This is a genomic window from Salinicola sp. CR57 (assembly GCF_003206585.1).
GTDB classification, from domain to species: domain Bacteria; phylum Pseudomonadota; class Gammaproteobacteria; order Pseudomonadales; family Halomonadaceae; genus Salinicola; species Salinicola lusitanus.
Genome location: NZ_PZJL01000001.1, coordinates 719259 through 834601, shown reverse-complemented (window position 1 = coordinate 834601; position 115343 = coordinate 719259). Strand labels below are relative to the sequence as shown.

98 protein-coding genes (2 of these 98 cut by a window edge) are annotated in these 115343 nt (G+C 63.0%); 48 read left to right on the top strand and 50 right to left on the bottom strand.

What is annotated here, in order from left to right:
- The 3 genes from DOM56_RS03790 to DOM56_RS03780 all read right to left on the bottom strand — a co-directional run.
- Positions 1-1379, bottom strand: the 5' portion of a protein-coding gene (locus DOM56_RS03790; protein WP_198655657.1) for a peptidase M14. Its footprint begins 391 nt before the window's first position; the window shows 1379 of its 1770 coding nt (coding positions 1-1379); the start codon lies at positions 1377-1379; its stop codon lies off the left edge, out of view.
- Between the two features lie 120 nt (positions 1380-1499).
- On the bottom strand, positions 1500-2801 hold the full coding sequence (locus DOM56_RS03785; protein ID WP_110707525.1) for an SLC13 family permease: 1302 nt from the start codon (positions 2799-2801) through the stop codon (positions 1500-1502).
- A gap of 69 nt (positions 2802-2870) precedes the next feature.
- Positions 2871-3704 carry an amidohydrolase family protein gene (locus tag DOM56_RS03780; RefSeq protein WP_110707524.1) on the bottom strand — a complete coding sequence of 278 codons (834 nt, stop codon included), beginning with the start codon at positions 3702-3704 and terminating at the stop codon, positions 2871-2873.
- 207 nt (positions 3705-3911) lie between these two features.
- Between DOM56_RS03780 and DOM56_RS03775 the strand changes: the two genes are divergently transcribed.
- The 6 genes from DOM56_RS03775 (at position 3912) to ugpC (ending at position 10562) form a co-directional block, all read left to right on the top strand.
- A complete protein-coding gene (locus DOM56_RS03775; protein WP_110707523.1) occupies positions 3912-4631 on the top strand; it encodes a GntR family transcriptional regulator in 720 nt (239 codons plus the stop codon).
- A gap of 126 nt (positions 4632-4757) precedes the next feature.
- Positions 4758-5981 carry a peptide antibiotic transporter SbmA gene (sbmA, locus tag DOM56_RS03770; protein WP_110707522.1) on the top strand — a complete coding sequence of 408 codons (1224 nt, stop codon included), beginning with the start codon at positions 4758-4760 and terminating at the stop codon, positions 5979-5981.
- 170 nt (positions 5982-6151) lie between these two features.
- Positions 6152-7474 carry a sn-glycerol-3-phosphate ABC transporter substrate-binding protein UgpB gene (gene ugpB, locus DOM56_RS03765; RefSeq protein WP_232822159.1) on the top strand — a complete coding sequence of 441 codons (1323 nt, stop codon included), beginning with the start codon at positions 6152-6154 and terminating at the stop codon, positions 7472-7474.
- A gap of 124 nt (positions 7475-7598) precedes the next feature.
- A complete protein-coding gene (gene ugpA, locus DOM56_RS03760; protein ID WP_110707521.1) occupies positions 7599-8474 on the top strand; it encodes a sn-glycerol-3-phosphate ABC transporter permease UgpA in 876 nt (291 codons plus the stop codon).
- On the top strand, positions 8474-9319 hold the full coding sequence (gene ugpE / locus DOM56_RS03755) for a sn-glycerol-3-phosphate ABC transporter permease UgpE (protein WP_110678540.1): 846 nt from the start codon (positions 8474-8476) through the stop codon (positions 9317-9319). Before ugpA ends, ugpE begins: the two co-directional genes overlap by 1 nt.
- Before the next feature lie 25 nt (positions 9320-9344).
- Complete coding sequence (gene ugpC, locus DOM56_RS03750; RefSeq protein WP_110707520.1) at positions 9345-10562, top strand: sn-glycerol-3-phosphate ABC transporter ATP-binding protein UgpC; 1218 nt, start codon at positions 9345-9347, stop codon at positions 10560-10562.
- A gap of 82 nt (positions 10563-10644) precedes the next feature.
- Here ugpC and DOM56_RS03745 read toward each other — a convergent pair whose 3' ends face one another.
- From DOM56_RS03745 to DOM56_RS03715, 7 genes are all read right to left on the bottom strand, one after another.
- The gene (locus DOM56_RS03745; protein WP_110707519.1) at positions 10645-11091 is read right to left on the bottom strand and encodes a universal stress protein; all 447 of its coding nucleotides are present in this window, start codon (positions 11089-11091) and stop codon (positions 10645-10647) included.
- A 185-nt stretch (positions 11092-11276) separates the two neighbouring features.
- Positions 11277-12281 carry a dipeptide ABC transporter ATP-binding protein gene (locus tag DOM56_RS03740; RefSeq protein ID WP_110707518.1) on the bottom strand — a complete coding sequence of 335 codons (1005 nt, stop codon included), beginning with the start codon at positions 12279-12281 and terminating at the stop codon, positions 11277-11279.
- The gene (locus DOM56_RS03735; protein WP_110707517.1) at positions 12278-13318 is read right to left on the bottom strand and encodes an ABC transporter ATP-binding protein; all 1041 of its coding nucleotides are present in this window, start codon (positions 13316-13318) and stop codon (positions 12278-12280) included. Before DOM56_RS03735 ends, DOM56_RS03740 begins: the two co-directional genes overlap by 4 nt.
- Positions 13319-13381: 63 nt before the next feature.
- Entirely contained in the window at positions 13382-14281 is a 900-nt protein-coding gene (locus DOM56_RS03730) for an ABC transporter permease subunit (RefSeq protein WP_110707516.1), read from the bottom strand.
- Between the two features lie 15 nt (positions 14282-14296).
- Positions 14297-15301, bottom strand: a complete 1005-nt coding sequence (locus tag DOM56_RS03725) for an ABC transporter permease subunit (protein WP_110707515.1) — start codon at positions 15299-15301, stop codon at positions 14297-14299.
- Between the two features lie 76 nt (positions 15302-15377).
- A complete protein-coding gene (locus DOM56_RS03720) occupies positions 15378-16964 on the bottom strand; it encodes an ABC transporter substrate-binding protein (protein ID WP_110707514.1) in 1587 nt (528 codons plus the stop codon).
- 220 nt (positions 16965-17184) lie between these two features.
- Complete coding sequence (locus DOM56_RS03715; RefSeq protein ID WP_110707513.1) at positions 17185-18063, bottom strand: glycine betaine ABC transporter substrate-binding protein; 879 nt, start codon at positions 18061-18063, stop codon at positions 17185-17187.
- Between the two features lie 369 nt (positions 18064-18432).
- Here DOM56_RS03715 and glpD point away from each other — a divergent pair, with 369 nt between their 5' ends.
- From glpD to glpK, 3 genes are all read left to right on the top strand, one after another.
- A complete protein-coding gene (gene glpD, locus DOM56_RS03710; RefSeq protein WP_110707512.1) occupies positions 18433-19947 on the top strand; it encodes a glycerol-3-phosphate dehydrogenase in 1515 nt (504 codons plus the stop codon).
- A 100-nt stretch (positions 19948-20047) separates the two neighbouring features.
- Entirely contained in the window at positions 20048-20776 is a 729-nt protein-coding gene (locus tag DOM56_RS03705) for an MIP/aquaporin family protein (RefSeq protein ID WP_198655655.1), read from the top strand.
- A gap of 70 nt (positions 20777-20846) precedes the next feature.
- Positions 20847-22352: a glycerol kinase GlpK gene (gene glpK / locus DOM56_RS03700; RefSeq protein ID WP_110707511.1), complete on the top strand. Its 1506-nt coding sequence runs from the start codon at positions 20847-20849 to the stop codon at positions 22350-22352.
- 176 nt (positions 22353-22528) lie between these two features.
- Here glpK and DOM56_RS03695 read toward each other — a convergent pair whose 3' ends face one another.
- From DOM56_RS03695 to DOM56_RS03685, 3 genes are all read right to left on the bottom strand, one after another.
- Positions 22529-24301, bottom strand: coding sequence for a GMC family oxidoreductase (locus DOM56_RS03695; protein WP_232822158.1), 1773 nt, complete (start codon positions 24299-24301; stop codon positions 22529-22531).
- 5 nt (positions 24302-24306) lie between these two features.
- On the bottom strand, positions 24307-25674 hold the full coding sequence (locus tag DOM56_RS03690; RefSeq protein WP_110707510.1) for a cytochrome c: 1368 nt from the start codon (positions 25672-25674) through the stop codon (positions 24307-24309).
- A 64-nt stretch (positions 25675-25738) separates the two neighbouring features.
- Complete coding sequence (locus DOM56_RS03685; RefSeq protein ID WP_110707509.1) at positions 25739-26461, bottom strand: gluconate 2-dehydrogenase subunit 3 family protein; 723 nt, start codon at positions 26459-26461, stop codon at positions 25739-25741.
- A gap of 414 nt (positions 26462-26875) precedes the next feature.
- Between DOM56_RS03685 and DOM56_RS03680 the strand changes: the two genes are divergently transcribed.
- Positions 26876-29071 (top strand): OsmC domain/YcaO domain-containing protein, encoded by a 2196-nt coding sequence (locus DOM56_RS03680; protein WP_110707608.1) that lies wholly within the window; start codon positions 26876-26878, stop codon positions 29069-29071.
- 8 nt (positions 29072-29079) lie between these two features.
- Here DOM56_RS03680 and DOM56_RS03675 read toward each other — a convergent pair whose 3' ends face one another.
- A complete protein-coding gene (locus DOM56_RS03675) occupies positions 29080-29631 on the bottom strand; it encodes an NAD(P)H-dependent oxidoreductase (protein WP_110707508.1) in 552 nt (183 codons plus the stop codon).
- Positions 29632-29720: 89 nt separating this feature from the next.
- Between DOM56_RS03675 and DOM56_RS03670 the strand changes: the two genes are divergently transcribed.
- Together DOM56_RS03670 and DOM56_RS03665 are read left to right on the top strand one after the other, a co-directional pair.
- Positions 29721-30644, top strand: coding sequence for a LysR substrate-binding domain-containing protein (locus DOM56_RS03670; protein ID WP_110707507.1), 924 nt, complete (start codon positions 29721-29723; stop codon positions 30642-30644).
- A gap of 138 nt (positions 30645-30782) precedes the next feature.
- Positions 30783-32366, top strand: a complete 1584-nt coding sequence (locus tag DOM56_RS03665) for an alkaline phosphatase D family protein (protein ID WP_110707506.1) — start codon at positions 30783-30785, stop codon at positions 32364-32366.
- A gap of 25 nt (positions 32367-32391) precedes the next feature.
- Here the strand turns inward: DOM56_RS03665 and DOM56_RS19640 are convergent, their stop codons facing one another.
- The gene (locus DOM56_RS19640) at positions 32392-32532 is read right to left on the bottom strand and encodes a hypothetical protein (RefSeq protein WP_157958150.1); all 141 of its coding nucleotides are present in this window, start codon (positions 32530-32532) and stop codon (positions 32392-32394) included.
- A gap of 102 nt (positions 32533-32634) precedes the next feature.
- Here DOM56_RS19640 and DOM56_RS03660 point away from each other — a divergent pair, with 102 nt between their 5' ends.
- Positions 32635-33918 carry an MFS transporter gene (locus DOM56_RS03660; RefSeq protein ID WP_110707505.1) on the top strand — a complete coding sequence of 428 codons (1284 nt, stop codon included), beginning with the start codon at positions 32635-32637 and terminating at the stop codon, positions 33916-33918.
- Here DOM56_RS03660 and DOM56_RS03655 read toward each other — a convergent pair.
- Positions 33915-34499 carry an NAD(P)H-dependent oxidoreductase gene (locus DOM56_RS03655; protein ID WP_110707504.1) on the bottom strand — a complete coding sequence of 195 codons (585 nt, stop codon included), beginning with the start codon at positions 34497-34499 and terminating at the stop codon, positions 33915-33917. The genes DOM56_RS03660 and DOM56_RS03655 overlap by 4 nt on opposite strands.
- Before the next feature lie 160 nt (positions 34500-34659).
- Here DOM56_RS03655 and DOM56_RS03650 point away from each other — a divergent pair, with 160 nt between their 5' ends.
- From DOM56_RS03650 to DOM56_RS03620, 7 genes are all read left to right on the top strand, one after another.
- Complete coding sequence (locus DOM56_RS03650) at positions 34660-35562, top strand: LysR substrate-binding domain-containing protein (RefSeq protein ID WP_110707503.1); 903 nt, start codon at positions 34660-34662, stop codon at positions 35560-35562.
- A gap of 139 nt (positions 35563-35701) precedes the next feature.
- Positions 35702-36706 (top strand): LacI family DNA-binding transcriptional regulator, encoded by a 1005-nt coding sequence (locus tag DOM56_RS03645; protein ID WP_110707502.1) that lies wholly within the window; start codon positions 35702-35704, stop codon positions 36704-36706.
- A gap of 68 nt (positions 36707-36774) precedes the next feature.
- Entirely contained in the window at positions 36775-37794 is a 1020-nt protein-coding gene (locus DOM56_RS03640; RefSeq protein ID WP_198655654.1) for an ABC transporter substrate-binding protein, read from the top strand.
- Positions 37795-37798: 4 nt separating this feature from the next.
- Entirely contained in the window at positions 37799-38620 is an 822-nt protein-coding gene (locus tag DOM56_RS03635; RefSeq protein ID WP_110707501.1) for an ABC transporter permease, read from the top strand.
- A 21-nt stretch (positions 38621-38641) separates the two neighbouring features.
- The gene (locus tag DOM56_RS03630) at positions 38642-39457 is read left to right on the top strand and encodes an ABC transporter permease subunit (protein ID WP_110707500.1); all 816 of its coding nucleotides are present in this window, start codon (positions 38642-38644) and stop codon (positions 39455-39457) included.
- 30 nt (positions 39458-39487) lie between these two features.
- Positions 39488-40471 (top strand): ABC transporter ATP-binding protein, encoded by a 984-nt coding sequence (locus tag DOM56_RS03625; RefSeq protein ID WP_110707499.1) that lies wholly within the window; start codon positions 39488-39490, stop codon positions 40469-40471.
- A 24-nt stretch (positions 40472-40495) separates the two neighbouring features.
- Entirely contained in the window at positions 40496-41311 is an 816-nt protein-coding gene (locus DOM56_RS03620) for a phosphodiesterase (RefSeq protein WP_110707498.1), read from the top strand.
- A 64-nt stretch (positions 41312-41375) separates the two neighbouring features.
- Here the strand turns inward: DOM56_RS03620 and DOM56_RS03615 are convergent, their stop codons facing one another.
- The 7 genes from DOM56_RS03615 to DOM56_RS03585 all read right to left on the bottom strand — a co-directional run bounded on the left by DOM56_RS03615 (position 41376) and on the right by DOM56_RS03585 (position 47917).
- Positions 41376-42383, bottom strand: coding sequence for an Ldh family oxidoreductase (locus tag DOM56_RS03615; RefSeq protein WP_110707497.1), 1008 nt, complete (start codon positions 42381-42383; stop codon positions 41376-41378).
- Positions 42380-43315, bottom strand: coding sequence for a hydroxyacid dehydrogenase (locus tag DOM56_RS03610; RefSeq protein ID WP_110707496.1), 936 nt, complete (start codon positions 43313-43315; stop codon positions 42380-42382). The genes DOM56_RS03615 and DOM56_RS03610 overlap by 4 nt, the downstream gene beginning before the upstream one ends.
- A 46-nt stretch (positions 43316-43361) precedes the next feature.
- The gene (locus DOM56_RS03605; protein ID WP_157958149.1) at positions 43362-43841 is read right to left on the bottom strand and encodes a tripartite tricarboxylate transporter TctB family protein; all 480 of its coding nucleotides are present in this window, start codon (positions 43839-43841) and stop codon (positions 43362-43364) included.
- Positions 43834-45345: a tripartite tricarboxylate transporter permease gene (locus tag DOM56_RS03600; RefSeq protein ID WP_110707495.1), complete on the bottom strand. Its 1512-nt coding sequence runs from the start codon at positions 45343-45345 to the stop codon at positions 43834-43836. Before DOM56_RS03600 ends, DOM56_RS03605 begins: the two co-directional genes overlap by 8 nt.
- Before the next feature lie 27 nt (positions 45346-45372).
- Positions 45373-46350 (bottom strand): tripartite tricarboxylate transporter substrate binding protein, encoded by a 978-nt coding sequence (locus tag DOM56_RS03595; protein WP_198655653.1) that lies wholly within the window; start codon positions 46348-46350, stop codon positions 45373-45375.
- Positions 46351-46460: 110 nt separating this feature from the next.
- Entirely contained in the window at positions 46461-47630 is a 1170-nt protein-coding gene (locus DOM56_RS03590) for a UxaA family hydrolase (RefSeq protein WP_110707494.1), read from the bottom strand.
- A 2-nt stretch (positions 47631-47632) separates the two neighbouring features.
- Complete coding sequence (locus DOM56_RS03585; protein WP_110707493.1) at positions 47633-47917, bottom strand: UxaA family hydrolase; 285 nt, start codon at positions 47915-47917, stop codon at positions 47633-47635.
- A 156-nt stretch (positions 47918-48073) separates the two neighbouring features.
- Between DOM56_RS03585 and DOM56_RS03580 the strand changes: the two genes are divergently transcribed.
- On the top strand, positions 48074-48808 hold the full coding sequence (locus tag DOM56_RS03580) for a GntR family transcriptional regulator (RefSeq protein WP_198655652.1): 735 nt from the start codon (positions 48074-48076) through the stop codon (positions 48806-48808).
- Here DOM56_RS03580 and DOM56_RS03575 read toward each other — a convergent pair.
- The 5 genes from DOM56_RS03575 to DOM56_RS03555 are packed head-to-tail and all read right to left on the bottom strand — an operon-like array spanning position 48805 to position 54732.
- The gene (locus DOM56_RS03575; RefSeq protein WP_110707491.1) at positions 48805-50610 is read right to left on the bottom strand and encodes an alkaline phosphatase family protein; all 1806 of its coding nucleotides are present in this window, start codon (positions 50608-50610) and stop codon (positions 48805-48807) included. The genes DOM56_RS03580 and DOM56_RS03575 overlap by 4 nt on opposite strands.
- 21 nt (positions 50611-50631) lie before the next feature.
- The gene (locus DOM56_RS03570; protein WP_110601421.1) at positions 50632-51780 is read right to left on the bottom strand and encodes a mandelate racemase/muconate lactonizing enzyme family protein; all 1149 of its coding nucleotides are present in this window, start codon (positions 51778-51780) and stop codon (positions 50632-50634) included.
- A gap of 10 nt (positions 51781-51790) precedes the next feature.
- On the bottom strand, positions 51791-53317 hold the full coding sequence (locus tag DOM56_RS03565; RefSeq protein WP_110707490.1) for a tripartite tricarboxylate transporter permease: 1527 nt from the start codon (positions 53315-53317) through the stop codon (positions 51791-51793).
- Between the two features lies 1 nt (position 53318).
- Positions 53319-53771, bottom strand: coding sequence for a tripartite tricarboxylate transporter TctB family protein (locus tag DOM56_RS03560; protein ID WP_110601424.1), 453 nt, complete (start codon positions 53769-53771; stop codon positions 53319-53321).
- A 31-nt stretch (positions 53772-53802) separates the two neighbouring features.
- The gene (locus tag DOM56_RS03555) at positions 53803-54732 is read right to left on the bottom strand and encodes a tripartite tricarboxylate transporter substrate binding protein (RefSeq protein ID WP_157958148.1); all 930 of its coding nucleotides are present in this window, start codon (positions 54730-54732) and stop codon (positions 53803-53805) included.
- A 463-nt stretch (positions 54733-55195) separates the two neighbouring features.
- Between DOM56_RS03555 and DOM56_RS03550 the strand changes: the two genes are divergently transcribed.
- On the top strand, positions 55196-56218 hold the full coding sequence (locus DOM56_RS03550; RefSeq protein ID WP_157958147.1) for a LacI family DNA-binding transcriptional regulator: 1023 nt from the start codon (positions 55196-55198) through the stop codon (positions 56216-56218).
- A gap of 122 nt (positions 56219-56340) precedes the next feature.
- Here DOM56_RS03550 and DOM56_RS03545 read toward each other — a convergent pair whose 3' ends face one another.
- From DOM56_RS03545 to tssI, 5 genes are all read right to left on the bottom strand, one after another.
- Positions 56341-57417 carry a DUF6708 domain-containing protein gene (locus DOM56_RS03545; RefSeq protein ID WP_110707487.1) on the bottom strand — a complete coding sequence of 359 codons (1077 nt, stop codon included), beginning with the start codon at positions 57415-57417 and terminating at the stop codon, positions 56341-56343.
- Positions 57418-57679: 262 nt separating this feature from the next.
- Positions 57680-58768 (bottom strand): DUF6708 domain-containing protein, encoded by a 1089-nt coding sequence (locus DOM56_RS03540; protein WP_232822156.1) that lies wholly within the window; start codon positions 58766-58768, stop codon positions 57680-57682.
- Positions 58755-61409 carry a T6SS effector BTH_I2691 family protein gene (locus DOM56_RS03535; protein WP_110707485.1) on the bottom strand — a complete coding sequence of 885 codons (2655 nt, stop codon included), beginning with the start codon at positions 61407-61409 and terminating at the stop codon, positions 58755-58757. Before DOM56_RS03535 ends, DOM56_RS03540 begins: the two co-directional genes overlap by 14 nt.
- Positions 61402-62289, bottom strand: a complete 888-nt coding sequence (locus DOM56_RS03530) for a DUF4123 domain-containing protein (protein WP_110707484.1) — start codon at positions 62287-62289, stop codon at positions 61402-61404. Before DOM56_RS03530 ends, DOM56_RS03535 begins: the two co-directional genes overlap by 8 nt.
- A gap of 3 nt (positions 62290-62292) precedes the next feature.
- Positions 62293-64926, bottom strand: a complete 2634-nt coding sequence (gene tssI / locus DOM56_RS03525) for a type VI secretion system Vgr family protein (RefSeq protein WP_110707483.1) — start codon at positions 64924-64926, stop codon at positions 62293-62295.
- A gap of 395 nt (positions 64927-65321) precedes the next feature.
- Between tssI and DOM56_RS03520 the strand changes: the two genes are divergently transcribed.
- The 4 genes from DOM56_RS03520 (at position 65322) to DOM56_RS03505 (ending at position 70468) form a co-directional block, all read left to right on the top strand.
- Positions 65322-66251: a hypothetical protein gene (locus tag DOM56_RS03520; protein ID WP_110707482.1), complete on the top strand. Its 930-nt coding sequence runs from the start codon at positions 65322-65324 to the stop codon at positions 66249-66251.
- A gap of 114 nt (positions 66252-66365) precedes the next feature.
- Positions 66366-66653: a DUF4235 domain-containing protein gene (locus DOM56_RS03515; RefSeq protein ID WP_157958146.1), complete on the top strand. Its 288-nt coding sequence runs from the start codon at positions 66366-66368 to the stop codon at positions 66651-66653.
- Between the two features lie 184 nt (positions 66654-66837).
- On the top strand, positions 66838-68973 hold the full coding sequence (locus tag DOM56_RS03510) for a TonB-dependent siderophore receptor (RefSeq protein ID WP_110707604.1): 2136 nt from the start codon (positions 66838-66840) through the stop codon (positions 68971-68973).
- Positions 68974-69277: 304 nt separating this feature from the next.
- On the top strand, positions 69278-70468 hold the full coding sequence (locus tag DOM56_RS03505; RefSeq protein WP_110707480.1) for a GGDEF domain-containing protein: 1191 nt from the start codon (positions 69278-69280) through the stop codon (positions 70466-70468).
- A gap of 98 nt (positions 70469-70566) precedes the next feature.
- Here DOM56_RS03505 and DOM56_RS03500 read toward each other — a convergent pair whose 3' ends face one another.
- The 6 genes from DOM56_RS03500 to DOM56_RS03475 form a co-directional block, all read right to left on the bottom strand.
- On the bottom strand, positions 70567-71514 hold the full coding sequence (locus tag DOM56_RS03500; RefSeq protein ID WP_110707479.1) for an alpha/beta hydrolase: 948 nt from the start codon (positions 71512-71514) through the stop codon (positions 70567-70569).
- 365 nt (positions 71515-71879) lie between these two features.
- Positions 71880-72773 carry a dihydrodipicolinate synthase family protein gene (locus tag DOM56_RS03495; protein WP_110601445.1) on the bottom strand — a complete coding sequence of 298 codons (894 nt, stop codon included), beginning with the start codon at positions 72771-72773 and terminating at the stop codon, positions 71880-71882.
- A 64-nt stretch (positions 72774-72837) separates the two neighbouring features.
- Positions 72838-73800: a tripartite tricarboxylate transporter substrate binding protein gene (locus tag DOM56_RS03490; protein WP_110707478.1), complete on the bottom strand. Its 963-nt coding sequence runs from the start codon at positions 73798-73800 to the stop codon at positions 72838-72840.
- A 171-nt stretch (positions 73801-73971) separates the two neighbouring features.
- A complete protein-coding gene (locus DOM56_RS03485) occupies positions 73972-75474 on the bottom strand; it encodes a tripartite tricarboxylate transporter permease (RefSeq protein ID WP_110707477.1) in 1503 nt (500 codons plus the stop codon).
- Positions 75468-75953: a tripartite tricarboxylate transporter TctB family protein gene (locus DOM56_RS03480; RefSeq protein WP_110707476.1), complete on the bottom strand. Its 486-nt coding sequence runs from the start codon at positions 75951-75953 to the stop codon at positions 75468-75470. The genes DOM56_RS03485 and DOM56_RS03480 overlap by 7 nt, the downstream gene beginning before the upstream one ends.
- A gap of 154 nt (positions 75954-76107) precedes the next feature.
- Positions 76108-76911, bottom strand: a complete 804-nt coding sequence (locus DOM56_RS03475; RefSeq protein ID WP_110601452.1) for an IclR family transcriptional regulator — start codon at positions 76909-76911, stop codon at positions 76108-76110.
- Between the two features lie 183 nt (positions 76912-77094).
- Between DOM56_RS03475 and DOM56_RS03470 the strand changes: the two genes are divergently transcribed.
- The 6 genes from DOM56_RS03470 to DOM56_RS03440 all read left to right on the top strand — a co-directional run bounded on the left by DOM56_RS03470 (position 77095) and on the right by DOM56_RS03440 (position 84847).
- Positions 77095-78801 carry a dihydroxyacetone kinase family protein gene (locus DOM56_RS03470; RefSeq protein WP_110707603.1) on the top strand — a complete coding sequence of 569 codons (1707 nt, stop codon included), beginning with the start codon at positions 77095-77097 and terminating at the stop codon, positions 78799-78801.
- A 118-nt stretch (positions 78802-78919) separates the two neighbouring features.
- The gene (locus tag DOM56_RS03465; protein WP_110707475.1) at positions 78920-79942 is read left to right on the top strand and encodes a TRAP transporter substrate-binding protein; all 1023 of its coding nucleotides are present in this window, start codon (positions 78920-78922) and stop codon (positions 79940-79942) included.
- Positions 79943-80546: 604 nt separating this feature from the next.
- Positions 80547-81059 carry a TRAP transporter small permease gene (locus tag DOM56_RS03455; RefSeq protein WP_110707473.1) on the top strand — a complete coding sequence of 171 codons (513 nt, stop codon included), beginning with the start codon at positions 80547-80549 and terminating at the stop codon, positions 81057-81059.
- Positions 81059-82342 (top strand): TRAP transporter large permease, encoded by a 1284-nt coding sequence (locus DOM56_RS03450; RefSeq protein ID WP_110707472.1) that lies wholly within the window; start codon positions 81059-81061, stop codon positions 82340-82342. Before DOM56_RS03455 ends, DOM56_RS03450 begins: the two co-directional genes overlap by 1 nt.
- Positions 82343-82371: 29 nt before the next feature.
- Positions 82372-83781: an FAD-linked oxidase C-terminal domain-containing protein gene (locus DOM56_RS03445; protein WP_110707471.1), complete on the top strand. Its 1410-nt coding sequence runs from the start codon at positions 82372-82374 to the stop codon at positions 83779-83781.
- Between the two features lie 106 nt (positions 83782-83887).
- On the top strand, positions 83888-84847 hold the full coding sequence (locus tag DOM56_RS03440; protein ID WP_110707470.1) for a tripartite tricarboxylate transporter substrate binding protein: 960 nt from the start codon (positions 83888-83890) through the stop codon (positions 84845-84847).
- A gap of 267 nt (positions 84848-85114) precedes the next feature.
- Here DOM56_RS03440 and treA read toward each other — a convergent pair whose 3' ends face one another.
- From treA to DOM56_RS03415, 5 genes are all read right to left on the bottom strand, one after another.
- Positions 85115-86773 carry an alpha,alpha-trehalase TreA gene (treA, locus tag DOM56_RS03435; protein ID WP_110707469.1) on the bottom strand — a complete coding sequence of 553 codons (1659 nt, stop codon included), beginning with the start codon at positions 86771-86773 and terminating at the stop codon, positions 85115-85117.
- Positions 86774-86933: 160 nt separating this feature from the next.
- Positions 86934-88196, bottom strand: a complete 1263-nt coding sequence (locus DOM56_RS03430) for an AGE family epimerase/isomerase (protein WP_110707468.1) — start codon at positions 88194-88196, stop codon at positions 86934-86936.
- 302 nt (positions 88197-88498) lie between these two features.
- Entirely contained in the window at positions 88499-89302 is an 804-nt protein-coding gene (locus tag DOM56_RS03425) for an SDR family oxidoreductase (RefSeq protein WP_110707467.1), read from the bottom strand.
- Between the two features lie 669 nt (positions 89303-89971).
- A complete protein-coding gene (locus DOM56_RS03420) occupies positions 89972-91450 on the bottom strand; it encodes a PAS domain-containing protein (protein ID WP_110707466.1) in 1479 nt (492 codons plus the stop codon).
- 105 nt (positions 91451-91555) lie between these two features.
- On the bottom strand, positions 91556-92284 hold the full coding sequence (locus DOM56_RS03415; RefSeq protein WP_232822154.1) for a VIT family protein: 729 nt from the start codon (positions 92282-92284) through the stop codon (positions 91556-91558).
- 993 nt (positions 92285-93277) lie between these two features.
- Here DOM56_RS03415 and DOM56_RS03410 point away from each other — a divergent pair.
- The 3 genes from DOM56_RS03410 to DOM56_RS03400 all read left to right on the top strand — a co-directional run bounded on the left by DOM56_RS03410 (position 93278) and on the right by DOM56_RS03400 (position 96340).
- Entirely contained in the window at positions 93278-94639 is a 1362-nt protein-coding gene (locus tag DOM56_RS03410) for a maltoporin (protein WP_110707465.1), read from the top strand.
- 98 nt (positions 94640-94737) lie between these two features.
- A complete protein-coding gene (locus DOM56_RS03405) occupies positions 94738-95652 on the top strand; it encodes a MalM family protein (RefSeq protein WP_110707464.1) in 915 nt (304 codons plus the stop codon).
- 148 nt (positions 95653-95800) lie between these two features.
- Complete coding sequence (locus tag DOM56_RS03400) at positions 95801-96340, top strand: cytochrome b (protein WP_198655651.1); 540 nt, start codon at positions 95801-95803, stop codon at positions 96338-96340.
- A gap of 75 nt (positions 96341-96415) precedes the next feature.
- On the opposite strand, the gene DOM56_RS03395 is transcribed toward DOM56_RS03400, so the two are convergent.
- The 3 genes from DOM56_RS03395 to denD all read right to left on the bottom strand — a co-directional run bounded on the left by DOM56_RS03395 (position 96416) and on the right by denD (position 100060).
- A complete protein-coding gene (locus DOM56_RS03395; protein WP_110707462.1) occupies positions 96416-97588 on the bottom strand; it encodes an L-rhamnonate dehydratase in 1173 nt (390 codons plus the stop codon).
- A gap of 32 nt (positions 97589-97620) precedes the next feature.
- On the bottom strand, positions 97621-99006 hold the full coding sequence (locus tag DOM56_RS03390) for a gluconate:H+ symporter (protein ID WP_110707461.1): 1386 nt from the start codon (positions 99004-99006) through the stop codon (positions 97621-97623).
- Positions 99007-99100: 94 nt separating this feature from the next.
- Positions 99101-100060: a D-erythronate dehydrogenase gene (denD, locus tag DOM56_RS03385; RefSeq protein ID WP_110707460.1), complete on the bottom strand. Its 960-nt coding sequence runs from the start codon at positions 100058-100060 to the stop codon at positions 99101-99103.
- Positions 100061-100307: 247 nt separating this feature from the next.
- On the opposite strand from denD, the gene DOM56_RS03380 reads away from it, so the two are divergent.
- The 5 genes from DOM56_RS03380 to otnI all read left to right on the top strand — a co-directional run bounded on the left by DOM56_RS03380 (position 100308) and on the right by otnI (position 104887).
- Complete coding sequence (locus DOM56_RS03380) at positions 100308-101093, top strand: FadR/GntR family transcriptional regulator (RefSeq protein ID WP_110707601.1); 786 nt, start codon at positions 100308-100310, stop codon at positions 101091-101093.
- Complete coding sequence (gene ltnD / locus DOM56_RS03375; RefSeq protein WP_110707459.1) at positions 101090-102028, top strand: L-threonate dehydrogenase; 939 nt, start codon at positions 101090-101092, stop codon at positions 102026-102028. The genes DOM56_RS03380 and ltnD overlap by 4 nt, the downstream gene beginning before the upstream one ends.
- A gap of 3 nt (positions 102029-102031) precedes the next feature.
- Positions 102032-103342, top strand: coding sequence for a 3-oxo-tetronate kinase (gene otnK, locus DOM56_RS03370; RefSeq protein WP_110707458.1), 1311 nt, complete (start codon positions 102032-102034; stop codon positions 103340-103342).
- On the top strand, positions 103339-104004 hold the full coding sequence (gene otnC / locus DOM56_RS03365; RefSeq protein WP_110707457.1) for a 3-oxo-tetronate 4-phosphate decarboxylase: 666 nt from the start codon (positions 103339-103341) through the stop codon (positions 104002-104004). Before otnK ends, otnC begins: the two co-directional genes overlap by 4 nt.
- 76 nt (positions 104005-104080) lie before the next feature.
- The gene (otnI, locus tag DOM56_RS03360) at positions 104081-104887 is read left to right on the top strand and encodes a 2-oxo-tetronate isomerase (RefSeq protein WP_110707456.1); all 807 of its coding nucleotides are present in this window, start codon (positions 104081-104083) and stop codon (positions 104885-104887) included.
- Between the two features lie 10 nt (positions 104888-104897).
- Here the strand turns inward: otnI and DOM56_RS03355 are convergent, their stop codons facing one another.
- Positions 104898-105593 carry a S1-like domain-containing RNA-binding protein gene (locus DOM56_RS03355; RefSeq protein ID WP_110601491.1) on the bottom strand — a complete coding sequence of 232 codons (696 nt, stop codon included), beginning with the start codon at positions 105591-105593 and terminating at the stop codon, positions 104898-104900.
- Between the two features lie 307 nt (positions 105594-105900).
- Between DOM56_RS03355 and DOM56_RS03350 the strand changes: the two genes are divergently transcribed.
- The 4 genes from DOM56_RS03350 (at position 105901) to DOM56_RS03330 (ending at position 109570) form a co-directional block, all read left to right on the top strand.
- Entirely contained in the window at positions 105901-106272 is a 372-nt protein-coding gene (locus tag DOM56_RS03350) for a hypothetical protein (protein WP_110707455.1), read from the top strand.
- 584 nt (positions 106273-106856) lie between these two features.
- Positions 106857-107903 carry a GGDEF domain-containing protein gene (locus tag DOM56_RS03345; RefSeq protein WP_110707454.1) on the top strand — a complete coding sequence of 349 codons (1047 nt, stop codon included), beginning with the start codon at positions 106857-106859 and terminating at the stop codon, positions 107901-107903.
- 646 nt (positions 107904-108549) lie between these two features.
- A complete protein-coding gene (locus DOM56_RS03335) occupies positions 108550-109074 on the top strand; it encodes a hypothetical protein (RefSeq protein ID WP_157958145.1) in 525 nt (174 codons plus the stop codon).
- Between the two features lie 118 nt (positions 109075-109192).
- Positions 109193-109570, top strand: a complete 378-nt coding sequence (locus tag DOM56_RS03330) for a hypothetical protein (protein WP_110707452.1) — start codon at positions 109193-109195, stop codon at positions 109568-109570.
- A 368-nt stretch (positions 109571-109938) separates the two neighbouring features.
- On the opposite strand, the gene DOM56_RS03325 is transcribed toward DOM56_RS03330, so the two are convergent.
- Positions 109939-110829, bottom strand: coding sequence for a LysR family transcriptional regulator (locus tag DOM56_RS03325; RefSeq protein WP_110707451.1), 891 nt, complete (start codon positions 110827-110829; stop codon positions 109939-109941).
- A gap of 150 nt (positions 110830-110979) precedes the next feature.
- On the opposite strand from DOM56_RS03325, the gene wrbA reads away from it, so the two are divergent.
- From wrbA to DOM56_RS03305, 4 genes are all read left to right on the top strand, one after another.
- Complete coding sequence (wrbA, locus tag DOM56_RS03320; RefSeq protein ID WP_110707450.1) at positions 110980-111582, top strand: NAD(P)H:quinone oxidoreductase; 603 nt, start codon at positions 110980-110982, stop codon at positions 111580-111582.
- A 16-nt stretch (positions 111583-111598) separates the two neighbouring features.
- Positions 111599-111805, top strand: coding sequence for a GNAT family N-acetyltransferase (locus DOM56_RS03315; protein WP_198655650.1), 207 nt, complete (start codon positions 111599-111601; stop codon positions 111803-111805).
- Positions 111806-111950: 145 nt separating this feature from the next.
- Positions 111951-112916 carry a glutathione S-transferase family protein gene (locus DOM56_RS03310; RefSeq protein WP_110707448.1) on the top strand — a complete coding sequence of 322 codons (966 nt, stop codon included), beginning with the start codon at positions 111951-111953 and terminating at the stop codon, positions 112914-112916.
- A 174-nt stretch (positions 112917-113090) separates the two neighbouring features.
- Positions 113091-114302: an MFS transporter gene (locus tag DOM56_RS03305; RefSeq protein ID WP_110707447.1), complete on the top strand. Its 1212-nt coding sequence runs from the start codon at positions 113091-113093 to the stop codon at positions 114300-114302.
- Positions 114303-114509: 207 nt separating this feature from the next.
- Here DOM56_RS03305 and DOM56_RS03300 read toward each other — a convergent pair whose 3' ends face one another.
- A protein-coding gene (locus DOM56_RS03300; protein WP_110707446.1) for a CoA ester lyase crosses the window boundary here: on the bottom strand, positions 114510-115343 show its 3' portion. The gene runs 69 nt beyond the window's last position; 834 of the gene's 903 nt are visible here — the last part of the coding sequence; the start codon falls outside the window, past its right edge — the gene reads right to left on this strand; it ends in the stop codon at positions 114510-114512.

Sequence of the window (115343 nt, the reverse complement as noted above, 5' to 3'; positions counted from 1 at the left end):
AACCCCTTGGGCAGCGTCCACATCTCGAAGCCTCGCGGCACATAACCCGACAGCGGCCGGGTCCACTCATGCGCCGGATAGCCGTGGAGGTTGAGATGCAGCCTGGCCCCGGTCAGCCGCTCCGCCTCGAGACGAATGGCCGTTTCGTGCTCGCCCGCTTCGCGGTACTCCAGATCATCGCCCAGTGCCGTGTAACGGGCGGCGTGGTGCATATGGCACGGGTTGTCCGCCACCAGCCGCTGGTGCAGCGCATAGCCGTCCGGATTTTCCAGTGGGCAGAGCGAGAAGTGTGCGCCCTCGCGCTGCGCCAGGAGACCGGCCGCCTGGAGCGTGCCGGCCGGCGAGGAGGTCTCGTTGGCGTGCTGGCCGGCGGAGATGATCACGCCCCGGTCGCACCCGGCCACGTACCGACCCTCGACTCGCCGCCCCGCGACCGAGGTGGCGTAGAACGGCGCCCCGCCGAGCGACTCCAGCTCCTCGGCGATCTGCCGCGGCGACAGTGGCCGGGTCACGGCGTCGAGCGATTCACGGGGAGAGGCTATCGTCTCGCGGTCGTAGTCACGCGTCTCTACCGTCACCTCGTAGCCGTTGCCGAGCCGGATCTCCGGCACGATCTGCCCCGGCTGCAGATGGCGATCGCCCAGCGGCCTTCCCGAGCGCCGCTGGAACACCTCCAGCAGCGAGAAGTAGAACTCCTCGTGCAGGGCTTCCCGCAGCGACAGCGCCTCGTCGGCGTAGCCGAGAGGCTCATCGGCGATCGGCAGCGTTGCGGTGATGTTGAGCTCCTCGAAATAGGGCTCCTGGTCTCTTTCCCGCGTGCCCCATGTGGCCCCGCGGATGGCCGTCATCGCCTCGGCAAAGAGCTGCTCGTAGACCGTCGTCAAGGCGCCGCCTGCACCATCGACGATCTGCCAGCCGCAGGGGGACAGCGCCGGTTCATCCGCGAAGTCGAGATGCCGGCGGTTGGGCGCCAAGACGTCCAGAGGCTCGTCGCGCCCATCGGCATAACGCAATCGCAGGCGGTAGACCGGCAACTCGTCACACATGTCCCCCGCCGCGAACTCGAAGCCGACGCCGGGATAGAGTGCTGCCAGCGGATAGCTCTCCAGCAGGAAGCGCGACGCCGGGGCGGCAGGGTGCCGGGGGTAGGTGACCTCGACATGCGTCAGACCCTCGGTCGTGATCTCCTCGCGGAAGGCGCAGACCAGCGGCTTGTAGGCCGAGCGACAGCGTGCGGTGATGCCGCGGCCCGCCAGCGCTTTCTCGGCCTGGCGGCGCGTGGCCTGGTCGTCGAACGTCCAGGTTTCCAAGGTGGCAGCCGTGGACGCCTCGACAAGCGTGTCGAGCGTGGCGGGATAACGCTTGTCGAACAGGATCACGGCGATGCTCCTCTCATGACGGTGCCGAAGGGTCGTTGCGAACGAGAAGCGGCGCCCTTGTCAGCAAGAGCGCCGCCGTTCGTCACGCTACGATGACGATGATCGATTGTCACCCCGCGTTCAGAACACGAACGTCAGCAGCAGGTTGAACACCAGCGCGGCGACGAAGCCGAGCGGGGCGGCACGGAACAGCAGCTTGGGCAGCAGTCCCGAGCGCGCTTCGTCCGTCGGGCAGGAGCCGAGGATCAGGCTGCCGCCGGAGGAGAACGGCGAGATCGAGGTGGCCTGGGCGCCGACCACGATGGCGATGAAGATGATCATCGGGTCGATCGAGAGCGTACCGGCCAGCGACGGCACCAGCGGGAACAGCGCCGGCGTGACCACACCCAGCGTACTCGCGAACAGCGACATGAACGCGGCAACGACGCCGAACGCGACCGGGATCAGCACCGGCGGAATGTTGGTGCCGATCCAGGAGCCGAGCAGATCGATGGTGCCCGCCTTGATCGCCACCGAGATCAGCATGCCGACGCCGCAGATCATGATGATCGTGCCCCACGGTAGCGAGGCGATCGCCTTGCGCTCGTCGCCCAGCTTCATCAGTAGCGCGATGACCGAGAACACGCTGGCGATCAGGCCGATGTCCACCTTGGAATTGACGAACGTCACGGCGGCGTTGTCGGGCAGGATCAGGCTGGCGATCGGCGGCAGCAGTACGGTGGCCATCATCACCAGGGTCAGGATCAGGGTGGCGCGCTGGTCGCGGTCGAGCGGGCTGGGACGCTCGACGTGCTCCAGCGACGCCATCGCGGTGCCGCGCTTGCGGCCGAACAGGATCAGTCCGGACAGCACCACGATAGGTACGATCATGGTGCTGGCGAAGATGCCGAAACTGTTGATGAAAGCCTGGTTGTCGGAGATACCCGAATTGGTCATCAAGGTACGGAAGATGATGCCACTCTGGCTGGAAACGAAATTGGCACCCGCCAACGCCCCGTAGTTGACCGCCATGGCACCGACGATCAGGTTCAGCCCGGTGCGGCTGCACAGCAGCAGCGTGATCGGCGCCATGAACGCCAGTACGGTGTAGTAACCCGCACCCAATGCCGAGATCACCACCGCCGCCAGAAAGATGGCGAAGGGTAGCAGGTGCGGAAAATGCCGGCAGCGATACATCAGGTGCTCGGCCAGTTTCTCCAGCGTGCCGTTGACGATCGCGAAGCTGTAGAACAGACAGACCGAGAAGATGATGAAGAATATCTTCAGCGGCCACATGGCAATCACTTCCGCGGGTTTCAGGCCCAGCCCGAAGCAGCCGATCAGATAGGCGAACGCGATCGCGAACAGCCCGATATTGATCTTGGTGCGGTATCCCAGAATGATGGAGACGACGATCGCCCCTACCACCAGTAGACTCATCATAAGTCGGTTCCCCTCTCGTACCTGTCGTTCGCACTCATGGTGCGTGTTCGTTATTCCGCCCGGCGGCCCTTAGCGCGTGAGATCGATCTTGAACAGCCTGGCCGGGTTGGCGATCATGACCTGGCGGCGCTCTTCGACGTTCGGCAGCAGCGTCTGCATCAGCGCGAACTGCGCGGCGTAATCGGTCTGGCTCTCGAACCGCGTGTGCGGCCAGTCGCTGCCCCACAGCAGGCGCTCGCTATGGCCGTAGGCGTCGCGCAGTCGATCGATCGATGCCAACGCCTGGGCGTGATTGGACCTGCTGCGGTAGGTCGCCGATAGCTTGACCCAGATATCCTCGCTCGAAAGCAGAGACAACAGCGCCCGATGGCGGGAGTTGACCGGATCGATCTCGCCGGAGGGCAATCCGAAGTGATCGATCACCACCGGCACGTCAGCCGCCAGAATCTGCGGCAGGATCGTGTCCAAGTCCTCCATCCCTCGCTGGATCTCCACCGACCAGCCACGCTCGGCTATTCTGGCGAATAGCGCGCGCCACGGCGGACTACGATAATCCTCGAGAGGCTGCCCGATCAGGTTGAGCCGGATGCCGACGACCCCTGACTCCGCCAGTTCATCGAGTTCGTCGTTGGATACCTCGGGCGCCACCACCGCCGTACCGCGCAGACGCTGCGGAAACCGACGTAATACCGAAACCATGTGACTGTTGTCGGTACCGAGAAAGCTGGGCTGTACCAGTACGCCATGGGAGAGGCCGCAATGATCGAGATGCCCCAGATACTGCTCGATGGTGGCGTCGTACGCCGGGCTATAACGACGGTCGCCCGCCAGTTGCAGGTCCTGCCGGAAGATGTGCGCATGGGTATCGACGCCGGTCAGCGCGACGGTAGCGGGTTGCGTCATGAATGGCCCTTGGTAAATGGCGTGAACACTTGACGGCGAACGAGTGGTTCGACCTATATATATCTATTCAACTATATGAATAAACTCGGTCGGAGCATACACCCAATTAGTCTCAGTCCGCAGGGACTACGACTAAAGATGGCAACAAAGTGATACATTTGTTTTAAACAGAGCGGAAGGAAACCATTCATGAGGGGAACGAGCTCGATGACAGACGAACGCCTGCCGCTCTATCAACGTCTACGTGACGACATGCTGGCCAGGATCGCTGCGGGAGAGTGGACACCCGGTGTCGCGATACCGACCGAGGCGGAGCTGACCAGGCACTACGGCGTCGCGGTAGGCACGCTGCGTAAGGCCGTGGACACTCTGGTCCAGGATGGCCTGATGAAGAGGAGCCAAGGGCGTGGCACTTTCATCCTTCGTCCCAATTTCGAGGGGTCGCTATTCCGCTTCTTCCGCCAGGTAGACGCTCGCGGCGATCGCCGGATACCCAAGAGCCGCATCCTCTCATGCCACCTGGAACCCGCCGCCGAGGATGTCGCGGAGGCGCTGGAACTGGCAGTGGCCGAAGAGACCATTCGCCTGGAGAGAATCCGCCAACTCGACGGCACCACGCTCCTGTACGAGGATATCTGGCTGCCAGCCGCTCGTTTCGATGCCCTGATGCACATCGATATCGCGGATTTCGGCAACCTGCTCTACCCCTTCTATGAGTCGCATTGCGGCCAACTGATCGGTTCGGCGCGGGAGACGCTCACCGTCGAGACTGCCGAGACAGCACTCGCCGACATTCTCGGTATCGACACCGGGGAACCCGTCGTCATGGTGGAGCGGCTGGCGCTCGGCTACGATCGCACGCCGCTGGAGTACCGGCGCTCGCGCGGCCCCGCCCGCACGTTCCGCTACCAGGTCGACATTTCCTGAGGCGACCGACCAGGCCCCCGGACGACAGTAAGGGAACGTAACAACCGGTTCGAGGTCGATGAGTGACCGACGCCGCACCGTCAGGGTGCTGCGTCGCCGTTCATCGACAATCGCAGGGCCGTCACCGTGTTCCGATCGTTCTTTCCCAAGCCATCGCTTTTCTTCGTCACCGCCCTGGGGTGGGCGCTGTTCGCCATCGTCCTGTGGGAGGCCACCGCCAGCAACTGGGGTGCCGCCATCGGGCTGCCGCCAGCGGACGAAGCCTCCCTGCCGATCGGGGTCTCGCGATTCTGGTCGGCATCGTTTCTCTGGTTTTATCTCTACTACGCGCTCTGTGTCGGGCTGTTCAGCGCCGGATGGTTTCGTTTCGCCCCGCACCGGTGGCAGTACTGGTCGATCCTGGGCACCGCACTGATCGTGTTCCTGACCTACTTCTCGGTGCAGACCAGCGTCGCGGTCAACGCCTGGTACGGACCGTTCTGGGACATGGTGCAACAGGCGCTCGCCGGGGACAGCGACGTGACCGCACTGGATCTCTACCGGGAAATGCTCACGTTCGCCGGGATCGCCTTCGTCGCGGTGACGGTGGGTGTATTCAACCTGTTCTTCGTCAGCCACTACATCTTTCGCTGGCGCACGGCGATGAACGACTACTACATGGCACATTGGTCGCAGCTTCGACACGTGGAGGGAGCCGCCCAGCGCGTGCAGGAGGACACCATGCGCTTCTCGACCACGCTGGAAGGGCTGGGCGTCAACCTGCTCAAGGCGGTGCTGACGCTGATCGCCTTTCTACCGCTGCTGGTGGCGATGTCGAAGAACATCACTGAACTGCCGCTGATCGGCCATGTCTCCGATGCGCTGGTATGGGCGGCGATCGTCTGGTCCGTATTCGGCACGCTGTTCCTGGCCCTGGTGGGGATCAAGCTGCCTGGACTCGAGTTTCGCAATCAGCGAGTGGAAGCGGCCTACCGCAAGGAGCTGGTCTATGGAGAGGACGATGCCTCGCGCGCCGAGCCGGCCACGGTGGCCGAGCTCTTTTCCCGCGTGCGTCACAACTACTTCCGGCTCTACTGGCACTATGCCTACTTCAACATTGCCCGCATCTTCTACCTGCAGGCGGACACGATCTTCGCGTTCGTGGTGCTGACGCCGTCGATCGTCGCCGGCAAGCTGACCCTCGGCCTGCTGCAGCAGGTCCTCAACGTGTTCGGCCAGGTGCGCGAATCCTTCCAGTACCTGGTCAATTCGTGGTCGACGATCATCGAGCTGCTCTCGATCGTCAAACGCCTGCGCACCTTCGAGCGGGTGATCGAAGACACACCGGATACCCCCCAGGCGGCGACCTGAGCGATAACGGCAGGGCGCGCGCAGCCGCCCTGCCGACGTCTTTGGCATCGTGCCATCATCGCGCCGTCACAACGTTGTCATCCCGGTGACACCCGAGTGCCACGTCACTGACATCGTATCGTCCTAGGGTACGCACCACACCCTGTAACGCCCTGTCGGGAGATGTCATCGTGCGCCTCACCTCTCTACTGCCGTTCGTCGCTGTCACCGCGCTGTCGCTATCCCCCTCGGCCCAGGCTGCCACCACCATCACCTGGTGGCATGCCATGGAGGGCGTGCTCGGCGAGAAGGTCAACGCCATCGCCGAGGAGTTCAACGCCTCCCAGGACGACTATGTAGTCAAGCCCGTCTACAAGGGCAGCTACAGCGATAACCTGACCGCGACCATCGCCGCCTTCCGCGCCGGCCAGGCCCCGGCGATCACCCAGGTGTTCGAGGTCGGTACGGCGACGATGATGAACGCCAAGGGTGCGATCTACCCGGTCTACCAGCTGATGCAGGACACCGATACGCCGTTCGATCCCGATGCCTTCCTGCCGGCGGTGAAGAGCTACTACATCTCGCGCGACGGCCATATGTTGTCGATGCCGTTCAACTCCTCCACGCCGGTGCTCTATTACAACAAGGACGCCTTCGCCAAGGCCGGTATCGAGACCCCGCCCAAGACCTGGGCCGAGGTCGGCAAGGACGCCCACAAGCTGGTCGAGAGCGGCGCTGCCGAGTGCGGCCTGACCACCGCCTGGCCGAGCTGGACCCAGTTGGAAAACTTCAGCGCGATCAACGATGTGCCCTTCGCCACCCAGGCCAACGGTTTCAATGGCACCGATGCCCGCCTGGTGTTCGACAAGCAGCCGGCCACGGTGGGGCATATCCAGGATCTGGCCGAGTGGCAGAAGAGCCACGCCTTCGAGTATGGCGGCCGCGCCGACAGCGGCACCAAGCGCTTCCAGTCGGGCCGCTGCGCCATGCTGACCACCTCCTCCGCCTCGCGTGCGGGCATCCAGGAAGCCGCCAAGGGCAAGTTCACCTTCGGCATCGCTCCGCAGCCCTATGACGCCGAGGCGGTGAGCCAGCCCAGGAACTCGATCATCGGCGGCGCCTCGCTGTGGGTCATGCGGGGGCAGTCGGACGAGGTCTACAAAGGCGTGGCCGAGTTCCTGAACTTCCTCTCCTCACCGGCGGTGCAGGCCGACTGGGCCAGCTTCACCGGCTATGTGCCGATCACCACCGCCGCCTACCAGCGCCTGAAAGAGGAGGGCTTCTACGCCAAGACGCCGGGCGCCAGCGTGGCGATCGACCAGCTGACCCGGGGCACGCCGGATGACAACGGCCGCGGCCTGCGCCTGGGCAACATGCCGCAGATCCGCAATATCATCGCCGAGCAGCTGGAGAAGGCATTCAACGGCAGCGAAACCGCCGCCCAGGCGCTGACCAACGCCGCCGAGCGCGGCAACCAGGAGCTCGAGCAGTTCGAGCGCAGCGTCTCGAACTAGGCTCTGCCTGAAAAATACTGCGCTCGTCGACGCTTCGGATAGCACCATAGCGCCAGCGTCGACCCTCCTCTCTCCTGCCGAGTCCCTGAGATCGGGCGGCGCAAGCCGCCCGCTGCCGATCAAGATGACCACCTTCGAACGCCACCCGATTACTCCCTGGCTGCTGCTGGCGCCCCAGCTCGTCGTGGTCGCCATCTTCTTTTTCTGGCCCGCCATCGAGTCGGTACGCCAGGCGTTCTACGTGCAGGATGCCTTCGGCCTCGGCGAGCGCTTCGTCGGGCTCGCCAACTTCCAGCATGTGCTCAGCTCCCCCGGCTACTGGCACGCCTTCGGCGTCACCGCGCTGTTCAGCCTGCTGGTAGCGGCGGGCGCCATGGGGCTGGCGCTGCTGCTGGCGGTCCTCGCCGACCGCGTGCTCCACGGCGCCAGGCTCTATCGCGTGCTGCTGACCTGGCCCTATGCGGTGGCGCCGGCGGTGGCGGGTCTTCTGTGGCTGTTCATGTTCGACCCGGTGCTCGGCGTGCTGACCCACGCCCTGGCCGCCTTCGGGGTACACTGGGATGCCCAGCTCGACCCCGGCCAGGCGCTGGCGCTGGTGGTGATCGCCTCGATCTGGCAGCAGATGAGCTACAACTTCGTGTTCTTTCTCGCCGGGCTGCAGATGATTCCCGCCTCGCTGCTCGAGGCCGCCGCCATCGACGGCGCGGGCCCCTTCCGGCGCTTCTTCGGCATCACCCTGCCGCTGCTGTCGCCGACCGCCTTCTTCCTGCTGGTGATGAACAGTGTCTATGTGCTGTTCGAGACCTTCGCCACCATCGACAACACCACCCAGGGCGGCCCCGGCGGCGCCACCCGCACCCTGGTCTACAAGCTCTACGAGGATGGCTTCGTCGGCCGCGACCTGGGCGGCTCCAGCGCCCAGTCGGTGCTGCTGATGCTGCTGGTCGGAGTGCTCACCTTCATCCAGTTTCGCTATCTCGAACGCAGGGTCGCATACTGATGCGCTATCGTCGTCCCGGCCTCGACGGCCTCACCCATCTGCTGCTGATCATTGGCGCGGTGATCTTCGGGCTACCACTGTGGCTCGCACTCACCGCCTCCACCCACAGTGCCGGCGACCTGCAGAGCGGCATCGCCCCGCTGTGGTTCGGCGACCAGGGGCTGGCCAACTACTGGCAGCTACTGTCCCAGCCGATGCCCGGGCTGGGGGTCAGTGCGCTGCGCCTGCTCGGCAACTCGCTGGTGATGGCGCTGGGCATCGCGCTGGGCAAGATCGCGATCTCGCTGTTGGCCGCCTATGCCATCGTGTTCTTCCGTTTCCCCTGCCGCACGCTCTGCTTCTGGCTGATCTTCGTCACCCTGATGCTGCCGGTTGAGGTGCGCATCGTGCCGACCTACGGCGTTGTGGCGCGCTTCGGGCTGATCGACACCTACGCCGGGATGATCCTGCCGCTGATCGCTTCGGCCACCGCCACCTTCCTGCTGCGCCAGTGCTTTTTGAGCCTGCCGTCGGAGCTGTTCGAGGCGGCGCGGCTGGATGGCGCCGGGCCGCTGCGCTTTCTCAAGGATTTCGTGCTGCCGCTGTCGCGGACCAATCTCGCGGCGCTGTTCGTGATCATGTTCATCTACGGCTGGAACCAGTATCTGTGGCCGCTGCTGGCGGCCAACTCGCCGGATCACGCCACCGCCGTGATCAGCCTGAAGAACCTGGTGCAGTCCACCGACACCTTGCCACCGTGGCAACTGGCCACCGCGATGACGGTGCTCACGGTCCTGCCCCCGGTGGTGGTGATCGTCGCCATGCAGCGCTTCTTCGTGCGCGGGCTGACCGATGCCGAAAAGTGACCTTCAACGCGGAGAGACTCGACCCATGGCCACGCTGACTTGTCGCCAGCTCGTCAAGACCTACAAGGGCGGCCAGCGCGCCGTCGATGGTATCGACCTGACCCTGGAACCCGGGGAACTGATGGTCGTGGTAGGCCCTTCGGGCTGCGGGAAGTCGACCTTCCTGCGGATGGTGGCGGGGCTCGAGACGATCAGCGACGGCGAGCTTAGAATCGGCGACACCCTCGCAAACCGCCTGGAGCCGGCCCAGCGCGGGGTCGCGATGGTGTTCCAGAACTACGCTCTCTACCCGCACATGAGCGTGTTCGACAACATGGCCTATGCGCTCAAGCTGCAGAAGCGCCCGCGCGAGGAGATCACCCGCCGGGTGCGCGAGGCCGCGGCCCTGCTGGGGATCGAGGCGCTGCTCGAACGCCGGCCGCGCCAGCTCTCCGGCGGCCAGCGCCAGCGCGTGGCGATGGGCCGGGCGATCGTGCGCGAGCCGACCGTGTTCCTGTTCGACGAGCCGCTCTCCAATCTCGACGCTGCGCTGCGCGTGCAGATGCGCCTGGAGATTCGGCGTCTGCAGCAGCGCCTGGGCGCGAGCATGCTCTATGTCACCCACGATCAGGTCGAGGCGATGACCCTGGCCGACCGCCTGGTGGTGCTGCGCGATGGCCGGATCGAGCAGATCGGCACCCCGATGAGCCTGTTCGAGACGCCCGCCAGCTGCTTCGTGGCGCGCTTCATCGGCTCGCCGGCGATGAACCTGCTGCCGGTGACCCAGGCCGACGGCCGTGCGCATCTGCCCGGCGGCCTGATCCTCGAAACAGAAGCACTCGAGAACGACGCCCGCGAGACCGAAGCCCGCGAGACCGAAGCCCTCGAAACCCAAACCAGGGCCAAAGCCGAGCCCGAGACAGCGGCGCGCGCAGACGCCAAGGCCCCCGAGCGTGCCGCCACCCTGGGCGTACGCCCGGAGCACCTGCGCCTCGACCCGCAGGGCGAGTTCGCGGTCACGCTGGAGATGATCGAACGCCTGGGGGTGGATGCACTGGTCTATTGCCGCCTACCGGGGCTCGACGCCCCGCTCACCGCGCGGCTGCCGCTGGCCACGCTGGAGGCCGCGGCGCTGCGCGAGGGCAGCGAGATCCGGCTCGGCGTCGACGGCCCGCTGCACCTGTTCGACGCCGAGGAGCAGCGTATGGCGCGGCGGGCGCGCCTCGCCGCCGAGACGCCGGCGGCTAAGTCGAGCGTCGCCTGACCCGGCATCGGGCGCGCCGACAGATGGGGGGCCGACCCAGGAGGCGACCCGGGTCCGGCAACGGACGCCTGACCGGCAGCGCCTAGTCCGGCACGTGCAGGGTGATCACCGGGCAGGGCGCGATATGCGACACCTTGTGCGACACGCTGCCGACCACCAGGCTCTTGAGGTCACTGAGGCCACGGCTGCCCATGATGATCATGTCGACGCCGAGATCGGTCGCCTGCTGGACGATCGTCTGGGCCGGTCGCCCTTCCACGACGTGGTAGGTCACTGCGCCGGCGTCCCCGCCTACCGCCTGCCACGCTTCCTCCAGCAAGTGCTCCCCCGCGAGATGCCCCTTCTCCGGCGTGTAGTCGACCGGTGAGGCACCGACCATCGCGCCAAGCGAATCCTTGGCAATCGGCACCTCGGGAACGTGCAGCAGGTGAATGCCGGCCTGGGTCGCGCGCTGGATCAGGCAGGCGTGCTCCAGCGCCTTGCGCGCGCTGGCCGAGCCATCGATGGGTACCAGTATCTGCTGAGACATGATCGCTTCCCCTCGAGATGATGACTGACGCGATTCGGCTACCCCGCTCGCCACGACGAACACCGGGTAGCGTACCTGTCTTTAGCGTAGCCAATTCTCCCCCGGAGGTAGCCTCCCCGCCAGACGACGAACGCCGAATGCCCGGAGGCATTCGGCGCTGACGTCACCCGGCAACGGCATTTACCTCAACCGGCTCGAGCGTAACGGGCCATTGCTTGATCGACATGGATACAAGCCACTTCGACCCGGTCGTCGACGCGCTCCAGCGGCGGATCTTCCTGGGTGCAGGCATCGGTCGCCAGATGGCAGCGCGGGGCGAACGGGCAGCCCGGCGGCGGTGCCAGCGGCGACGGCGGCTCGCCCTTGAGGTGGACGCGTTCGCGCCGGCGGTTGGGATCCGCCACCGGCGTCGCCGAAAACAGCGCCTGGGTGTAGGGATGGCGCGGGGTGGTGAACACCTCTTCCGCCGGCCCCGTCTCCACCGGCTGGCCGAAGTACATCACGATCACGTCATCGGCGATGCGTCGCACTACCGACAAGTCGTGGGAGATGAACACGTAGGCCAGCCCGAACTCCTCCTGCAGATCCGCCAGCAGGTTGAGCACCTGGGCCTGGATCGACAGATCCAGCGCCGAGACCGGCTCATCGAGGACCAGGATCTTGGGGTTGAGCATCAGGGCGCGGGCGATCGCGATACGCTGGCGCTGGCCGCCGGAGAACATGTGCGGATAGCGATCGGCATGCTCCGGTCGCAGGCCCACCTTGGCGATCATCTCCAGCGCTGCCTCACGCCGCGCCGCCGCGCTCATCTCCTTGCGATTGAGCTTGAGCGGCTCTTCCAGCATGGTCGCCACGGTCTTGCGCGGATTGAGCGACCCATAGGGATTCTGGAAGATGATCTGGACCTCGCGGCGCAGCGCCGCCGGCGGGCGCTGCCCCTCCTTGAGAGACACCTCGTGCCCGCTGATGGTCAGCTTGCCGCTGGTGGGCGGCTCGATCATCGTCAACACCCGGGCCAGGGTCGACTTGCCGCAGCCGGACTCACCGACCACCGCCAGGGTCTGGCCGGGGTAGAGCTCGAAGGTCGCCTCGTTGAGCGCCTTCACCGTCGCCGGCCGGGAGAACGGGCCACCCTTGATCTGATAGTGACGGGTGAGATTGACGGCGCTCAATACGGCATCGCGACTCATGGGCGCACCTCTCTATGCGGGCTGGATTGCGGGTTGTCTCGCGCCACGCCCGCCGCAGCCGGCGACGGCGAAATCCCATCTTCCAGGGGATAGTGACACAGCGTTCGGGCGGGGTCGTCCGCAGCCGGTACCGGCTCCACCTCGCGACAGTGTTCGGTGGCGTAGCGACAACGCGGATTGAACAGACACCCGCTCGGACGGTCATGCTGACCGGGGACGACGCCGGGAATGGTCGGCAGCCGATCCTGATCGCCGGCCCGCTCCGGCAGCGCCGACAGCAGCGCCTCGGTATACGGGTGACGTGGATTGGCGAACAGCGACTTCACATCCTGTTTCTCGACCTGACGCCCAGCATACTGCACCACCACGTGCTTGGCGGTCTCCGCCACCACGCCCATGTCGTGGGTGATCAGGATCAGCGCCATGCCGGTGTCTTCCTGCAGCCGCAGCAACAGCTCGAGAATCTGCGCCTGGATGGTGACGTCGAGCGCCGTGGTCGGCTCGTCGGCGATCAGCAGCCGCGGATTGCAGGAGATCGCCATGGCGATCATCACCCGCTGGCTCATGCCGCCGGACATCTGGTGGGGATAGGCCTTGATCCGGCGTGCCGGATCGGGAATCCCGACCTGTGCCAACAGGTCCAGCGCACGCTCGTGGCGCTCCTTGCGGGAGCCGCCCAGGTGCTGCTTGATCATTTCGTCGATCTGGGTACCGACGGTGAAGCAGGGATTGAGGCTGCTCATCGGCTCCTGGAAGATCATCGACATTTCGCCGCCGACGATCCGTCGCCGCTGACGCGAGCTCAACTGCTGCAGGTCCTGGCCGTCGAACGCCATCTTGTCGGCGGTGACCTGCGCCGTCCACGGCAGCAGGCCCATGGTGGCGAGCATCGACACCGACTTGCCCGAGCCGGATTCGCCGACGATCGACCACACCTCGCCGCGATCGACGTTGATGTCGACGCCTTCCACGGCAGCAAACAGGCCGCTGCTGGTCTTGAAGCGAACACTGAGGCCTTCAATATCTAGTAATGCCATGACAACTCCTCATCGCGTCGCCGCACCCGCCCCGGACGCCAGGCGCCAGGGCGGGCGAAGCGCTCACGATCTTTTCATCTTCGGGTCCAGCGCATCGCGCAGGCCGTCGCCCATCAGGTTGATCATCAGCACGGTCAGCAGGATGATCAGACCCGGGAATGTCACCGCCCAGTAGGCGCTGCCCATGAACTCGCGGGCGTTGGCCAGCATCGCACCCCACTCCGGCGTCGGCGGCTGGACACCCATGCCGAGGAAGCCCAGCGCCGCGATATCGAGAATCGCGGTGGAGAACGACAGCGTCGCCTGCACGATCAGCGGCGCCATGCAGTTAGGCAACAAGGTGTTGAACATCAGGCGCAGGTGCCCGGCACCGGAGAGCCGGCTGGCGATGACGTACTCGCGATTCTTCTCGCCGATCACCGCCGCTCGCGTCAGGCGCACGAAGTAAGGCAACTGGACCAGCGCGATGGCGATCATGGCGCTGGTCAGGCCGGGGCTGAGGATGGCGACCAGGCCCAGCGCCAGCAGCAGGCTGGGGAACGCCAGCACCACGTCCATCACGCGGGTGATGACGGTCTCGATCCAGCCGCGGAAATACCCGGCCAGAAGGCCGAGGAAAATCCCCACGCCCATCGAGATCACCACCACCATGGCGCTTATCGAGAGCGAATAGCGGGCGCCGTAGATCAACCGCGAGAGGATGTCGCGACCTACCGCGTCGGTGCCGAGGATGTAGTTCCAGCTCCCTTCGGCATGCCACACCGGCGGCACCAGCAGCGCCGCACGATCCTGCATCGCCGGGTCGTGCGGTGCGACCCAGGGTGCGAACAGCGCGACGAGCAGGATGAAGACGATGAAGATCAGGCCGACCAGCGCGCCGCGACTGGCGCTGAAATCGCTCCAGAAGGACGCCAGCTGGTAGCGGAACGAGCCGGGTGCGGCGGGGGTAGAAATGGTACTCATGATGAAAGCCCCCTGTTAATGGCGGATGCGCGGGTTGATGACGCCATAGGCGAGATCGACCAGCAGATTGACGATCATCACGATGAACGCGATCAGGACCAGGCCACCCTGCACCGAGGGATAGTCGCGTCGCGAGATCGCATCGATCATCCACTTGCCGATGCCGGGCCACGAGAAGATCGTTTCGGTCAGGATCGCCCCCGCCAACAGCAGGCCCACCTGGAGACCGATCACCGTCACCACCGAAATCAGCGCATTGCGCAGGGTATGCACCATGATCACGCGGAAGTTCGACAGTCCCTTGGCGCGTGCGGTGCGCACGTAGTCCTCGCCCAGCACCTCGAGCATCGAGGAGCGGGTCTGCCGGGCGATGACCGCCAGCGGGATCGTCCCCAGCACGATCGACGGCAGGATCAGGTAGTGCAGCGAGGAGAGAAACGCGCCCCAGTCGCCGGCGATCAAGCTGTCGATGGTCATGAAGCCGGTGACCGGCTCGATGAAGTACATGTACGAGATGCGCCCCGAGACCGGGGTCCAGCCCAGGGTGCTCGAGAACAGCATGATCAGCAGCAGGCCCCACCAGAAGATCGGCATCGAATAGCCGGTCAGGCTGACCCCCATGATGGTGTGATCGAGCGTCTTGCCACGCTTGACTGCGGCCAGCACGCCGGCTGGCAGACCGATGATGACGGCGAACGCCAGCGCGAACAGCGAGAGTTCGAGCGTCGCCGGGAAGCGGCTCATGAACTCGTCCATGACCGGGGCGTGGGTCACCAGGGAGTTACCGAGATCGCCATGCAGCAATCCCTTCAGGAAATCGAGATATTGGACGACCAGGGAGCGGTCGAAACCCATTTGGGACTCGAGCTGGGCGTAACGTTCGGCGGAAATGCCGCGCTCCCCCGCCATCAGCAGAATCGGATCGCCCGGCAACAGGCGAATGAAAGCGAACGCAACGATGGTGACGCCAATGAACGTCGGGACCAGCTGCGCCAGCTTGATCAGAAAGAATTTGAACATTTTGGAGGTCTGGCTAGTCACGCGATAAGACGCGGGGCGGCTGTCAGGGCCGCCCCGCGTCTTCGCTAGGAGAGAATCACTCGATGTCGACGCCTTCGAAGCTATGGCCGCCGAGCGGATCGATCTTGTAGCCGGTCACTTCCTTGCGAAGCGGCATGAAGACCGTGGAGTGGGCCAGGGTGTCCCAAGGCGCCTGCTCCTTGAAGATTTCCTGGGCCTGCTCGTAGAGCTTGGCACGCTCTTCCTGGCTATCCAGGGTACGAGCTTTCTGGATCAGCTCGTCGAACGGCTGATAGCACCACTGCGAACGGTTGGCACCGCCGACACCGTCACAGCCGAGCAGCACGCCCAGGAAGTTGTCCGGATCGCCATTGTCGCCCGTCCAGCCGAGGATGACCGCACCGTCACGGTTGACGTCAGAGGAGCGCTTCAGGTACTCGCCCCATTCGTAGGTGACGATCTGCGCATCGACGCCGACTTTCGACAGGTCCGACTGCATCAGCTCGGCGGTCCGTCGTGCGTTGGGCATGTACGGACGCTGAACCGGCATCGCCCAGATGTTCATCTTCAGATTCTCGACACCCGCATCCTTCAACATCTGCTCGGCTTTCTCGGGGTCGTACGGATCATCCTGGATGGCGTCGTTGTAACCCCACATGGACGGCGGGATCGGGTTCTTGGCCACCTGGCCGGCGCCCTGGAACACCGCATCGATGATCGCCTGCTTGTTGATCGCCATGTTCAGTGCCTTACGCACTTCCGGCTTGTCGAACGGCGCCATCTGGGTGTTGTAGGCCAGATACGCCACGTTGAGACCGGCTTCCTCGAGCACGTTGATGTCGGCGTTCTGCTGCATCGCCTCGACATCGGACGGGTTCGGGAACGGCATCACCTGGCACTCGCCGGCCATCAGCTTCTGGTAACGCACCTGGGCATCGGAGGTGATCGCGAAGACCAGGTTGTCGATCGGCTGTTTGCCGCGGAAATAGTCCGGGTTGGCCTGGTAGCGGATGGCCGCATCTTCACGATAGTTGACGAACTGGAACGGACCGGTACCGATCGGCTGCTGGTTGGCCAGCTCCGGCTTGCCCTCGTCGAGCAGCTGCTGCTCGTACTCCTTGGAGTGGATCGAGGCGAAGTCCATCGCCAGGTTGGCCACGAACGGTGCGTTGGGCTCGGTCAGCACGAACTTCACGGTGTGGTCGTCGACCTTGTCGATCGACTCGATCAAATCGCCCATCGACATCGCGTTGAAGTACTCGAAACTGCCGTTGGCCAGCTTGTAGTACGGGTTGTTCTCGTCCATCTGACGCTCGAAAGTCCAGATCACGTCGTCCGCGTCGAGCGCACGGCTCGGCGTGAAATAGTCGGTGGTCTGGAACTTGACGCCGTCGCGCAGGTGGAAGGTCACCTCCAGGCCGTCGTCCGACACATCCCAGCTCTCGGCGATGGCCGGCTCGACTTCGGTGGTACCCGGCTTGAACTGCACCAGGCGGTTGTAGATCGTCTTGCTCGACGCGTCGAAGGTGGTGCCAGCCGTGTAGAGCGAGGGATCGAACCCCTCCGGAGACCCTTCGGAGCAGTAGACCAGCGTCTTGGCCATGACCGGGGTCGCGCCCATCATCATGGCGGCAATGCCAGCCGCAAGCAGCGTCTTTTTCATTATCCATCTCCTGCACAGCTATCGCTGTTCTTGTGATATCGGCTTGTGGCCGCTTGTCGTTGTAAAGCCGGCCTGTCAGACAGCCGGCAATCGGCACAGACTAGAGCGTGAAGTAGCGTTTAATCAATTGTCCAATAGCGTGAGAAGAGGTGGTTGCAGCGAGAAGCCATTCAGTCTAAGTGACCCCATCGGACATCGCCGGCAGCGTGTGGCCGAAAGCCTATGGCTGAATTCGCTCGCCAGCGGCCAGCCATTCATCGACCTGGTCCCGGTTCTCTTCGAGCCAGGTCCGTGCTCCAGCCACCGGGTCGCCTCGAGATTCGATCTCCGACATCAGCGTGCCGAGGTTTTGGTCGCTCATGTGCCAGGCATCGAGCACCGCGGTCAGCCAGGGGTCGTCCTCGGCGAAGCCCTGGCGCGAGAACCAGTAGATGGTGTCGCCGTTTCCATAGACGTTCTGCGGGTCTGCCAGATACTTCAGATCGTAGTCGGCAAATGCCCAGTGCGGATTCCACAACGTCACCACGATCGGCGTTTCGTCCCGATAGGCGCTGTCGAGCGCGGACATCATTGCCGGCTCCGAGCTGTTGACCTGCGCCAGCGGTAGATCGTAGGTCTCGATGGCCTCGTCGGTCATCCCGGCGATGGCGGAACCCGGATCGATACCCAGGATCGTGGGACTCCCCTGATATTCGAACTCGTCAGCGTGTTTCGCCAGCTCCGGAATGGTGTCGATATCGACGTAGCTCGGTACGACCAGGCCCAGTCCGGTCTTGTCGTACCAGGCAGCGTGAACCTCGAGCGTGTCCTTGTAGGGTGCGAGAAATTCCTTGTCGGTATGCGGCAGCCATATCTCCAGCGACAGGTCGATGTCATCGGCGGCCATCCCAGCGTAGAGCGCGCTCTTGCCGACAGCTGACAACTCGACGTCGTAGCCGTGGTTCTCCAGCACCAGCTTCCACAGGTTCGCGACAGCGACGTTCTCCGCCCAATTGTTGGTGCCGATGGTCAGTGTCTTTTCCTGCGCGAAGGCGTGAATCGGTGAGAGGGACAACGCAGTGAAAACCGTGGCTGCCAATGGGCAAAGCATCTTTCTCATAACTGGAACCCTCTATTTTTTATGTCATTCAAGAAAAAATCGTTATGAGTATCGCTTAAAGCGCATGACTTTTCAGCGTTGGATCTGCGCTTTAGCACCCGGCTGACCTTCAAGTTTCAGAAGGAGGCACCGACCCAAACGGGCCGCCATGTTCCGATACGAAACGAAAATATTCGTAAATCGTGTTTCAAACATTCATTGACGAACATTGCTGGTCGCGGCAATACAAGGCACATTTATTTGATTTATCTTTATATTTTTATACCGGCATTCAGGGATGGCGGATCGTCTACGACTTTCTGCCTAGTTCATAATGTTCGATTTCGCGCCACAATGATCTAAACCGAACACACATGAGCAGATCCGAACATGGCCAACGAAAGCTACGATCTGATTGTCATTGGCGGCGGCATCAATGGCGCCGGCATCGCTCGGGATGCCGTGGGCCGCGGCCTTTCGGTGCTGCTGGTCGAGGCCGATGATCTCGCCAGCCATACCTCGTCGGCCTCCACCAAGCTGATTCACGGCGGCCTGCGCTATCTGGAGCAGTACGAGTTCAAGCTCGTGGCCAAGGCGCTATCCGAGCGGGAAGTCCTGCTCAAGATGGCGCCCCATATCATCTGGCCGATGCGCTTCGTGCTTCCGCATCAGAAGCACCTGCGCCCAGCCTGGATGATCCGTATCGGACTGTTTCTCTATGACCATCTCGGCGGGAAACAGACCCTGGCGAACTCGCACGGGGTCAAGTTCTCCGACCACCCGGCCGGCACACCGTTGAAAGCGACGTTCACCAAAGGCTTCGCCTATTCGGATGCCTGGGTCCAGGATGCCCGCCTGGTGGTGCTCAACTGCATGGACGCGGCCGCTCGCGGCGCGCGGATCATGACCCGCACCCGGGCCGAGACGGCGACACGCAGCGCCGACGGTTGGCAGGTGACGCTCAAGACGAGCGACGGCGAGACCAGCGAGGTGCACGCGCGCGGGCTGGTCAACGCGGCAGGCCCCTGGGCGGTTCGCTTCCTGGACGATATCGCCGCCCAGAACCACCCCTATTCGCTGCGTCTGATCAAGGGCAGCCACATCGTGGTCGAGCGCCTGTTCGACCACGACTACGCCTATATCTTCCAGCAGCCGGATGGCCGCATCGTCTTCGCCATTCCCTACGAGCGCGACTTCACCCTGGTCGGCACGACCGATGTCGAACATTCGGGGGCGCCAGGCAAGGTGGCGATCGAGCCGGACGAAATTGCCTACCTCTGCGATGCCATCAACCGCTATTTCGAGCGACAGATCGGCGCTGACGACGTGGTCTGGAGCTACTCTGGCGTGCGCCCGCTACTCGATGATCACGAAGACAACGCCAGCGAGATCACCCGCGACTACCGCATCCAGCTCGACACGGCCGGTGGCGCGCCACTGCTCAACGTCTTCGGCGGCAAGCTGACGACCTATCGCCGGCTGGCCGAGGATGCCGTCGACCAACTGGCGCCGACGCTTGGTCAGCGCGAGAAGGCCTGGACCCATGACGGTCATCCGCTGCCTGGCGGCGATGACGCCAATCCCCAGCAGCTCCTCGAGTCACTGCAGGCCAGCCACGCCTTTCTGCCCTCGCCGATGGCGACGCGTCTGGTGTTCAACTACGGCACCCGAGCGCTGACGATCCTGGGCAAGGCTCAGTGTCTGGCCGATCTCGGCGAACACTTCGGCGCCGATCTCCATGCCGCCGAGGTCGATTACCTGCGCGAGCACGAATGGGCCCGGACCGCGGAAGACATCCTCTGGCGCCGCTCCAAGCTCGGCCTGCGTCTCGACGAGCACGAACAGCGCCGGCTCGCCGATTACCTAGGCTGCCCGTCTCAGGCAGCGACGGCGGGAGAAACATAGCCGACGAACGCACCACGCCTCGACAGCCGATCGAGTCATCGGCGTGGCGCTGGCCACCGGGGCCATGCCGGCCGGAACACCACTGACAGTAAGGAAGACCATGGGAGTCATAGAAACGATAGTGCTGCATGAGATTGCCGGTACGGCCTGCATGACGCTGCTCGGCTGCGGCGTGGTGGCCAACGTGCTGCTCAAGAAGACCGGCGGCCACAATGGCGGCCCGCTGCTGATCTTCTTCGGCTGGGGACTCGCGGTCTATTGCGGCGTGTGGATCGCGTTCGATACCGGTGCCCATCTCAATCCGGCCATCACGCTCGCGCTGTGGCTGGGGCCGGCCACCGAGTACGCGGACGGCATTCCCATCACCCTGAACAATACGCTGGCCTACTTCACTGGCGAGTTCGTGGGTGCCTGGCTGGGTGCCGTGCTCTGCTACCTTTGTTACAAGAAGCAGTACGACGATACCGAGGACGCAACCACCATCCTGGCGACCTTTTCGACCATTCCTACCATCCGGTCGCGTTTCTGGAACTGTGTGACCGAAGCCATCGGGACGTTCGTGCTGGTGTTCGTCATCATCATGTTCGGCCATACGCCCAACGGCCTGGGGCCGCTGGCCGTGGCACTGCTGGTGGTCGCCATCGGCGCATCGCTGGGCGGGCCCACGGGCTACGCGATCAACCCCGCTCGGGACATGGGGCCGCGTCTGGCGCATGCCATGTTGCCGATCCGGAGCAAGGGTTCTAACGACTGGGGTTACGCCTGGGTGCCGTTCGTCGGCCCGATCATCGGCAGCAGCCTCGCGGCACTCGCCGCCACGGTCTATTGAGCGGCAACGGGCGATTCAGAGACACGTCGACTCCTCATTCAGGACTCACCATTCAGAAGGATAGTTTCTCATGAGTGACAAGAAATACGTTCTGGCCATCGATCAAGGCACCACCAGCTCGCGGGCCATGCTGTTCGATCACGACGGCAAGATCGCGGGCGTTGCCCAGCGCGAGTTCGAGCAGATCTTTCCGCGTCCGGGCTGGGTCGAGCACAACCCCCGCGACATCATGACCAGCGTGCTGACCACGCTGACCGAAGTGATCAACAACACCCAGGTGGATGTCGAGGAGATCGCCGGCATCGGCATCACCAATCAGCGTGAAACCACGGTGATCTGGGACAAGCACACCGGCCAGCCGGTCTACAACGCCATCGTCTGGCAATCGCGGCACTCGGCCGAGATTTGCGACGAGCTGCGCGACGCCGGTCATGCAGACAGGGTCCGCGACAAGACCGGTCTGGTGATCGATGCCTACTTCTCGGGCACCAAGATCAAGTGGATCTTCGACAACGTCGACGGCGTCAAGGAGAAGGCCGAGAAGGGCGACCTGCTGTTCGGCACCATGGACTCCTGGCTGATCTGGAACCTGACCGGCGGCGCCGAACACGTCACCGACGTGACCAACGCCTCGCGCACGCTGCTGTTCAACATTCGCGAGCGCCGCTGGGACCCGGAACTTCTCGAGCTGTTCGGCGTGCCGGAATCGATGCTGCCCGAGGTCAAGTCCTCCAGCGAAGTCTACGGTCACGTGCTGCCGAAATTCTTCTTCGGCACGAAGCTGCCGATCGCGGGCATCGCCGGCGATCAGCAGGCGGCGCTGTTCGGCCAGGCCTGCTTCAAGCCCGGCATGGCCAAGAACACCTACGGCACCGGCTGCTTCACGCTGATGAATACCGGTAACGAGGCCACGAAATCGGACAACGGGCTGTTGACGACCATCGCCTGGGAGATCGACGGCGAGGTCGAATATGCCCTGGAAGGGTCGATATTCGTGGCAGGCTCGGTGGTCCAGTGGCTGCGTGACGGATTGCGCATGCTCGGCAAGTCGTCGGACTCCGAAGCCTACGCCGAGCGCGCCGGCAGCAACGACGGCGTCTATCTGGTACCGGCCTTCACCGGCCTCGGTGCTCCCTACTGGAACTCCAACGTGCGAGGGGCGATGTTCGGCCTGTCGCGCGGTACCAGCAAGGAGCAGTTCATCCGCGCCGCCATCGAATCGATGGCCTACCAGACCGCGGACGTGCTCGAGGCGATGCAGGCCGACGCGGACATCGAGCTGACCGAACTGCGCGCCGACGGTGGGGCCATCGCCAACAACTTCCTGGCCCAGTTCCAGGCCGATATTCTCGGTGTCGACGTCCTGCGCAGCGAGATCAGCGAGACCACGGCGCTCGGCGCGGCCTACCTCGCCGGGCTGGCGCTGGGGTTCTGGGAATCCCGCGAGCAGATCTCCGAGCAGTGGGCGATCGAACGTCGCTTCGAACCCGTCATGGGCAAAGATCGACGCGACGAGCTGTATGGCGGCTGGAAGCGGGCGGTGCAGGCCACCATGGCGTTCCAGGTCGCCTCGTAGGCACGTTCGCATCCCGCGACGCCGTCTTGCGAAATACAAGGCCCGAGCCCCACGTCGTTGAGGCTCGGGCCTTTTAGATCAAGATCGTCTCCTTCCCGCACATCGTGGCGAAGCGTCAGCCTTGCGCATCCGCAATGCCCCTTCGGCCGCTCTTCACCGGCGGTGCGGGCACATGCTCAGCTTCTGGACATCAATGGTCCTGGATTGGCGAGATAGCTCTCTCGGATCTTGCGCACGGACCAGAACGTCAATGCCGCTACCGTCCCCGTGGGGTTGTGCATCATGTTCTGCGGGAAGTTGCTCGCCCCCATCACGAACAGGTTGTGCGCATCCCAGTGTTGCAGGTAGCGGTTGACCACCGAGGTTTTCGGATCGGTGCCCATCACTGCGCCACCGGTAAGGTGTGTAGATTGATAATGGGATGGATCGAACTGATCGCCGACCTTGTGGAAGCTTTCGGTGTGATAGTCCGGACCCAGCTCGTCGACGATCTCGCGAATCCGATCGGCCATGAACATGGTCATGCGCATGTCGTTCTCTTTCCAGTCGTAGGTCATGCGCAACAGCGGATCGCCATGGGGGTCCCGATAGTTGGGATCGAGATCCAGATAGCAGTCGCGATAGGCCATGTTGGAACCCGTGGTGCCGATCATCATGTGATGACCATATTCGCGCTGGGCATTGCGCTTCCACTCGCTGCCCCAACTCGGAGAGCCTGGTGGGACCCGAGTCCCCCCGATGGCACCACCTGGCCCCTGGGTCGTGTAGATGTACGAACCACCAATGAAGCCGTGCTGCTCGGTGTCGAAGGCGTCTGGGGCGAAGTCATCGATCACCTGACCGCTCCCACCCGCACTGATGAACGGGTTGAACTGGTGCCGTTCGAAATACATGTCGACCGAACCGGTGATCTGATAGGTGAAGTTACGACCTACCACACCGGTATTGCTAATCGGGTCGTACGGCTGTCCGATGCCGGAGAGCAGCAACAGGCGCACGTTGGAAAGCGTGAACGAGCACAGGAAAACCATCTTCGCCGGCTGGAACACCTCGTTGCCATCGCCATCGATATAGGTCACGCCGGTGACGGTCTGGCCATCGTCGGCCTTGTTGATCCGGCGTACATCGCACTGAGTGCGATAGCTGAAATTGTCACGACGCTTGAGCGCGTCCAGCACACAGGTCTGCGGCGACGCCTTGGAATAATTGAGACAACCGTAATTGCTGCAGAAACCGCAGAAGTTACAGGGTCCCAACTGCATGCCATAGGGGTTGGTGTACGCCTGGGAGACGTTCGCCGAGGGATACGGGTATGGGTGCCACCCCAGAGACTGGGTCGCCTCGGTGAATAGGGTATCCGTCAGCGTGCGCGGTAACGGCGGCAGCGGAAAGGGCTTGCTACGCGGCCCCTCGAAGGGGTTACCACCGTCTATGATCTCGCCGTTGAGATTGCCTGCCTGGCCGGAAAGACCGGCGATGCGCTCGAAGAGGTCAAAGTGCGGCTCGAGCTCGTCGTAGGTAACGCCGTAATCCTGCATCACCATGTTTTCCGGCAGGAACCCCGGTGAAAAGGTAGCGTCGGCAAAGCTCTTCATGGAGAGTTCGGTCGGCGTCGCGCGATAGAGCACACCGGTCCAGTGGGCACCGCAGCCACCCACGCCATTACCGGGATGGAAGGTGGTCCATTGGCGCTGCGGCAGCGCCGTTTCGCCACTGTTGCGACGAATGGTAACGCCGTCTGTCCGCGGGCTCTGCATCATGCCCAGGCGCACGCCGTACTTCAGTTCGTCGGCGGGCTTGGGGTAGAGAAAATCTTCCTTGGTGCGATCGGCGCCGCGTTCGAGGGCAACGACATCGAGACCGGCGTCGGTCATCTCCATGCCGATCAGCGACCCGGTCCATCCGAGCCCGATGATCACGACATCGACTGGCTGTTTGTTGATGGGCACGTTGGTTACTCCTGTTCGCTGGCGTTCGGCTCGGCGTAGACCGGGTCGGGTTGGCTGCTATGGGTCTCTTCGGGGTCAAGCTCGCTTCTCACGGCAGCGACCTGGTCGGCAGAAACGCCGGGGGCCTGGTTACCCCAGCCCTGCCGCAGGAAGGTCGCGAGATTGGCGATCTCCTTGTCGCTCATGCGCCAGGCGAAGCCGGGCATCATCAAGCGCTCCGGGGCCTTGGGCGTCGAGGGAAGCTCAGCGCCAGCGAGGATGATGTGGATCAAGCCGGCGGGGTCGTCGGCATTGATCAAGGAGTTGCCGACCAGCGATGGGAATACACGAGGCGCACCCTTGCCATTGGCAAAGTGACAGGCATTGCAGCTATTGAGATAGAGCTCGGCGCCCTCGGAGATATCGGTCGCGCCAGTGAGCTGTTGCTCGGTGTCGCTATCGGTGGTGGCATCGAAGGCATGTTGGGTATCGCTGTCGACCGATGGCAGCGTCTTGAGATAGGCCGCTATCGCTTGAAGATCATCGTCGGACAGATGCGAGGTACTGTGCTCGATGACACTGGTCATCTCGCCGCCCACCGCCGCGTGGGCATTACGTCCCGTCGCCAGATATTCGACGATGTCCCCCTCGCTCCAGCCGGAGATGCCCATGCCAGCGACACCGTCTCCACCACGCAGGGCCGGGGCCAGCCAACCATTCAGATTAGCGCCGCTAAGAAAGTCGCTGTCGCTGTCGTCGAGCGCCTTGGATTGGTACGCAAGCCCGCGCGGCGTGTGGCAACTGCCGCAGTGACCCAGCCCCTCGACCAGATAGCGACCACGAGCCACCGGGTTTTCCCCACCGGGGGCAGTTGCCGTGGTCGGGTCATCGGTAAAGAACCAGTCCCACAGGCCGACGCCCCAGCGCTGATTGAACGGGAAGCTCAGATCGGTTTTCGTCGGTTGCTCGGAGACCGGCTCGACGCCGTGCATGAAGTAGGCGTAGAGCGCATCGATATCCTCATCGGAGACTTTGGCGTAAGCCGGATAAGGCATGGCCGGATACAGGTTGGCGCCATCGGCGCGCACACCCTGGCGCACCGCCGCGGCGAACTGATCGCGGCTGTAGTTGCCGATACCGTGGTCCTTGTCGGGGGTGATGTTGGTCGAATAAATCGTCCCAAACGGGCTGTCGATCGCCAGCCCCCCGGCGAACGGCGTACCACCGGGTGCAGTGTGACAAGCGACGCAGTCACCCGCTCGGGCGAGATAGGCGCCCCGCTCGATCTGGGCGTCATCCGAACTGCCGTGCTCCTGGGCGACAGCAGGCAGCGCGACCGAGACGAGCCCCATCGCCAGCATGCCAACCGAGACCTGGCTCCATGAACGACTCATGGGAGATTCCTTATCCTGAATGTGTCGGGAAACGCCGTGCTCTTCAACAGCGTCAGGTAGCGGCTCATCCCCGCTCGCCGGAAAGGCTGACCGGCCCAAGCGGATAGGGTCGATCGTACTGATCGACCCACTCGCGGAAACTGGCACGCGCGCCCGTGAAGCCCAGCATCTTCCAGCCGCCCATGTGCTTGTTGCCGCCGTACTGTGGGTCGGCGAAATAACCTTCCTTGGTGTTCTTGAGCAGAAAGGAAAAGAACGTGGCGCTCGGCAGCTCGCGCCCCTGCTGCGGCGCGAAGTGAATGTCACCGTTTTCCAGACCGCTCAACACCTCGATCTGACGCTTGGCGTCCAGCTCGGAGAAGTCGGCCTGATAGGTGTCCTGGCAATACCTGCGGGTGGCAGCGATGCCGTAGCGATAGAGCTCCGCCGGGGTGAATGGCAGTTGGTAGCCGAACGCGGCTGGCGCCCTCTTCGGGAAAGGACCTTCCATGTACCAGTTATCGGCGCTGCCGTATTCGCTCCCGAGCTGCAGGTCGAGAAAGATGGGGACGTTGGTGCCCAGAGCGCCGGCGCCGGTCTCGTCTTCAGGGATCAGCCGATCGGTGGCCGCCAGGATGAACTGCCACTCCTCGGTGGAGAAAAAAGTCGGCGTGTAGTCATCGATATGCGGCGCATCATCGGCGCCCGCTTTCGCGATCAGGCCAACGCCCGTTCCCATCGCAGGCAACATCAGCAACGAGCCCTTCAGCAGGGCACGCCTACCGGGCTGGAAGTCATTCTTCGGCATAATCTTTGGCCATCCTCGACTGTCACGGGAAGTCGGTATTATTACGCAACGTCACGCCCTTGGAGGCGTGAGCGATATCGGCCTGCAAGCCAGGCAGGTGTCGACCGTCACCCACCCGAGGGCCCGAAGCGCCAGTTATCAATCAGGTTTCACAGCGATAAAGCGAGCTCCCATGCCGCTGTCAGGGCGACATGGACTCAAATCACAATGGCTGAACCAGCTCCGCCGAGCAAGTGGGCGTGTCAACGACGCCGCAGTCCAAGGTAATATAGCAACGTAATTATGGCACAAAACGATAGCAGCCTATATACCGATGCCCATCAGGCCAAGACGCCACCCGTTGAAATCCGGATAATGGCCGGCATCCGCCCGGCCGACGCTCGGGCCACGCCATTCAGCAACCCGGTTCGCCCCATGGAAATCAAGGTCAACTATCTCGACAACCTGCGCCAGGAAGCCAAGTTCGACGACTTCACGGTGATCACCGACCAGCCGATCCGCTACAAGGGTGACGGCTCGGCGCCGGGGCCGTTCGACTACTTCCTCGCCTCCACGGTGCTCTGCGCGGCCTACTTCGTGCGGGTCTACTGCAACGCTCGTGAGATCCCCACCGAGAACATCCGGCTGTCGCAGAACAACATCGTCGACCCGGAGAACCGCTACAACCAGATCTTCCGCATCCAGATCGAGCTGCCGGCGGATATCTCCGACAAGGATCGCACCGGCATTCTGCGCTCGATCGAGCGCTGCTCGGTCAAGCGGGTGATCCAGAACAACCCCGAGTTCCAGATCGAGGCGGTGGAGAACATCGACGAGAACGCCCAGGCGCTGTTGATGGGCGGCTCGCTCGACAAGGACGGCGAGAGCCAGGAGACCTGGATCGAAGGCAAGGACCTGCCGCTGGAGCGGACCATCGCCAACATGACGGGCATCCTCGAGCGTCTCGGCATGAAGATCGAGATCGCCTCCTGGCGCAATATCGTGCCCCACGTCTGGTCGCTGCACATTCGCGACGCCGCTTCGCCGATGTGCTTCACCAACGGCAAGGGGGCGACCAAGGAGGCCGCGCTGTGCTCGGCGCTGGGCGAGTTCATCGAGCGCCTCTCCTGCAACTTCTTCTACAACGATCAGTTCTTCGGCAGCGAGATCGCCGCCAGCGAGTTCGTCCACTATCCGAACGAGCGCTGGTTCCAGCCGGGGCCGGACGACGCGCTGCCCAGCGAGATTCTCGACGACCACTGCCGCGCGATCTTCGACCCGGACGGCGAACTCCTAGGCTCGCATCTGTATGACACCAACTCCGGGCGCACCGACCGCGGCATCGTCTCGCTGCCGTTCCAGCGCCACTCGGACGGCGAGACGGTATGGTTCCCCTCCAACCTGATCGAGAACCTCTATCTCAGCAACGGCATGAGTGCGGGCAACACCCTCGCCGAAGCGCAGGTGCAGTGCCTCTCCGAGATCTTCGAGCGGGCGGTGAAGCGCCAGATCATCGAGCAGGAGATCGCGCTACCGGACGTCCCCGAGGCGGTGCTGGCGCAGTACCCGACGATTGTCGAAGGCGTGCAGGCGCTGGAGGCCCAAGGCTTCCCGGTGCTGGTCAAGGATGCCTCCCTCGGCGGGCGCTTCCCGGTGGCCTGCGTCACCTTGATGAACCCGCGCACCGGCGGCGTGTTCGCCTCCTTCGGCGCGCACCCGAGCCTTCAGGTCGCCATCGAACGCAGTCTCACCGAGCTGCTGCAGGGGCGCAGCTTCGAGGGCATGAACGATCTGCCGCCGCCCACCTTCAACGCCCAGGCGGTGAGTGAACCCAACAACTTCGTCGAGCACTTCATCGACTCGTCCGGCGTGGTGTCGTGGCGCTTCTTCAGCGCCACGGCGGACGTCGACTTCGTCGAGTGGGACTTCTCCGGCACCAACGACGAGGAGGCCGAGCGCCTGTTCGCGATTCTCGACGACGAGGGGCTGGAGGCCTATGTCGCCACTTTCGAGGATCTCGGCGCCCCGGTGTGCCGCATCCTGGTGCCCGGCTACTCCGAGGTCTACCCGGTCGAGGATCTGGTGTGGGACAACACCAACATGGCGCTGGCCTTCCGCGAGGATATCCTCGCCCTGCACCGCCTCGATGAGGCACAGCTGACCGACCTGCTCGAGCGTCTGGAGGAGAGCGAGCTTGACGAGCAGATGAAGATCGTCACCCTGATCGGGATCGAGTTCGACGACAACACCGTCTGGTCGGAGCTGACCATTGCCGAGCTGAAGCTGCTGATCCAACTGGCGCTGGGGCGCCTCGAAGACGCCCTGGACGGCGCGCAGATGTTCTTGCAGTTCAACGACAACACCGTCGACCGCGGGCTCTTCTATCAGGCGCTCACCGCGGTACTCGAGATCGCCCTGGACGATGATCTCGATCTCGACGACTACCGCCACAACCTGACCCGGATGTTCGGCGAGGCGAAGATGGCGGACGCCATCGGCGCGGTGGAGGGCTCGGTGCGCTTCCCCGGGCTGACACCGACCAGCCTCGAGCTCGAAGGTATCGAGCGCCACCAGCGCCTGCTCGAGAGCTACCGCAAGCTGCACGCCTGGCGGGCCGCCCGGGCGCGCTGAGCCCGCACTCACCCGCCGATGAAACGCTCGATGGCCCGCCGGTATCCGCGGGCCGCATCATCGCGCGTGGCGGCTTCCAGCGTATCCGCTCGATAGACAATGAAAGGGTCGTGCCACGGCAGACCACAGCGATAGGCGGTCGCCTTGAGCGGTATCAGGATTTCATCGACCGAATAGTAGTTCTGGCCCTCGCGGGTATAGGCGCCAGGATCGTTGCCAGCCGTGATGGCCAACATGATCGGCGTGCCCACGAGTCTCGCCCCCTCATTATCGCCGTTAAGGTAGTACATTCGCGTCAGCACGGCGTCCTGCCAGGCCTTCAGTAACGCGGGGGTGGAATACCAGTGAATCGGAAACTGCAGAACGATCCTGTCAGCCTCGAGCAGTCCCGCTGCCTCGACGGCACCATCGGACATCATGTCGATTCTGCCGTCCGGATAGCGGGCCTGCATGTCGACGATCTCCACGCCTCGGATATCGGTAACGGCTTCTGCCAAGGTCGCATTGGCGTGCGAACCAGCGAGATCGCGATGGAAGATGAGAATAAGTGTTCTGCTCATGGGTATCGCCTCGGGTAATCGATCATCCCCATGGTCGGGCAGTGGGCTATCATCCATCCAATCGATTGTTGATATGCGCCACTATTCACATGAAGAATTTACGTTCGATCGACCTCAATCTTCTGACCGTGCTCGACGCGCTGCTCGAAGAGGGTCATGTGAGCCGCGCGGCAATCCGGCTCAACATGTCGCAACCCGCGGTATCGTCGGCACTGCAACGATGTCGCTACCTGTTCGATGACCCGCTGCTCGAACGGGTCGGGAGCGTGATGATCAGAACACGCAAGGCGGAAGCCCTGCGCGGACCGCTGGCAGCCATCATTGGCGATGTCTCCAGATTGATCGATCTGCCGAAACCGAGGCTCGACGACATAGAGCAGATCGTCACCATTCTCTCTGCCGACGACCCTGTCACTCTGCTGGCAGGGTCTTTATTGCGGCAGCTGCAGCACACCGCACCCGGTATCAGAATCGTCTTCAGACCCTGGCCCGGCGCCGATGTCTCGAGAAAAGCGCTGATGGAGGGAACGGCCGATCTTGCCATCTCCGTGTTTACGCCTGGCGGCGAACTCGAAACACGCACGCTGTTGGAGGAGCGTTATGTCGTTGCCATGCGCCAGGATCACCCGCTAGCGGGCACATTCGATCTAGGCGGATGGCTTGCCTATCCACATGTGATCGTTTCCGGCGCCGGCGCCACCAGTACACCGCTGGATATCGCGCTCGAGGAGATAGGCCAGAAGCGCATGGTCGGTGCCGTGGTGGGCTCATTCCACATGGTACCGAGCATCCTGTTCGCCACCGATTGCGTCGCGATGATGCCAAGCCACGGTGTGATGCGAGACTATCCCGGGTTGGTCACGTTCGAGCCGCCCATCCCGGTGAGTGGCTTCCCGCTCCATCTCGCCTGGCATTCACGCAACACAGGCGACGTCGCCATAAACCACGTCGCAAATACCCTTAGCACGATCTTTGCCGGGCTTCAGGAAAGCCACGGCAGCGGATCATCCTGACACGGTTCTCCGGGCAACGAGGCTCGCCCTCACGGCCGTTGCCACCCGATCACGTCTCTATGCCCTCGCTTAACGCAAGCGTCACGGGACGGCGCTAGCCTGCCAATCATCGATGACGAGCCCTCGAGGAGACGAGACATGACGATACCGACGAAGCCTTTCACGCGACGCGACTTCCTGGTCGCCAGTGGCCACGTCGGGCTCGGCCTGGCGGGAATCGGTCTTCTCGGCGCGCCGGCGATCGTGCTGGCCGAGGGCCGACGCCCGACGGTGGAAAGCGGCGTGATGAGCGGCGACGTGCTGCCGGACCGCGCCATGCTATGGGGCAAGGCAAGCCAGCCGTCGCGGATGCTGATCGAGGTCGCCGACAACCCGGAGTTCCGTGGCGCACGCCCACTGCCCTGGGTCGATGTGCTGCCCAACACTGACCTGATCGGCAAGATCGATGCCACCGGCCTGGCAGGCATGGATACCGTGCACTATCGGGTGCGCTTCGCCGCGCTCGGCGACTCGCGCGCGATCAGCGAGCCGGTGGTCGGGCAGTTGCGACTGCCGCCGAGCGCACCGCGCGACCTGCGCTTCGTGTGGTCCGGCGACGTGGTCGGCCAGGGCTGGGGCATCGATGAATCCCGCGGTGGCATGCGCACCTGGGAGGCGATGCGCCAGGTTCGGCCGGATTTCTTCATCCACTCCGGCGACACGGTCTACGCCGACGGGCCGTTGGAAGCGCAGACCGAGCTTCCCGATGGCGGTATCTGGCGCAATATCGTCACGCCGGCCAAGCAGAAGGTCGCCGAGACACTGGACGAATATCGCGGCCAGCACGCCTACAACCATCTCGACGCCAACTTCCGGCGTTTTGCCGCCGAAGTGCCGATGCTGGCGCAGTGGGACGATCACGAGACGACCAACAACTGGTATCCGCAGAAGATCCTCGACAACGATCGGTACACGGAAAAGAACGTCGCGCTGCTCGCCGCCCGCGGCCGTCAGGCGTTTCTCGAGTACATGCCGATCCGCCTGCCCGCTTCCGCCCCGCAACGGATCTACCGACGGTTCTCCTACGGCCCGGGGATGGAAGTCTTCATGCTGGATATGCGCAGCTATCGCGGGCCCAACAGCGCCAACCTGCAAGACGAGGAGTCCTCGGCCACCGCGTTCCTGGGTGAAAACCAGTTCCGCTGGTTGCGGCAAGCGCTGAACGACTCCAACGCGACCTGGAAGATCATCGCCGCCGACATGCCGATCGGCATGGTGGTTCCGGATGGCGATCAGTTCGAAGCGATCGCCAACCGTGATCCCGGCCAGCCTCTTGGCCGCGAGCTGGAGATCGCCCGATTGCTCCAGGCCATTCGCGACGATGATATTGCCAATGTGGTCTGGTTCACCGCCGACGTGCACTACACCGCCGCGCATCACTACGCCCCGGAGCGCGCCAGCTTCAAGGCGTTCAAACCGTTCTGGGAATTCGTCAGCGGCCCGCTCCACGCCGGCACCTTCGGCCCCAGCGAAATGGACGCCACCTTTGGCCCCGAGGTGACCTTCTTCAAGGCCCCGTCCGAGGGCCAGTCCAACCTGCCGCCCTCGGCGGGCTACCAGTTCTTCGGCCAGGCCGATCTGGATGCCGAGAGCGAGACACTGACCGTCCGGCTGAAAGACAGCGACGGCAGGACGCTGCACACCCAGGTGCTGGAGCCCGAGACCCGTTCCATCAACGCCTGAAGGCAGTTGGCGGCATGCGGCAAGATCACACCAGCTTGCCCGGGTTCATGATGCCGAGCGTGTCTTCGGCGCCGATCATCAGATGTGTCAGGTCGTAGCCGGCGGCGGGCTTGCGTGCCCAGTTGCCGGTCTCGACGATGCGCCCGTCCGGCATCACCACCGTCATCGCCAGCCGATTCCCACCGACCCCGCCCGAGCGAAGCCGTGCTGGCCTAGCCGGGCTACACTAGCTGTCGCCGCAGCCCGCGGTGAATGCCCGAGAGCCCCCATGCCGCCAGAGCCACAGCCCGCCGAGACCCTGCCTCTCGAATCACATGCGTCTGCCCCATCCCATACGCCCTCACTGCGTAGCCGGCGCGGCCTGGATGGCCTGAACTTCTTCCTCGCCGACGTGCGCGACGGCGTGGGGCCTTTCCTGGGGATCTACCTGCTGACCCGTTTCGACTGGAGCGCAGGACAGATCGGGCTGGCGATGTCGGCGATGACCTTCGCTACCATGCTCTCCCAGAGCCCCGCCGGGGTGCTGCTCGACATCACCCGCCGCAAGCGCCTGCTCACCGCCCTCGCCACTCTGGTGGTGGCGGTCTGCAGCGTGCTGATGACGCTGCCGGCCTTCGTCAACCTGCCCTCGATCCTGCTGCTGCAGGCCTTGATGGGGGTCAGCGCGGCGCTGCTGCTGCCGGCGGTGGCGGCGATCACCCTGGGTATGGTGGGGCGCCGGCGCTTTCCCGCGCGCCAGGGCCGCAACGAGGTGTTCAACCACGCCGGCAACGTGGTCTCGGCGCTGCTCGCCGGGCTGCTGGCGCACTTCCTGAGCATCGAGTGGCTGTTCTATTCGCTGCTGCTATTCGCCTGCGGCAGTCTGATCAGCGCGCTGGTGATCCGCGAGACGGACATCGACCATGTCGCCGCCCGCGGTGCGGTGGCGCAGGAGGCAGCCGATGCGCAACCCCACGCCCGCGGCTTGATGCAAGTGCTGCGCGACCGCCGGGTGCTGATGCTGGGTGCGGCGCTGACGCTGTTTCACTTTGCCAACGCCGCGATGCTACCGCTGGTCGGCCAGTACCTGACCATCGGCGACCAGGATGCCGCCTCGCTCTACATGTCGGCGTGCATCGTGATCGCGCAGCTGGTGATGGTACCGGTGGCCTGGTGGGCGGGGCGCCGGGCAGAGAGCTGGGGGCGGCGGCCGGTATTTCTGATCGGCCTGCTCGCGCTGCCGCTGCGCGGCCTGCTCTACGGGGTCAGCAACGACCCGGTGTGGCTGCTGCTGGTGCAGGCGCTGGATGGCATCGGCGCGGGAATCTTCGGTGTGCTGTGGCTGATCGTGGCCGCCGACCTGACTCGCGGCAGCGGGCGCTACAACGCCACCGTCGGGGTCCTCGGCACGCTGTTCGCCCTTGGCGCGGCGGCCTCCAACCTGGTCGCCGGCTATGTGGTGGATGCCAGCGGCTATGTCGGCGGCTTTCTGTTTCTCGCCGCCTTCGGCGCGCTGGCTCCGCTGGTGTTCTGGTTCGGGGTGGGCGAGACACGCAGCGCCGAAGCAGACTAGGCCGTGCCGAACACCTCGCGCAGGTGAGAGCGATAGGCGGCGACGTCACGCTCGACGTCAGGCGCCTTGATCACGTCGTTGGCGATGAAGGTGGGCAGCGCGGCCAGCCCGACGAACTGCTGCGCCTTGTGGAACGGGAAGTAGACGCCGTCCACGCCACGCCCCTCGAAGAAGTTGTCCGGCGCCTCGAATGCCTCGAGGGGCGCGTTCCAGGTCAACGACAACAGGTAACGCCGCCCCTGCAGCAGACCGCCGCTGCCATACTGCTTGGTGGGATCCTGGCGCGAGCGGCCGTCGCTGGCATAGAGCGTGCCGTGGCCTTCGGTGAAGACCTCGTCGATATAGCGCTTCACGCTCCAGGGCGTCCCCATCCACCAACCCGGCATCTGGTAGACGATGACATCCGCCCATAGGTAGTTCTGTACCTCGGCGTCGATGTCGTAGCCCTGCTCGATCACCGTCTCGCGGAGCTCGTGGCCCAGCTCGCTCAGTTGAGCGACGGCGACGGCGTGGAAGGTATTGTTGAGCTCACCGCCGGAATGGGCGAACGGCTTGCCACCGTTGATCAACAGGATCTTCATCTCGAATGGTTCTCCATCAATACTGGTCAGGCGGCACTCGGTAACTACCGAGCCCGGAGGAATGGCAGCCATTGTGAAGAGAAATCGCCTCGGATAAACCACCCGGCCGGCAAGTCACTTTTGATTTAAAATCAACAAAACCCTGTGATGCGGCAACACGATGAAGAGCACCCTGGAAGAGCAGCAAGCCTTTGTCGCCGTGGTCGACAGCGGCTCCATCACCGCCGCCGCCGAACGGCTTGGCCTGACCGTCTCTGGCGTCAGTCGCGCTCTGAACCGGCTGGAGCGAAAACTCGAGACGACACTACTGAGACGAACGACACGACGCCTGGAACTGACCGAGGAGGGGGAGACGTTCCTGGATCACGCCCGGTCGATTCTCGCCGCCGTCGACAATGCCGAGGAAGCGATCACCAACCGTCATGAACGCCCCCAAGGCCGCTTGCGCATCAATGCGGCGCCGAGCTTCATGCAGTTCGTGATCGTGCCGGTCGTCGGCGAATTCCGCGACCGCTATCCGGGTATCACCCTGGAACTCGATACCCACGATCGCTTCATCGATCTGCTCGAACAGCGCGTCGATCTCGCCATCCGTATTGGCGAACTCGAGGACTCCTCGCTGCATGCCAGGCCGCTGGGCCATAGTCCACTGCGTCTTCTGGCCAGCCCGGATTATCTCAGGCTTCACGGCGCACCCCGCAGCGTCGGCGACCTCGCACGGCATAGCCTGCTCGGCTTTAGCCAGCTCGATCATCTCAACGACTGGCCGCTACTCGACGTCCACGGCGAGCCGTTTCACGTGAAACCATCGCTCTCGGCATCCAGCGGCCCCACGCTGCTGGAGCTGGTCCTCGCGGGCGAGGGAATCGCCTGTCTCGCCGACTACATGACCCTCGCCCCACGCCAGAGCGGCACGCTCGTCGATGTGCTGCCCGAGCAAACCCAGTTCCGAACTCAGCGCATCAATGTCGTCTACTATCGCCAGAGCGCACTCTCGCAACGCGCAAGGCTGTTCGTGGAGTTTCTCGCCGAGCGGCTGCCGGGGAACTACCTGCACGCCTAGAGATCGGCCCTCTTCCTCTTATCTCTTCCCTACTGCCTGTTCCATCGGCATCACCCAATTGACATCCCGGCGTCACGGCAACGTCACACGCCGAGGGCAGACTGCAAACGTTTTCATGGTTGCAGGCGAAGTCGCTGTCATGCCGTCACGTCCCTCATTGGTCCAGATCGCCGAACGGGTCGGGGTTTCCCCGGCCACGGTGTCGCGCGCCTTCAATCGGCCCGAACTACTCAGCGACGCCACTCGCGAGCGGATACTCGTTACCGCCAGGGAACTCGGCTTCCGGCCCAACAAGGTGGGCAGCAGCCTGCGATCGGGCAGCACCCGGACGTTGGGGCTACTGCTGCCGACGATGTCCAATCCGGTCTTTGCCGCCTGCTTCGAGGGTGCCGAGGAGCGTGCGCTGAAGGCGGGCTACAGCGTGATGTTGGCGACCACCGGATACGACAGTCGACGCGAGCGGGCGGCCGCGCGCAGCCTGCTCGACCACCGTGTCGAGGGCATGATCCTGACCGTTGCCGACCCGGCACGCAGCGCCACGCTGGCCGAGCTCACCGCCAGCGGCCTGCCGTTCGTGCTCGCCTACAACGAGAGCGATCGACATCCGTTCGTCAGCGTCGACAATCTCGCCGCCGCCGGCGACATGGTCGAGCATCTGATCGCCAGCGGTCACCGCCGGCTCGCCATGATCAGTGGGCCGCTGGACGCCTCCGACCGGGCGTCGAAGCGTCTCGACGGCGTCCTGGATCGCGCGGCCCGCCTGGATCTACCCGCACCGACCCATGTCTCGATGCCCCGGCATACCGCGGCGGATCGCGATCGCCTGCGGAGCCTGCTCTCCTCGCCCAGGCCGCCCACCGCCCTGTTCTGCTCCAACGATCTGCTGGCCGCCTCGGTGATCGCGGAGTTGGCGACGCTGGGTCTGCGCGTGCCGGACGACCTCTCCGTCTGCGGCTTCGACGGCATGGCCTTCGGCGCGCTGATGGTGCCGTCGCTGGCCAGTGTTCACCAACCCAGCACCGAAATCGGCAGCCAGGCCTGCCATGAACTGCTCAATGCCCTCGGCGGCGGAAGCAGCCGCTCCGTGCGCCTGCCACATCGCCTGAGCGAAGGTGGCACCGTCGCCCGCCTGCCGGTCGACTAGCACCGTCGAACCACTCCAACGTCGCACCACCCAACCACCGCATCGCCAACCCAGAGGATCGGATCATCATGTGGAAACAGACGCTTCGCACCGCCGTCATGGCACTGGGATTCACCGCCGCAGCCCTCGGGTCGCTAGCGGCCCAGGCCGCCGACAACGCCATCTGCTACAACTGCCCGCCGGAGTGGGCCGACTGGGGCACCCAGTTGAAGGCCATCGAGGCGGATACCGGCATCCACGTGCCCCAGGACAACAAGAACTCCGGCCAGTCGCTGGCCTCGATCACCGCCGAAAAGAGCAACCCGGTCGCCGATGTCGTCTATTACGGCGTCACCTTCGGCATCCAGGCCGCCGAGCAGGGGCTGGTACAGGGCTACAAGCCGGCCCACTGGGACGAGATACCCGACGGCCTGAAAGATCCTGACGGCAAGTGGTTCGCCATCCACTCGGGCACCCTGGGCTTCATGGTCAACGTCGATGCGCTCAACGGCGCGCCGGTACCGCAGTCCTGGAGCGATCTGCTCAAGCCCGAGTATCGCGGCATGGTCGGCTATCTCGATCCGTCGTCGGCGTTCGTCGGCTATGTCGGCGCCGTTGCCGTCAACGGGGCGCTGGGCGGCTCGCTGGACGATTTCACCCCGGCGATCGAGTGGTTCCGGAAGCTGCAGGCCAACGATCCCATCGTGCCCAAGCAGACCGCCTACGCCCGTGTGCTCTCCGGCGAGATTCCGATCCTGCTCGACTACGACTTCAACGCCTACCGGGCGCGCTACGACGACAAGGTCAACGTGCAGTTCGTGATCCCCCAGGAGGGCACCGTCACCGTGCCCTACGTGATGAGCCTGGTCGCCAACGACCCGCACCCGGAAGCCGGCAAGAAGGTGCTCGACTACGTGCTCTCCGACAAGGGCCAGGCGATCTGGGCCAACGCCTACCTGCGCCCGGTCCGTCCCGGCGCGGCGTCACCGGAAGCGCAGGCGAAGTTCCTGCCGGACAGCGACTACGCCCGCGCCGGGACCGTCGACTACGCCAGGATGGCCGCGGCGCAGCGGGCCTTCTCCCAGCGCTATGCCAACGAGGTGAATTGACGCCATGGGTCGACGACGAGCCTGGTTGGTGATCGCCGCGCCCGCCGTGGTGCTGTTCCTCGCCTTCTGGTTACTGCCGATGGCCAAGCTGGCCGGGATCGGTGCCGCCACGCCACAGGGCATGGACGCTTCTGCCTATTGGCTGGTGGTGACCCAACCGCGCTACTGGCAGAGCCTGATCAATACCGTGGCGCTGTCGCTGGGGGCAACGCTGGCCACGCTCGTCATCGCCCTGCCCGTCAGTCGCTTCCTGGCCCGCCACCCCGACTTTCCCGGGCGGCGGGTGCTGATGTCGCTGCTGCTCTTTCCACTCGCCTTCCCCGGCGTGGTGGTGGGTTTCCTGGTGATTCTCGCCACCGGCCGCCAGGGCGTGCTCAACACACTCTCGAAGGCGCTTTCCGGTGACCCGATGGTACTGGCCTACGGCATGGCAGGGCTCTTCATCGGCTATCTCTACTTTCTGCTGCCGCGCACCATCGGCGTGCTGATGACGGCGGTGGAGGGGATCGACAAGCACTGGCTGGAAGCGGCGCAGACACTGGGTGCAAGCCCCTGGCGCCGGTTTGTCGATATCGAGCTGCCGGCGCTGACCGGCGCGCTGACCGCGGCCGGGGCGATGTGCTTCGCCACCGCCATGGGCGCCTTCGGCACCGTGTTCACCCTCGGTACCCGGATCGACGTGCTGCCGATCACCATCTACGACGAGTTCACCAACTACGCCAACCTCCCGGTCGCCGCGGCGCTCTCGGTGGTACTGGGGCTGGCCACCTGGGCGGTGCTCTACGCCGCCAACAGCCTGGCCGCCCGTACGGCAAGGGGAAACTGAGATGACCGCAGGAGTTCCCGCATGAGGCATTCCCGCTTCGACACCCGGCTCGGCCTGACCGCCACGCTCGCCGTCGCCGCCTTCCTGATCGGCCCGGTGCTGCTGTCGGTCACCGCCGGGGTGACGAGGAACTATTTCGTCGGCCTCTCCAGCGGGCTGACGCTGGACTGGATCGTTCAGGTCTGGGATCTCTACGCCGACACGATCTGGCGCTCCTACGCCGTGGCACTGGCCACCCTTGCGATCACCACCATCATCGGCGTGCCTGCCGCCTGGGTACTGACGCTGTTTCCCGGCCGGCTCTCACGCCTGCTGGAGGAGCTGCTGACCCTGCCGGTGGCCGTTCCCGGGCTCGCCACCGCGCTGGCCCTGATCGTCTCCTGGGGCAGCGTCGGCTGGTTGCGCAGCAGCGTGGCGTTCATCGTTATTGGCCATGTGCTGTTCACGCTGCCGTTCATGGTACGCGCCGTGCGCGCCGGGATGCAGGGGGCCGACCTGGTGGTGCTGGACGAAGCTGCCGCGACCCTCGGTGCCAGTCGCCGCCGGCGCTTCTTCGACATCATCGTGCCTGCCGCCAGAAGCGGCATCGTCACCGGCGCGCTGACCGTGGTGACGCTCTCCATCGGCGAGTTCAACCTGACCTGGCTGCTGCATACGCCGCTGACCAAGACGCTGCCGGTGGGGCTGGCCGACAGCTACGCCTCGATGCGACTCGAGGTCGCCTCCGCCTACACCCTCGTCTTCCTGCTGATGCTGCTGCCGCTGATGGTCGGGCTGCAGTGGATCGCCGCCCGCTCGACGCGCCACGGCGGCCTCGGTCTTGGCGCATCGACATGATTTCATCACGTACATGAGCGACTCAACGACATGACACACCCGCTGACCATCAGGCTCGACAACTGCGCCAAGACCTGGCCCGACGGCACCCGAGCCCTGGCGCCGCTGAACCTGTCGATCGACGCCGGCGAGACGCTGGCGCTGCTCGGCCCCTCGGGCTGCGGCAAGACCACCCTGCTGCGCATGATCTGCGGACTGGAAAGCGCCGACGAGGGTGGCCGGATTCGCTTCGGCGACGACGACGTCACCCAGGTAGCGCCGGAAGCGCGCGGCGTGGGGGTGGTATTCCAGGGCTACGCGCTGTTCCCCAACATGAATGTCGCCGGCAATGTCGGCTACGGTCTGAAGATTCGTGGCGTGGATGCCGCCAGCCGGCGCCGACGCGTGGCGGAAATGCTCGAACTGGTCGAGCTGGAAGCGTTGGCGGAGCGGCGTATCGATCAGCTCTCCGGGGGGCAGCGTCAGCGCGTGGCGCTGGCCCGGGCGATCGCCATCGAGCCCCGCGTGCTGCTGCTCGACGAACCGTTGACCGCACTCGATGCCCGCCTGCGCCAGCAGCTGCGGGTGGATCTCGCCAAGCTGCTCAAGACACTCGGCATCACTTGCGTCATCGTCACCCACGACCAGGAGGAGGCGATGATGCTGGGCGACCGGGTCGCGGTGATGTCCGCCGGCCGACTGGAGCAGTTGGGCGCGCCAGAGACCCTCTATCGCGATCCCGCCTCGCCCTTCGTCGCCGATTTCCTCGGCACCCTGTGCCGGCTGGAGGGCGGCGAGGTGGCCACCCGCCATGGCGTCGCGGCGCTGACCTTCCGTCCGCACGAGGTCGAACTCGCGCCCCCCGGCCGGGGATTGCCCGCCCGCGTCCAGGCACGCTTCTTCCTCGGCAGCCATATCCGCTTCGAACTCGCGCTCGCCGACGGCCAGCGCTTCACCGCCCTGGCCGCGCCAGACGCCATCTGGCAGCCAGGCGATACCGTCTCCGCTCTCATCGAGCAGGCCCGCGTGGCCTGAATCCGGACAACCTGGAACCTCTGCATGCTGATCGCACAACTCACCGACCTGCACATTCGCCGTCCCGGCCAGAAGGCCTACCGGGTGGTCGAAACCGATCGCTATCTCCCCCCGGCGGTGGCAGCGCTCAACGCGCTCGCCCCCCGGCCCGACGTGGTACTGATTACCGGCGATGCCACCGATTTCGGCCGCCCGGAGGAGTACGCCACGCTGGCCGAGCAGCTTCAGCCGCTGGAGATCCCGTGGTACCTGATTCCCGGCAACCACGACGACCGCCAGGCGATGCGCGACGCCTTTCCCGATCACGACTATCTCGGCGGCGGCCCGTTCATTCAGTACACCATCGAACGCTTCCCGCTAAGGCTGCTGGCACTGGACACCCTGGTGCCGGGCGAGAGTCGCGGCGAGCTCTGCGCCGAGCGGCTCGAATGGCTCGCCGCGCGCCTGGCCGAACAGCCCGAGCGCCCGACCCTGATCTTCATGCATCATCCGCCATTCGCCACCGGCATCGCGCACATGGACGCCATCGGCCTGGCCGGCGCTGCCGAGATGGCCGCGATCGTGGCCGATTACCCCAATGTGGAGCGCATTATCTGCGGCCACGTGCATCGCACGATCTTCCAGCGCTTCGCCGGCACCCTCGCCAGCTGCTGCCCCAGCACCGCCCATCAGGTCGCCCTAGACCTGCGCGAAGACGGCCCTTCCGCCTTCGTCATGGAGCCGCCGGGGTACCAGCTCCACCTCTGGCGCGCCAATGAACTGATCACCCACCACGGCGTGATCGGCGACCATGCCGGGCCCTACCCGTTTCACGAGGAAGGCGGCCTGATCGACGAGTGAGAGACAGGTGGCGCAGACGTGTTCCCACTTCGGTGGATATCCCCGGCTGTCGTTCAGGCTGCCATCAGAGCGGATTCTCGGCGTAGCGCTGCAGCGAGTCGATCAGCGCTTCCGGCAGTTGGATGCCGTCGGCCTCGAACTGGCGTCTCAAGCCGTAGCGCCGCTGCCCCGGGAGCCGCACGCCCTCTTGCGAGAGCATTGCCGAGAACAGCCGCTCGGCCCGGGACAGATAGCCGGCGCCGAAGCGATCGGGATCGAATGCCAGCAGCAGATGCGCGACACTGGGCGGCTCTCCCTCCGCGTCGAAGAACGAGGTCGCCTCGAAGCCGAAGTGGCCGCCCGTGAGCCCGGCCGTGAGCAGCTCGATCATCAGTGCCAGCGAAGCGCCCTTGGCGTCGCCCATGGGCACCATGCTGCCAGCGAGGGCAGCATCGGGATCGGTGGTATCGCGGCCTTCGACATCGATGGCCCAGCCGGCGGGAATCGTGTCGCCGGCCTTCTTGGCCAGCATCACCTTGCCCCGCGCCACCTTGGACAACGACAGATCGATCACCAGCGGTTCGGCGGAAGCTCGCGGGGACGCGAAGGCGATCGGGTTGGTGCCGAATAGCGGCACCTTTCCCCCCCAGGGCGCCATGGCGGAGGGCGCGTTGCTGAACGCCATCGCCAGCAGGCCGGACCGGGCCAGCGATTCCACCGGATGGCCGGCGACCCCGAAGTGGTGAGAGCGCCGGATCGCGATAGCGGCCACCCCCAACTCTTTCGCCACCGGCAGGACGCGATCGACCCCCGCCGCGATGGCCGGAAACGCCAACCCGTGTCCGGCGTCGACGTGAACCACACTGCCGCGGACCTGAACGTCGGGGATGGCGTTACCCACGACCTTGCCGCTCAGGATCTGGTCGAGATAGAACGGCAGTCGAGCCAGGCCATGTGAGGAGAGACCGTCGCATTCGGCGGCGACCAGCGCCCGGCCGGTGATATCGGCCTCGCGGGCGCCCACGCCCGCCGCCTGCAGGGCCTGCGTTGCCAGCTCGCGGGCCTGGGGGATCGACAGTCGCCGATGGCTCATGCGTTGCCCTCCAGTACCCGGCTCACGTTGCGGGCGGTCATGGCGCTGATATTGACGTTCGATTCATGGGTCACGCCGGCGACATGGGGCGTCAGCACCAGGTTGCAGCCACTGGCCCGCGTCAAGTCGCTGTCGGCAGGCAGGGGCTCGCGTTCGAACACATCGAGCATGGCGCCACCGATGCGCCCTTCGCACAAGGCATCGGCGAGTGCCGATTCATCGACGATTCCGCCGCGGGCGGTGTTGATCAGGACGCTGCCTGGGCGCAAGGAAGCGATCGCCTCGGTGTCGATGAGATGGCGCGTCTGCTCGTTCAGCGGTACATGGAGGCTCACGCCGTCGCTGCGCGTCAACAGCGCCTCGAGCGTCTCGACACGCTCCGCCATCTGCCAGGCCGGATCACTCGAATCGGCAAACGGATCGAACGCGATCACGCTCATGCCCAACGCCTGCGCGCGCCTTGCCACTTCCCGAGCGATCCCGCCAAAACCCACCAACCCGAGCACGCATCCCTGGCTCTCGTGACCGACCAGTGCCTGCCGCGGCCAGTCGCCATCGAGCACCCCGGCTGTCGAGTGGTAGGCGCCGCGGCGCAGCATCAGCATCCCCGTGATGACATACTCGGCCACGGCCGAGGCATTGCCACCGGTGGCGGGAAGCACGGCGATGCCGCGCTCCTGGCAACGCGCCACATCGATGTTGTCCAGGCCGACGCCGAGTCGGCCCACGGCCTCGAGATCGGGAAAACGGGCAAGCAGCGCCTCGTCGACCCGGGTTCGGTTGCGCACGATGAGCGCACGAACGCCCTCACCCATCGACAGCAACCGTTCCCGGTCCTCGACGAGCGCGGCATCGAAGTGGACCGCATAACGCTGCGTCAGCGTCTCGACGGCAGCGGCATCCATGAACTCGCTGATTACCACGTCAACCATGTAGATACTCCCCCTGTCGGTAACAATCGTCATCGTGCTGCCGGAGTCAGCTCCAGAATCGACCTCTGGGCAGCGGCACGTTCAACAACCCCGCAAACAGTCCGTAGAAGCCGGCGATGATCAACAGCAGGGTCACCAGATAGACCACCACGCGTCGTGCCGACCAGGCGTGAAAGTGGGCGATTCCCATCAGCAGCATGCAGGCCAGCACGCTCGACCCCAGGAAACCAAGCCACTTGAGCGCCAGGCTCCATGCCAGCACGATCACCACCAGCGCCAGTTGCCGCCCCCAGTGGCCAGGAGCCTGAGGCGATACCCGCTCCCTCCCCCGCATCGCCTGGACCACGAGACCGCACCCGAATATCAGCAACAGAACGCTGATGGTGCGCGGGAAGATGGCTGCCAGCATCGACATATCGCGTGCGAACCAGAGCGCCCCGGCAGCCAGCACCACGGTAGCCAGGCCCAGAGCGATCGACACGCCGGAAGAGCCCGAGGATGAGCGCCCCTCAAATCGACTATTCATGAGCCAACGCCTCCCCATGTATGCGTTTTCGACGCGCGCTCCAGAGCGGATAAAGCACGAACAGTACGGTCAGCGCGATGATGCCGAGGGAGAGCGGGCGGCCGAAGAATACGCCGGCCAGGGAGCCAGTGGCGTTGCCCATCAGATAGCCCTGGACAAAACCCTGCTCGGCGATCGGGCCGAGAATCAGCCCCAGTACGATCGGCGAGGGCTTGATTCCCCACCGCGCCAGCAACCACCCGGCCACGCCGAGCACCACCATCACCACCACGTCGAACGGATTGTTGCGAATGGCATAGGTGCCGATGATCGTCATGAACGCGATCGTCGGGACGAGAATGGCCTTGGGCACGCTCACGATAGACTTGAAGGCGTAGCGCCCGATCAACAGTCCGATGGGTAGCATCAGAACCGTGGCCACCAGCAGTCCGCCCATGAAGGTGTAGGTCACCGAGGCGTTGGTGGTGAACATCTCCGGGCCGGTGCGAAACCCCTGCACCAGCAGCGCCCCGAGGATGACCGCATCCGGTGGTGTCCCCGGAATCCCAAGCACGAAGGTGGGAATGAAGCCGCCGCCCACCGTGGCGTTGTTGGCCGTCTCGGTCGCGATGATGCCATCCGGCTCGCCCTTGCCGAACTGCGCCGATCGCGGCGACGCACGCCGCGCCTCGGAGTAGGAGACGAGACTCGCGATGGAACCACCCGCACCGGGCAAGATGGCGACGATCGTACCGATAATCGCACTGCGCAAGGCGTTCCACTTGCCTCGGAACATCAGCGAGACTCCCTCGCGAAACCGCACCCCGCGGGAGGCCTCGGGTGGCTTCAGGTGCTCGCTCGGTGTCGCGACCAGTTCGATCAGGACCGGAATGCAATAGAGCCCGATCAGTGCCGAGATCGTCTCGACCCCACCCAGCAGGAACTGCGAGCCGAAGGTGTATCGGGTATCCCCCCCGATCACGGCGACGCCGACCGTCGACAGTAGCAGGCCGATGCCCGCCCCGATGAATCCCTTGAGCGTCGAGCCCTCCGACAGCGACGAGATCAAGGTCAGGCCGAAGATCGCAAGCCAGAAATATTCGACCGGGCCGAACTTCAGGGCCACCAATGCCAACAACGGCGCCAGGCAGAAGAGCGCCAGCCCCCCGACCAGGCCCCCGATCACCGACGACAGCGTCGACAATGTGACCGCCAGATCGCCGTCGCCACGCCGTGCCATCGGGTAGCCGTCGAACGTCGTGGCAATGGCCGAGGGCGTGCCCGGGGTGTTGACCAGAATCGCGGCGTAGGAGCCTCCGTAGATAGCACCGGTATAGATCGCCCCGAGCAGGATCAGCGCTGATTCTGTCGGCATCCCGAAGGTGACCGGCACCAGAACGGCGACTGCCATGGTGGCCGAGAGACCAGGGAGCGAACCGATGATGATTCCCGCCGCGACGCCAGCAACGGCAAGCAGCAGATTGAACGGTGAAAGCGCGGCCAGCATAAAGCCCAGAGTTTCCATGATTTCCCTCCGCGAGAGCCGTAGGCCCTACTGGCCAGCTTCCATGCGCTCCGCCACCTGCTGGTACTGGCGTCGCTGCTCGGCAAGGAAATCCTCGACTTGATCCACGTCTTTATCGATCAGGACGAAGCCCAGCGCTTCCATGGACTGCCTGAAATCCGGATTGGCATTGATGTTGGAGAAGATCTCCGAGAGTTTCCGGGTGACGTCTTCTGGGGTGCTGCGGGGAACGGCAATGCCGCGATAGGCGCCGCCGGTCATGTCGTAACCCAGTTCCTTGAAGGTAGGGACGTCCGGGAAGAGCGGATGGCGCTCATCGGTGGCGACTGCCAACGGGCGCATCTTGTCGCTATGGTTTGCCGCCGTCGTGGTGTAGCCCCACTCCGCCTGCACCTGATTGCCGAGCAGTGCCGCTACCGAAGCCCCCGTGCCCTTGAAGGGAATATAGGTGGTCGTGATGTCGGCCAGCGCTTGGAAACGCTGATTGGCGATGTCGTTGGCGGAGTAGGTGCCGCTTCCGGACACGGTCATGGCGCCGGGCGTCTTCTTCGCCGCCGCGATGAAATCGTCGAGCGTCTTGTAAGGGCTGTCGTTGGCGACCAGCAGCGCGTCCGGCGAATAATGGAAGAAGATGAAGTTCTCGATATCTTCGGTCTGATATCCGGAGCCCTGCTGCATCGGCTGGAGAATGATGTGCGGCAGGTTGGTACCCATGATCGTGTAGCCATCGCCCTCCATCTCGTTGAGCTGGGACCAACCCACGGCGCCACCACCACCCGCCATATACTGGATGATGAGCTGATGGCCGGTGATCTGCTGGAAATACTTCTGCTGGAGGCGGGCGCTGATGTCGGACTCGCCCCCGGGGCCGAAGGGGATGATGTACTGCACGTCGCGTTCCGGAAACTGGCCCTCCTGAGCCTGCAGGGTAGTGGAGAATAGAAGCGCGGCGGTCATGGCCGACGCGGCTCTGAGAAAGGCATGGATCGTGTTTCGCTGGCGCATGATGTTCACTCTTGTATTGATATGGAAACATCCGGCCCGCCCCGGGCGCTTTCGCGCTTTCGAGAAGTGCGGGCCGCCGACTGACTATCGATCTCCAGGGGTGGCGCGACTCAAGCGCTTTCGTAGAGCCGGGTGAAGACGAATTCGCGATGCCCCAGCGCCTCGGCGTTGGTATGACGCCCGTTGGCCGTTCTCAGCATCATTTCCAGCAGTTGGTCCCCCGCCTGATCGGGATTGATCTCCCGACGCAGCAGGCCGGTGACATCGACATCGATGTGTTCGCTCATGGTGCGAACGGTTCGCGCGTTGCCGCAGAGCTTGATGACGGGGAGGATCGGGTTTCCGATGACGTTACCCTGGCCGGTGGGGAAGAAGTGCGCCACGAAACCCGCAGCGGCGCAGAGCGTGACCATTTCCGCCGCCGCCGACGACGAGTCCATGAACCAGAGCCCCTTGCCGGTCGGCGATTCCGCCTTGTCCAGCACCCCATCGACGCGACACTGCTTGCCGATCTTCTGGATATTGCCAAGCGCCTTCTCTTCGATCGTGGTGAGCCCGCCCTCGATGTTGCCCTTGGTTGGCTGAGACTCGGAGAGATCGTTGGTCTTGTGGCGGTCGATCATGTCGCTATAACGATCGAAGATGGCCTGGAACTGCTCGCGAACGGCCGGTGACACACAGCGTTCGGCGACCAGATGCTCCCCCCCGGTCAGTTCCGAGGTCTCGCCGAACAGCAGCGTGCATCCCTCGCCGTACAGCTTGTCGAAAGCGTTGCCCACGGTGGGATTGGCCGCGCAACCCGAAGTCGTATCGGACTCGCCACACTTGGTGGAGACCCATAGCTCGTTCAGCGGGCAGGTTTCCCGCTGCAATTCACTGGCGTACTGCACGAACTCCCGCGCCTTGCGCGATGCTGCACAGATCGTGTTGTGATCGCCATTCTGCTCGATCCAGAACCCCTCCACCGGCTTGCCCGTGGCGCGAATACCATCGACCACCTTCTGCGTCCAGCCGGGCTCGATACCGATGACGATCACCGCTGCCACGTTGGGATTGGAGCCAGTGCCGATGAGTGTCCGGAAGTGCAGGTCCAGGTCGGCACCGAACTGCAGGCGGCCATAAGGGTGTGGCATCGCCAACGTGCCCTTGATGTTGTTGCCGACGGCCTCGGCGGCGGCGTTGGAGATGTCATCGACCGGCAGGATGATGACGTGGTTGCGGATACCGACTCGACCATTGTCACGGCGATAGCCGAGAAAGGTTTGCCCCTTGAGTTCCATGCTTACCACCTCTTCGTCTTGACGTTGTGAACGTGCAGATGCTCTCCAGCGCGGATCGGCTGCACCACTCGCCCGATGTCCACGCTGTACTTGATGACGGCATCCCCCTCGTTCAGGTCGCGAATCGCCAGCTTGTGGCCGATGGGGATCGCACTCTTCACCTCGCACTCCAACGTCCGATCCTGATCCATGATCCAGCCGGTCAACTTCTGGCCCGCCTCGATGCCCTCCACCACCACGACGCCCACATCGTCATCGGCGTCGTGCACGACAAAATCGACACTCATGTCCCGTCCTCGCTGGTTATGACTGAAAACCGCAACTCATGTATAAGACATAGTTTAAAAGACAGTCAACCATGTTCCAGATGAGACTTTGGGCCTATATACTGTCGGCGAGCGGGGTCACAACCTCGTCAAAGCGCTACCTTCAACAGGGACAAGATGACAGCCATGAGCGTGCCGAAGGCTCCGACGTTTCAACCTTTATACAAACAGATCAAAGACTTGATCATGGAGAGGATCGCCGACGGCGAGTGGCCGCCGGGAACGTTCATTCCCAGTGAATCGGCATTGGCGAGTAGCTACAGCGTCAGCGTGGGAACGCTACGAAAAGCGCTGGACGAGCTGGTCAACGACAACATCGTCGTTCGCCGGCAGGGCAAGGGAACGGCGGTCGCTACGCACGATACGGATCGGACGCTGTTCCGCTTCTTCAATATCGTTCGCCACGATGGCGAGCGAATGCTGCCGATTTCACGGGTGTTCAGCCGCAGCCGTCGCAAGGCGAGAGCCGAGGAGCGAGAGCTTCTCGGGCTTGCCGAGGGCGCGCAGGTAGTCCGGATTCGCCGGACGCGAGAGCTCGATGGCGAGGCGGTACTCATGGAGGAGATCGTCGTCGACGCGGAGCGGTTTCCGGGCCTGGAAAAACAGCCGGAAATCCTGCCCAACACGCTCTACCAGCTCTACCAGCAGCATTACGGTGTCAGCATCGCCCACGCCGACGAGCAACTGACTGCCGTCCTGGCCACGCAGGACGAAGCAGAGCATCTCGGCGTCGCGGAGGGGGCGCCACTCATCCAGATTCGTCGCATCGCCAGAGACTATCAGGGAGAGCCGCTGGAACTGCGTACCTCACGGCTGTGCACGACCCACTACTGCTATATCGCGCAGGTTTAACCCCGATTGCGTCGCGCGGGCTCGAGCATGCCCTCCAGCACCTTCCCCTCCAGCGAATCGGTGGACAGTCCCAGCAGTCGGGCGAACGTCGCCCCGGCGCTGTCCATGCGCTGGATGCCGCGGGCGGTATCGAACGCCAGTTCGACGCCGGGCCGAATGCCGGCACCGTGGAAGAACGCCACGCCGTGGTTGGAGGCGAACCCAGTGCTGGCCGTTGGCACCTGCGGGCCGTGGTTGGCGCCGGGGGTGACGAGTTCGGCGACGGTATCGCCCCTCTGGTTGGTGCCCCAGACGAAACCGGGGGCATAGGCGAAGAGCACGTCACCCATCCGCTCGCCCCAGTAGCCGAGCGGGCTGGCGTCTTGCTTCTTGAGCGCCAGCGCGACCACGTTGCGCTCGCCGCTTGCCGTCTCGACATACCAGGTGGTCAGCGCCTTGAGGATGCGCGTCTGCACGCGATCGATCTCGGCTGCCGGCACGAGGTCGCGATTGACGAAGATCTCCAGCCCACCGCGCTCGTCCTTGAGGAAGGCCTGGCTCGTGGCCACATCAGGCTTGCCCTTGCCATCGATCGTGCACAGGTCGAATTCCGCCAACCGCCTGTGGATATCACAGAGGTGGGAGTTGGGGACGTCACCGTGATCGGAGGCGAGCACCAGCGTGGTGTCGTCATCGCAGCCGGCCAGCGCCCGGCCCACGGCGTCGTCGAGAATGCGGTACGAGCGCCGGATCACCTCGAGATAACGCGCGTGATCGCTGGCGGTGTAGAACTTGGATTCGGGATCGCACTGGGCGAGACAGGTGTGGTGGGTCTCGTCGTTGAGCCGGAACACCGTGGCGAAGAGCGAAAATCCCTCGTCCCCCAGCAGTGTCAGCGCGCTGTCGACCAGCCATTCGAGCTGGTAGCGCCCCTCCTCGAAGCTGGTCTCGAAGTAACGGGTATCGGGGTCGGCGGAGACCGCCCACTTGGAGATGAACGGGCCGTGGCGCTCGATCAGTCGGCGCGCCAGGCCCGGCCTGCCGCTGCCGCCTTCCGGGGCGGTGATCTGGGGCTGCAGCAGGTCGATCTTGCCGTTGGCGACATCGAGATCGAGCAGCTTGAAGCGCACCGCCGCCGGCTTGCCTTCGAGGGCATGCTCGTCCGCCAGCGGGAGCCAGTCGCTCCATTCGCCGACGCTGAGGCTCGCTTCGGCCCGCGCCAACTGGAGCCGAAGCCGCCCGCCGTCGAGGCGCAATGTTACCGGCACCGGCTCGTCACGATGCGCAGGGATCAAGGCGACGAAACCATCATCCGTGCGCTCGATGGCGAAGCGATTGTGCTTCTGATGATGGGCCAGCGTGCCGGTGGGCGGCCAACCCAGCGCCTCGCTCGACGGCGTCGAGGTCCACCGGTCGAGATCGGTGCTGTGCAGGCACGCCGGCGCCAGCTCCATCGGCGCGGGGCCACTGCCGCTCCAGAACGGGGCGAAGCAGAGATCGCGCTCGCCCGCGGGCACCAGGCTTTCGGGAAAATGGACCAGCGCCGCCCGCTGGCCGGCGGCGCGCATCAGTTCCAGCAGATGCCCGGTGCCGCGGGGCGGCAGGCGCTGGCCGACCCAACTGGTGCCGGGCGCCTGGCCGGTGAGAAAGCTGACGAAGTTGGTGTCGCCCCAGGTCGAGATATAGGGCAGCAGCCGCGTGGAGCCACCTTCGTCGCGCAGGCGCTGAATATTCGGCAGCACGCCCTCGGCGCAGAAGCGCTCGACCAGCTCGGGGATCAACCCGTCGACGCCCAGCAGCAGGATTTTACGATTCCGACTCATGAGGCTCTCCTGGGGCACGACTCAGCGAATGGTGTAGTGATCGATGACCGCGCGATCGATCTCGATCCCGAGACCAGGCTTGTCGAGCACCTCGACGCAGCCGCTGGCGTTGAGCTGGAACTCGCCGCCAATCAGCTCCTGACGGAACGGATGCGCCGATTGATCGTACTCGAGCATCGGTTCGTCGGGGGTGAGCGAGAGCGGCTGCGGCGGCAAGGTGGCGATCAGCTGTACAGCCGCCGCCAGACCGATACCGGTGCCCCAGACGTGCGGCATCACCGGCACGTGAAAGGCCTGGGCCAAGGCGGCGATCTTGCGGCATTCGGTCAGCCCACCGGCGGCGCCGATATCGGGCTGGATCACGTCCAACGCCCCTTCGCTGATCCAGTCCCGGTAGCCGATCTTGGAGTACTCGTTCTCGCCGGCGGCGATCCAGGTGCGCGAAACGCCCTTGAGCTCGCGATAGCCGTGGCGGTTCTCCGGGCTCAGCGGCTCCTCGAACAGGTGAACCCGGGTCTCCTCCAGCTCCATCAAGATGCGCCGTGCCGCCGGCACGCTGTAGGCGCAGTTGGCATCCATCATCAGCGCGATCTCGTCGCCCACGGCCTCGCGCACCGCGCGCATGTCGCGCAGGTCCGCCTCGATGCCGAAGCCGGTCTTGATCTTCATCGCGCGGTAGCCGTTGGCCTGATGACGCAGCGCCTCCTCGACCACTTCCTCGGGATAGTTGCCGCCCTCGCGACGATAGAAGCCGGTGGCGTAGGGGCGTATCTGATGGCGGAACGCGCCACCCATCAAGCGGTGGATCGGCTGGCCCAGCGCCTTGCCGGCCAGATCCCACAGCGCGGTGTCGATGGCGGCGATGCCGAACAGCGCCACGCCCTTCTGACCGTAGGGGCGGGAGTGGTTGTACATCGTCTCCCACAAGACTTCGCGCTCGAAAACCGAGCGTCCGATCACCAGCGGCTTGAGCGCGTACTCGACCATCGCCTGGGCGACCTGCGGCGGCTGCAGGCCGTGGTTGACGCATTCGCCCCAGCCGACCAGGCCATCCTCGGTGTGAACCTCCACCAGCATGGCGGTGCGCTGACGCACCCAGCCCTGGGAGAACGAGAACGGCTGATCCAGCGGCGCGGCGAGAACGTGAGTCTTGATATCGGTGATCTTCATGCAGGATCCCTTATTCGGAAACGGGTTGAGCGGAGGCAGCCTTGCGGCGAGTCGCGACTCTCGCCCGCCACTCGAGCACGCCAGCCGTCACCGTCCAGATCAGAAATAGCCCGATCAGCACGAACAGCGTGGTGGCGATACCGCTATGGGTGAAGAACGACAGGAAGTCGCCCCGCGAGATCAACAGCCCCCGGCGCAGCGAACTCTCCAGCGCCGGCCCCAGCACCATGCCGATCACCAGCGGTGCCAGCGGATAGCCGCCGCGGCGCAGCACATAGGCGAGAATGCCGGTCAGCGCCGCGACCACCAGGTCCAGCGGATTGCCGCGTACCGACACGGCACCGATGAAGCTGAACATCACGATGCCGCCCATGACGAAGCCCAGCGGCAGCTTGAACAGATAGCGAAACAGGCCGATGGAGGGCTTGCTCAGAACCAGCATGGCGACGTTGACGATGATCAGCACCACGAACAGGGCGTAGACCGTCTGCGCCTGGTCCTGCATCAGCCGCACCCCCGGGGTGATGCCGTGGATCACCATGGCACCCATCATCATCGCCGTGACCACATCGCCAGGGATGCCCAGCGCCAGGGTGGGAATGAAGGCGCTGCCGGTCACCGCATTGTTGGAGGACTCCGAGGCGATGATGCCGTCCGGCTCGCCCTTGCCCAGATTGGCCCGCCGCGGCGACAGTTTCTGGGCCGCGGCATAGCTGATGAAGGCCGCCGCGGCCGCGCCGGTACCCGGCAAGGCGCCGACGAAACTGCCGATGAAAGAGCCGCGCACCAGTTCGATCAGGCGTCGGCCGATATCACGCAGACCGGGAAAGCGCAACCGTGCCTCCGGAATGGTGGTGGCCTCCTCGTCCCGAGAGGAGAAACGCACGAAGACTTCCGACAGCGCGAAGGCGCCCACCACCACCGGAATCAGATCCAGCCCGGAGCTGAGCGCATAGGTGCCGAAGGTGAAGCGGTCGGCGCCGGTGATGGGATCGCTGCCGACCATCGAGAAGAAGAAGCCCATCATCCCGCAGACGAGGCCCTTGAGCAGGCTGCCGCGGGAGATCCCGACGATGCAGAGCATCGCCAGGCAGACCAGCGCGAAGACCTCGATCGAACCGAAGTTGACCGCGAACTTGGCCAGCTGCGGGGCGCAGAAGATCAGCAGCACGCAGGAGAGCACGCCGCCGAAGAACGAGGCGAAGGTCGCCCAGCCGAGTGCTTCGTCGACCCGGCCCTGCTGGGTCATCGGGTAGCCGTCGAACGTCGTTGCCGCCGACTGCGGCGTACCGGGCGTATTGATCAGGATCGCGGTGATCGACCCGCCGTAGACCGAGCCGCAGTAGACACCGATCAACAGCGCCATGCTGGTGATGACATCCATGCCGAAGGTGAATGGCAGGAAGATCGTCAAGCCCACCACCGAGCCCAGCCCGGGCAGCCCGCCGATGATGATGCCCGCCCAGGTGCCGATCACGATGGCGAGCAGCGCCTGCCAGGTGAAGGCGTCGCCGACCGCCGCCAGAATCACGTCCATCTCAGATCACTCCATTCGTGAGCAGCGCCGGCAGGCGGATCATCAGCACGTGATGGAACAGGAACCACAGCCCGCCGCCGATCACGATCGTTCCCAGCACCAGTGGCAGCGGCCGCCGGATTCGAAACAGCCATAGCGTCAGCGCCACCAGCGGCAGCACCGGGATCAGGAAACCGAGGCTCGCCGTGGCCACCGCGGCGATCAGCACCGCCGCCATCAAAAGCGGCAGCGGCGAGCGCGCCCTTGGCGCCTTCGCCGTGCGTTGCCTCGGTGCTTGGCGGATCAGCTCGCCGACCAATATCGCCAGGGCCATCACACACCAGATCGTGAGCACGATACGCGGCACCAGCATGGCGCTCTCGGGCCCCTGCCAGGCGGTGATCGAGAGCCCTGCGCCGGCCACCAGCAGCGCCAATGCAGTCAGGACCCGAGGATGTATCAAGGTTGCCAACATGGATCGCGACTCCTGATGAGCGGTGGACGGATTACTGTGTCAGCCCCGCATCCTCGAGCACCTGCTTGTTGGCCTCGAAGCGCTTCTGAACGAACGCCTTGAAGTCATCCGGCCCGAGATAGGCGATGTTCGCCTTGGCCTTGTCGGCAAAGGTCTTGAACTTGTCCGATTCGACGGTCGCCTTGCACGCCTCGGCGTACTGCTTGGCACGCTCGTCCGAGATCCCCTTGGGCGCGACGACGCCCTGCCAGACCGAGAAATCCAGCGCCGGCAGGCCAAGCTCCTCGATCGTCGGCACGTCGTCATAACCCTCGACGCGGTGATCGGCGAATACCGCCAGCGGGCGCAGATCGTAGTTCTCTAGGATGGTTTCGGTGTCCGCCATGATCTGGATCTCGTTGCCGGCCAGCGCGTTCATCGCCGGGCCTGAACCGCTGTAGGGCACGTGTTCGGCCTTGAGATCACTGTTGACCACGGTCGCCGCCATGGCGAGATGCGGCAGCGTCCCCGGACCGGAGGAGCCATAGAGGAACGGCTGATCCTGGGACTCCTCCACCAGCTGCTGAAACGAGGTGATATCGGAGGACTTCGAGACCATCAGGAACATCGGGTTAGAAACGGTGCGGCAGATGTAGGTGAAGCTATCCGGACCGTAGGGCAACTTCTTCAGCGAGGGCTGGATCGACAGCGCACCGGCAGGCTCGTAGCCGATGATGTTGGGGTTACCCTCGCTGTTGGCGACCTCCGCCGTGCCCACCGTGGCGCTGGCACCGGCGACATTGCGCACCACCGACGTGACACGCAGCTGTTGCGAAAAGGTCGGCTCGAAGCTGCGGGCGACGATATCGGTCGCACCACCTGCCGCGAACGGCACGATGATCTCCAGATTGTCGGCCGCCATAGCCGCATGAGTAGTGCCGATCAGGGCCAGGGCGGCCAGGGAATAGCGCAGTGACTTCATGGTTGGCTCCATTTCGTAGCGCTGCGAAAAAAACCGAAACCAGCGCTGCCTTTAGATAATTGGTCTCATTCGAGACCATTCAGAAGAATTCGTTCTCGACATGGCTTAAAATCGTAGCGCTACGAATGAACGCTAACAACGCGTCGACATCGTCCATTCGTCGTAGATCCCGACCCAGGTCGCGGTCCGAGCACGGCGCTTCTCCCCTTACGAAGCGCCGCGCCGGACCCGTTACACTAACGGGCGGGCCCTACGCTTTGTCTGAAAAATGCTGCGCTCGCCCATACGGCGTTAAAAATTGACTCAAGATGCTCATTTACACCTCGTAAACTCCGCTCTTTCGTCAATTTTTGCCTTGTCTGGTCATCGCTCGCCGGTTTTTCAGAAAGAGCTTAGAGGGGGACGAAAAAATTCATCTGCTTATCCGGTCCGAGCGCGGGGTCGGAGACGAGGTAACGGAATCTTGGCCAAACGACGACGACGCGGTTCGCAGCGCGTCACCATGGGGGAAGTCGCCAGACTGGCAGACGTGTCACCGAGCACGGTGTCACTCTATCTACGTCGGCCGGATGAGGTCTCCCCTGGGCGCGCCGAGAAAATCCAGGCGGCCATCGACCGGCTGGGCTACCTGCCCAACACCATGGCCGGCGGGCTGGCATCGTCGCGCTCCAACGTGATCGGCGTGCTGGTGCCCACCATCACCAACTCGTTCTTCTCGGAGACGCTGGAAACCCTCGAGCGCCATCTGCGAAGCGCCGGTTATCAACTGCTGATCGGCAACACCGAGTTCGACGACGCGCGGGAAGAGGAGCTGATCCGCTCGATTCTGAGCTGGAACCCCGCCGGCCTGGTGCTGACCGGCTTCTTGCACACCCGCAAGTCGCTATCGGTGCTGGCCAACAACGATACGCCCATCGTCGAGATGTGGGACTACGGCCAATCGGGGCTGGACATGGTGGTGGGATTTTCCCACCACACCTGTGGCCGCCTGGTGGCCGAGCACATGCTGCGGCAGGGACGCCGACGGATGGCGTTCGTCAGCACCAACTTCGAGCGCGACGTGCGCGCGCGGGATCGCTACCACGGCTTTCGAGAGACAGTGGAAGCCGCCGGCGGGACGGTCGAACTGCGGGAGCTGAGCGGGCGCAGCCACGCCGAGGAGACCGGGCGGCTGACTCGAGCGCTGATGCAGGATCATCCGGAGATCGAAGCCATTGCCTGTTCCAACGACATGGTGGCACTCGGCGTACTGTGCGAGTGCCAGCGACAGGAGTGGGACATTCCTGGCCGCATCGCCCTTGCCGGCTTCGGCAACCTGGACTTCACCACCAGCACCGTCCCCCCGCTCACCACCATCGAACCGCCACGCCGTGAGATCGGCCAGCACACCGCCCGGCTACTGCTGGCCAGTCTCGCAGGTGAACTCCCGGAGGCGGAGAAACGCCTGGACCTGGGGGTGAGGCTGGTGGAACGGGAGAGCGTTTGAGGGCATCGGTGGCACAAAGACCGAGACATACGCCCACCATCGAACCCGCTCCGATCAGATTCAGAGCGGGTCCTGGAAGGCTGCGGCAGTTGGGCGACGCTCGCCGCTATCGACCCAGCGAATTAAAAGTATCCCCGGAAGCAGAAGTACAGAATCACTAACACCTCCGCCCAGCCAAGCAGGAAGCAAAACAGCGGCCAGAGAATTTCCTTCGTGCTCAGCGGAGGCTCGGTTTGACGATTGCGTACGTAGGGATCGTCCGGTGCGACCCGGCATTTCTCCTCGACCCACTCAGGCCAACGCGGCACGCGACAGGTCCACTTGGCGATGATACGTCCGGTGCCTGCCCACATGACCATCGGTGCAAAAAACAGTTGGAACGCACGGCTATCGGCCAGTATCTGCGTGGCCTGGATCAACGAGTGGATGAAACTCTCGCGTTTACCATCCAGATCCAGCAGACGCTGATCGACTTGGTATGCCTGAATATGGCCGTCGGGCTCTTCCATATAGCGACGCACCAGTTCCCAGATTTCCAGCACGCCTTTCATACCCTTGAGGCCTTCGTATTTGAAGAAGACAAGGTGATAAAGCATGTTGCCGTTGCGATCACGCACGTATCCGCGAATTTCCTCACGCGACATACCCCGGCGATCCTGAGACTTGGTCGCCTGGCTACTATAAAACTGGATGTCATCCCAATCCATGGTGACGACACCCATGTCTTGAGTCCAAGCATAGACTTTGCGGTCGCGGCGGTTAAAGCGCATGGGGTAGTGAGTCTTGCGGAACATGTCCCAGCGAACTAAGGCGTTTAGTATAGGAAATCCTATAAATACTCCTGCTAGGACTGCCAGCCACGTAAATATGTGAACAATCAATGGGAGACTACCAACATCATCGAAGAGGCTAAAAAACAGAGCTCCGAATCCTGTTAAAACAGGGATCGCCCCCATGAGACCAAAAAAGGAGGTGACGCCTCGTAGACGCCCTCCCGAATCAATTACTTCAATATAGCTCGAACTAACGGCAATTACCGAGTCATTAAAACGAGGTGACTTTACTTGATCTGGCGTTTGCTTCTTGTCGAGCACTTGGACTTTCTCTCCAAATCCTCTCGAGCGTGACATAGTACTGGAGAACCCCCAGTTTGCCCTGATCAATAAGTTGTAAAGATCCTTGGCAGTCGTCGATTGCATACCCTCCTTCCTTGTGGCTAATGGCTTCGATGCCCTCTAACTGTCCGGTTAGTAACCCGGTTGAGCACGGCTGGGGCCTGTAGATATAAACCGCTGCCGCTGGTGATGACGATTTTATGAATAAACTTGTCTAAGGTTGAACTGACTATTTTCGGCGCCTGTGTTAAGTCAGCCACGTTGTCGACGGCCCGCTCGGTGTTAATAGTAGAGCAGGCCCTGGTTGTGCCAACCCAAAGCCTGCTCCCTGTTTAGGTTCAGCGTTTCAAAAATATCCCCGGAAACAGAAGTACAGAATCGCCAGCACCTCTGCCCAGCCAAGCAGATAGCAGAACAGCGGCCAGAGAATTTCCCTCGCGCTCAGCGGAGGCTCGGTTTGACGATTGCGTACGTAGGGATCGTCCGGTGCGACCCGGCATTTCTCCTCGACCCACTCAGGCCAACGCGGCACGCGACAGGTCCACTTGGCGAGGATACGTCCGGTGCCTGCCCATGCGATCATTGGGGCTATGACCGCAGCCATGATGGGGCTATCCGCTATAAACCGTGTGGCTTGGACTAAGGAATTAATGAAACTCTCTCGCTTACCTTCCAGGTCCAGTAGGCGCTGATTCACTTGGTAAGCCTGAATATTGCCGTCAGGTTCTTCCATATAGCGGCGCACCAGCTCCCAGATTTCCAGCGCGCCCTGCATATTCTTTCTACCTTGGTACTTGAAAAATACCAGGTGATAAAGCATGTTGCCCGCGCGATCTTTTACGTAGCCACGAATTTCATCGCGTGCCAAACCTCGGCGATCTTCCGATGCTGTCGATTGGCTCGTGTAGAATTGAATATCGTCCCAGTTCATGGTGACCACGCCCATATCCTGAGACCAGGCATAGACCTTACGATCACGACGATTGAAGCGCATGGGGTAGTGAGTTTTACGGAATAATTCTCTGCGCAATAAGGAGTTAAGTAGCGGAAAGCATACCAACAAGATGATGGCAAGAGAAATTGCAAATAGGATGTACGCAACAACGGGGATTTCCGAACCCTTTTTCGCTATGAAATAAATTATTATCGCCAAGCCACAGGCAGATGGAATGCCTCCCATAAGACCGAAAAATGAAGGTACGCCACGAAGTCGATTACCAGCATCCACCACTTCGATAAAAGATGAATTGACTTTCACCACCGCATCGTTAAATTTCGCCTCAATCCCTTTTAGCGCTTTGTATTTTTTGTTAAGTAAGTCCGTTTTCCCCACTATTTTCAAGAGCCTAGAGGTCGTGCTGGAAAACCCCCAATCCCCTTTGATAAAGAGGTTATAATAATCCTTGGCAGACGGCCGCATTTCAGTCTTCCTCATGAGTGATCGCCTTGAGGCGCTGCATTTCGTTTTCCAAGGCAGCATTGCCTGGACTTGGCGCACCGCGTTCTCCAAAAGCGCATTCGGCCAGCCATTCTTGCAAATCGTTTTCCGTGAACCACAAAATGGCGATAGCTGCCGCAATGGCAAAAATGCCAAGAATCCCAGCTATCCACCACAGGGCAATGGTTGAAAATATTCCGGTTAAACCAGCACTAATAGAAAATATAGCAATACTGGCACCTATAGTGGATGAGCCGGAAAGTATATATAAGCCCCCTAGAGTCCACTCTCCATCAGCCAGCTTTTCTCCGCCCTCCCATATATCCATCAGCCCAAGAATCACACCTCCCGCCAACCCAAGGAATCGCCCGGCGGCCATAAGTGCACGCTGCGTACCGACAAAACGTGCCTCAGCGAAGAATACGCCACGGGCATGCTCCAGCGTCTTGCCGACCAGTTCGGCGGCGCCGCCGGCCAGGGCGAGCCCCATACCGAGTAGACGCCCCTGGGCTTTTAGGCCCGCTCCAAGGATGCTGTTCATCTTTCCAAGCTGATCGTTCAGGCTGACATAAGCCAACGCCACCCCCACGATACCTGCCGAAAACTCCAGTCTTTCTCGTCCCGTCAGGCTGATAGCGGATGGCGAAGACGTCTCCGCCATAAATTCATCGAGCGGTGTAAGGTCTATCTGGCGTATATCGAAGGTCACAGGGGGCTCCCCGTTGACCGCGATGAGCGAGCGGGTCTCAACGCGCACCTTCTGCTGGAACTGGAGTAGCTCACTCTCCCCCCAGTCGGGGTGGATCAGCTTGAGCGGCTCGCGGGTTCGGGATAAGGCTTCCTCCAACGTCACGCTGACTTGGGTGATCTGAATCGAACTTCCTGAAATCATCCCCAAGGTGAGCAGAAGTGGCGTCGGGCTCTGCGCGTTGGCCACGGCACTTTGCATTGGCCCCAGCACATGGCCGAGCACTCTGGCGGGAGAGACAACTTCGTCGGGATAATCTTCCATCAGCCCAAGATAAGCAGCGATCAACGGCCCCCAAGGTAAGGTGGCAGGGTTATTGGGTTTGGCACCGAAATCAACATCGCTCGCTGCCATGATCTGTTCGACCAGGGCTTGCTGATTGAGGCACATGCCTCGCAAGAGCAGGTTGCTATTGTCGATCTCGCTCGCTGACAGCCATTCAACATACTGTTTGAAGGCAGGCGCGTAGCTTTGGGTACCCAACAGCACGAAGGAGATCACGGAGACGAAATTGATACCCGACTCGACGTTCGCATCATCGAATCGGCTGTTGAGGTAAATCAGCAAGGGATTACCAGTCACCCAGCTCACATAGGCCGATGCCAGTGGCTGCATATTCTCTTTATCGTAGTCCGATAGCTGCGGGCGATAGGTGCTCTCCATCCAGTGATCGGGCTCGCCGGGCCGGAGTTTATCGCCATACTTGCCCCAGGCATCGTTGGCGGCCTCTTCGAGTTCAGACTCACTGATGCTCTTGTAGGCAGCTAGCCGCGTGGCCTCGACCTCTTGCCGATAAGCGGGATCTTCCTTCTGCCGGCGCTCGAAGGTGGCTTTGGCTGCATGTGCTATGCCCGGCGGACCTCCATAAGTACGGTAGTACTCATGTTCGAGCCGCTCCTCGACGATCTTATTGGCGCGCTGCATCCGCGCCCGCTCTCGGAAGCCGTCTCGCAGCGCGTTGACGATCCCCGCCGTCACCAACGGGCGCTTGATCGCTTCCTTCTCGTTGAACTCATTCTCTCGTGCGGCGAGTAGTGCAGCGAGATCGCTGGTGACACCGGCCGGGTCATCGAGCACGCACAGCGCCGGCGTCATCTCACTCGGCTCGGCCTGGCGTTGCGACCACTCGATGAACCCATCGACATCGTCCTGAATCCCGTTGACGGGTGCCAGGCTGTGGCTCAGCGCGCTCACTTCCGTACTCTGGCTCGCTGCGCTGCCGCCCGTATCGCTCGACTGGCGCTGCACCCAAGGGAAATTGGCCTCGGCCACCCGCTCCCCGAGTTCACTGAGCGGGCGGGTATAGTCCGCCGCGCCTCCTTTCCATTGCGTCAAGGAGAGCCTGCGCATGGCGTCACGCCGGCCATCCGTATTGGCGGCGTGCTCTTTCCAAACCCGCTTGGTCCAGCGGTCATCCGAGAAGGCGAGGTAGAGCTCTGTAGCGTCCTGAGCCGCCGGGACCGTGATACAGCGCCCTGGATAGACATGCTCGGGATTGCCGCGGCAGGGAAACTCGTCATCCTCCACCGGCGCATGGATATCGGCATCGATCGGCCCCGGCGCGTCGGGATCGAGCGCCAGCAGCTCGTCGTTGGTGACATCGATATAGCGGCTGAGAAAACCTTCATCGGTCACGTAGTAGCCCTGCCAACGTCCACGGGCCGCGTTGAAGACATACAGAAAGCCTTCTCGCAGTAGCCTCAGTGTGTAGTGCTGGTCTCCTGCAAGCGCAATCTGCGAGATGGCATCATCCGCGAGATCCGCCGGCAATCCAGGGGCGCTAATGCTGACATCATCGCTACGCGCCACGGCATATCGTACGGGCAGGATAGGCAGGCCACCGCCGCCACAGAAGCTGCAATCGGGGCGAGGACTATCGGCGCTACTCATGTCCGCTCCTTAACTCTGAAATGAGGATGTTCCATTCGGCGTCATGCCATGCGTCCAGATGACCGCCAGTTTCGGATCGTCGCCGCGTCGCTAGCGCCATGAACTGCTCTACCTGTTCCTGTCCGGCCAGGTCCGGCAGATGCATGGCCGCCCGTTCTGCCAGTAACGACTGATCCTCGGGCGATAGGCTCGAGCGCTGCGCATGACGCAGGGTGTCATCCAGCCACTGCCAATGGATCGTGTCCTGCGGCCAGGCGGGAGCCAGCAGGCTCAGACGGCGCAGACTCCGATTCAGTCCCGCAAAGCGATCGATACTCGACCACTGGGCACGAGTCAGTTCTAACCAATCGATGGCGGTAGTGATCTCGGGACGCTTCAGGACATAAGACCGACCCTGCCCATCGAACCAGAACCATTGATCGAGAGGCCCCAGAAGTCGGGCCAGTTGCATCGGCGTCAGCAGCCACGCCAGATGGCGGAAGACGAGCGGATCGTAATAGCGAAACCAGTGATATCGGCGGTCGCCATGGCGCCGCTGCAACAGCTGGCGACGCAGGTGGTAGGCCGTTTGTTCGAGATCGGCGCTTGTGCTCATCAGCGCAGAGAAAAACGAGGCGCCACGTTTGCGGTAGCGACGGGTGTGGTCGATCACGTCGTCACGCGTCTCATCGGACAAGGTCTGGAGATCGACCAGCTGCGGCAGGCGATGACCTCGCGCCGGAGCAGGCGACGTTTCCAACGCCCGGACAGGCAGGTCGCGCCAGTCTCGTTCGTGCACGACCAAGGGGTTGATCACGGCATAGTCGAATTGATGCAGCGACTCTGCCGTTAGACTCGCGTCATCTGTGCGAATCCGGGATGGCTCCATCAATACCGACATGGATCAGCCCCCCACGGGCGTACTGCCTGAAGATGACTTATCGGCACCCGCGAACTGCTTTTCGCACTCTCCCTCCGACAGCTCGGGCATCGCGACATCCATGCTCGCCGGCCCGCCAAAGCTGTGCTGAGCGCCTTTGATATCAATCGCACCGGGGCCGTGGACGTCGATATTGCCACCTTCGATACGGATATAGCCGCCGCCGCTGGTGAGCAGGATGCCGTTGGCGGCGTTGATCTCGACCCGCCCTTCGGTGGAGGTGATCTTAACGTCCTTCTCGGCGGTCAGCGCCATCTCGTCGCTCTGCGCCTGCACCTCCACCTTGCCCCGCGCCGCAAAAAGCTTGATGCCGGCGCGGTAGACGAATAGCGAGAGCTTCTCGGAGATCGAGGCGACCAGGCTCTTGCCGGTGGCGACGTTGACGTCCTCGCCGCTGGAGACGCTCAGCGAGCGGCCCTGGGCCAGGTGGGTCGATTCCGGCGTGCTCATCGTGATGCCGGCGGGCGAGGCCATATGCAGCCAGGGGGCCTTCATCCGCGCCGCTTCGCCACGGCCGCCGCTGTCGGTGGCGCCACGGGCGTTGCTCTGATCAGCATCCGCAAGCTGTTCGCTATTGCCGTAGCGGTCGTCGGCGTCGGTGCCGGCCTGCTTGAGGTTGTCGCGGCTGTCGAGCGCTTCGGCGTTGTGATCCTGGGCACTCTGGCTGAGGCTGTCGGTGAGGTTGTAGGCGCTGTCGAGCTGCTGCCGTGCTGGCGTCAAATCGAGCTGGTCACCGCTGGCGCCGAGCTGGCCCCAGCTGGTGAGGTAGAGCCCCTGGTTGGCGCGAATGGTGCCATAGGCGTCGGTGCGCAGCTCGAACCCGGTGCCGCGGAAGGCGCCGCGGGTGTTGCCGGCCTGGTGGATCAGGTAGCCGAGGTTGAGCTGGCTCTTCTCCGCTTCGGAGTTGAGACGCACCCGCTCCTGGTCGGTGGCGTCGTCGAAGACGAGTTCGTTGTACTTGCTGCCACGGTAGGTCTTGCTCTTGAACCCGGAAAGCAGGCCGTGGCTGTGCCAGTCGGGGGTCTGCTCGCCGTTGTAGACCCGGCCGGTGATCAGCGGGCGGTCGGCATCGCCTTCGAGGAAGTCGACCAGCACTTCCTGGCCGATACGCGGCACGAACACCCCACCCCAGCCGGCGCCGGCGTTGGGCTGGGAGACCCGTAGCCAAACGCTGGAATTCTCGTCGTTCTGCCCCTGGCGATCCCAGTGGAACTGGACCCGCACCCGGTTGAGGTGGTCGGTGTGGATCTCCTCGTTGGCGGGGCCGACCACGGTGGCGGTCTGGGGCCCGCCGATCACCGGGCGATGATGGGTCAGCGGATGGCGGTAGGGCTGGCTGCGGCGCTGGGCTTCGAGATCGACCAGAAAGTGGCCGGTGCCGCCGGTGGCATAATCTGACAGACGCTCGCCGGTGGGATCTGCGGTATCCGCTTCGAGACCGTGCGCCTTCTTGGCGGCGTCGATCTGCGGCTGCAGGCTGCCCGGCAGTGCCTGGAGCTGGGCCGAGACCGGCAGCGCATTTTCGGCGTGCACGGTGACGCCCAGCAGCAGGAACTGACGCTCTTCTTCGCCCCCGGTGTCGTGCAGCGGATGCTGGGTGAGTTCGAACCAGCGCCCGGCCTGGAGCTGGCGTGCGCCGCCGCTGCCGCGGAAGCGCTTGGCGCGGGACTCGTGCGATTCGAGGCGGTTCTCGGTCAGGCGCTCGCCGCGCTCGTAGCCGTGGTAGTAGTACTCGCCGGCGTAGTCGTAGAGCTCGGTCTGCGGCAGGTTGCCCTGATCGCTCAAGGTATCCAGCCCGGTACGCTTGGTCAGCGACGGCTGCTTGTAGTCGAAGGTACCCACGCTGACCCGGGTGGGCTGCTGGGCGCGCACGCCGCCCCACTGGGTGAGGGCATCCTCGCGCTCGGTGGCTGCCTGGCGGTGGAAGCGGATCGCCTGGGGGCTGACCGGCTGGGTGGTATCGACGTCGTCGGTGATGACCAGGCGGTGGCCGTCGAAAGTTCGACGTCCGCCCTCGTCGCCGCCGTCAGCCCCTTCGCTATCGTCGCTATATTCGAAGTAGTACCAGAGCCCCTCCTCTTCACATAGCCGATTGACGAAGTTGAAATCGCTCTCGCGATACTGCACGCAGTAGCTGCGGGCGGGATAGTCACGGCGCAGATCGAAGCGGTAGCGGCCCTTGGCCAGTTCATGACCGTCGAACACCGCGGTGAGGACATCGACGACACTGCGATCCTGGAAGATCCGGCTGTCGCGACCCAGTTCGAGCATGGCCAGCCACGGTACCAGGGTGAGCTGGTAGTAGGTGACGCCACCGTCCTCGCCCAGCAGCGCCGCCTCACTGACCAGCCCGTGCAAGCGGCGATAGCTGCCGTCGGCCTGCAGGATCGAGAGCCAGGCCGGCTGAGCCATCAGCGTCTTGAGTTCGATATCGCCCTGCTGGGAGACGCAATCGAGGGTGTAGGTGAAGGGCTCGCTGACCCGCTCCTCGCCCACCAGCCGGTGAGGAATGAACGACGTTCCGGCAAGTTCGAGCGTCAGCAGCCGCTGGGACTGCGACAGGTCGATATCGAAAGTGTCGAGTAGTTCGTTGAACATGTTGTCTTCCTGATGACGGGCTCAGGTTCCGGTGCAACTGGGATAGGCAACCGGGTAGCAGTGACCATGAATGACGCAATTTATTAGGGTAACGCGGTATTCATCGAATGTTTGTAGGAGAATTGCTATTGATGACTAAGACTTTTGATGATTCGGCGTTGAGACTGCTCTCGATAAGCCGTCTCCGAAAGATACTTGTGTCATCTGAAGGGTACGGGCCCTGGGCAGACCGGCATGGTCCGATACTATTCGGTGTCGAGGGCCTGTCGGTGTTGGCGCCCTGACTGCACCATCGCGTACTCTAGGCTCTGCACGAAAACTGCCAGCGCTCGCCGACCTTTCGTACCAACCCTAGTGGCCTCGCCCATTCGACATCTCGATAAAAGATTTCCCGTATGGCACCTGCCATCCCGCAGACTTTCTCGACATTCAATATCCCCCCGACGCGAAGGCACGTCGACACCATCGACTTCCTGCTCGGGCGACCGTCGCTGGAGCTGCTGCCGGAGGCGTTGCGCCCCAGCGCCCGGAGCTTCCTGTCCTATCTCGCCACCCTGCCCGCCAGCGCCCCTCATCAATGTCCGGCCTGCGCGAGCCGCTCGATCTCACTGGCCATTCCCGCTGGCAGTCGTGGGTTGCGTCGCGATGGCTATTACTGCCGAAACTGCAACAAGCGGTTCAACGTGCTGAGCGGCACGCCACTTCGCCTGCTGCGCTCGGAAGACAAGTGGAAGCCGTGGATGAGCTATCGGTTCCAGGGGTTCTCCCAAGAGCTGATCGCCACCTTCCTGGGAATCAGCAACAAGGCCTCGATGACTTGGAGCCGGGCCTTCATGGAGGCCATGGCCGACTACGATGCCGACCTGCATCGCTGGTGGGAGGACCATCAGTCCACGCAGGTTTCCGAACTGACGGATGAAGTCGAGGAGGCGCTGGAAGCGTGTGTCGCAGCGCTTGCCGAGCTCACTGTCTTGACCGACAGGCACTGTCCCTACTGCGGTTCCTCATCGAACCAGGTGCTGACCAGCCGGCGCGCCACGGAGTATCAATGTCATGGCTGCGGGCGCCGCTACAACAACCTGACCGAGACACCGCTTTCACATATCCAGCATAAGGAACTGTGGCCGGAATACCTGCGCCTTCTCGTAGTGGGGTATCACGATACGGAGATCGGGGAGCGGTTGGGGCTGAGCAAATCACTGACCAACCTGTGGCGGCAGCGCTTTCTCGAGTTCATGCAGCCCCGCTGGCCGCTGTTGGCTCACTGGACCCTGTGGCAATGGTCCCGGCGTCGCGCCAGCAGCTCCGGCGGGCCACTGCCCTGAAGCGCGGGCAACCCGGAGACCGTCGGTTCGCGGGCGCCAGCCAATCACGCCCACTTGGCAACCCGACGAGCCATGGACCATGCTGAGAGTCCCGCACTCGGCAAGGAGGCCAGCATGAAACCCCATACACTCTGGACCATCATCGGCACGTCCACGGCCATCATCTCCGGCGTGGCAACCCGGGAGGCTCTCAAGCACACCACCCGACGTCACGCCTTCGAACCCCCGGTCAACCCGGACGACCCCGATGTGCGTTGGCGCGAGGCACTCTTGTGGGGCGCTGCCTCCGGCATCGCGGTTGGCGTGGGTCGTATTCTGGGCTGGAAAATGGCTTCCAGCGGGCTGCGCCGTGCCCGTCGGACTCGCCGGGGCCAACGCCTGCTTTCACGTATCGAGGATTGAAGGCTGGGTGCGTCACCGGTCGCCCTCGTACAGGGGCCAGTCATACCCCCCTGGACCATGAACGCGAATCTAACTGAGAAATATTATTGATTGCATAGAGGTCTCTAAGGATAATCCCCGAGCCCGCCACTAAAAAAATCGCGGGCCTGTCAACAGGGATCATTCACTCTTGGGGATCATCACGATGAGCGGCCGCAATCGCACGATCGTGGGCTGCGGGAATCCGCCATGGTGGCACCAGACCACCATGGCGGTTTTCTGCGGCTCCGCACTACTCACCCTTCCCGCGATCGGGAGCGCGCAGCAGACGGAAGGTCGAGACGGGGCGTATCGTCTCTCTCCCGTCATCGTCAATGCGCAATCGGCACCTGACGACGACAGCGAAACCGTCGTCGCACGGGAGCTTTGGGTAGGCGGCAAGGTCGCCACGAGCATGCAGGACACGCCTGCCTCCGTCTCGGTCATCACCCAGAAAGAGATCGAGCAGCGCGGCGCCCAGACGACCGAGGAGGTGCTGCAATACACCCCCGGGGTCATCACCGACTACTACGGCACCGATGACCGCAACGACTATTTCCAGATTCGCGGCTTCCAGGCCACGACCTATCGCGACGGCATGACCCTGGGTTCCATGCGCGGCGTACGAGAAGATCCCTACGCCTACGAGCGTATCGAAGTCCTGCGCGGTGCCAACTCCACGCTGTTCGGCCCGGCCGATCCGGGCGGATCGGTCAACTTCGTCAGCAAGCGGCCGCGTTTCGAACGCTTCGGCGAAGGTTTCCTCTCCTACGGCTCGTTCGATCACAAGGAAGCCGGTATCGATATCGGTGATGTCCTGGATTCGGGCCAGACGCTCGCCTACCGCTTCACCGGCAAGATTCAGGACAGCGACCGCGAGTACGATCACTCGAAGAACAACAACGGGCTGTTGATGAGTGGTCTGACGTGGGAACCGACGGATCAGACCTCGGCGACGCTGATCGTCGACTACCTCAATCGCGACGACACCCCCAATAGCGGCGGCTATCCGCTAGACCGGGAGTACGATCGCGACGACTTCTTCGGCGAGCCGGGCTTCAACGATCATGATGTCGACCGGACCAGTGTTACCGGCCAACTGATCCACGATTTCGAAAACGGCCTGACCCTGCGCGCCAACGTTCGCTACAGCGATCTGGAGGACGACTTCCGCTACGTCTACATCACCGACTCCGCGACGCGCGTCGGCACGTTGGTGGATCGCGACTACTTCGGCACCGATACCGATGCTCACGAATTCATCGGCAACACGATCCTGCAGTACGACGCCAGTTTCGGCGACATCGACAGCAGTACCCTGGGTGGCGTCGAGTACCGCGACGCCTCGACCGACTCCCGCTCCATCTACGGGGATGCGACGCCCATCGATATCGCTGACCCGGTCTACAGCGGCAGCCCCGGCGACCTCACGCCCTACCGCTACGAAAATCAGGATTACCGGACTCGCTCGGTCTTCCTGACGCAGAATCTCTCGTTCTACGATCGCGTCGTCGTCAGCGCCGGCGTGCGCAACGACTCGATGGATCTCTCGAGCGAGGGGGAATCCTATGGGGAGGCATTCGACGATAGCGACGACTTCTCGGAGACGACCGTTCGCGGTGCGCTGACCTATATCGTCAATGACGAGCTCTCCACTTACGTCAGCTACGTGGAGTCGGTGGCGCCACCGACCATCGGCGTCACGCCGGAACGGGGCAAGCAGCAGGAGATCGGGCTGAAATACTCGCCCCAAGACATGAACGCCCAGTTCTCGGCGGCGGTCTACAACCTGGAAAGAGACGACGTGACCATCGCCGTGGTGCAGGACAACGGCGCCATCGACCAGCAGACCGTCGGCAAATCCCGGGCACGCGGTCTCGATCTCGAGGTCAAGGCCGAGCTCACCGACAGCCTGAGCGTCGTCGGTGGCTACTCCTACCTGGATTCGGAGGTCGAGGAGGGCACGCTGCGCGATGGCACCTCGATCAAGGGCAACGACTTCGCCATCGCGCCGAAACACACTGCCATGCTGTGGGGCTACTACACGCTCCCGGGCGAGCAGATGAGCGTCGGCCTGGGCGCCCGCTACACCGATGGCTACTACTTCGACGCCGCCAATACGGCGAAGAGCGATTCGGCGACCCTGATCGACGCGGCCTTCGACTACCGGATCGTCCGGAACACCGACTTCACGGTCAACGTCAGCAATCTCTTCGACGAACAGCACGTCGTCGGCTCCGGCACCGCCAACTACTACAACCCGGGACGCGAGATCCGGGCGAAAGTCAGCTACCGCTGGTAGGGCCGAGGCCGGAATGCGGTGAAATTCCGAGCGGCCCCGGCCGCTCGGAATCCACGTCTCTCCTCCTGCCATGCGCGTCGTCGGATTCTCGGGGGGCCAACGAGATATCGGTATGGCGATGACCCGGGATCGGACTAGTGCCAACCAGCGGCGCGGAGCCGGATCTCGGGCGGTTCAAGAAGTCGATGCGATCGCCGATAATGACCGAATGAGCAAGCATGCTCGCCCGCCGCCAGCGCATGATCGTTCGAAGACGCCGTGACGGCAGAACTTTTCCGCCAAGCCACGACGGATCGACACGAACATGGCGTTCGACCCTGCCACGATATTGACCCTGACCATCGCCATCTCGGCCGCCGCCGCGCTCTATCTACTGATGGAGTGGCGCGGCGCCCGCGACGTCTCGTTGCTGTTCTGGTCCACCGGTTTCGCCTCGATCACGCTGGGCTGTTCGCTCGCGCTGCTGCGCGCCAGCGGCCACTTCTTCATCGGCGTCTGGTTCGCCAACGGCCTGCTGGTATTCGCCCACTGGATGTTTCTGCTCGGTGTCACGCGCTTCGTCGAGCGACGCCCGTCGGCCTGGTGGTGGCTGGTCGTCGCGGTCTGGTGCGCGCTACTGCTGCTGCCGGACGGGCAAGCGTCGTCGAAACTCTATCTGATCGTCAACTCGCTGCTGGTGGCGATCGTGTCGCTCCGGGCCAGCCTGCTGCTGCGCCTGGAGGCCGACGTCGCCACGCTCGGCACTCGCCAACTGCACTACACCCTGCTCGTCCACGGCGCGTTCTATCTGGGCAAGGTCGGGCTGGCGCTGATCCCCGGCACGCTGATCGACCTCGTCGTCTATCAGGGGGCAGTGATCCGGATCTCGTTGATCGAGGGTGTGATGGCGATTCTACTGATCGCCCTGTCGATGACCGGGACGGTGCGTTATCGGCGAGAGCGCCAGATCGAACAGCTCGCCGAGCGCGATCCGTTGACCGCGCTGTTCAACCGTCGAGCCTTCGAGGCGCGCACGCCACGATTCTTGAATCACGCTTCCAGCAAGCGGCCGGGGGCGCTGCTGCTGATCGACGTCGACAACTTCAAGCTGGTCAACGACCTCTACGGCCATGCGGCTGGCGACCGGCTGCTGATCACGTTGAGTGACCTGATTCGGGAGGCGCTGCCGGAAGAGGCCCTCGCCGCCCGACTCGGCGGTGACGAGTTCGCCATCATGCTGCATGACGTCACGCCCCAGGACATTCGGCAACTCGGCGAAACGTTGCGCGCGCGCTTCCATGAGACCGCTGCGCAGAACTTCGACACCCCGGATGCCGTGACGCTGAGCATCGGAGCCACTCACTTCGAGCGGCCACCCGGCGATCTCGAGGCCCTGATCGGCCACGGGGATGTGGCACTTTACGACGTCAAGCGCAGCGGCCGGAACGGCACGCGCATACTCGAGCTGACCGAACGGCGAGCGCCGACATCCGCATCGAATGGTCAGCCCGGCTGACCGGGCCATCCCCCCCTTCGCGGGACCGGCAGATTTGCCTGACGCTGCAAGGTCGCTCCAAACCGCTGCCACGGCCTCCCTGAGCGGGGACGACGACATCAACCGCCCATGCTTTGTCTCTGCAAGCGGGATGATTTCGGCGACCTGAGAACATAAGACATGTCGTGGTCGACGACATCGAATCGAGCATCATGGCAGAAGGTTGGTTCATCGGAATCGCAGATGGCCGGCATCAGGAAACCCTTCAACACCTGCTGCATCCGCCGTCGCGCGCCCCGATTCTCCAGATCGAGAAAATGCCCGGCATCGGGTAGCGTACGAAATCGACTGTCGTCGATGTAATTGCCCAATTCGCGCACCGCTGCCGGCGACGTATGTTCGTCCAGCTCACCGTTGATGAACAGGACCGGCACGTCGATTTTCCGGTAGAGGTCAGTGTAATCCTCATCGTCCAGCGACAGGATCTGCTCGATATGAAAACAGGCCTGGTGGTATTCACGACTATCCAGCGACGAAAGATGCCGATGATTGACGTGCTTGAGCAGTTTCGGCAGGAAGCGGCCCACCTCATCGTTCATCAGTTTGGCCACATCACCGAAGCGCTCGGCCCTCACCAGATCGCGTGCCCTCGAGACGTAATTGCGCATGGGCTCGTTGAGATGGCTGGAGAATGAAGCCACGACCGCACGCTCGATGGAGGGCGGGCGGCGGGCCAGGGCCATCATCGCGGCGTAGCCGCCCCAGGAGACGGACAACATCGACTGAGGCCGGTAACGATCGATCAAGGCCAGCAGGATCTCGACTTCTTCGTCCTTGGTGACGATCCCCCCTGCCGGGTTATGTGGACGGGACTGCCCCGTGAAAGGCAGATCGAACAAGATGATATCCAGATCATCGCGCAGGTATTTCACGCAGTGATTGAACGAACCGGTCGTGGCCAGCGCCCCGTTGATCAAGATGATGCTCTTGCGGTTTCCCTCGCGACGATACTGTTCTACGTGAATTCGATACTCTTTGACTTGAACCAATTCTGTCGACGGTTTCATGCGTTCCCCTGACGTAAGGCAGTTTGGACGGAAAAACTCCCTCTCCCATCGTCTCGGTCTGATTTCCTTTATCGCTGGACTGACTTTCAACTAGGCTTGTTAGTATTGTTTCTACCTTAGCATAATATTAGTAATATCTAATTTATATTTCCATGACCATCCAGGGTCATTTCCGAGTCAGGCCTCGATCGGGAAGTGGCGGGTATCGGTGTAGAACTCGTCGCGCAGGCCAGCCGTGGCTGCCCGAATGAAAAACGCCCCGATCGTGGATCGAGGCGTTACGGCAGCGGGGACGGCGGCACCCGCCGGGCGGGCTACAAGGCGCCGTCGGCTACACCGGCGAGAGCTTCTCAGCGGCGACGGTCTCAGGTTTGATCGAAGCGAAGGACGTTATCGAGTTCAGCGTCGATGGCGGCAGCCTGCTCCGCGCTCGTTGGCGGCATCGGCATACGCGGCCGCCCGGTCTGCACTCCTTGCTTGCTCAGCACGTACTTGACGTTGGCAGGCAGATTGTCGGCGAAGATCGTATTCCAGAACGCTAGCAGCGCTTCGTGGACCTCTCTGGCGAGCTTGTGATCCCCTGCCTTGACGGCATTCCAGAGCGTTACGCAGACCCCGGGCACCGCTGCAGGATTGGCTGCTATCGTGCCGTGGGAGCCAATGGCGAAAGACGGATAGAGTAGCGCATCGACTGCCGTGAACACTCGACGGCCTTCGGGCACGCTCAGCATAAGATCAGCCATCAATTTGAGATCGCCGGCGCTCTGCTTGACCCCGATTACTTGGGGCAGGCCCTTCATGATCCGTACCAATAGCTGGGGCGAGAGATAGTTCCAAGGCACTACATTATAGATAATAACGGGGATATCGACTTCACGAGTCAAACGCTCGAAGTGTGCGTAGGTAGCATCCTCAGTGGGCTTGAAGACATAATGCACCGGGGTAATCTGCAGCGCGGCGACGTCGAATTTCGAAACGGCCTTGGCCGCTGCGATCGCATCACGCGTGCTATTGGCAATGATCCCCGCGACAACCGGGATCTTACCGTCGACCTCCTCGCAAGCGATCTCGATGGAGCGAGCGAGCTCCTCGACGGATAGCGTATGCCCCTCCCCCGTACTACCCCCCAAGCAGATACCGTGGACTTTCTTCTTCAGCATGAAGCGGATGTTATCGCGCAGCGCCTCTTCATCCAGCGTCTCGTCCTCTTTGAACGGCGAGACCAGTGGCGGAATGATACCTTCAAGCTCGTGTTTCATAGCGGTGTCCCTATCAATGGAGTGATGTAAACCGATCGCCGACTCAGCCGCGGTCTGGCGGGCGTTATTGCCGTAACTCGCCGAGCACGCGCTCGGTTTGCTGTTCATGTTCGGCCATGAAGTCACCGAGTTCGTCGGCATTCATCCATACCGGACCAAAACCCCGATCTCTCATACCCTGCTGAAAAGCCTCGGCATCGAAGGCAGCTTTCACCTGCGCCTCGATGATCTTTACCAACGCCGGTGACATGCCCGCCGGCCCAGCGACGCCGCGCCAAGTCCCGCCGGTCACCGGCTCACCGACGGCCTCCTCGACGGTCGGGACGTCCGGGTAGCGATCCAGGCGCTGCTCGGCGAATACGGCAACGTTTTCGACTAGCCCCGCTTCGCGCAACGAGTCGGTCTCAGGTAGCGACGACAAGACGACGTCCATACCGCCGGAGGTCAGCTCCTGTAGCCCTGCCGCGGCCCCCTTGGCCGGCACCAGATTGAGCTGAGTGACATCGATACCCTCATCGAGCATCAGAGAAACGAAAGGAATGTCCCAGCTGGCGTTGCACGTACCGCCGCAGGAAATCGTCAAGCTGGTGGGATCGGCTTTGAGTGCGTCGACGATGTCTTGTAGCGATTCGAGATTGGAATCAGCAGCGACGTGAACTGCGGCCGGATCCATGTTCACCAGCGCGATGGGAGTGAAGCTCTCGCTGGTGAAGTCGGCCTGCCCTAGTACGCGATACTGAGCAAAAGGCGACATCTGGCCGAGTGTGTAGCCATCGGGCTCCGCGTTGGTATAGGTCGTCATGCCGACAACGCCACCGCCCTGAGCCTGATTGACCACACTGAACGCCTGCCCCGTATTTTTCTCCAGTTCACGGGAAAGCAACCGGAAGACGTAATCGCTGCCGCCACCGGCTCCGGCGATCACGACCATCTGTACGGGCCGGGTTGGCCAGGCATCCTGCGCTTGCGCCGAGGATACCCACGCACTGCCAGCCATCATCGCAATCATCAGCATGGTCGTTTTCATTCGATGCCTCTCCTTTATTCCACGGCCCAGCTTCACTCGACACCCCGTCGCTAGAGGCCCTTGGAGATTCGCGCCGGACCCCTTGGTCGCTTATCAAACTACTGGGCCCATACTTCCATTTTTATCAATTAATAGAAATTAAACTATCGTAGTATTCCGAAATGCGGAATATCATCCGGTGGGTTTCGACTTAAGTTTCTTTTTAGGCCAAATTTGCAGCAGCACTACTCCCGCCCATACCGCGACAGTGACAATACCCAGCACAGCACCGATCTCGCGATCGAAGAAGATGCTCAGATCACCCCGCGACTTGAGCATTGTCGTCATGAACGTTTCCTCGATCATCGGCCCCAGGATCAGGCCGAGAATCGCCGGTGCCAGCGGTATTTCGTTGGATTCCATGACGTAGCCGAGCAAGCCGAAGAGCGCGATAAGCCCTACCGAGAACAGCGTGTTCTCGACCGAGAACGCCCCTAGAATGCAGAACATCAACACCACGGCTGAGACATACGCGCGCGGCAACCGAAGGATGTAACCGAAGCCTCGGATACACAGGATGCCGAGAGGAATCAGTGCCAAGTTGGCAATAAAGAAGATCCCAAAGATCGTGTAGATGACCTCCGGCTGATTCAGAAACAGCGTCGGGCCAGGGTTGATGCCTTTGATGAACATGACCGATATGACGATCGCGGTGATGGCGTCACCGGGTATGCCGAAGACCGTGGCCGGAATGTAAGCCCCACCGAGACTCGCGTTATTGGCCGCGCTGGCCGACATAATCCGCTCCGACGCTCCTATATCGTCCTCCCGCCGCCCCTTCCGGCTTCCTCGGCGTGCAACCGCATAGGAGATCCAGGCGGCTATGTCCGACCCTGCGCCCGGCAGAGCACCGACCAATGTACCGATCGAGCCACCGCGCAGCGTGCCTAACCGGTGTCGCCATAGATTTATGAGGCTTGGGACGAGTATCGGCCCGCTGATGCTAGGTAACGCCTCGGCTCGGGGCGGATTGGCCGCATTACGTAGCAGTTCGGAAACAGCGAACAGGCCGATCAGCACGGGGATCAGCCCAAAACCACCCAGCAGGTCCGGAGATCCGAGCGAAAACCGCGGAATGCCGCTGACTGGGTCCATGCCTACCGTTGCCAGCGACAGTCCCAGAAATAGTGACACCAACCCCTTGGCCAGAGAGCCGCCGGATACGAAAGTCGCACAGCTGAGCCCAAGTACGCCCAGCCAAAAATATTCGACGGAGCTGAATATCAGAGCGATCTTGGCCAGTGATGGCGCTGCCAAGGAGAGCACCAGCGCGCTGATCAGACCACCCAGTGAAGAGGCAATCAGACCGGCACCCAGGGCCACGGCGCCCTTGCCTCGGTGGACCATGCCATTGGCGTCGTTGGTGTAGGCCGCGGATGCTGGCGTACCGGGCATGCGCAGCAGCGCCCCGGGAATGTCGCCGGCGAATATCGCCATGGCCGACGCGGTGATAATGGCAGCGACCGCGGGTATCGGCTGCATGAAGATGACAAATGGCACCAACAGCGCACTGGCCATCAATGCGGTCAACCCAGGTATGGCGCCGATGATTAGCCCATAGGCAGCAGACAGGAAAATCACCAGCAACAAATAGCCATCGGTCAACTGCGATAGCACGGAATAGAACATCACCATATCAACCACCCCGACACCGCAGTCAGCGGTCCCCAAGGCAACGGCACGTGCAATATCGAGGCGAACAGCAAGTTGATAGCCAGGGCGATGATCAGCGCGACGACTGCCGCGCGTCGCGGATGCACCCGATTGGCGGTCATCAGGGCGAACAGCAATAGAGTCGCGGTGATGAGAAAGCCCAGCGGCTCCACCAGTAGTACGTATGCAATGATGGCCACGGGGATCAACCAGAAATTGATCGCGAGTCGCCAGCGCTTCGACCAATCGGGTCGCTCGAACAGCGGTCCCATACGACGCTTCTTGATACCGGCGAAAAGTATGGAGAGTCCTGCCAGTGCGAGACCACTACCGGTAAGCGTGGGAAAGAGATTAGGGCCGTAGGCAAAGCCTTGAGGTTGCGGCAGTGCGGTGGCCCAGACACAGAGCCCAACCCCCGCCAGAACCACTGCTGGCCCCAATATGATGTCATGTACCCGCATAACGCAGTCTCCATGGTGAGAAACCAAGACGCTGGTTCGATCTGACTTTGGGTCCCAGCGCCACTTACCATGGAAAATACGCTTTAAAAAAACACTATCAATCCGCAATTCGGATTATAGACTCACCTTTTCCCTCTCAATTCTTGATGCCGACTTACGGCTTTCCCGCCCATCCCAGTTCGCGCGAGATGGCGTCGGCAGTGCGTATGACGGTCGGAGCCAGACCGTCCTGACGAGCGAGTGGCAGCCGACTGGCCGGGCCTGAAACACTGATGGAGGCGAACACCCGTCCTCGACTGTCTCGGATAGGTGCACCGACACAGCGCACGTCGAGCTCGTTCTCCTCGTCGTCACGGGAGAAGCCACGCTCACGAATACGCTGCAGATCTTCGCGGAGTGCAGACATCTCGACCAAGGTATGTTCCGTTCTGCGCTCCAGCCCCTCCTCCTCGACGATACGCTCGATCAGGGCCTCGCTTTGAAAAGCCAGGAATGCCTTGCCAACGCTAGTGCAGTGGACCGGCGCGGCCTCGATGGTGGTCAGCGTTGTCAGGCGAGCATCACCCATCTCCTCGCGCTCGATGCAGACCATCTGGCTACCGTCGAACATATGCAGATGCACGATATCTCCAGTGATCTGATGGAGCTCGAGCACGTGAGGCCTCGCGTGACGGTCAAGATCCAGATTAGCGAGTACTGCACTGCCGTAATAGAACATTCTCAGCCCAAGGCGGTAGTCACCTCGGCGATGGTCCTGATCGATCATGCCAATCTCGCGCAGAGACGCCACGATGCGGTGAATAGTCGTTCTCGGCAGCCCGGTCATCTCGACCATGTCTGTAATCGACAAGTGTCCTTTCGAACGCGAAAAACAATCGAGCACTTTCGCCATCTTGTAGAACGATTTGGCACCGGCATCGCGGCCGTCCTGTATGGCCGACCTTGGAATATCGTTCATCGTGTCCCTCCTGAATGACAGCAAGATCGCACGTTCATAGCCGGCTATCAACGTAACCAATGTCTTAAAGTTCCATTTTTATTTTCGATCTGGCCACAAACGGAGAGATATCAGCATAAAGTGGATATTGACTTATTCAGCACCAAAGTATTCCGTATAACGGAATTGAAAATGGAGCTGGCAGTGAAGAAGCTAATCAACGATCCGCGAGATGTGGTGCACGAACTGCTCGAGGGACTGGCAGATACCAATCCGACGATTGCCCTGCTCGAAGGCGAGAACGTGGTCGTGCGCTCGGACCTGCCCGACTCGCCGGACGCGAGACCGGTGGCTGTCATCTCCGGCGGCGGCAGCGGCCATGAGCCGGCCCACGCCGGCTTCGTTGGCGCTGGCATGCTCTCTGCCGCCGTCGCCGGCGACGTATTCACCTCCCCAAGCGTTGACGCGGTTCATGCCGCCATCCGGGCCACGGCGGGTCCAAGAGGGGCACTGCTGGTGGTCAAGAACTACACCGGCGACCGGCTCAACTTTACCCTGGCGGCCGAACTCGCCAGCGCCGAGGGCATTCCCACGGAAGTGGTGATGGTCGCCGACGATGTCGCATTACGCGAGACGCTACCCGCCGATCGCAGCAGGGGCCTGGCCGGTACGGTGCTGGTTCACAAGATCGCCGGTGCCAGTGCGGCCCGCGGCGACTCGCTCGAGCGGGTAACGAGCCAGGCTCGCGAGGCAGCCGCATCGCTCGTCACCATGGGTATCGCCCTGGGCTCGTGCATCGTACCCACCGCAGGCCAGGCGGGTTTCTCACTCGGTGAGCGGGAGATCGAATTCGGCCTGGGTATCCACGGCGAAAAGGGCGTTCGCAAGGCCGAACTGATGACGGCGGACGCCATCGTCGACGAGATACTCGGCACGCTGCTGGGCCACTTCGACGACTCGAGCAAGCGCGTCGGACTGCTGGTCAATGGCCTGGGTGCCACGCCACCGATGGAACTGGCGATCGTGGCTCGGCGCGCCATCGCCAAGCTGCGCGAACGCGGGCTGCGCGTCGAGCGGCTGTGGAGCGGCAACTTCATGACCGCGCTCGAAATGGCCGGTTGCTCGCTTACCTTGCTGCCACTTGACGACACCCGGGTCGAACAACTCGACGCAGCCACCGAGGTACGCATCTGGCCACGCGCGGCCACCGTCGCCGAGGCGCGCCATACGCGATCGTTGTCAGCCGCACCGACGACAGCCCGCGCGTCGGCAACCCGTGGTGAACCGGATCCTTTACTCCAGCGCGCCGTGCTCGATGTCGCCACTTGCCTGATAGCAAACGAATCCCACCTCACCCGGCTCGATGCCGCCACCGGCGACGGCGACCTGGGTGCGAGTATGACGCGAGGCGCCCAAGCCCTGCGCGATCTGCCAGACGCAGTATTCGCCTCGCCCAAAGTCTGTCTCGCCGCCGCCGGGGATACGCTGCGCCGGGCCATCGCAGGCAGCTCCGGCCCCTTCTACGCCACGGCACTGCTACGTGCCGCACAGGTGCTGCCGGAAGAGAGTGCGAAAGCGGAGGACTGGTCGGCAGCGCTGGCCGCAGCGCAGCGGATCATCTCGGAGATCGGCGGTGCAGGGCCCGGTGACCGAACCATGGTGGATGCGCTGGCTCCCGCCAGTGATGCCTTCGCGACAGCGATAGCCAGGGGCGAGGACGCCCTGTCTGCACTCGACCAAGCGGTGACAGCAGCTCGAGAAGGCGCCAAAGCCACTGCGGAGATGCTGCCGGCCTTCGGTCGCGCGGCCTATCTCGGCGAACGAGCCCTGGGTACGCCGGATGGCGGCGCCGTAGCGGTATCGCTCTGGCTGGAAGCGCTGCATGACTCGCTGACCAGGCACTCGAGCTGAAGGCGCCTCGCACTCTCACTGGAGGCGCGTTCCCGCAAGAATCCAGGTAGAAGGCTCGCAGGGTTCATCACCAGGCCGGCGAGCGGCATCACCCACGAACCACTCGGGGACTTTGTACATGAAAACGATAACGGCAACCCTCGCCTTGGCCCTGGGCCTGAGCTGTGGCGCCGCAAAGGCGCAGGAATATACGCTCAAATACTCCTTCGCCGACGTGGACCAACCAGCCGCCAACGCCGCCGCCGCACATGCCTACGTATTCGAGGAGGCGCTGGAGCGTCTCAGCGGCGGGCGCATCGAGGTCGATGTCTTTCCCAACGGCCAACTGGGCGACGCCCGCTCCATGGCCCAGCAGATCCGTCGCGGCACCATCGATGTCGCGAGTTTCTCATCGGGTGTCTTCGCCTCGCTCTACTACCCCGAGCTTGGCATCATCGATCTGCCATTTCTCTATGCCACCCGCGCGGACATGGTCGAGAAGCTTTCCACCCACCAGCCCTTCATCGCCGAACTGCTCGACGACGTCGCCGATTCCACGGGCGTGCGTATTCTCGGCTTCGAGCCATACGGCTTTCGCAACTTCACTACCGCGGATACCCCCATTCATCGCCCAGAGGACATGCAGGGTTTGAAAATGCGGACCCAGGAGATCGTGCCGCACCAGGAGTTGATGCGAGCGCTCGGTGCCTCACCCACTCCGATCCCCTTTCTCGAACTTTACAGCGCATTACAGACCGGCGTCGTCGACGGCGAGGAGAACCCGCTGGCCACCATCCAGCAGCAGAAGTTCTATCAGGTACAGAACCATCTCACGCTCTCGGGCCATCTCATGACCATCGCGGCGATTTTCGTCAACGAAGCATGGTACGCCGGGCTGCCCGATGATCTACGCGCTGCCGTCGATCAGGCCAATGCCGAGGCATCGCTGGCCTATGCCGGCGTCGGTGCGACCCAGGACGTCCTAGCACTCGACCAGCTCGAGGAGGAGGGTATGACGATCTATGCGCTCTCGCCCGAGGAGCGCCAAGCGTTTCGAGATGCCACTGCCAAGCCTCTACGCGAATGGGCGATCGACGAGTACGGCGACGAGTTCGCTCAGGGCTTCTTCGACTACCTGGACGGCTTCGACGAGGCATCGTGATGCGGTGAAAGCTCGAGCCGGGCCGGGCCAATTTGGCCTTCATCACTACCGGGGCATAGCGCATGAAACCGACGTTTCGTCTTGCACTGCTACTCGCCGTCGCCTCGCACGCGGCCTCGGCACGCCCCCACGGCCACGCCGTTCATAGAGTGCTAGAGCGCACTGCAGATGGGCGTGGTGGATGGCCAGCGCTCCTGATGGTGATACAGCAGCAAAAGCACGACCAGGTGCAGGGCCAACCGACCCACTCGGGTCATCTCATGACCATCGCCGGCGTGGTCGTCAACGAGCAGTGGTATCAGCCTCTGCCCGAGGATCTTCGCCCGCCCGCGGACGAGGCTCAGACGGAGGCCACCCTCCCCATGCCGGCATCAGCGCGATGCAGGACGTGCTCGCGCTCGAGACTCGGATCGACGAAGGGTGGATATCCAGGCATCGACACCCGAGCGGCTCGAGGTCCTTCACGAGGTTCCCTCCCCAGGCCAGTCGGTGTGCGATCGACGAGACTGGAGAAGCGTTCGTGAACGACTGCTTTGACACTATCGACTCGGTCGACGACTGATTTTCTCAGTGCGGCGCATTCGCCGGATTTCGAGGTCTTCTCATGCAACGACTCACGACTTTTCTCGGACATGGTGATCGCGTCGTGTTCTGGATCACCGCCACCCTCGCTGGCGCGCTACTTCTGATGATGTCGATTCTGGTCATCTGGATGGTCGTCGCTCGCTACTTGTTCAACGCTCCGGTGTTCTGGGGCGATGAGATGTCGCGCTATCTGATGTTTTCTCTGGTGATGATCGGCAGCGCCATCGCCATACGGCTCCAGCAGCATCCTCGGCTGACCTTTCTGCTTACCGCCCTGCCGGCACGTCTGCAGATCACACTGGAGTGGTTGATAGATACCATCGTCATCGGCACGCTGCTGGTGATTCTGATCCAGGGGGCATTATTGGCGATCGATGAATCCATCATGCGAACGCCATCGCTGCGTGTCTCCTACTTATGGGTCTATCTCTCTTACCCGCTGGGGGCGGGGCTGTCGATCCTCCAGGTGTTCGGCCGGCACTTCGGCCCCGATAGACGCGAAGCACTGGGCGAGATCGAGGGAGTCGTCTGATGTCTCTGACACTCTTTCTCATCGGCTTCGTCGTCATGATGGCGATCGGCATTCCGCTGTCGTTCGCCATGCTGACCAGCACGATCCTGTTTTTCGTCGTCCAGGATCTGCCGCTCTTTCTGGTGGTTCAGCAGTTCTTCATCGGCATCGACAATTTCACGCTGCTTGCCATTCCCTTTTTCATGCTGGCCGGCGACCTCATGGTGGTTTCCGGCACCGCCGACAAGATGATGAATTTCTCGAACGCGCTGGTTGGACGCACGCGCGGCGGCATGGGCTATGTGACTATCGTCTCCTCGATGCTGTTCGGAGGCTGCTCCGGATCGGCTATTTCCGAAATCGCCGGGCTGGGCAAGATGCAGGTCAAGATGATGGAGAAGAACGGCTTCTCGCGGGCATTCAGCACCGCGCTCGCCGTCGCCTCTTCGATCAAGGGCGCGATCATTCCACCATCGATCCCGATGGTGCTGGTGGGAGCCATCACCGGCACATCCATCGGCGGCCTGCTCGTCGGTGGAGCCATTCCCGGCACGCTGGTCTCCGTCGCCATGGCCATCGTCGTCTTCTGCTCCTCGCGCAGGATGACGCCAGCCAGGGACCGGCGCATCAGCATCGGTGAATTCTTGAAAGTCACTGCCTCGTCGCTGCCCTTCCTGGCCATGCCGATCATCATCCTCGGAGGCATCCTGTCAGGGGTCTTTACGCCCACCGAGGCATCCGCCGTGGCGGTTGGCTACGGGTTTCTGCTGCTGTTGATCCGCCAAGGCCGGGCGATTCACTGGCTAACGATCTTGTTCCTGATGATTCGAAGCGCCGTGCTCTCCGCCGTGGTGCTCCTGCTCTCCGGCGCCTCGGCGGTGTTCTCCTGGGTGCTCGCCTCGGAGAGGGTGCCGGACCTGATCGCGAGCTTCATTTTCAGTTTCACCGACAACCGCTATCTCATTTTGTTGATCATCAATGTGTTCTTGCTGCTCTGGGGCATGGTGATGGACATGCTGCCGGCGATTCTCATCGTGGTGCCCATGCTGATGCCGCTGGTAGTGGATCTGGGGGTCGATCCCATCCACTTCGGGGTGGTCGTGGTCTTCAACCTGGTCATCGGCCTGATCACGCCACCCTATGGCGCGGCCCTGTTCACCGGAGCCATCGTGACCGGCATGCCCATAGGAAAAATCGTGGGCGCCATGTGGCCGCTGCTGCTCTCCGCCATCGCTACGCTGCTCCTCATCACCTACGTACCGGAGACCGTTCTCTATCTGCCCCGCCTGTTCGGGCTGGACTGAGCGCAACGCCTCTTACAGGAAGGAATCTCATGAGCTACATGCCACCGACTCGACATACCGCACTGCCGGACAGCTTCATCGAGTGCCTGCGCCAGATCGTCGGCGGGCGACTCAGCACCAGTCCCTCCGAGCTCGAGCGTATGGGCCGCGGCGAGTGCTGGCACCCCTCTATTCCGCCTCAGGTTGGCGTCTATCCCGAGTCGACCGAGGAGGTCGCCGCTCTCGTTAAACTGGCGGCTGCGGAGAACGTGGCGGTGATCGCCATGGGCGCGGGAACATCGCTGGAGGGCCATACCGCCGCCCTTCATGGTGGGGTCTGTCTCGATCTCAGCCGGATGAACGAAATTCTCGAACTGCGCGCAGAGGACCTCGACGTCACGGTGCAAGCCGGGGTCACCCGCCAGGCGCTGAATCAGTATCTGCGCGCCACCGGGCTGTTCTTTCCCGTCGACCCCGGGGCAGACGCGACTCTCGGCGGCATGGCCGCCACCCGGGCCTCGGGTACCAATGCCGTTCGCTACGGCACCATGCGCGAGAACGTGCTCAACCTCACCGTGGTACTCGCCGACGGCAGCGTCGTGAAGACAGCGAGCCGGGCACGCAAGTCTTCCGCCGGCTACGATCTGACCCGGCTCTTCGTGGGCTCCGAGGGCACGCTCGGTATCGTCACCGAAGTGACGGTACGCCTGGCCGGCATTCCCGAAGCAGAGAGTGCCGCCGTCTGCGCGTTTCCCGATACCGCCAGCGCTATCACCACGGCTACCGAAATCATCCAACTGGGGATTCCGGTGGCGCGCATCGAGTTCATCGACGACGTCGGCATGGCTACCGTCAACGACTTCGCCGGGCTGGACTATGCCGTGGCGCCGACGCTGTTCTTCGACTTCCACGGTACCGAGGCGGGCGTCGAGGAGCAGGCCGCGCTCGCCTCGGCCATGGCGCACGACAACGGTGGTACCGACTTCCGCTGGGCGAGTACGCGCGAAGCGCGCAACAAGCTCTGGCAGGCCCGTCATGAATTCCACTACGCCATCCTGTCGCGTCGTCCCGGTGGCGGAATCTGGGGAACCGATGTCTGCGTGCCGATTTCGCGCCTCACCGAATGCATTCTCTTCGCCCAGCATCAGGCCAAGCGAGCGCCCTTCATGGCGGTCGCCCTAGGCCACGTCGGCGACGGCAACTTCCACATGAGCTATCTCATCGATCCAGACGATGATGCGGAGCGCGCACTGGCCGACGAACTCGCCTCGGAACTGGCGCATCACGCCATCGCGCTGGGCGGAACCTGCACCGGGGAGCACGGCGTCGGCTACGGCAAGAGCCGGTATCTGGCCGAAGAATTCGGCGACACCGGGGTGGCACTGATGCGAAAACTGAAAAGGGCACTGGATCCGAACGACATCCTCAATCCGGGAAAGATTCTACCGCCACAGTCATGAGTCCAGATCGACGGCGCTCGCCGGATCGTCGCGCTGGTCGAACCCGTCAAGGCGGCTGAAACCAGCGCGACGATGAACCGACACGACAACTCAAAAGGAACCCATCATGAAACCCTGTCTCGCCTTTATTGCCTTGAGCCTGCTCTCCGCATCGACATTCGCCGCGAACTTCCCGGAGCGCCCCGTGACGATCATCGTTCCGGCAGGCGCCGGTGGAGGCGGCGATACCACGACCCGCCTGCTGGCCCGAGGCCTCGAGAAGCAACTGGGTCAGCCAATCACTATCATCAACCAGGGCCAGGGCGGCGGTGTCGTTGGTCTCACATCGATCAAGAATGCCAAACCGGACGGTTACACGGTGGGGCTGCTGTTTCCCTACGCTGGCTATCACTACACCGGTCAGGCTACTTTCTCGGTCGATGACTTCACGCCCATCGCCAGCTTCAACGGCGACAGCTCGGCACTGATCACCGCGGAGGACTCGCCATTCGACTCACTCGAGGAGGCCGTCGACGCACTGCGAGAGTCGCCATCGGAGTACACCATTCACTGCGCTGGCGGCTGCGGAAGCGTGTGGGACGTACCGATGGCGAGCTTTCTGCTGGACGAAGGGGTGGATGTCGCCGAGATCCGCTGGATTCCCGGCCAGGGCGCGGCGAGCGGCTTATCGGAACTAATCTCTGGGGGCGTCGATTTTCTGACCGCGTCGCTGCCCGAGGCTGGCGCCATGATCGACGCCGATATGGCGCGCGCTCTGACGGTGCTGAGTCCGACCCCGGTCGAGAACTTCGAAGACGTTCCACTGGCCGGTGAGATCGCGGACGAAGTCGTCGACGGCGGTACCTGGCGCGCGCTCGGCGGCCCAGCGGGCATGCCGCAGGAAGCAGTCGATACCTGGGAAGCGGCCGTACTCGCCGTGGTCGACTCCGACGCTTTCCGTCAGGCAATGTCTCAAGCCGGGTTCGGCATCCGCGCACTGAATGCCGGGCAGCTCACTCGTCTGATGCAGGAGCACGAAGACGACACTGCGCGGGTAATGAAAGCACTCGGATACGAAGCGCCCTGACCTTGCCATCGCCGTTCTGTAGCGACGCTACCGGCAGGACCCGGGTCGTCCCCAGCCTGGACTCGGTCCTTATTTCACCGGATGACACCACCGTCTTCGGCGGCGACAACTGGCTTTTGAAGCGCGGTGGCCGGGGCATCGAACGGCCCGTCCGGTTGATCGCCGTTCGATGAGTGCGCCGCTGGTATCCGGTGCTGCCGAGCGGAATGACGCCATACGACGGTCCTCGGGGTCCGGATTTCCAGCCGTCTTGCATCACGCAGGTTGCTACCGATGGGCTGCCGCCGGATAGCGATGGATCAGATCCAGCAGCACGCCATTGGTCCAGCCGAACCCATCGACGACATCGTATTCGCCGCCGCCCCCCACAGCGGGGTCGACCACGTCGTATTTCTCGACCAGTTTGCCGGTCTGCCGGTAGACCTCGCGGTTGGTCTCGATCCAGCGACGGGCGATGGTTTCGGCCAGGTCGTCGTGTCCGTAACGGTCGAGCCCCGCAACCGCCAGCCACTGCAGCGGCGCCCAGCCATTGGGCGCGTCCCACTGCTCGCCGGTATCACGCGTGGTGGTGACCATGCCGCCGGCACGCAGCAATTCGCGCCGCACCGTTGCGGCCGTGGCGTCAGCCCGGGCCGGGTCGGCGACACCGAACGCAAGCGGGTACACCATGGCGGCGGAAATCGCATCTGTCAGGCGCCCCTCCCGCCAGTCGTAGTCGGTGTAGTACCCCCCGTCCTGCTGCCAGAAGACCCGGTTGATCGCGCTCTGGCGGCGCTCAGCCATCGCCTCGAAGCGCGCGGCCTGGGCAGCGTCGCCTTGCACCCGCCATGACCGAGCCAGGGTGCGCTCGAGCTGATACAGCAGGGCGTTGAGATCCACCGGCAGGATATCGCGGGTCTCGATGGTGGTCTGGTGCTGGCCATCGGCCATCCAGCGCGAGCTGAAATCCCAGCCACTTTCGGCGGCGGCCCGCAGATGTCCGTACAGTTCGGGCGCCGGGCGGTCGCTACGCGCGGCCAGCTCCCGTTCGGCGGCATAGGCCTCCGGCCGCGGCCAGTTCTCGCTGCCGTGGTAGCGGTTGAGCAGGGTGCCGTCGGCCAGCTCGACCACGTGCTCGCGCGCCTCGCCGGGGCCGATCTCATCGGCACCGCGCATCCAGTAGTCGTGTTCTCGCATCAATTCGGGCAGGTAACGGCGATAGACGTCGTCGCCGTCGTGCTCAGCCAGCAGTGCCACCATCGGGGCAAAGAACGGCGGCTGACTGCGGGTCAGGAAATAGGTTCTGGTGCCATTAGGGACGAAGCCGTAGGTGTCGATCAGCCAGGCAAAATTGCCGACCATGTCACGCACCAGATCGAAGCGGTCGCTGCGCGCCAGCCCCAGCATGGTGAAGTAGCTGTCCCAGTAGAACATCTCGTTGAAGCGTCCGCCCGGTACCACGTAGGGCTCCGGAAGCGACACCAGGCTGCTCCAGGGGCCTTCGTCGGTGTCCGCCGGATCCCGGGTCAGGTAGGGCCAGAGGTTGACGATATGGGCCTCGATCGAGGTATCGGCGTCCTCGCCAAGCCGCGTCTCGTTCTCCGGGCGCGGATCGAAGTTGGCATCCACGAAGGCCTGCAACCGAGCCTTGCCGATTGCCCCTTCCCGCTGTCGCAGTTGCTCGAAGTCGGCCACGATCGCCGCCGGATCGCGCTTGGGCACCAGGTCGACCACCGACTTTCCGTCCGGGTAGAGTTTCGCCATGGCGACCGCTTCCATGACCGGCCCCCAACTGCGATCCGGGGATTGTCTGGCCGTCTTGGCGGGTGGCTCTCGCGAAGACTCCCGCTCGAGGCTCTGGGTGCTGCAACCGCCCAGCAGCAGGCCCGCCAGCAGCAGCGTGGCCCACCCTAGCCTCGCCTGCCGAAAATCCCCAATCGTCGTCATCGTCGCGCTCCTCACGGCCAGGTGTCGGAGCTCCTAGCTAGCCAGACTTCGGCAACGAAGCCCATGCCGCTTTCGGGGTAGGCGTTTGTCCGAATGAAAAACGCCCCGATCCTGGATCGAGGCATTGCGGCAGCGAGAAGGGCGATGCCCGCCGGGCGGGCTACAAGGCGCCGTCGGCGATCGCCCGGGCCATCGTCGGGGAGAGCGGCAATCGCGGCAGCAGCGTCGCCTGATAGGCGTGGTAGAGGTCGGCCTTGCCGCTCCAGACTTCGCTGGACGGGCGATTATGGCGGTCGAGCTCCTGCCACCAGCTGCCTCGCTCGCGATCGATCAGGAAGCGATCGATGTAGTCCCAGAAGCGGCGATACCAGACCTCGTACGTCGCGTCGCCCGTGCGCTTGAGCAGCAGGGCTGCGGTGGCGGCCGCCTCGGCCAGGGTCCAGTGCATCCGCTCGTGCACGACCGGGCGGTTGTTCCAGTCGTGGGTGTAGACCAGGCCCGGTTCTCCATCCACGTGCCAGGCCAGTTCGGTGGCGCTGCGGAACAGCCCCTGGGCATCCTCCACCAGCCAGCCGGGTGCCGCTTCGCCGTGGCGCAGCAGGCCCCCCTCGAGATGCAGCAGCAGCCGGGACCACTCGAAAGCATGGCCGGGCGTCGCGCCATAGGGCCGGAACTGATCCTTGGGCGTGTCTTCGTTGTAGTCGCGCCACTCGTTCCAGTGACTGTCGAAATGCTCCACCACGCGGTAATCGTTGGGCTTGGCGTGGGCATGAATGATCTTGTCGGCGATGGAGAGCGCGCGAGCCCGCCACTTGGGCTCGTCGAGGACGTCGGCCAGTTGCAGGAAGGCTTCGGTGGCGTGCATGTTGCTGTTGCCGCCGCGGTAGGCCTCGTCCTCGCGCCAGTCGTGGGAGAACCCCTCGCGCATGCGTCCTTCGTCTTCCGACCAGAAATGGGTCTCGATCACGCCGATGATGTCGTCGAGCAGCGGTCCGGCCGCTTCGTCACCGGCCTGCCAGGCACTGGCCGCCGCCAGCGCGACGAAAGCGTGGATATAGGCCTGTTTTGTCTGGGTCTCCCCCGCCTTCGGTCGCTCGCCATACCAGCCACCGTGTTCGTCGTCCCGCAGCCCTCCCCTGAGCGCCGCCACGCCATGGGCGACCAGCGGCATCATGCCGGGCTCGCCACGCATGGCAGCCAGGGCAAAGCAGTGGGTCATGCGGGCGGTGATCATGGTGTCGGGATTGGCATCGGCGGGCAGCCGGCCATCTTCGTCGAGCGCGGCAAAGCCGCAGTCGGGATGACGCGAGGCGCGGTAGAACGCCAGCAGGCGTTGGCCCTCGCTCTCCAGCCAGTGATGGTGCGCCGGCCGGTCCAGCCAGCTCTCCTGCCGCGGCGGCAGATTGGGAGTCGTACCTGGCATGCTGTAGGGCCTCCTCTGCCCTGTCGTCTCTCATGCTTTGTCTGAAAATGTCCGCGCTCACCCGTGCGTCGTCAGCCGTCGCCGGGAGCGCCAGCCCGGTCCGTTTAGCCGACTCTTGCGCCCCACAAGGATGCGGGAAGTGCGTTGGCCCGTGGGAACGGGCCTGGCCCTGGCTTTCGCTCGCCAATCTTTCAGACAGAGCCTGGAGAATGTCTCTTCGGGATTCGTATCGAGCGCGGGTCTATTCACCCCGTCCGGACGGCAAAAGTCCATTCCACCTTCGCCGCCCTGTTCGGCGCGGATCAGCCATTGACGACCATTCCGCCATTGGGATGAAGCGTCTGGCCGCTGATGAAGGAGGCGTCGAGCGAGGCCAGAAAGACATAGCAGGGACCCAGCTCGGAGGGCTGTCCGGCGCGCCCCATGGGGGTATCGGAACCGAAGTCCTCGAGCATCTGCGGATCATGGGCGCCCAGCGTGGCGGGTTGAAGCGGTGTCCATACGGGGCCCGGCGCCACGGCATTGACACGAATGCCGCGACCGACGACCTGGTTCGAGAGGGAGCGGGTGAAACCGACGATCGCCCCTTTGGTCGCGGTGTAGTCCACCAGGAAATCGGGGCCGATATAGGCATTGACCGACGTGGTGTTGATGATCGCGTCATCCTCGCCCAGGTAAGGTAGCGCCGCCTTGGTCAGGTAGAACATGCCATGCATGTTGGTGGCGAACGTCTCCCGCCACAGCTCGTCGTCGAGTTCCGTGAGGTCGGTGCACACCTGCTGGGTACCGGCGTTGTTGACCAGCACGTTGAGTCCGCCGAAGGTCTCGATCACCTGGTCGAGCGCCCCGCGACAGAAGGCGGAGTCACGAATGTCGCCCGCGATCAACAGGCAGCGGCGGCCCTCGGCCTCCACCAGCCGCTGGGTCTCGCGGGCGTCGTCGTCCTCGCTGAGGTACATCACCGCCACGTCGGCGCCTTCCCGGGCGAAATGGATCGCCACCGAGCGGCCGATGCCGCTGTCGGCACCGGTAATCAGCGCGACCTTGTCTTCCAGCTTGCCGCTTCCGCGATAGCCGGGGCGAATGAACTCCGCGGGCGGCTGCATCAGACTCTCCTGGCCGGGTAGGGTCTGGCTCTGGGCATGAATCTTCGTTTTCTCTACCACGTCACGATCTCCCTGCAACCGGGTTGGATGAATCGAGTCACCATCGATGATCGGCCCTGGCGCGTTTGGCACCTAAGAATGATGATGGGACAGATTCAGTCCTAGTCGAGTTGTTCCGATGGCGCAAGCCAGCAACGGGCCGGCGAGATGACGAATCGCCGTCGGTCCACCTCGGAAGATGAATGGCACAACGGCAGAAACAGCATGTCTGGGGGAGTAACAGATGTGGCGAGCAACGCGAGGGAAAGGAAGGAACATCGGAAAGAGATTCGGTGGGTCGATCCACGACAGGATCGCTTCCGTCGATACCGCTCGTCCTGAGCGCCACCGAATCGTCAAGCGGTCCTTCGTTTGACTGCAATACGTTCGACTACCGTAACGTTTCGACTCCAGCCACGCGGCGATCCGAGACACCGATGGTCCGCCGAGGAGCGGGCTGCCTGCCCGTCTTCAGGGGATCCCTCCCCTGTTGCACCTTCCTGGCGCCTCCTCGCGGTCATCACAAGATAGGCGCCCGGCGTCCCGGCCAATAGATTCAAATGCGCCGGTACAGGCAGTGCATTTGCGGGGAAAAATACTTTTCACAACATCATGTTACCTTGAGTTTCATTACTCCCCCTGAAAACCGCGCTGGCGCGCCCAGACGATCGCCTCGCCGCGACTGTGAACGCCCAGCTTCTGGTAGAGCGACGCCACGTAGTTGCGCACGGTGCTATGGGCCAGATCCAGCCGGGTGGCGATGCGCTTGTCCGAGAGTCCGGCACAAATCAGCCCCAATACATCGCGCTCGCGGGCACTGAGGTCCGCCAGTGCCATTTGCTGGGTTCCCGAGGCATCGGTGCCCGCATTGCGAACGTTGGCCAGCTTTTCCACCAGCGTGCGAGTGAACCAGGACGCATCTTTCATCACTGCCTCGATCGCATCGGAAAGCTGGTTCTCGTAACGCTTGCGCTCGCTGATATCCACCAGGGTCAGCAGCAGGCAGGCACGACGATTGATTTCGACCGCCTCCGCTGCCAGCACGTAGATGGTGGGCGCGTGGACGTCATCGACACCCTGCACCTCCATGCCCTCCACATGGCCTGACTCCCCCAGTGCTTTCAGCAACTGCTTGCGTGTCTGCGGCGTGAAGAGCGAATAGTCCTCCAGCCCGGGTGGCTCCGACGCATTGGCGCGACGGCCCAGATCACGCTCGAAGGCCGCATTCGCTTCGATCAGCGTGAGGCTGTCGGCTGACACCAGAGCCGTGGGGACCGGCGACATCTGGAATACCGTGGCGAACAGCGCCTCGCTCTGGCGCAGGGCGTGCTGCGCCTGGCGAGCCGGTTCCAGATCGGTGAAGGTCAACAGCATGCAGGGGGCGTTCTCGACATCGATCGGTTGACCGGCGACGATCACGCTCTTGCTGTCGCTGTCCTGCCGGCCGAGTTGCAGGACCGCTTCGGTCTGGGGAATCGACCAGCCGGCACAGAGCCGCTGGATCGCCGACTCGCGCTGAGGCGAATGGGCGAACACGTCGAACTCGTAGATCGAGCGTCCCAGGATCTCCTCGGCTGTCAGCTCGGCCATGTCCAGGAAGCCCTGATTGACCCGAATGAAGCGCTGACTATCGAGGCGGCAGATCAGCGCCGGCGCCGGGTTGGCGTTGAACGAGCGCTCGAAGCGCTCCTCGGCGCTCGTGAGTTCGGTGATGTCCTCGATGATCAGGGCCAGTGCATCGGGGCGGCCCTCCCGCGAGAGTGTTCTGCCACGCACCCGGTGATGACGAACGGGCAGCTCGGGGTCGGCAGGTCGGACTTCGAGGATCACGTCCTCGAACGCTTCTCCCTCCAGCAGGCGCTCCATTGGCGACCGCCCCTCGCCGACCTCATGGTGATTGCGATAGTAGAGCTCGAAGCGCCGTCGGTAGGCGTCGACGTCGGGCCCTAGTTCCTCGATCGATTCGGCCCCATGCATCGCAAGCGCCGCCGGGTTGGCCCAGCGTAGGCGTCCATCGGGATCCAGAAGCACAATGCCGTCGGAGAGATCGGCGATGAGTTGGTGCAGCGGCGACTGAATCACGCCGGGATCGTCTTTCGGTTCCGACATCTCGTTTCACCACCCTCGGTCATGCTCGGCGTCGATCACGACGCCGGGCGCTGTTCGAATCGCACACGCCATTCCCGTGTCGACCGACGCTCTCCGCAGCTCGGGTCAGCCACTTGCCACACCAAACGCCCACCCCACCAGCGCCGTGACCCCCATCGCCAACGCGCCCCAGAAAGTGACCCGCACGATGGCCACCCATAGACGCGCCCCCCCGATTCGGGCCGACAGCGCACCCAGCAACGCCAGCGCCAGCAACGACCCCAACGCCACCGTGACGGATGTCGCCATCGTGAATGGGGCCAGCAGCACGCAGATCATCGGCAGCGCCGCGCCGGACAGGAACATCAAGGCCGACGCCATGGCCGCCTGAAGCGGCCTCGCCTGATTGACGGTGCTGAACCCCAGTTCGTCGCGGGCATGGGCAGCCAGCGCATCATGGCGCATTAGCTTCTCGGCGACTTCGTGAGCCAGGGCAGGCGCCAGCCCACGGGCTTCGTAGATCTCCGCCAGCTCGCGCACCTCGTGGGCATAGTTGGCCTTGAGCTCGCGCCGCTCCCGCGCCAGATCGGCGCGCTCGGTATCCTTCTGCGAGCTGACCGAGACATATTCGCCCGCCGCCATCGACATCGCGCCGGCCACCGCCCCGGCTGCCCCGGCCGTGAGCACCCCACCCAGCCCCGCACCCGCCGTCGCCATGCCGATCACCAGGCTGGCGGTCGACACGATACCGTCGTTGGCGCCCAGTACCGCGGCCCGCAACCAGCCCACGCGGTCCGAATAGTGGCGCTCCTTGGGTATGGTCATGCCCGGCTGCTGCCCTGACTCCAATGTCATGCCGCTCTCCGTCCTCTTTCCGTCTGCGTACCCGTCGTCTCTACCGCCCTTTCCAGAGCACCGAGTCCGTCCATCTTAAGTCAAGCCGTCCACGGAGAGACAAGCTTTCTTCACCCATTCGACTTTTCCGAAAATTCACTCCCTATCGCCCTCTCCAATTTACCGAAATGGTGCTGATTTTGGATGAACGATAGGTTTGGTTTTTCCTGAAAAAAGCATTTGTTTTATTGCCGACTTCGCCATTCTCTTATCCGAATCAAAGGCAAACACCAGACAACAAATCGATATTTTATTCGGCTATCGCAAAATTTTAGCGTTCTTCTTCGCCACTTCATCCGAGAACCGCCACGGCCTAGCACAAACCAATATTGGTGATATTTACCACCTTGGTATTAATCACATCAGCTACAACTCGCACGAATCTATTATAAGGCATTGATTTAATTATAAAAACATAACCACCCAATAATCATAGTTCATACCTTTGTCTTTATAGACCATGGTTACAATGAAAGTTTACGGAGTTATGGAAATAATGGCTCCCCACAAACGAAGCCCGATCGCGCCAACGACGGCCGACCCGACCGATGGGGAACATCACTGGTTTTCGCCAAAACAGGCACTGTCCCAGGCAGAGGATCGAACCGACTTTGACGCCTTTTCTCGGCTATCCGTTGTCGTTGATACCCGACAGAACATACCGATGGCAGCATGATCGCTCCATGGCGGTTGGCGGTATGAGGTTGGACCAACGGTGACGATATCCAGGGAATACGGCAACGATACCCATAGTTAATAAAAAATGGATTGACTCATATCTCTTTCGATATCGATCGCGATATTGAGTATGTCGAGCACGACGCTTTGGCAGAGCCATTCACGACTCCCCCGATACGTCGGTGGCGATTCTCTCCCAGAGCGCCTTGCGTAGCCGAATGCTTCATCCGGCTGCCCAAACAGCAATCAATGACAAGACCACGAGGGACACCAATAATGATTGCCTCACACTCCGTGCTACGCCGGCCTCTCCTTACCGCCGTCCTCGGCGCCTCATGCATCATGCCGGCCCTGGCTTACGCCGATATCAACCCCGAGTTCTTCGGCTATGCCCGATCCGGTATCGGCTCGACCTCCGGTGGCGGCAGCCAGACCTGCTTCAAGGCCTCCGGCGCACCGGCCAAATACCGCCTGGGCAACGAATGCGAGACTTATGCCGAGATCGGCCTGGGCGCGCAGCTCTATCAGCAGCAGGATACGTCGTTCGACTTCGCCAGCCGGGTCGCCTACGTCACCGCGCAGGACAACGACGACGAATCGCTCAAGGACGACGACAACAACATCTCGCTTCGGGAGATGTACGTCTCCGGCAACAATGTCGTCGGCGGCCTCCCCGGTGCCTCGCTCTGGGCGGGCAAGCGCTTCTACAAGCGTCACGACATCCACATGAACGACTTCTACTACTGGGATGTATCGGGCCCCGGTGTGGGGATTTCGGATATCGATGTCGGCACCGGCAAGCTCAGCTTCGCCTGGACCCGCAGCGAAGGTACCGACGACGGTGATGGCCTGTTCCCCGATTCCGGCCAGCAGATCTCCGACGACACCCTCGATGCGCGCTGGAGCGACATCCCGGTCAATCCCGGCGGCTCGCTGGAGCTCGGGGTCGACTACGGCCGTTCTTCGCTGTCCGAATGGCAGAAGGATTACTACGACGACCAGGGCGTCGACTACGACGAGGGCGACAAAGGCTGGATGGGCACCATCGAGCATACCCAGAGTGGCTGGTTCGGCGGCAGCAACACTTTCGCGGTGCAGTACGCCACCGACGGCATCATCACCCGCGATGGCAATGCGGTGGGTCGGGGCACCGGCGCCCTGCGCCAGGAAGGCAGCATGTGGCGCGCGCTCGACCACGGTCAGGTCTGGCTGATACCAGATCAACTCGACATGCTCTATGCCCTCGTCTACGAGGACAAGGACATGGACGACAACAGCGGTCGCAAGTGGTTCTCCGCCGGTGTGCGCCCGGTCTACTACTGGAGCGATATCATGAGCACCGCGGTCGAGCTGGGCTATGACCATATCGAACCGCAGAGTGGCGTGACCGGCTACAACGACAGCGATCATCACCTGACCAAACTGACCATCGCCCAGCAGTGGTCGGCGGGACGCGGCGCCATGATCCGCCCCACCATCCGGCTGTTCGCCACCTATGCCAAATGGAGCGGTGACGCCTATACCGACGCCCGCAATGCCAACTCGCTCGATACCGGTGCCGGCCCCAACAACGTCGATTTCGACGACACCGACGGGCTGACGTTCGGCGCCCAGATGGAGGTGTGGTGGGGTAGCTGAGCCCCGACCGCGAGATCCATGCTCGCGCTGTTTCGATCCCTTGGGCTCCGGAGACTTGTCGCTCCGGAGCCGTTTTCGTCTCCAGCAGGAGTTCCCGAATGTTGAGTTCGTATCGTCTCGCCGTACCCTTGAGCACGCTCCTTTTCGCCCTGGCGGGATGCAGCACGCCGCTGATGGCACCGCAGTCCCCGACCATTCCGGCCCAGCAGGGGCAGCAGGCGCTGGCCAGCGCACCGGACTGCTGCACCTCGCTGGCCAGGCTGCCGTATCGGCCGATATCGGCCCAGGAGACCCTGACGCTGGACTTCACGCCACAGGCACCGGTTCACGATTTCGGCGACGGCAAGAGCTTCTTCCAGGCGTTCGCGCTGCCCCGCAACAACGGCCCGGTAGCGATCAGCGTCACCAGCCCGATCCGGGACGGCCAGCTCTTCGCGCCCACCCTCCTGGTCCTCGACGCGGCGTTCCAGCCGGTCAGGCAAGTCCCGAGCGATTCGCTCCGGGTACGTCGCCCCACCGGCTTCTCCAGCGCCCGTCTCGAGGGCCAGTTCAGTCTGACCCCCGGCCCCGACGCCCAGTACCTCGTCATCTATTCGAGCGAGCAGGATCGCCGGGCAACGACGAGCTACGAGTCGGAAGCGAAAGCCTATGCTCGGGTCAGAGGTCTTGCCGAGCCCCCCGGGCCAGACCCTCGCGCCGTACATGCCGCCACCGGCACGCTCACCCTCGAGGTCGCCTCGCTGACCGGCAACACCGGCCTGACGCCGCTGACCACCGCAGCCCCCCCGCCAGCGCAACGCCCGGCGCCGTCCGAATCTCAGGGTGTGGCCCCGGCGCCCGCTTCGGCCACGACGAGCCATAACGCCGACTTCGACTACCGCCGCATGATCGATGCCGCACTCAAGGCCGGCGATATCGAGCTCGCCCTGGAGCTGGCCGATCGCGCGGAACGCAGCGGACATCCCGGCACCCGCGCCTGGCTGGCCGAGCGACTGCAGGCCAGGACGCCCTGAGTCAATCTCGAGGTTTCGGGCGATGAGGTAGCGTCGGTTACCGTCGTGGCGATACGTTGGCGCCACGACGGCAAGCCGGAGTTAAGCCAACCCTAAGCCGGTGACGCTTAGGATGGTGGCTCCCTTGTGCCTCAGAGGATTGCCCGTCGTGAACGACACGCTACCCAATCGCTATTCGGCGAAGGCCCGCCATTTTCACTGGACCGTTGCCGCCCTGGTCGTGCTGGCCTACGCGCTCATCCTGTCGACGGATATCTTCCCACGCGATACCGGCATACCGGCCCTGCTGCTGCAGAGCCACTTCTGGGCCGGTATCGGCGTGCTGCTGCTGGCGATTCCCCGCCTGATCGAACGCCTTCGCCATACGCCCCCGTCCGTGTCGCCGCCACTGCACCCGAAGCTCGAACTGCTGTCGCGACTCACCCATTGGGCGCTCTACGCGTTTCTGTTCGCCCAGCCGCTGCTGGGCATCGCAACGGTGTGGCTGAGCGACGGCGCGATCCCGATCCCCGGTACATCACTGGCGATACCCTCACCCTTCGGCGTGTTGCCGCACTGGGGGCACTCGCTGGAGTCGATCCACAAGACGCTGGGCACGGTGTTCTACTACGTGATCGGCTTGCATATCGCGGCAGTGGTCTGGCACCAGTTCGTACGCCGGGACAACCTGCTCAAGCGAATGTGGTGACGTGATAGCGTGAAGCGCCGCGACGGTGGGCTCCGGTGAGTGGCGACGCGACGCCGTTCGCGCCGCCACGACCCCTCACTCGAGGATATGGAAACCGTCGAGGTAGCGCTCGTTGAGGGAGAGGCCGAGCCCCGGCACGTCGTCGGCAAGATCGAGATGGCCCTCGACCGGTTCCGGGTCGCCCTCGAACAGGTAGTAGAAGAGCTCGTTGCCGATCTCGACGTCATGCACCGGGAAGAACTCCGACATTGGCGATGCCAGCGACGACATCGTCAGATGGTAGTTGTGCATCTGCCCCGCATGCGGGATCACCGGCACCTCGAACGCTTCCGCCATGGCATTGATCTTGCGCGCCACGGTGATGCCGCCAACCCGGTTGGTATCGTACTGGATCACCGAGACCGCACGCTTTTCCAGCAACTGGCGGAAACCGTGGACGGTGAACTCATGCTCGCCGCCGGAGATCGGCATCGGCGCGATGCGATTGAGCTCGGCATAGCCGTCGATATCGTCGGCGATGACCGGCTCCTCCAGCCAGCGCAGGTCGAACGGCGCCAACCTGGGCAGCATGCGCCGGGCGTAGTCGAGGTTCCAGCCCATGTAGCAGTCGGCCATCAGGTCGATATCCTCACCGATCACCTCGCGGACCGCTGCCACGCTCTTGAGATTCTCACGCATGCCTCTTGGCCCGTCCTTGGGCCCATAGCCGAAACGCATCTTCATCGCCTGGAAGCCCTGATCGAGATAGCCTTGCGCCTCCGCCTGCATGACCTCGAGATCGTCGTGGTAAAGCTTGGAGGCGTAGCACGGGATCTTCTCCTTGGTGCGCCCGCCGAGGAGCTTGAACACCGGCTTGTCGAGCGCCTTGCCCATCAGGTCCCAGATCGCGATATCGACGCCGGAGATCGCCGCCATGCCGATGCCACGCCGCCCCCAGGCCAGCGTGGCGCGGTACATGCGCTGCCACAGGTATTCGTAGTCGAACGGATCCTGGCCTACGATCAGCGGCGCCAGATGCCCATCGACGATGGTCTTGGCGACCCGCGGCGCCAACGCCACGTTGCCAAGACCGACCAGACCGCTGTCGGTCTCGATCTCGATCACCGTCCAGCCGTGAAAGCGAAAGCTCTGCATCGCATCGCCGCGATCCCACAGCGCATCCATGGCGTTGGTGCAGAAGTGCGCCTTGGGCGGCACCGTCTCGCCTTTCCATTCGAAAACCCGGGCGCGGACGCGGGTGATTTTCATATCGGGACTCCTTGTCATTCGACGGGCGGCCATCAACCCACGAAGGCGTTGGCGACCAGCAGCGCCACCAGCCCGGTGGCCCAGCCCAGGGTGGTCGGCACCGACAGCACCAGCAGCTGATGCTTGGCGGTCTTGACCCCCAGCAGCCGGTTGACGACCCAGAAATAGCTGTCGTTGAAATAGCTGAAGAACAGTCCGCCCAGGCACGCCGCCTGCGCCGCCAGCACCATGTTGACGTCCGGCATCGAGGCCAGGATCGGCGCCGAGATCGACGCCCCGGTGATCATGGATACCGTGCCGCTGCCCTGCACGAAGCGCACCAGGGTGGCGATGATGAACGGGATCAGCACCGCCGGCAGCGCCAACCCGGCAATGCTCTCGCCGATGTAGTCACCGGCACCGCTGGCTCGCAGCACGGCACCCAATGCGCCCCCGGCACCGGTGACCAGCAGGATGATACCGGCGCTTTCGACCCCTTTTTCCAGATGCGCCAGGACCTGGTCCTTGGGCATCTTCGGCACCAGCCCGTAGACCGCCACCAGTACGCCGATACCGACCGCGATCACCGGATGACCGACGAACTGGACCACCTGCACGAAAATGCCGGGCGCATCGCTGCCGCCCACCACGGCGGTGACCAGGGTATTGAAGAAGATAAGCGCGATCGGCAAGGCGATCGGCAGCACCGACTTGAACAGCGTCGGCAGTTCGCTCTCCTCGAGGGGCGCCGCGAGCGGGTCATCCGTCGCGTCCCGCTTCAGCGATCCCGGTACGTCACGCTCGATCATCGCCTCGATACGCGGGCCCATGAAGCGGGCATAGAGCACCATCACGATCAGCGCCGGCGCGGTGAAGACCAGGCCCCAGGCGATCATCAGACCGATATCGACACCGAAGATACCGGCGACGCCCAGCGGGCCCGGTGTCGGCGGTACCGCACTGTGGGTGACCGCCAGCCCCGAGGCCAGCGCGATGCCGAGCGTGAGCACCGAGCGCCCGCTGTTGCGCGCCAGTGCCCGCACCAGCGGATTGAGTATCACGTAGGCGGAGTCGCAGAAGATCGGGATCGAGACGATATAACCGGTCAGCGCCATCGCCCAATCCTCGCGCTCCTTGCCGAGCAGCTTGAGGATCGAATAGGCCATGCGCTGGCCGGCGCCGGAGACTTCGAGAATCCGCCCCATCATCACCCCGAAGCCGATCACCAGGCCGATGGTGGAGAGGGTCTTGCCGAAGCCGGTGGTGATGGCATCGATCACCGCATTGGGCGACATGCCGCCGAACAGACCGGCGATCGAGGCGGCGATGACCAGGGCGAGCAGCGCGTGAACGCGGGTCTTCAGCACCAGCGCGATCATCACGAAGATGGCGATACCCAGGCCGATGATGACCTGGGGTCCAGCAACGGCGTCTGTCATGGCGTGAACTCCTTGTGGGCTTTATTGCGTATTGTTGCCTGCTTGGTTCAAGGAACGGTTCTGTCGAGTCGGGAGTGTCTTGTCGGAGACCGGATCAGTGATCGAGCTCGTCCTCCCGGTAGGCATGGATGATGGCGTCGAAATCGCTGTCGGCCCGGAAACCGAGCTTCAGTGGTCGTTCGGTATCCAGCCCGCCCGGCCAGCTGGCAACGATGGCATCGATCCCGGCATCCGGCTCGAAGCGCACCCGTTGGCGAGCCGACGGGCCGGCCACGCGCTCCAGCGCGTCGAGCATCGCGGTGACCGTCAACGTGATCCCGGGCAGGTTGAGCGTGCGCCAGTCGCCCAGCGCCTCACCCTCGATCGACAGCGCATGGGTCAGGTTGGCGACCACGGCACGGGGCGAGGAGAGCCACAGCGCCAGGCCGGCATCCACCGGACAAACCGCTTCGACGCCCGCGAGCGGCTCGCGGATGATCGAGCTGGCAAACGACGACGCCGCCCGATTGGGCTTGCCGGGGCGCACCACGATGGTGGGCAGGCGGCAGACCCGGCCATCGACGAAGCCGCGCCGGCTGTAGTCGTTGACCAGCAGCTCGCCCATCGCCTTCTGCGCGCCATAGGAGGAGCGCGGCTGCGGGCCGATCGCCTCGGCCACCGGCTGGGCCAGCCCCGGACCGAATACGGCCAGCGAGCTGGCGAACAGGAAACGCAGCCGCTTCGGATGGGCGCGGCACGCTTCCAGCAGCGTGCGAGTGGCATCCAGGTTGACCCGCATGCCGAGCTCGAAGTCCGCCTCGGCCTGGGCGCTGACCACCGCCGCCAGGTGGCAGACGGCGCCGGTATCGTCGCCAAGGGCTCGTTCGATCAGCGCAGGATCGGCGACATCGCCGGTGAGCGATTCGACCCGGCCTTCGGCTACCGGACACGGCGCCAGATCGATCGACGTCACTCGCGTGACGGCCTGCCCTGCGATAGAGACCTCTCCCGATAGCAGTTGCCGAATCAGCCTTGCGCCGAGAAAACCGGCGCCTCCCGTCACGATCACGTGCATTCGCTCTCTCTCCTGATGCCGGTGAATTGCCACTTGCCTCACGCCGTCGACGGGCTCGAATTGACCAAAGGCGAATTGCGTCGACGATCGAGATTTAACATCTTGTCTGACAAATTCGGCGCACAGGCAATATCGCCATTGGTCGGAGAGCGCAGCGGAGCACCGTCGTCACGGCAGTTGGCGATGATCCGCTTCGACGAACGCATGAGAGATCCCAACCGTGAATCAAGAACCGCGAACCAGCCGCGTGAGTGAAACCTCGGAACCGCCATCGCGCGGCCCGCAGCTCTCCGAACAGGTCGCCCAACGGCTGAGCGATGCCATCCAGGCCGGCGAATGGGGCCGGGGCGCGCGCCTGCCCACCGAGGCGGCGCTGGGCGAGCGATTCGGCATCAGCCGCTCGGTGGTGCGCGAAGCGATATCGATGTTGCGCAATGGGGGGCTCGTCACCTCGCGTCGCGGCAGCGGCAGCTTCGTCGCCGAATCCCCGACGGTCTCGCTGCGTCTAGCGATTCCCGATCCCGACCTGCAGTCGGTGGTCGAGGTGCTGGAGCTGCGGCGTCCGCTGGAGGTGGAAGCCGCCCGGCTCGCCGCCGAACGCCACACCCCCTCCCAGTTGCGTCGAATCCGAAACGCCATGGCGGATATCGACGAAGCGGTCGAGGCAGGGCTTTCCGGTGTCGACCAGGATCTCGCCTTCCACCGCGCCATCGCCGAGGCGGCCAACAATAGCCACTTCACCGCCGTGCTCGATTTCTACAACCGCTTCTTGCACCAGGCAATCCGGGTGACGCGGACCAACGAGTCGCTGCGCGACACCTTCATGCAGCAGGTCGTCGCCGAGCACCAGGCGATACTCGATGCCATCGCCGCCGGCGATGGCGAGGCCGCCGCCCGCGCCGTCGCCACGCATCTGGAACACGCCGAAACGCGCCTGCGCCAGGCGCCGACCGATCTGCTCGAGCGCGTGGAAGCGCAGCGCGGATCGGCCTCGATGTCATCGACAGAGTCCACGGGAGGCAATTCGCGATGAGTACCACACAACGACCGTGGGTCGGGGTCATCGGGCTGGGCTCGATGGGGATGGGCATGGCCCTGTCGCTGGTCCGCGCCGGCTTCGAGACCTGGGGCTGCGACCTCCGCGAGGAAGCGCGAGCGGGTTTTACCAAGGGCGGCGGGCACGCCGTGGCGACGCCCGCAGCGATGGCGGCCGAGGTCGAGATCGTGCTGACCGTAGTGGTCAACGCCGAGCAGACCCGCAGCGTGCTGTTCGGCGACGGCGGCCTGCTGCCGGGGTTGAAGCCGGGCAGCCTGGTGATCTCGTGTGCGACCTGCGCCCCGGATGCCGTGCAGGCGCTGGGGGCCGACCTTGCCGAGCGTGACATCCACCTGCTCGACGCGCCAATTTCGGGCGGGTCGGTCAAGGCGGCCGCCGGTCAGTTGACGATGATGGCGTCTGGCCCCGCGGCGCTGTTCGAGCGCGCCGAAGCGGTCCTCGACGCCCTCGCCGCCAAGGTGTTCCGGCTCGGCGACGAGCTCGGCCAGGGCTCCCAGGTGAAACTGGTCAATCAGCTGCTGGCGGGCGTGCATATCGCCGCCGCCGCCGAGGCGATGGCCTACGGCATTCGCGGCGGCTGCGATCCGCAGACGCTTTACGAGGTGATCACCCAGAGCGCCGGCAACTCCTGGATGTTCGAAAACCGCGTGCCGCACATCCTGGCCGGCGACTACACCCCCCACTCGGCGGTGGATATCTTCGTCAAGGATCTGGGCATCGTTCACGATACCGCCCATCGCGACAAGTTCCCGCTGCCGCTGACCGCCCAGGCGCTGAGCCAGTTCACCCTGGCTTCCGCCCAGGGGCTGGGCCGCGAGGATGACTCGGCGGTGATCAAGATCTATCCGGGTATCGAGCTGCCCGGCACGGCGGCCAACGACGCCGGTCCCAACGATCACGGAGGTGCTTGAGCGATGGCGGACTCTCTTTCGAAAACGGATGAGCGACGGCCCCGCGCCCGACCGATTCTGGGCTGCATCGCCGATGACTTCACCGGTGCCACCGATCTCGCCAGTCAGCTGGTCGGCGCCGGGATGCGCACGCTGCAGACCATCGGCACGCCCGACATACCGCTGGAAGCGGATGTCGATGCGGTGGTGGTGGCGCTGAAGTCGCGCACGATCCCTGCCAAGGACGCCATCGAACAATCGATCCAGGCGCTCGACTGGCTGCGCGAACAGGGCTGCGAGCAGTTCTACTTCAAGTACTGCTCGACCTTCGATTCGACCCCGGCAGGCAATATCGGCCCGGTCACCGAGGCGCTGATGGAAGCGCTGGAAACCGACTTCACCGTCGCCTGCCCGGCGCTGCCGGCCAATCGTCGCAGCGTGTTCAACGGCTATCTGTTCGCCAACGGCGTCCCGCTCAATGAAAGCGGCATGCAGGATCACCCGCTGACGCCGATGACCGACGCCAATCTGGTCCGCGTTCTCGGCGCCCAGACCCGCCACACCGTGGGCCTGATCGACTACAACACGCTACGCCAGGGTGATGCCGCCGTGAGCGCGCGCATCGAGGCGCTCAGGGCCGGGGGCGTCGGCATCGCGATCTGCGACGCCATCGATAACGACGACCTGTTCGTACTGGCCCGCGCCTGTCGCGAGCTGCCGCTGGTGACCGCGGGCTCCGGCCTGGCGCTGGCGCTGCCCGCCAATGTTGCCGGGCGCCTCGGCCATACCGAAGATGCCGCCCGGCTCGAACCCGTCACGGGTCGCGAGGCGGTGCTGAGCGGCAGCTGTTCGCGGGCCACGCTGGCCCAGATCGAACATGCCCGGCAGCACATGCCCAGCGTGCACCTCGACGCGCAGGCGCTAGCCGACGACTATCGGCGCGTCGTCGATGGCGCGCTGGAACACGCCGAAGCGCATCTGGAGGCCGGCCCAGTGCTGATCTATGCCAGCGCCTCACCCGAGGAGGTCCGTCTTGCCCAGCAGCGACTCGGCGTGCAGGAAGCCGGCGAGCTGGTCGAGAGCGCCATGGCCGAGATCGCCGCCGAGCTGGTGGGTCGGCTTGGCGTGTGCCGGTTGCTGGTGGCCGGTGGTGAGACCTCCGGCGCCGTGGTCGGCGCACTCGGCGTGCAGGGGCTGCGGATCGGTGAAAGCATCGACCCCGGCGTACCTTGGACGACCACCCTCGGGACCGACGAACCGCTGGCGCTGGCACTCAAGTCCGGCAACTTCGGCGCCACCGATTTCATGACCAAAGCCTGGAAACTGATGCCATGACCGCGATTCACACTTCCACATCCGCAACCGAGAACCGCCTGCGCGAGGAGATTACCGAGATCGGCCGCTCGTTCCGCAATCTGGGCATGGCGCCGGGCACCTCCGGCAATATCAGCGCCAAGCTAGAAGACGGCTGGCTGATGACACCGACCAACGCCAGCCTGGGCGCGCTGGATCCGGCGGAGATTTCCAAGCTCGACTGGGACGGCAACCTGCTCGCCGGCAAGCCGCCGACCAAGGAGTCCTTCCTGCACCGGGCCTTCTACGAACAGCGTCCGGATACCGGCGGTATCATCCATCTCCACGCCACGCACTCGGCGGCGGTCTCCTGCCTCAACGGGCTCGACGAGCACTCCTGTCTGCCGCCGATCACGCCCTACTTCGTGATGCGGGTCGGCCGCTTGCCGCTGGTGCCCTACTATCGCCCCGGCGACGCCGCGCTGGGCGACGCCGTGCGCGATTACGCCGCCGATCATTCCGCGGTACTCCTGGCCAATCACGGCCCGGTGGTGGCGGGAAAGACCATGGAAGCCGCGCGCAACGCCATCGAGGAGCTAGAGGAGACCGCCAAGCTCTATCTGCTGCTGCGTCAGCACGACGTGCGCACCCTGAACGAGAAGGAGATCGACGAACTGCGCGATGCGTTTGGCGCTCAGTGGTAGCCGGAGCCTCGCCTCCGAGAACCGCACTACCGCTTCTTTCTACACACTATTGATGGGATAACCGAGGAATCAGGCCATGCCGCGCTTCGCCGCCAATCTCAGCATGATGTTCAACGAAGTCCCATTCATGGAGCGCTTCGCCAAGGCCGCCGCCAACGGCTTCGCCGGGGTCGAGTTCCTGTTCCCCTACGACTTCGAGCCCGACGCCATCGCCGCCGAGCTGAAGCGTCACGGGCTCGAGCAGGTGCTGTTCAACCTGCCGCCGGGCGACTGGGCTGCCGGCGAGCGCGGGCTGGCTGCCCTGCCCGGCCGCGAGGCGGAGTTTCGGGAAAGTGTCGATACCGCCATTCGCTATGCCAAGGCGTTGAACTGCCCGCGCCTGCACGCCATGGCCGGGCTGGTTCCAGAGGCCGCGACCGATGATGTTTCCCGTGAAACATTCATCACTGCGGCAAGGGAGATTTACCTGGAAAATCTGAGGTTTGCAGCCAGAAAGCTTGCCGAGCACAACCTGACGCTGCTGATCGAGCCGATCAATACCCGCGACATGCCTGGCTACTTTCTCAATCACCAGGCCGATGGCCACGCCATTCTCGAGGAGTTGAACGAGCCCAACGTCAAGGTGCAGATGGATTTCTACCACACCCAGATCATGGATGGAGATATCTGGCGGACCTATCAGCGCTATCGCGATGGCGTCGGCCATATCCAGATCGCCGGCGTACCCGAACGGCATGAGCCGGATACCGGCGAGGTCAACTACCCGTGGCTATTCGTGCAGCTCGACGAGAATGGCTATGACGGTTGGCTGGGTTGCGAATACAGACCGCGCAGGGAGACCGAGACAGGGTTGGCATGGTATCGCGCCTCGCAGCAGCGCTGACGGAGAGGGGTCAATCGCCCTCGATCCATCGGATACCATCGTCTTCGATCACGATCCGGCGCTGCTTGTAGAGCCGGCCGATCGCCTGCTTGAAGGCATTCTTGCTGACGCCGAGGCGCGCCTTGATGACATCGGCCGGGCTCTTGTCGCCAAGGGCCAGGAACCCGTCATTGGCGGCCAGCGCTGCCAGCACCTTGTCGCCGACCACATCCAGGCGCGCCTGCCCCGGCGGCAACAGCGAGAGATCCAGGCGCGCGTCGTCGCGCACCCGGCGCACATAGCCATCCAGACGATCGCCCCGGCGTAGCGGGCGCGACATGTCATCGTGATACAGCAGCCCCCAGAACCGGCTGTTGACCACCGCCTTGGCGCCGAGATCGGTCAAGTCCGAGATCACCAGCGACACACGATCCCCCGTCTTCAGGCCTTCCGACTCATCCTGCAGGAACTTGTCGAGTTTCATGCTGGCCACCGGGCGCATGCGATCGTCGACGTAGATCATCACCAGCACCCGCTTGCCCTCGTCCGGGCGAAAGCGCTGCTCGCCAAACGGTAGCAGCAGATCCTTGGGGCGGCCCCAGTTCAGGAAAGCGCCGATGTCATTGACCTTCGTCACGCGCAGGTAGGCGACGTCACCCACGTTGACCTGCGATTCGGCGGCAGTGGGGGCATCGGCGGGAGCGTCGTCCCGAGGGGGGCGGGTCATGGCGTACTCTGGCTGACAAGCGGTGGCTGGGAGGAATCCATTATGGCGGGCGCGGCGACGTGGAGCAAAGAGGTGGCGCTCACCGCCCCCGGGGCTGTCTCGGCAGCCGCCTTGCCCCGGCATTCCCTGCATGCAGAAATAAGGTTTACACTATCGCCACGTCTCATGGCTTCGACCTTTGTATTAATCCCATCGATAGTCGAATTCACTACACGTGATTAGCAGACTAAAGAACAGGCTCCCATAATGTCATCACAGATTGAGGCCGAGAGGCCATCAGTAGAAAAGACATTTTGGAGGCCACACCATGAAAAATCGCATTCTCGCAGCCATCGCCATTGCCGTCGCCCTGCCCGCCGCCGCCCAGGCCAACAGCCTCGCAGCCGAGCGTCATTTCGACCAGCAGAGCGAACCGCTCAGCATCGAGCAGACCGCGCAGTACCATGCGCTGCCGACCCGCTACAGCGTCGACACCGTCAACGGTGGCCACAGCGCCGCTGCCGACCAGGCTCTGCAGAACGTTGCCGACTCGACTCAACTGAGCACCGATGTTCATCCGTCTCACAACGGCCTGATCGGCGAAGGGCAGAGCGATGCCGCACGCCAGGCGCTGCGAAACGCCACCCAGACCGTCAGCAATGACAAAGGCAATGTCGAAGTGAACTTCGCCAGCCTGTAAGTCTCCGCCTTCGGGCATGAAGACAGCGCTAGTCCATCAAGGGAGCCCTCGGCTCCCTTTTTGGTGTTTTTCACTCAATGAAGGACAAGCGCCAGGCGCCATATCCATCATCACTGGTGTCGACAGTCTGTTTCAGAGGATTCGATTGCGACCAGCGCTCTCTTCGCCGCACAACGCGAAACGCTCAACCTCGAGCAGACCGCCCGACGAGACAATGGCGAGGTCAGTTTCACCACGCTGTAATCTCTCCTATCCCTCTCTGCAGCCGCCGGCAAGATGCCGGTGGCTGCCTGTCGTTCTCCCACCGCATCCTCTTATATTCCTTTCCATTCCTTCGGTACGCCGCTCATCGAAATCGAGTACCGGCGAATATGACTCAGTGAAAAGTAAAGGCACCTTTGATTCATCTACCTGACATACGTCATACAAAAATAACTTTCATCCAGCAAAGAAAGTCAAGATAACCAAGTATAAAAATCGTTCTCTCCTCCCGATAGAATTTGGCTAATCTAAATGTAATGAAATATTACAGAACCGGGCCATAGCTGGAATGACCCAGGGACAGGGCGCGGGGAGTCGGTCTCATGAGAGCGTGGATGAGGTCTGTCAGAAATCGTTTAAAACAGGACTTCGTCCTTCGGGTGATCTCGCTTCTGGGCGCCTGCGAGACGCTGACCCTACTACCTTTCAGCATTTACAGGTTCACTCAAGGCAGTTTCGAGAAGGGCATCTTCGACGGCATATCTCTCCTGCTGATTCTTTGCATAGTAGGTTATTCCTGGTATTCCAACGATAGCCAACGTGGTGGATTAATCCTGGCGGCCACTAGCGCTCTTTTTGCCGGGATCACCACCAATGTCCTCGGTCTCGTTGGTGTATTCTGGTCGTTCCCCATGATGCTGACGAATTTCTTTCTGACTGATGCCAGACGCGCACTCATGATCAATGTCATTATGAGTGCCGTAATGATCCCAATACTGCTGCAGTTCTCACAGCCCGAAGGTATTTTCTCCTTCATCGCTTCCAGCTTCACGGCAAATAGCTGCGCCTATCTCTACGCCAGAAGGAGCGATCTGCAGCAGAAAACCCTGACGAGGCTTGCGACTTACGATGATATGACCGGCGCCCGTAACCGGAGATCACTTGACGAGTCACTGGCTCACGCCAGGGACAGACTGATCGATGAGGGGCGGCCCAGTTCTCTCATTCTCTTGGATCTGGACAATTTCAAGAGTGTCAATGACCGATTCGGACACGCCTATGGCGACGAGGTTCTGGTGAGATGCGCCAATCTCATCCGCCGGAGCGTGCGATTCGATGACTGCCTGTTTCGTTTCGGCGGTGAGGAATTCTTGCTGTTGCTGGCGGATGTCAAAGAGATCGATGCCGCCGATGTGGCGGAAGATCTACGAAGGGTTATCGCCAGCCAGCTTGGCGATCCTTCCTGTCCGATCACCACGTCTCTAGGTGTCACCGGACTGCACTCTTCGGACGATGTCAAGCGTTGGCTGAAAAGAGCCGACGATGCACTATACGAGGCAAAAGGTGGTGGCAGAAATCGTGCTGTTCTCAAAACCTGTGAAGAAGAAATCAATAATCAATCTAGTTCTAATCAGGTCAATTCTGTATAAGAAAAACCAAAATTTTTCGAGGAATTTTGTCAAATATAGGGCGGCAATAATAGGGAAAACCTTTTGAACCTTACCTAGCACTGGAAAATAACAATCACATTCCCAAAACTATTATTGTTATTATTAACCCTCATGGTCTGACTTTTGCCCAGTTTCGGCTGGGCCTTTTTACCGGCTGACTTCCTCGAAGTCTCATTCATAAAACTCTCGATTAAATCAATGATTTCGTTGCGTTATCGTGTCATCGATGCGCCAGGCCCCTGCGGGTGAGCATCGGTCTGTTCGACCGGATCTTCTGCGTCTGGCGGATTTTCGACGGATGACGGGCCGCCATCGGCCGCGAGGGGCATAGCGGGGCCGGCATTCTCCAGCAACCAAGCGGCAGTGAAGGCACCCCCACTTGCCGCGGCCATTCTCGCTGCATGGCGGGTTTCGCCGGTGTACTCCGTGCGGGGTAGCCGCTCCCGGCGTAGCCACTTACAGACAGCCGACGGCGAGACCCCGCAGACCCGGGCACAACGTGACACGCCACCGAGTTGTTGGACCGCAAGACGGATCGCGCTCATGACCTCTCTCCGTACCTGAACTTCGAGTACATGACTATCAGGTACTGAAAGTACATTCAACCGGTGGGAACATTGAACCCATGGTTCACACCGGTAACCGGGATGAGTTCAGCTCCCGACTTCACAAGGCGCTCCGTCGCGCAGGCAAGGACGGCTATGGGATGGGCGCACGCCTGGCCCGAGCCATGCGTGTCACGCCCAAGGCCGCCAGCAAATGGCTGAACGGGGAAGCTCGTCCGGGCCATGACAGGAAGGTCGCGCTGGCCCATTGGCTCGGTATCCGTGAAGAGTGGCTAGACTACGGCCGGGGGGAGATGCTGAGAAGCGACACCCCATCGCCCCCTGGCGCCGGCACCACCGCCCGGGATATCCGCGAACCCTCACCCACCCGCACTCGGCAGCCGACCGAGAGGTCCGCCGAAGCGCTGCGCCAGATCGAGCAGGCTGTATTGTCCGGCGAGATGGATGAAGCCGATCTACTGCTCCTAGAACAGATCGCCAGACGTCTCTCCAATCGCGAACACCAGCGATATCGCAGCGAAGACGTCACGGCGGACTACCTGGCAACGACGGACGCCACGTCCCGATCCGACACCGAGGATTGACCCTCAGATAGCGGTACCCCCTCGTCAGATTTGATCGCCGTACGAAGTTTGTACTCAAGACACCTTTTATGTACATTTAGTACACAAACTACCTGCCGCGTTCCATGTCGAGGATGAAATGCATCGTTCCAGCCCCGATGGTCTGCCTTTATCGGAAGACGAGGGTCGCGCCCGGCGGCGTCACACCACGGCCTTGCAGCGGTTCAACTACGCCAGTCATCAGATCGCCACCGCCTATGATCTCCACATCTGCGAGGCGGGCGTGCCCGACGTGGAAACTCGCTATGGTGCCTGCCCCCGCCACGAGGGTGGGCGCTTGGCAGCCTATCATCCCTCGTTCCATGTACCTGGCAAGAACCACACCATCGTCATCGCCGATTGCCAGTTCGATGAGGAGAATCTCGCCAAGGCCTGGATAGCCGACCGCATACGCTGGCTCATCCTCAGCCGGCGCGGCCAGCGGCTGCCACCGGCCAGCTACCGCCGACGGGGCTAAGTTGCTCAGACATTCATGGGCCACGCCCCTGTGGAAAGTCGACGCTGAACGCTACATCGCTCAGCCCTCAGCTATCCGGTCGTCTCACTGCCAATCGCCCGCAGCGGCCGACCACGCTGCTCGAATGTCCTGCCCAGCGCCTTGGGAACTAGGGCAGCGTCGACAAGTGCTATCGGGATGATTGCCCCGGAGACCTTCGAGGCTTGAATGATCGCTTAAGTCGGTGTCCATAGGTATTGGGCAGGATCATCGACAACAGCACTGTTCAAAGAAATCGGGGGGTGTTATGGGGTTCAGCTCAAGAAATGCAAAAATCGTACGCTGAGCCAGCCCGCGGATGTTCCTGTGGATTGCTGGCCGTCACGGGGCTAATGGCCTGAAAGATCGAGCCGATCGATAAACCATTTCAACGCACGGCCGTGTTGCTCCCGGCGGCAAAGGACGTCAGTCCAGATTGGATCCCGAGGCTCGGCTAGCTCGAGTATGGTTAGCTCGCCTCGTGGTTTGTCGTCTTCGATCCACTCGCGGGGACAAAAACCAACACCTAGCCCCTGCCGAATAGCCTCGAGCTTTGTGCTCATATGGCCAACGGTCAGCCGAGGCTGGCCGTCCAGTAACGAGGCCGAGGCCGACCGAGGCGCGAATCGACGCGCGCTGTCGGCAATAACCACTGCCGGGAATGCGCGTATGTCTGCGCATGTGATGGGGCGTCCGAGCTGGCTCAAGGCGTGATTCGGCGCGCAGCAGTAGACAAATTCGATTGGGATTTGCCCTAGGCGCTCGACGCGAGCTGATCCGGGCGCATCGTCAACGCCGATCGCCAGATCGGCCCGGCCCTCAACCAGTGCTTCCCAGGTACCGCCAAGCGTCTCTTCGAGCAACCGGATACTGACTGACGGAAGATCACGAGCAGCCGCTCGCAGCACCGGCCAAAGAATATTTCGAGGCACAAGCGCATCCATCGCAATACGCAACTCAGGCTCCCACCCATCAGCCAATCGGCGGGCTGCCGCGCTCACCTCGCGATTGGCCGCCAGAATGCGCCGTCCTTCGGCCAGCAATAAACGACCGGCCGGGGTGAAAACTGCTTTTCGCTTACGCCGATCAAATACTTTGACACCTAATTCGTCTTCGAGCTGACCGATCACATAAGTCATCGCCGAGGGCACACGATATAACGCGGCCGCAGCAGCAGCGAACGTACCGTAACGGTCAATGGCATCCAGCGCTTCAAATGCCTCAAGACGAATCAAGTCCATAAAAACTCAAGGTTCGGATGAATTGAACAATAGTACCAGAACATTTTAATTTTTCTCTCTTCGCAAGAAGACTAGATTGAATTTCCGTAGTCAATCGCGCTGGTTTCGACCGGAAAATACAGCCTAACTATCGCTAAAAGGAGATGAAGAATGAAAAAAGTTCTGGTGCTCTATTACTCCATGTATGGCCATGTCGAAACACTCGCGCAGACCGTAGTCGAGGGCGTGAAGTCAGTCGGCGGTGTGGAGGTCACGCTCAAGCATGTACCTGAAACCATGCCCGCGGACGCTCTGGAAGCGGCCGGCGCCAAGACGTCCCTGGCCGGCGATAGCGCCAAGCCATCGGAGCTCGCCGACTACGATGCGATCATCTTCGGCACGCCGACCCGTTTCGGCAACATGGCAGGTCAGATGCGCACGTTCCTGGATCAGACCGGTGGACTGTGGGCCAACGGCAAGCTGGTGAACAAGCTGGGCTCGGTCTTCACCTCTAGTGCCACAGGTGCCGGCAATGAAACCACCATCACGTCGTTCTGGAACACGCTGGCACACCACGGCATGTTGATCGTGCCGCTGGATTATGCCGGCGCTCAAGAGCTGTTCGATATCTCTGAACTGCGCGGCGGCTCGCCCTACGGTGCATCGACTTACGCCGACGGAGACGGCTCACGGCGGCCGTCGGCCAATGAGCTGGCGATCGCCCGTTATCAGGGTGAGAAGGTCGCCAAGCTTTTGCTGCGGTTTAACGACTGACACATCAGACGTTGAGGTGACGGCCACGGCGGGCGGCTCTGTCTATAACAACACCACAGACGGCCAGTACGAGTTGCAATTCGGCGGTATGACCGCAGTCGCGGCCTATCAGCCCAAGGACAGCGTCGTGATCTTCAACCACACCGGCGTACCGCCCGAGTTCAAAGGCCAGGGCGTCGGCTGCAGGCTCATCGCCGGCGCCCTGAATGACGTGCGCCAGTAAGAGTTCAAATTCGTGCCCGTCTGTCCTTCCGTTGCCGCCTGCGCCAAGGATATCCAGGCCAAGTAACGACGGCGAATCGGATCCAACATCTGGTTGCCCCACGTGCGTCCACAGCGGGCAGCTACTGACACGGTAAGGTAATGCCATGGGTTTTCTAATCGAAGGTAAGTGGCAAGACGGCTGGTACGACACCAAGTCGCACGGCGGCAAGTTCGTACGCGAATCGGCCGGTTTCCGGGATTGGGTCGAGCCTGATTCCAGTGCGAAGTTTGCCGCCGAAGCAGGCCGCTATCATCTGTATGTGTCTTATGCCTGTCCCTGGGCCTGTCGGACGATCATTGCGAGGCGGCTCAAGGGCCTGGAATCCGTCGTCGGCCTATCGATAGTGCATCCGCGTAACGGCGAGAACGGCTGGGAATTTTCCGGCGCGCCGGGCTGCGATCTCGACCCGCTCTACGGATTCGATTATCTCTATCAGCTCTATCAGAAAGCCGATCCGGCATATTCCGGCCGGGTGACCACACCCACGCTCTGGGACAAGAAACACGAAACCATCGTGTCCAATGAATCGGCCGACGTGCTGCGCATGTTCAACGCCGCGTTCAACGACCTGGCCGAGCACGCTGAAATCGATCTCTATCCGGAAGCGCTTCGCGCTGAGATCGACGCGGTCAACGAGCGCATTTATACGCCGCTCAATAACGGTGTCTATCGCGCCGGTTTCGCTACGGCCCAGGACGCTTACGAAGCCGCTTATAACGATGTATTCGACACGCTGGATTGGCTGGAAGAGCGGCTAAGCGGCCAGCGCTATCTGGTCGGCGACCAGATCACCGAGGCCGACTGGCGCCTGTTTGTCACCCTGGTGCGTTTTGACACGGTCTATTACAGCCATTTCAAGTGCAACCGCCAGCGAATCTTCGATTATCCGGCGCTGCAGGGTTATCTGCGCGAGCTGTATCAGGTGCCCGGCGTAGCCGATACCGTGCGCTTCGAGCATATCAAGCAGCACTACTACGGCGGCATGTTGGCGGTGAATCCGACCGGCGTGGTGCCGATGGGCCCGACGTTGAGCCTGAGCGCACCGCATAGGCGTGATCGGCTGGCGTGATCGGCTGGCGGTGTTCTAGGTCACCCGCTAGACACCCAAATCGGCCGGGGCGGTCGCGATAAGACAAGCCTCGGCCGGCTCGGATCTTCAACAACGAGGAGCGCCGCCACGACGCGTGCTCGCGGTATCAAGCGTCCGGCGGGTACGGGTGCCCTCAGCAAAGCAGGTATCGATATGGTCGACTGTAAGAATCCGCTATGGGTCTATGTCGCGTTGGCCACCGGCGCGTTCGCGATCGGCGTCACCGAATTCGGCACGATGAGTGTGCTGCCCGAAATCGCGCGCGGACTGCAGATTTCCGAGCCCATGGCCGGGCATACCATCAGCGCCTATGCGCTGGGCGTGCTGATCGGCGCACCTACGATCACTGTCTTATTCAGCCGTGTATCACGCAAGCCGCTGCTGATCGGGCTGATGTTGCTGCTGGCACTCGGCAACGGCCTGAGCGCAATCGCGCCGGATTTTTACTGGATGCTGGTGTTTCGCTTCATCAGCGGTCTGCCGCACGGCGCTTATTTCGGCATGGCGTCGCTGGTCGCGGCCTCGGTTGCCAAGCCGGGGCGTCAGACCGAGGCGGTCGGCTATATGTTCATGGGCCTGACCGTGGCCACCATCATCGGCGTGCCAGGGGCGACCTGGCTGGCCTCTCTTATCGGCTGGCGCTGGGACTATGCCGTGGTCACGGTCATCGGCCTGGTGACCGCCGTTCTGGTCTTCGTCTATGTACCGCTCCAGAAACCCGATCGGGACGCCAGCCCGCTGCGGGAACTCGGCGCGCTCAAGCGCCCGAATGTCTGGCTGACGGTGGCGATGGGCGCGATCGGCTACGGTGGCCTGTTCTCGGTCTATACCTATCTCACTGCGACGCTCGATCAAGTCACCCATGTCTCGGAGGCGGTGGCCCCGCTAGTGGTCGCGGTCTTCGGCCTGGGCATGACGGTGGGCAACATCATCGTGCCTCGATTCGCTGACCGCGCGCAGATGCCCACCGTCGGCGTGACGTTTGCCTGGACGGCGATCGCACTCGCGGTTTTCCCCTGGGCTGCCGGCAATATCTGGACGATCTCGATCGACGTGTTCTGTATCGGCGTGGTGATGGCGATGACCGCAATTCTGCAGAAACGCTTGATGGACGTCGCCGGCGACGCCCAGAACCTGGCCGCGGCCCTCAACCACGTAGCGATCAACGCCGCGAACGCGCTGGGCCCGTTGCTGGCGGGCATGGCTTTGACCGCCGGTTATGGCCTCGGCTCGACCGGCATCGTTGGCGCGGGGCTGACGCTCGGCGGCATGGTGATCTGGGCGATCGCCTGGGCCTACGACAAGCGCCAGGAACAGCAGCCGACCGCCAAGCCGTCCACGAACCTGAAGCCAGCCGCGCGCTAGCCGCGGTCGGTATCAAGCCCGCCTGAATATTTGCAAGACACGCTAATCAGAGCTTCACCACCGATCGCTGATTTTCAACGGAAATTGGATCCGCACCTCCGACTACGCCGAGGGGAAGCCTTTTTAGGGGCTATGCCGCTTGCTATGAAACCGCGATCCACGAGTCGACCATCAATACAGCCTAGCGGTGGCTACCCGGTTCACCTCTCATGGAGAAGGATGAGTGCTGGCCCTGTCTTTGTTGGCGATACGCTCGTGCTTGCCGATGAGACGCTGGGCGCGATGATAGACCGGCAGATCGATCATACGACCATCCAGCTTCGCCGCGCCCTTCCCGGATGCCCAGGCGCTCTCCATGGCCTTGACCGTTTGTCGCGCCGTTTCGAGCGCTTCCCCCGAAGGGGTGAATCCTCGGTTCAGCGCAGACACGCTCGCCGGATGAATACAGGTGGCGCCATCGAAACCGTGGTCTGCCGCCCGCCGGGCCATGTCGTCGAGTTCTGATTCGGAATCCAGCCGGGCGACGCTATCGAGCAGCCCGAGCGCCAGCAGCCCGGCCGCCTTGGCGGCCATCGCGACCCGCAGCTTGGGCGCGCGCAGGGTTTCGGCGCTGGGCACCAGCCCGGCTTCTGATGCCAGGTCTTCCGCGCCGAGAATCAGGGCAACATTGCGTTGGCTGGCGCTGGCGATCGCTTCACACTGCAGCAGCGCCTGGGGCGTTTCTATCATCGGCACCAGCGCCACCGAGCCCACCGCCATATTCCGCTCGCGCTCGATCTCGGCAACGTAGTCGTCGAGCAGCTCGAGATGCCCCACTGAAGCTATCTTGGGCAGAAATAGTGCGGCCACTCCTGGCCTGACCGCGGCAGCGATGTCCTCCACGCAGAGACGCAGGGCTGGGTTTACACGTACCAGAATATCGCTGCCCTGCCCTGCCAGGGCATCGATCGTCCCTGCCAGGCTCTGCCGGGTGCCGGCCTTGCACTCGAAGGGAACGCTATCCTCCAGATCGAGAATGATGGCGTCAGCGCCACGTTGAGT

Coding starts and splice junctions, on each gene's coding strand:
- DOM56_RS03595 (WP_198655653.1), bottom strand. CDS start 46,350: ATGCGCCAGCGAAACACGATCCATGCCTTTCTCAGAGCCGCGTCGGCC.
- glpD (WP_110707512.1), top strand. CDS start 18,433: ATGGCCAACGAAAGCTACGATCTGATTGTCATTGGCGGCGGCATCAAT.
- DOM56_RS03575 (WP_110707491.1), bottom strand. CDS start 50,610: ATGAGTCGGAATCGTAAAATCCTGCTGCTGGGCGTCGACGGGTTGATC.
- DOM56_RS03345 (WP_110707454.1), top strand. CDS start 106,857: ATGAGAGCGTGGATGAGGTCTGTCAGAAATCGTTTAAAACAGGACTTC.
- ugpC (WP_110707520.1), top strand. CDS start 9,345: ATGGCCACGCTGACTTGTCGCCAGCTCGTCAAGACCTACAAGGGCGGC.
- wrbA (WP_110707450.1), top strand. CDS start 110,980: ATGAAAAAAGTTCTGGTGCTCTATTACTCCATGTATGGCCATGTCGAA.
- DOM56_RS03510 (WP_110707604.1), top strand. CDS start 66,838: ATGAGCGGCCGCAATCGCACGATCGTGGGCTGCGGGAATCCGCCATGG.
- DOM56_RS03305 (WP_110707447.1), top strand. CDS start 113,091: ATGGTCGACTGTAAGAATCCGCTATGGGTCTATGTCGCGTTGGCCACC.
- DOM56_RS03670 (WP_110707507.1), top strand. CDS start 29,721: ATGAAGAATTTACGTTCGATCGACCTCAATCTTCTGACCGTGCTCGAC.
- DOM56_RS03395 (WP_110707462.1), bottom strand. CDS start 97,588: ATGAAAATCACCCGCGTCCGCGCCCGGGTTTTCGAATGGAAAGGCGAG.
- DOM56_RS03565 (WP_110707490.1), bottom strand. CDS start 53,317: ATGGACGTGATTCTGGCGGCGGTCGGCGACGCCTTCACCTGGCAGGCG.
- DOM56_RS03715 (WP_110707513.1), bottom strand. CDS start 18,063: ATGAGAAAGATGCTTTGCCCATTGGCAGCCACGGTTTTCACTGCGTTG.
- DOM56_RS03745 (WP_110707519.1), bottom strand. CDS start 11,091: ATGTCTCAGCAGATACTGGTACCCATCGATGGCTCGGCCAGCGCGCGC.
- DOM56_RS03325 (WP_110707451.1), bottom strand. CDS start 110,829: ATGGACTTGATTCGTCTTGAGGCATTTGAAGCGCTGGATGCCATTGAC.
- DOM56_RS03350 (WP_110707455.1), top strand. CDS start 105,901: ATGAAAAATCGCATTCTCGCAGCCATCGCCATTGCCGTCGCCCTGCCC.
- DOM56_RS03675 (WP_110707508.1), bottom strand. CDS start 29,631: ATGAGCAGAACACTTATTCTCATCTTCCATCGCGATCTCGCTGGTTCG.
- DOM56_RS03495 (WP_110601445.1), bottom strand. CDS start 72,773: ATGAAACACGAGCTTGAAGGTATCATTCCGCCACTGGTCTCGCCGTTC.
- DOM56_RS03535 (WP_110707485.1), bottom strand. CDS start 61,409: ATGAGTAGCGCCGATAGTCCTCGCCCCGATTGCAGCTTCTGTGGCGGC.
- DOM56_RS03475 (WP_110601452.1), bottom strand. CDS start 76,911: ATGAACGATATTCCAAGGTCGGCCATACAGGACGGCCGCGATGCCGGT.
- DOM56_RS03530 (WP_110707484.1), bottom strand. CDS start 62,289: ATGTCGGTATTGATGGAGCCATCCCGGATTCGCACAGATGACGCGAGT.
- DOM56_RS03410 (WP_110707465.1), top strand. CDS start 93,278: ATGATTGCCTCACACTCCGTGCTACGCCGGCCTCTCCTTACCGCCGTC.
- DOM56_RS03665 (WP_110707506.1), top strand. CDS start 30,783: ATGACGATACCGACGAAGCCTTTCACGCGACGCGACTTCCTGGTCGCC.
- DOM56_RS03640 (WP_198655654.1), top strand. CDS start 36,775: ATGTGGAAACAGACGCTTCGCACCGCCGTCATGGCACTGGGATTCACC.
- DOM56_RS03465 (WP_110707475.1), top strand. CDS start 78,920: ATGAAAACGATAACGGCAACCCTCGCCTTGGCCCTGGGCCTGAGCTGT.
- DOM56_RS19640 (WP_157958150.1), bottom strand. CDS start 32,532: ATGACGGTGGTGATGCCGGACGGGCGCATCGTCGAGACCGGCAACTGG.
- DOM56_RS03540 (WP_232822156.1), bottom strand. CDS start 58,768: ATGAGGAAGACTGAAATGCGGCCGTCTGCCAAGGATTATTATAACCTC.
- DOM56_RS03615 (WP_110707497.1), bottom strand. CDS start 42,383: ATGAGCCATCGGCGACTGTCGATCCCCCAGGCCCGCGAGCTGGCAACG.
- DOM56_RS03730 (WP_110707516.1), bottom strand. CDS start 14,281: ATGAGTACCATTTCTACCCCCGCCGCACCCGGCTCGTTCCGCTACCAG.
- DOM56_RS03500 (WP_110707479.1), bottom strand. CDS start 71,514: ATGAAACCGTCGACAGAATTGGTTCAAGTCAAAGAGTATCGAATTCAC.
- DOM56_RS03620 (WP_110707498.1), top strand. CDS start 40,496: ATGCTGATCGCACAACTCACCGACCTGCACATTCGCCGTCCCGGCCAG.
- DOM56_RS03650 (WP_110707503.1), top strand. CDS start 34,660: ATGAAGAGCACCCTGGAAGAGCAGCAAGCCTTTGTCGCCGTGGTCGAC.
- DOM56_RS03645 (WP_110707502.1), top strand. CDS start 35,702: ATGCCGTCACGTCCCTCATTGGTCCAGATCGCCGAACGGGTCGGGGTT.
- glpK (WP_110707511.1), top strand. CDS start 20,847: ATGAGTGACAAGAAATACGTTCTGGCCATCGATCAAGGCACCACCAGC.
- DOM56_RS03580 (WP_198655652.1), top strand. CDS start 48,074: ATGACAGCCATGAGCGTGCCGAAGGCTCCGACGTTTCAACCTTTATAC.
- DOM56_RS03555 (WP_157958148.1), bottom strand. CDS start 54,732: ATGAAGTCACTGCGCTATTCCCTGGCCGCCCTGGCCCTGATCGGCACT.
- otnC (WP_110707457.1), top strand. CDS start 103,339: ATGACCGCGATTCACACTTCCACATCCGCAACCGAGAACCGCCTGCGC.
- DOM56_RS03445 (WP_110707471.1), top strand. CDS start 82,372: ATGAGCTACATGCCACCGACTCGACATACCGCACTGCCGGACAGCTTC.
- DOM56_RS03455 (WP_110707473.1), top strand. CDS start 80,547: ATGCAACGACTCACGACTTTTCTCGGACATGGTGATCGCGTCGTGTTC.
- DOM56_RS03685 (WP_110707509.1), bottom strand. CDS start 26,461: ATGCCGAAGAATGACTTCCAGCCCGGTAGGCGTGCCCTGCTGAAGGGC.
- DOM56_RS03605 (WP_157958149.1), bottom strand. CDS start 43,841: ATGAATAGTCGATTTGAGGGGCGCTCATCCTCGGGCTCTTCCGGCGTG.
- DOM56_RS03740 (WP_110707518.1), bottom strand. CDS start 12,281: ATGAGTCGCGATGCCGTATTGAGCGCCGTCAATCTCACCCGTCACTAT.
- DOM56_RS03690 (WP_110707510.1), bottom strand. CDS start 25,674: ATGAGTCGTTCATGGAGCCAGGTCTCGGTTGGCATGCTGGCGATGGGG.
- DOM56_RS03330 (WP_110707452.1), top strand. CDS start 109,193: ATGCATCGTTCCAGCCCCGATGGTCTGCCTTTATCGGAAGACGAGGGT.
- DOM56_RS03610 (WP_110707496.1), bottom strand. CDS start 43,315: ATGGTTGACGTGGTAATCAGCGAGTTCATGGATGCCGCTGCCGTCGAG.
- treA (WP_110707469.1), bottom strand. CDS start 86,773: ATGACGACGATTGGGGATTTTCGGCAGGCGAGGCTAGGGTGGGCCACG.
- DOM56_RS03720 (WP_110707514.1), bottom strand. CDS start 16,964: ATGAAAAAGACGCTGCTTGCGGCTGGCATTGCCGCCATGATGATGGGC.
- DOM56_RS03780 (WP_110707524.1), bottom strand. CDS start 3,704: ATGACGCAACCCGCTACCGTCGCGCTGACCGGCGTCGATACCCATGCG.
- DOM56_RS03490 (WP_110707478.1), bottom strand. CDS start 73,800: ATGAAAACGACCATGCTGATGATTGCGATGATGGCTGGCAGTGCGTGG.
- otnI (WP_110707456.1), top strand. CDS start 104,081: ATGCCGCGCTTCGCCGCCAATCTCAGCATGATGTTCAACGAAGTCCCA.
- DOM56_RS03485 (WP_110707477.1), bottom strand. CDS start 75,474: ATGGTGATGTTCTATTCCGTGCTATCGCAGTTGACCGATGGCTATTTG.
- ugpE (WP_110678540.1), top strand. CDS start 8,474: ATGCGCTATCGTCGTCCCGGCCTCGACGGCCTCACCCATCTGCTGCTG.
- DOM56_RS03560 (WP_110601424.1), bottom strand. CDS start 53,771: ATGTTGGCAACCTTGATACATCCTCGGGTCCTGACTGCATTGGCGCTG.
- DOM56_RS03480 (WP_110707476.1), bottom strand. CDS start 75,953: ATGCGGGTACATGACATCATATTGGGGCCAGCAGTGGTTCTGGCGGGG.
- DOM56_RS03310 (WP_110707448.1), top strand. CDS start 111,951: ATGGGTTTTCTAATCGAAGGTAAGTGGCAAGACGGCTGGTACGACACC.
- DOM56_RS03405 (WP_110707464.1), top strand. CDS start 94,738: ATGTTGAGTTCGTATCGTCTCGCCGTACCCTTGAGCACGCTCCTTTTC.
- DOM56_RS03390 (WP_110707461.1), bottom strand. CDS start 99,006: ATGACAGACGCCGTTGCTGGACCCCAGGTCATCATCGGCCTGGGTATC.
- DOM56_RS03515 (WP_157958146.1), top strand. CDS start 66,366: ATGAAACCCCATACACTCTGGACCATCATCGGCACGTCCACGGCCATC.
- DOM56_RS03775 (WP_110707523.1), top strand. CDS start 3,912: ATGACAGACGAACGCCTGCCGCTCTATCAACGTCTACGTGACGACATG.
- DOM56_RS03705 (WP_198655655.1), top strand. CDS start 20,048: ATGGGAGTCATAGAAACGATAGTGCTGCATGAGATTGCCGGTACGGCC.
- DOM56_RS03625 (WP_110707499.1), top strand. CDS start 39,488: ATGACACACCCGCTGACCATCAGGCTCGACAACTGCGCCAAGACCTGG.
- DOM56_RS03660 (WP_110707505.1), top strand. CDS start 32,635: ATGCCGCCAGAGCCACAGCCCGCCGAGACCCTGCCTCTCGAATCACAT.
- DOM56_RS03680 (WP_110707608.1), top strand. CDS start 26,876: ATGGAAATCAAGGTCAACTATCTCGACAACCTGCGCCAGGAAGCCAAG.
- DOM56_RS03630 (WP_110707500.1), top strand. CDS start 38,642: ATGAGGCATTCCCGCTTCGACACCCGGCTCGGCCTGACCGCCACGCTC.
- DOM56_RS03590 (WP_110707494.1), bottom strand. CDS start 47,630: ATGGAACTCAAGGGGCAAACCTTTCTCGGCTATCGCCGTGACAATGGT.
- DOM56_RS03600 (WP_110707495.1), bottom strand. CDS start 45,345: ATGGAAACTCTGGGCTTTATGCTGGCCGCGCTTTCACCGTTCAATCTG.
- DOM56_RS03440 (WP_110707470.1), top strand. CDS start 83,888: ATGAAACCCTGTCTCGCCTTTATTGCCTTGAGCCTGCTCTCCGCATCG.
- tssI (WP_110707483.1), bottom strand. CDS start 64,926: ATGTTCAACGAACTACTCGACACTTTCGATATCGACCTGTCGCAGTCC.
- DOM56_RS03520 (WP_110707482.1), top strand. CDS start 65,322: ATGGCACCTGCCATCCCGCAGACTTTCTCGACATTCAATATCCCCCCG.
- ugpA (WP_110707521.1), top strand. CDS start 7,599: ATGACCACCTTCGAACGCCACCCGATTACTCCCTGGCTGCTGCTGGCG.
- DOM56_RS03420 (WP_110707466.1), bottom strand. CDS start 91,450: ATGTCGGAACCGAAAGACGATCCCGGCGTGATTCAGTCGCCGCTGCAC.
- DOM56_RS03545 (WP_110707487.1), bottom strand. CDS start 57,417: ATGCAATCGACGACTGCCAAGGATCTTTACAACTTATTGATCAGGGCA.
- DOM56_RS03430 (WP_110707468.1), bottom strand. CDS start 88,196: ATGCCAGGTACGACTCCCAATCTGCCGCCGCGGCAGGAGAGCTGGCTG.
- DOM56_RS03785 (WP_110707525.1), bottom strand. CDS start 2,801: ATGATGAGTCTACTGGTGGTAGGGGCGATCGTCGTCTCCATCATTCTG.
- DOM56_RS03570 (WP_110601421.1), bottom strand. CDS start 51,780: ATGAAGATCACCGATATCAAGACTCACGTTCTCGCCGCGCCGCTGGAT.
- DOM56_RS03585 (WP_110707493.1), bottom strand. CDS start 47,917: ATGAGTGTCGATTTTGTCGTGCACGACGCCGATGACGATGTGGGCGTC.
- DOM56_RS03655 (WP_110707504.1), bottom strand. CDS start 34,499: ATGAAGATCCTGTTGATCAACGGTGGCAAGCCGTTCGCCCATTCCGGC.
- otnK (WP_110707458.1), top strand. CDS start 102,032: ATGGCGGACTCTCTTTCGAAAACGGATGAGCGACGGCCCCGCGCCCGA.
- DOM56_RS03450 (WP_110707472.1), top strand. CDS start 81,059: ATGTCTCTGACACTCTTTCTCATCGGCTTCGTCGTCATGATGGCGATC.
- ltnD (WP_110707459.1), top strand. CDS start 101,090: ATGAGTACCACACAACGACCGTGGGTCGGGGTCATCGGGCTGGGCTCG.
- DOM56_RS03505 (WP_110707480.1), top strand. CDS start 69,278: ATGGCGTTCGACCCTGCCACGATATTGACCCTGACCATCGCCATCTCG.
- DOM56_RS03355 (WP_110601491.1), bottom strand. CDS start 105,593: ATGACCCGCCCCCCTCGGGACGACGCTCCCGCCGATGCCCCCACTGCC.
- DOM56_RS03725 (WP_110707515.1), bottom strand. CDS start 15,301: ATGTTCAAATTCTTTCTGATCAAGCTGGCGCAGCTGGTCCCGACGTTC.
- denD (WP_110707460.1), bottom strand. CDS start 100,060: ATGCACGTGATCGTGACGGGAGGCGCCGGTTTTCTCGGCGCAAGGCTG.
- DOM56_RS03415 (WP_232822154.1), bottom strand. CDS start 92,284: ATGACATTGGAGTCAGGGCAGCAGCCGGGCATGACCATACCCAAGGAG.
- DOM56_RS03735 (WP_110707517.1), bottom strand. CDS start 13,318: ATGGCATTACTAGATATTGAAGGCCTCAGTGTTCGCTTCAAGACCAGC.
- DOM56_RS03635 (WP_110707501.1), top strand. CDS start 37,799: ATGGGTCGACGACGAGCCTGGTTGGTGATCGCCGCGCCCGCCGTGGTG.
- DOM56_RS03425 (WP_110707467.1), bottom strand. CDS start 89,302: ATGCAGCCGCCCGCGGAGTTCATTCGCCCCGGCTATCGCGGAAGCGGC.
- DOM56_RS03335 (WP_157958145.1), top strand. CDS start 108,550: ATGGTTCACACCGGTAACCGGGATGAGTTCAGCTCCCGACTTCACAAG.